Source organism: Streptomyces sp. NRRL WC-3618 (genome assembly GCF_001280005.1).
Classification (GTDB): Bacteria; Actinomycetota; Actinomycetes; order Streptomycetales; family Streptomycetaceae; genus Streptomyces.
On the sequence record NZ_LGDW01000489.1, the window covers coordinates 1 to 115,343 of the forward strand.

Annotated in this window: 79 protein-coding genes, 1 tRNA gene and 7 pseudogenes (1 of these 87 running past the window's edge); 64 read left to right on the forward strand and 23 right to left on the reverse strand. The window is 69.7% G+C overall.

The window, feature by feature from the left end; genetic code table 11:
• The 5 genes from ADL01_RS38925 to ADL01_RS43180 all read left to right on the forward strand — a co-directional run.
• Positions 1 to 760, forward strand: a 760-nt coding sequence (locus ADL01_RS38925) for a type II secretion system F family protein (RefSeq protein WP_053746814.1), incomplete at its 5' end; no start/stop codon positions are given.
• A gap of 70 nt (positions 761 to 830) precedes the next feature.
• Positions 831 to 1,631, forward strand: a complete 801-nt coding sequence (locus ADL01_RS38930) for a type II secretion system F family protein (protein WP_053746815.1) — start codon at positions 831 to 833, stop codon at positions 1,629 to 1,631.
• Positions 1,632 to 1,774: 143 nt separating this feature from the next.
• On the forward strand, positions 1,775 to 1,993 hold the full coding sequence (locus ADL01_RS38935) for a DUF4244 domain-containing protein (protein WP_053746816.1): 219 nt from the start codon (positions 1,775 to 1,777) through the stop codon (positions 1,991 to 1,993).
• Positions 1,980 to 2,348, forward strand: a complete 369-nt coding sequence (locus ADL01_RS38940) for a TadE family type IV pilus minor pilin (protein ID WP_053746817.1) — start codon at positions 1,980 to 1,982, stop codon at positions 2,346 to 2,348. The genes ADL01_RS38935 and ADL01_RS38940 overlap by 14 nt, the downstream gene beginning before the upstream one ends.
• A gap of 59 nt (positions 2,349 to 2,407) precedes the next feature.
• Positions 2,408 to 2,809 (forward strand): Rv3654c family TadE-like protein, encoded by a 402-nt coding sequence (locus tag ADL01_RS43180; protein WP_234354961.1) that lies wholly within the window; start codon positions 2,408 to 2,410, stop codon positions 2,807 to 2,809.
• A 14-nt stretch (positions 2,810 to 2,823) separates the two neighbouring features.
• Here ADL01_RS43180 and ADL01_RS38945 read toward each other — a convergent pair whose 3' ends face one another.
• A complete protein-coding gene (locus ADL01_RS38945) occupies positions 2,824 to 5,298 on the reverse strand; it encodes a DEAD/DEAH box helicase (RefSeq protein WP_078961031.1) in 2,475 nt (824 codons plus the stop codon).
• An 80-nt stretch (positions 5,299 to 5,378) separates the two neighbouring features.
• On the opposite strand from ADL01_RS38945, the gene bldG reads away from it, so the two are divergent.
• The 17 genes and pseudogenes from bldG to ADL01_RS39025 all read left to right on the forward strand — a co-directional run bounded on the left by bldG (position 5,379) and on the right by ADL01_RS39025 (position 35,026).
• Complete coding sequence (gene bldG, locus ADL01_RS38950) at positions 5,379 to 5,720, forward strand: anti-sigma factor antagonist BldG (protein WP_005475923.1); 342 nt, start codon at positions 5,379 to 5,381, stop codon at positions 5,718 to 5,720.
• Positions 5,721 to 5,845: 125 nt separating this feature from the next.
• Positions 5,846 to 6,277 (forward strand): ATP-binding protein, encoded by a 432-nt coding sequence (locus ADL01_RS38955; protein ID WP_053746819.1) that lies wholly within the window; start codon positions 5,846 to 5,848, stop codon positions 6,275 to 6,277.
• A 287-nt stretch (positions 6,278 to 6,564) separates the two neighbouring features.
• A complete protein-coding gene (locus ADL01_RS38960) occupies positions 6,565 to 8,970 on the forward strand; it encodes a sodium-translocating pyrophosphatase (RefSeq protein ID WP_053746820.1) in 2,406 nt (801 codons plus the stop codon).
• Positions 8,971 to 9,210: 240 nt separating this feature from the next.
• Positions 9,211 to 9,807 (forward strand): small secreted protein, encoded by a 597-nt coding sequence (locus ADL01_RS38965; protein ID WP_053746821.1) that lies wholly within the window; start codon positions 9,211 to 9,213, stop codon positions 9,805 to 9,807.
• Between the two features lie 116 nt (positions 9,808 to 9,923).
• A complete protein-coding gene (locus ADL01_RS38970; protein ID WP_053746822.1) occupies positions 9,924 to 11,447 on the forward strand; it encodes a DUF7059 domain-containing protein in 1,524 nt (507 codons plus the stop codon).
• 536 nt (positions 11,448 to 11,983) lie between these two features.
• A pseudogene (locus tag ADL01_RS38975) lies at positions 11,984 to 12,178 on the forward strand (hypothetical protein); the annotation flags it as partial.
• A 269-nt stretch (positions 12,179 to 12,447) separates the two neighbouring features.
• A complete protein-coding gene (gene topA, locus ADL01_RS38980; RefSeq protein WP_053746824.1) occupies positions 12,448 to 15,294 on the forward strand; it encodes a type I DNA topoisomerase in 2,847 nt (948 codons plus the stop codon).
• 202 nt (positions 15,295 to 15,496) lie between these two features.
• Positions 15,497 to 18,718: a dTMP kinase gene (gene tmk / locus ADL01_RS38985; protein WP_053746825.1), complete on the forward strand. Its 3,222-nt coding sequence runs from the start codon at positions 15,497 to 15,499 to the stop codon at positions 18,716 to 18,718.
• Positions 18,719 to 18,839: 121 nt separating this feature from the next.
• Entirely contained in the window at positions 18,840 to 20,045 is a 1,206-nt protein-coding gene (locus tag ADL01_RS38990) for a DNA polymerase III subunit delta' (RefSeq protein ID WP_053746826.1), read from the forward strand.
• 120 nt (positions 20,046 to 20,165) lie between these two features.
• The gene (locus tag ADL01_RS38995; RefSeq protein WP_053746827.1) at positions 20,166 to 21,701 is read left to right on the forward strand and encodes an alpha/beta hydrolase; all 1,536 of its coding nucleotides are present in this window, start codon (positions 20,166 to 20,168) and stop codon (positions 21,699 to 21,701) included.
• Between the two features lie 129 nt (positions 21,702 to 21,830).
• A tRNA-Thr gene (locus tag ADL01_RS39000) sits at positions 21,831 to 21,904 on the forward strand.
• A gap of 722 nt (positions 21,905 to 22,626) precedes the next feature.
• Positions 22,627 to 25,497 (forward strand): LamG-like jellyroll fold domain-containing protein, encoded by a 2,871-nt coding sequence (locus tag ADL01_RS39005; RefSeq protein WP_053746828.1) that lies wholly within the window; start codon positions 22,627 to 22,629, stop codon positions 25,495 to 25,497.
• A 98-nt stretch (positions 25,498 to 25,595) separates the two neighbouring features.
• The gene (locus tag ADL01_RS39010; protein WP_053746829.1) at positions 25,596 to 31,955 is read left to right on the forward strand and encodes an RHS repeat-associated core domain-containing protein; all 6,360 of its coding nucleotides are present in this window, start codon (positions 25,596 to 25,598) and stop codon (positions 31,953 to 31,955) included.
• Positions 31,956 to 31,969: 14 nt separating this feature from the next.
• Positions 31,970 to 32,251, forward strand: a complete 282-nt coding sequence (locus ADL01_RS39015; RefSeq protein ID WP_159049749.1) for a S1 RNA-binding domain-containing protein — start codon at positions 31,970 to 31,972, stop codon at positions 32,249 to 32,251.
• Positions 32,252 to 32,802: 551 nt separating this feature from the next.
• Positions 32,803 to 32,955, forward strand: coding sequence for a hypothetical protein (locus ADL01_RS47980; RefSeq protein ID WP_420719788.1), 153 nt, complete (start codon positions 32,803 to 32,805; stop codon positions 32,953 to 32,955).
• A gap of 13 nt (positions 32,956 to 32,968) precedes the next feature.
• Positions 32,969 to 33,520 (forward strand): hypothetical protein, encoded by a 552-nt coding sequence (locus tag ADL01_RS47985; protein ID WP_078961034.1) that lies wholly within the window; start codon positions 32,969 to 32,971, stop codon positions 33,518 to 33,520.
• A 1,080-nt stretch (positions 33,521 to 34,600) separates the two neighbouring features.
• Positions 34,601 to 35,026: a hypothetical protein gene (locus ADL01_RS39025; protein ID WP_053746832.1), complete on the forward strand. Its 426-nt coding sequence runs from the start codon at positions 34,601 to 34,603 to the stop codon at positions 35,024 to 35,026.
• A gap of 622 nt (positions 35,027 to 35,648) precedes the next feature.
• On the opposite strand, the pseudogene ADL01_RS43195 reads toward ADL01_RS39025, so the two are convergent.
• Positions 35,649 to 36,217: pseudogene (locus ADL01_RS43195) on the reverse strand (NAD(P)/FAD-dependent oxidoreductase); the annotation flags it as partial.
• A gap of 773 nt (positions 36,218 to 36,990) precedes the next feature.
• Between ADL01_RS43195 and ADL01_RS39040 the strand changes: the two are divergent.
• From ADL01_RS39040 to ADL01_RS39060, 5 genes are all read left to right on the forward strand, one after another.
• Positions 36,991 to 38,283, forward strand: coding sequence for a glycosyltransferase family 2 protein (locus ADL01_RS39040; RefSeq protein WP_053746835.1), 1,293 nt, complete (start codon positions 36,991 to 36,993; stop codon positions 38,281 to 38,283).
• A complete protein-coding gene (locus tag ADL01_RS39045; protein WP_234354951.1) occupies positions 38,280 to 40,223 on the forward strand; it encodes a right-handed parallel beta-helix repeat-containing protein in 1,944 nt (647 codons plus the stop codon). Before ADL01_RS39040 ends, ADL01_RS39045 begins: the two co-directional genes overlap by 4 nt.
• A gap of 68 nt (positions 40,224 to 40,291) precedes the next feature.
• The gene (locus ADL01_RS47040) at positions 40,292 to 40,600 is read left to right on the forward strand and encodes a hypothetical protein (RefSeq protein WP_053746836.1); all 309 of its coding nucleotides are present in this window, start codon (positions 40,292 to 40,294) and stop codon (positions 40,598 to 40,600) included.
• Positions 40,551 to 41,456, forward strand: a complete 906-nt coding sequence (locus ADL01_RS39055) for a right-handed parallel beta-helix repeat-containing protein (RefSeq protein ID WP_053746837.1) — start codon at positions 40,551 to 40,553, stop codon at positions 41,454 to 41,456. The genes ADL01_RS47040 and ADL01_RS39055 overlap by 50 nt, the downstream gene beginning before the upstream one ends.
• A gap of 84 nt (positions 41,457 to 41,540) precedes the next feature.
• Complete coding sequence (locus ADL01_RS39060; RefSeq protein ID WP_053746838.1) at positions 41,541 to 42,887, forward strand: UDP-glucose dehydrogenase family protein; 1,347 nt, start codon at positions 41,541 to 41,543, stop codon at positions 42,885 to 42,887.
• A 301-nt stretch (positions 42,888 to 43,188) separates the two neighbouring features.
• Here ADL01_RS39060 and ADL01_RS43200 read toward each other — a convergent pair whose 3' ends face one another.
• On the reverse strand, positions 43,189 to 44,109 hold the full coding sequence (locus ADL01_RS43200) for an MFS transporter (RefSeq protein ID WP_234354952.1): 921 nt from the start codon (positions 44,107 to 44,109) through the stop codon (positions 43,189 to 43,191).
• On the opposite strand from ADL01_RS43200, the gene ADL01_RS47360 reads away from it, so the two are divergent.
• Complete coding sequence (locus ADL01_RS47360) at positions 44,086 to 44,301, forward strand: DUF2087 domain-containing protein (protein ID WP_267889966.1); 216 nt, start codon at positions 44,086 to 44,088, stop codon at positions 44,299 to 44,301. The two genes, ADL01_RS43200 and ADL01_RS47360, sit on opposite strands and share 24 nt — an antisense overlap.
• Before the next feature lie 13 nt (positions 44,302 to 44,314).
• Entirely contained in the window at positions 44,315 to 45,052 is a 738-nt protein-coding gene (locus ADL01_RS39070) for a hypothetical protein (protein WP_053746839.1), read from the forward strand.
• Between the two features lie 34 nt (positions 45,053 to 45,086).
• Here the strand turns inward: ADL01_RS39070 and ADL01_RS39075 are convergent, their stop codons facing one another.
• A complete protein-coding gene (locus ADL01_RS39075) occupies positions 45,087 to 45,818 on the reverse strand; it encodes a hypothetical protein (protein WP_053746840.1) in 732 nt (243 codons plus the stop codon).
• Positions 45,819 to 46,208: 390 nt separating this feature from the next.
• Here ADL01_RS39075 and ADL01_RS39085 point away from each other — a divergent pair, with 390 nt between their 5' ends.
• Positions 46,209 to 47,348: a pentapeptide repeat-containing protein gene (locus ADL01_RS39085; protein ID WP_078961037.1), complete on the forward strand. Its 1,140-nt coding sequence runs from the start codon at positions 46,209 to 46,211 to the stop codon at positions 47,346 to 47,348.
• Between the two features lie 341 nt (positions 47,349 to 47,689).
• On the opposite strand, the gene ADL01_RS39090 is transcribed toward ADL01_RS39085, so the two are convergent.
• On the reverse strand, positions 47,690 to 48,331 hold the full coding sequence (locus ADL01_RS39090; protein WP_053746843.1) for a TetR/AcrR family transcriptional regulator: 642 nt from the start codon (positions 48,329 to 48,331) through the stop codon (positions 47,690 to 47,692).
• A gap of 84 nt (positions 48,332 to 48,415) precedes the next feature.
• Here ADL01_RS39090 and ADL01_RS39095 point away from each other — a divergent pair, with 84 nt between their 5' ends.
• Together ADL01_RS39095 and ADL01_RS39100 are read left to right on the forward strand one after the other, a co-directional pair.
• Positions 48,416 to 49,153: an SDR family NAD(P)-dependent oxidoreductase gene (locus tag ADL01_RS39095; RefSeq protein WP_053746844.1), complete on the forward strand. Its 738-nt coding sequence runs from the start codon at positions 48,416 to 48,418 to the stop codon at positions 49,151 to 49,153.
• A gap of 41 nt (positions 49,154 to 49,194) precedes the next feature.
• Positions 49,195 to 49,422: pseudogene (locus ADL01_RS39100) on the forward strand (DUF664 domain-containing protein); the annotation flags it as partial.
• A gap of 14 nt (positions 49,423 to 49,436) precedes the next feature.
• Here the strand turns inward: ADL01_RS39100 and ADL01_RS43210 are convergent.
• Positions 49,437 to 50,321: pseudogene (locus tag ADL01_RS43210) on the reverse strand (IS5 family transposase).
• A gap of 60 nt (positions 50,322 to 50,381) precedes the next feature.
• On the opposite strand from ADL01_RS43210, the gene ADL01_RS39110 reads away from it, so the two are divergent.
• The 4 genes from ADL01_RS39110 (at position 50,382) to ADL01_RS47610 (ending at position 55,025) form a co-directional block, all read left to right on the forward strand.
• On the forward strand, positions 50,382 to 51,506 hold the full coding sequence (locus tag ADL01_RS39110) for a CapA family protein (RefSeq protein ID WP_053746845.1): 1,125 nt from the start codon (positions 50,382 to 50,384) through the stop codon (positions 51,504 to 51,506).
• Positions 51,507 to 51,702: 196 nt separating this feature from the next.
• Positions 51,703 to 53,034 (forward strand): phosphoribosyltransferase family protein, encoded by a 1,332-nt coding sequence (locus tag ADL01_RS39115; protein WP_053746846.1) that lies wholly within the window; start codon positions 51,703 to 51,705, stop codon positions 53,032 to 53,034.
• Positions 53,035 to 53,480: 446 nt separating this feature from the next.
• Entirely contained in the window at positions 53,481 to 53,930 is a 450-nt protein-coding gene (locus ADL01_RS45105) for a hypothetical protein (protein ID WP_053746847.1), read from the forward strand.
• A 60-nt stretch (positions 53,931 to 53,990) separates the two neighbouring features.
• On the forward strand, positions 53,991 to 55,025 hold the full coding sequence (locus ADL01_RS47610) for a hypothetical protein (RefSeq protein WP_159049750.1): 1,035 nt from the start codon (positions 53,991 to 53,993) through the stop codon (positions 55,023 to 55,025).
• Positions 55,026 to 55,529: 504 nt separating this feature from the next.
• On the opposite strand, the gene ADL01_RS39130 is transcribed toward ADL01_RS47610, so the two are convergent.
• On the reverse strand, positions 55,530 to 57,590 hold the full coding sequence (locus ADL01_RS39130; protein ID WP_159049751.1) for a SpoIIE family protein phosphatase: 2,061 nt from the start codon (positions 57,588 to 57,590) through the stop codon (positions 55,530 to 55,532).
• 221 nt (positions 57,591 to 57,811) lie between these two features.
• Here ADL01_RS39130 and ADL01_RS39135 point away from each other — a divergent pair, with 221 nt between their 5' ends.
• Together ADL01_RS39135 and ADL01_RS39140 are read left to right on the forward strand one after the other, a co-directional pair.
• A complete protein-coding gene (locus ADL01_RS39135; protein ID WP_053746850.1) occupies positions 57,812 to 58,786 on the forward strand; it encodes an ROK family protein in 975 nt (324 codons plus the stop codon).
• 183 nt (positions 58,787 to 58,969) lie between these two features.
• Positions 58,970 to 61,618: an ATP-binding SpoIIE family protein phosphatase gene (locus ADL01_RS39140; RefSeq protein WP_053746851.1), complete on the forward strand. Its 2,649-nt coding sequence runs from the start codon at positions 58,970 to 58,972 to the stop codon at positions 61,616 to 61,618.
• Positions 61,619 to 61,733: 115 nt separating this feature from the next.
• Here ADL01_RS39140 and ADL01_RS39145 read toward each other — a convergent pair whose 3' ends face one another.
• From ADL01_RS39145 to ADL01_RS39155, 3 genes are read right to left on the reverse strand one after another with little or no spacing between them, the layout of a single operon-like run.
• On the reverse strand, positions 61,734 to 62,606 hold the full coding sequence (locus ADL01_RS39145; protein WP_053746852.1) for a carbohydrate ABC transporter permease: 873 nt from the start codon (positions 62,604 to 62,606) through the stop codon (positions 61,734 to 61,736).
• On the reverse strand, positions 62,603 to 63,577 hold the full coding sequence (locus tag ADL01_RS39150) for a carbohydrate ABC transporter permease (RefSeq protein WP_234354954.1): 975 nt from the start codon (positions 63,575 to 63,577) through the stop codon (positions 62,603 to 62,605). The genes ADL01_RS39145 and ADL01_RS39150 overlap by 4 nt, the downstream gene beginning before the upstream one ends.
• Positions 63,578 to 63,594: 17 nt before the next feature.
• Positions 63,595 to 64,959: a sugar ABC transporter substrate-binding protein gene (locus ADL01_RS39155; RefSeq protein ID WP_234354955.1), complete on the reverse strand. Its 1,365-nt coding sequence runs from the start codon at positions 64,957 to 64,959 to the stop codon at positions 63,595 to 63,597.
• Positions 64,960 to 65,127: 168 nt separating this feature from the next.
• On the opposite strand from ADL01_RS39155, the gene ADL01_RS39160 reads away from it, so the two are divergent.
• Both ADL01_RS39160 and ADL01_RS39165 read left to right on the forward strand, forming a co-directional pair.
• A complete protein-coding gene (locus tag ADL01_RS39160; protein ID WP_053746853.1) occupies positions 65,128 to 66,456 on the forward strand; it encodes a hypothetical protein in 1,329 nt (442 codons plus the stop codon).
• A 175-nt stretch (positions 66,457 to 66,631) separates the two neighbouring features.
• A complete protein-coding gene (locus ADL01_RS39165) occupies positions 66,632 to 67,462 on the forward strand; it encodes an AfsR/SARP family transcriptional regulator (RefSeq protein WP_159049752.1) in 831 nt (276 codons plus the stop codon).
• A 91-nt stretch (positions 67,463 to 67,553) separates the two neighbouring features.
• Here ADL01_RS39165 and ADL01_RS45115 read toward each other — a convergent pair whose 3' ends face one another.
• Positions 67,554 to 68,168 (reverse strand): hypothetical protein, encoded by a 615-nt coding sequence (locus ADL01_RS45115; RefSeq protein WP_159049753.1) that lies wholly within the window; start codon positions 68,166 to 68,168, stop codon positions 67,554 to 67,556.
• 544 nt (positions 68,169 to 68,712) lie between these two features.
• Between ADL01_RS45115 and ADL01_RS39175 the strand changes: the two genes are divergently transcribed.
• The 10 genes and pseudogenes from ADL01_RS39175 to ADL01_RS39210 form a co-directional block, all read left to right on the forward strand.
• Positions 68,713 to 73,092: a LamG-like jellyroll fold domain-containing protein gene (locus ADL01_RS39175; RefSeq protein WP_078961038.1), complete on the forward strand. Its 4,380-nt coding sequence runs from the start codon at positions 68,713 to 68,715 to the stop codon at positions 73,090 to 73,092.
• A 128-nt stretch (positions 73,093 to 73,220) separates the two neighbouring features.
• Positions 73,221 to 80,084, forward strand: coding sequence for a polymorphic toxin-type HINT domain-containing protein (locus ADL01_RS39180; RefSeq protein WP_159049754.1), 6,864 nt, complete (start codon positions 73,221 to 73,223; stop codon positions 80,082 to 80,084).
• Positions 80,085 to 80,231: 147 nt separating this feature from the next.
• Positions 80,232 to 80,714, forward strand: a complete 483-nt coding sequence (locus tag ADL01_RS43220; protein ID WP_234354957.1) for a hypothetical protein — start codon at positions 80,232 to 80,234, stop codon at positions 80,712 to 80,714.
• 13 nt (positions 80,715 to 80,727) lie between these two features.
• Complete coding sequence (locus ADL01_RS39185) at positions 80,728 to 81,096, forward strand: Imm32 family immunity protein (RefSeq protein WP_159049755.1); 369 nt, start codon at positions 80,728 to 80,730, stop codon at positions 81,094 to 81,096.
• A 290-nt stretch (positions 81,097 to 81,386) separates the two neighbouring features.
• The gene (locus ADL01_RS45120) at positions 81,387 to 81,758 is read left to right on the forward strand and encodes a DUF6188 family protein (protein ID WP_159049756.1); all 372 of its coding nucleotides are present in this window, start codon (positions 81,387 to 81,389) and stop codon (positions 81,756 to 81,758) included.
• Between the two features lie 553 nt (positions 81,759 to 82,311).
• Positions 82,312 to 83,487, forward strand: coding sequence for an acyltransferase family protein (locus tag ADL01_RS39190; protein ID WP_078961039.1), 1,176 nt, complete (start codon positions 82,312 to 82,314; stop codon positions 83,485 to 83,487).
• Positions 83,488 to 83,693: 206 nt separating this feature from the next.
• Positions 83,694 to 83,966, forward strand: a complete 273-nt coding sequence (locus ADL01_RS39195) for a hypothetical protein (protein WP_053746857.1) — start codon at positions 83,694 to 83,696, stop codon at positions 83,964 to 83,966.
• A gap of 406 nt (positions 83,967 to 84,372) precedes the next feature.
• Positions 84,373 to 85,008, forward strand: coding sequence for a helix-turn-helix transcriptional regulator (locus ADL01_RS39200; protein WP_053746858.1), 636 nt, complete (start codon positions 84,373 to 84,375; stop codon positions 85,006 to 85,008).
• A gap of 127 nt (positions 85,009 to 85,135) precedes the next feature.
• A pseudogene (locus ADL01_RS39205) lies at positions 85,136 to 85,559 on the forward strand (GPW/gp25 family protein).
• Positions 85,559 to 86,920, forward strand: a pseudogene (locus tag ADL01_RS39210) (putative baseplate assembly protein); the annotation flags it as partial. The pseudogenes ADL01_RS39205 and ADL01_RS39210, both read left to right, overlap by 1 nt.
• 98 nt (positions 86,921 to 87,018) lie before the next feature.
• Here ADL01_RS39210 and ADL01_RS39215 read toward each other — a convergent pair.
• On the reverse strand, positions 87,019 to 90,318 hold the full coding sequence (locus ADL01_RS39215) for a BTAD domain-containing putative transcriptional regulator (protein ID WP_078961040.1): 3,300 nt from the start codon (positions 90,316 to 90,318) through the stop codon (positions 87,019 to 87,021).
• 447 nt (positions 90,319 to 90,765) lie between these two features.
• Between ADL01_RS39215 and ADL01_RS39220 the strand changes: the two genes are divergently transcribed.
• From ADL01_RS39220 to ADL01_RS39250, 7 genes are all read left to right on the forward strand, one after another.
• Positions 90,766 to 92,118: an enolase C-terminal domain-like protein gene (locus ADL01_RS39220; protein ID WP_053746861.1), complete on the forward strand. Its 1,353-nt coding sequence runs from the start codon at positions 90,766 to 90,768 to the stop codon at positions 92,116 to 92,118.
• Positions 92,115 to 92,882, forward strand: a complete 768-nt coding sequence (locus ADL01_RS39225) for an SDR family NAD(P)-dependent oxidoreductase (protein WP_053746862.1) — start codon at positions 92,115 to 92,117, stop codon at positions 92,880 to 92,882. Before ADL01_RS39220 ends, ADL01_RS39225 begins: the two co-directional genes overlap by 4 nt.
• A 137-nt stretch (positions 92,883 to 93,019) precedes the next feature.
• On the forward strand, positions 93,020 to 94,060 hold the full coding sequence (locus ADL01_RS39230) for a sugar ABC transporter substrate-binding protein (protein WP_053746863.1): 1,041 nt from the start codon (positions 93,020 to 93,022) through the stop codon (positions 94,058 to 94,060).
• A gap of 83 nt (positions 94,061 to 94,143) precedes the next feature.
• On the forward strand, positions 94,144 to 95,697 hold the full coding sequence (locus tag ADL01_RS39235; protein WP_053746864.1) for a sugar ABC transporter ATP-binding protein: 1,554 nt from the start codon (positions 94,144 to 94,146) through the stop codon (positions 95,695 to 95,697).
• Positions 95,690 to 96,703 carry an ABC transporter permease gene (locus ADL01_RS39240; RefSeq protein WP_053746865.1) on the forward strand — a complete coding sequence of 338 codons (1,014 nt, stop codon included), beginning with the start codon at positions 95,690 to 95,692 and terminating at the stop codon, positions 96,701 to 96,703. Before ADL01_RS39235 ends, ADL01_RS39240 begins: the two co-directional genes overlap by 8 nt.
• A gap of 120 nt (positions 96,704 to 96,823) precedes the next feature.
• Entirely contained in the window at positions 96,824 to 99,286 is a 2,463-nt protein-coding gene (locus ADL01_RS39245; RefSeq protein ID WP_053746866.1) for a SpoIIE family protein phosphatase, read from the forward strand.
• Positions 99,287 to 99,432: 146 nt separating this feature from the next.
• Positions 99,433 to 99,993, forward strand: a complete 561-nt coding sequence (locus ADL01_RS39250; protein WP_053746867.1) for a GNAT family N-acetyltransferase — start codon at positions 99,433 to 99,435, stop codon at positions 99,991 to 99,993.
• Between the two features lie 109 nt (positions 99,994 to 100,102).
• Here the strand turns inward: ADL01_RS39250 and ADL01_RS39255 are convergent, their stop codons facing one another.
• The 3 genes from ADL01_RS39255 to ADL01_RS39260 all read right to left on the reverse strand — a co-directional run bounded on the left by ADL01_RS39255 (position 100,103) and on the right by ADL01_RS39260 (position 101,430).
• Entirely contained in the window at positions 100,103 to 100,477 is a 375-nt protein-coding gene (locus tag ADL01_RS39255; RefSeq protein ID WP_159049757.1) for a hypothetical protein, read from the reverse strand.
• Positions 100,414 to 100,770: a hypothetical protein gene (locus tag ADL01_RS45125; protein WP_159049758.1), complete on the reverse strand. Its 357-nt coding sequence runs from the start codon at positions 100,768 to 100,770 to the stop codon at positions 100,414 to 100,416. The genes ADL01_RS39255 and ADL01_RS45125 overlap by 64 nt, the downstream gene beginning before the upstream one ends.
• A gap of 66 nt (positions 100,771 to 100,836) precedes the next feature.
• Complete coding sequence (locus tag ADL01_RS39260; protein ID WP_234354963.1) at positions 100,837 to 101,430, reverse strand: TetR/AcrR family transcriptional regulator; 594 nt, start codon at positions 101,428 to 101,430, stop codon at positions 100,837 to 100,839.
• 123 nt (positions 101,431 to 101,553) lie between these two features.
• Here ADL01_RS39260 and ADL01_RS39265 point away from each other — a divergent pair, with 123 nt between their 5' ends.
• The gene (locus ADL01_RS39265; RefSeq protein WP_053746870.1) at positions 101,554 to 102,483 is read left to right on the forward strand and encodes an alpha/beta hydrolase family protein; all 930 of its coding nucleotides are present in this window, start codon (positions 101,554 to 101,556) and stop codon (positions 102,481 to 102,483) included.
• An 18-nt stretch (positions 102,484 to 102,501) separates the two neighbouring features.
• Here ADL01_RS39265 and ADL01_RS39270 read toward each other — a convergent pair whose 3' ends face one another.
• Positions 102,502 to 103,026 (reverse strand): SRPBCC family protein, encoded by a 525-nt coding sequence (locus tag ADL01_RS39270; protein ID WP_053746871.1) that lies wholly within the window; start codon positions 103,024 to 103,026, stop codon positions 102,502 to 102,504.
• Between the two features lie 58 nt (positions 103,027 to 103,084).
• Entirely contained in the window at positions 103,085 to 104,833 is a 1,749-nt protein-coding gene (locus tag ADL01_RS39275; protein ID WP_199835110.1) for a SpoIIE family protein phosphatase, read from the reverse strand.
• Between the two features lie 462 nt (positions 104,834 to 105,295).
• Between ADL01_RS39275 and ADL01_RS39280 the strand changes: the two genes are divergently transcribed.
• Positions 105,296 to 106,552, forward strand: coding sequence for an acyltransferase family protein (locus ADL01_RS39280; protein WP_234354958.1), 1,257 nt, complete (start codon positions 105,296 to 105,298; stop codon positions 106,550 to 106,552).
• 276 nt (positions 106,553 to 106,828) lie between these two features.
• On the forward strand, positions 106,829 to 108,193 hold the full coding sequence (locus ADL01_RS39285; protein WP_107091122.1) for a Tat pathway signal sequence domain protein: 1,365 nt from the start codon (positions 106,829 to 106,831) through the stop codon (positions 108,191 to 108,193).
• Positions 108,194 to 108,206: 13 nt separating this feature from the next.
• Here ADL01_RS39285 and ADL01_RS39290 read toward each other — a convergent pair whose 3' ends face one another.
• A complete protein-coding gene (locus tag ADL01_RS39290; protein ID WP_053746873.1) occupies positions 108,207 to 108,701 on the reverse strand; it encodes an MFS transporter in 495 nt (164 codons plus the stop codon).
• Between the two features lie 39 nt (positions 108,702 to 108,740).
• On the opposite strand from ADL01_RS39290, the pseudogene ADL01_RS44340 reads away from it, so the two are divergent.
• A pseudogene (locus ADL01_RS44340) lies at positions 108,741 to 108,908 on the forward strand (ArsR/SmtB family transcription factor); the annotation flags it as partial.
• Positions 108,909 to 109,074: 166 nt separating this feature from the next.
• Entirely contained in the window at positions 109,075 to 110,007 is a 933-nt protein-coding gene (locus ADL01_RS39300; protein ID WP_199835118.1) for a glycosyltransferase family 2 protein, read from the forward strand.
• Between the two features lie 42 nt (positions 110,008 to 110,049).
• Here ADL01_RS39300 and ADL01_RS39305 read toward each other — a convergent pair whose 3' ends face one another.
• Both ADL01_RS39305 and ADL01_RS39310 read right to left on the reverse strand, forming a co-directional pair.
• The gene (locus ADL01_RS39305) at positions 110,050 to 111,792 is read right to left on the reverse strand and encodes a bifunctional 3'-5' exonuclease/DNA polymerase (protein ID WP_053746874.1); all 1,743 of its coding nucleotides are present in this window, start codon (positions 111,790 to 111,792) and stop codon (positions 110,050 to 110,052) included.
• 88 nt (positions 111,793 to 111,880) lie between these two features.
• Positions 111,881 to 112,615: a Clp protease N-terminal domain-containing protein gene (locus ADL01_RS39310; protein ID WP_053746875.1), complete on the reverse strand. Its 735-nt coding sequence runs from the start codon at positions 112,613 to 112,615 to the stop codon at positions 111,881 to 111,883.
• A gap of 81 nt (positions 112,616 to 112,696) precedes the next feature.
• Here ADL01_RS39310 and ADL01_RS39315 point away from each other — a divergent pair, with 81 nt between their 5' ends.
• Positions 112,697 to 113,860 carry a DUF2786 domain-containing protein gene (locus ADL01_RS39315; RefSeq protein WP_053746876.1) on the forward strand — a complete coding sequence of 388 codons (1,164 nt, stop codon included), beginning with the start codon at positions 112,697 to 112,699 and terminating at the stop codon, positions 113,858 to 113,860.
• A gap of 24 nt (positions 113,861 to 113,884) precedes the next feature.
• On the opposite strand, the gene ADL01_RS39320 is transcribed toward ADL01_RS39315, so the two are convergent.
• The 3 genes from ADL01_RS39320 to rpmB form a co-directional block, all read right to left on the reverse strand.
• Positions 113,885 to 114,406 (reverse strand): hypothetical protein, encoded by a 522-nt coding sequence (locus ADL01_RS39320; RefSeq protein WP_053746877.1) that lies wholly within the window; start codon positions 114,404 to 114,406, stop codon positions 113,885 to 113,887.
• A 174-nt stretch (positions 114,407 to 114,580) separates the two neighbouring features.
• Complete coding sequence (rpsN, locus tag ADL01_RS39325) at positions 114,581 to 114,886, reverse strand: 30S ribosomal protein S14 (RefSeq protein ID WP_053746878.1); 306 nt, start codon at positions 114,884 to 114,886, stop codon at positions 114,581 to 114,583.
• A 14-nt stretch (positions 114,887 to 114,900) separates the two neighbouring features.
• On the reverse strand, positions 114,901 to 115,137 hold the full coding sequence (gene rpmB, locus ADL01_RS39330) for a 50S ribosomal protein L28 (protein ID WP_053746879.1): 237 nt from the start codon (positions 115,135 to 115,137) through the stop codon (positions 114,901 to 114,903).
• A gap of 61 nt (positions 115,138 to 115,198) precedes the next feature.
• Between rpmB and rpmG the strand changes: the two genes are divergently transcribed.
• On the forward strand, positions 115,199 to 115,343 hold the 5' portion of the coding sequence (gene rpmG, locus ADL01_RS39335; RefSeq protein ID WP_053746880.1) for a 50S ribosomal protein L33. Its footprint extends 20 nt past the window's final position; the window shows 145 of its 165 coding nt (coding positions 1-145); it begins with the start codon at positions 115,199 to 115,201; its stop codon lies off the right edge, out of view.

The window sequence follows — 115,343 nt, forward strand, 5'->3', positions numbered from 1 at the left end:
CGCCGGGGGCGGGGCCGTGGCGACCGGGCTTCCTTTGTGGGACCGGGTCGGCGGTGAACTGCGGCGGCTGCGTGGGCGGTTGCGGGCCGAGTGGTGGGCGGTGGCAGTCGGGCTGGTGGTGGCGCTGCTGGGCGCTTCCGTCGTACCGGCGGTGGTGGGCGCGGCCGGGGTGCCGCTGCTGCGCCGGGTGCGGCGGGCCGGTGAGGTACGGCGGGCGCGGGAGCGGCGGGGCGACGAGGTGATCGCGCTGTGCGCGGCGCTCGCCGGTGAGGTGCGCGCCGGACGGCAGCCGGGGGAGGCGCTGCTGCGGGCGGCACGCGACTCCGGCGGCCTCGGAGAGGCACAGGCCTCGGTGCTGGCGGCTGCGCGGTTCGGCGGCGACGTACCCGGGGCGCTCGCCGGGGCGGCCCGGCAACCGGGCGCGGAGGGGCTGTTGGGCCTCGCGGCGTGCTGGCGGGTGGCCGTCGACCAGGGCGCCGGTCTGGCGGCCGGACTGGACCGCCTCGAAGGGGCCCTGCGCGCCGACCGGGACCAGCGTGCCGACCTACGCGCCCAGTTGGCGGGCGCCCGGTCGACGGCGGTGATGCTCGCCGGCCTGCCGGTGCTGGGCCTGGTCCTGGGCACGGCACTGGGCGCCGACCCGCTGCACGTGCTGCTGCACACCGGCGCCGGACTGGGCTGCCTGCTGGTCGGCGGGGTGCTGGAGGGCGTGGGGCTGTGGTGGGCGCTGGGCATCGTGCGGGGAGCGGAGGTGGCATGAAGGCCGGCGAAGTGACTGGCGGGGGCCGTATCGGTGCGGCTGTCCGGCGTGGTCGGAGAGGGGAGTCGCTGTGAGCGCGGAGGTTTTCCACAGGCTGGGGGTGGCGCTGGGGGTCGCGCTGGCCCTGGGGTGGCTGCTGCGGTGGATCGAGACGGTACGGCGGGAGCGGAGGGTGCGCCGGAGGCTGGCCCGGCTGCTCGCGCTGGAGCTGGAGCGGGAACACGGCGCGGTAGGGCGTTGGTCCGGGGCACGGGAGGTCGTACGGCGGTGGCCCCCTGTGGTGGGAGCCGTGTGCGCCGGGTGGGTGCTGGTCGGGGGCGCGGCCGGAGTCGCGGTGGGGTTGGTCGCCGGGTTCGGGTGGTGGCGGTGGCGCCTGCGGCAGGCGGCCCGTCCTCCGGCGGCGGAGGACGTCGACGCGGCCGAGGCGGCACGGCAACTTCCGCTCGCCGCCGATCTGCTGGCCGCCTGCATCGCGGCCGGTGCCGGTCCGGTGATCGCGGCGCAGGCGGTGGGTGAGGCGCTGGCGGGACCGGTCGGGGAACGGCTGGCGCGGGGTGCGGCGGAGGTACGGCTCGGCGGCGAACCGGCCGAAGCCTGGCGGAGGTTGGCGTCGACACCGGGGGCCGGCCCCCTGGCGGGCCTGCTGGAGCGGGCCGACGAGTCGGGCGTACCCGCGGCCGGACCCGTCGCACGCCTCGCGGCCGACACCCGCGCCGACTGGGGCCGCACCGCGACGGAACGCGCTCGCCGGGCGGCCGTGATGGTCACCGCGCCGGTGGGGCTGTGCTTCCTGCCCGCGTTCATCGCGATCGGCGTACTGCCTGTGGTGATCGGGCTGGCGGACGGGTTGTTGGGCGGGGGTGGTGGATGACACCAGCGGTGCCTGATCAGGAGCGGGTCATCAACAGCGATACGGCAAAGGCCAGTTACCGGCAGTAAGTCATCAGCAGTAAGTCGTCAGCAGTAGGTCGTCAGGGTTAGTCATCAACAGAGCTCAAAACAACGGGAGTTGAGATGTTCACAGTAGTGCGGGAACGAATGTGTGCCCTGGTGCGCAGGACGCGTGCGGTGCTGGTGGCGCGGAGGGATGCCGGGATGGTGACCTCGGAGTACGCCGTCGGCATCATCGCCGCGGTGGCCTTCGCCGCGGTGCTCTACAAAGTCGTGACGAGCGGGCAGGTCAGCTCGGAATTGCAGGCCATCGTGAAGAAGGCCCTCGATGCCAAAATGTGAACGCCGGGGCGGGGACCAGGGGTTCGTGACCGCCGAGGCCGCTGTGGTGCTTCCCGCGCTGGTGCTGTTCTCGATGGCGCTGGTCTGGGCCCTGCTCGTCGCCGCCGCGCAGATCCAATGCGTGGACGCGGCCCGGGCCGGTGCCCGGGCCGCCGCCCGTCAGGACCCGCCCGGTGCGGTCGCCGAGGTGGCTCGCGGGGCGGCCCCGCGCGGGGCGGAGGTCACCGTCACCAGAGAGGGCGACCTCGTGCGCGTGGAGGTCGTGGCGCAGCCGCCGGGGCTCGGTGGCCTGACCGTCGATGTGGCGCACGAAGCGGTGGCGTTGGCGGAGGAGACGGTGGGGGTGGGCGCGTGAAACGCCTGGGAAGGGGGCGCCTCGTCAGTTTCGCCAGAGCCGCTGTCTCCGCTCGCCCGATCCACTCCGACCGTGGCTCCGCGACCGTCTGGAGCGTGGGTGCCATCGCCGTCCTGTGCGTGGTGTTCGGCGTTGTGCTCGCCGTGGGGCAGGCCGCTGTGGCCCGGCATCGGGCAGCCGCCGGTGCGGATCTGGCGGCGCTCGCGGCGGCGGACCACTGGACGGAGGGCGTCCCGGCGGCCTGTGCGCGGGCGGACCGGGTGGCCGCTGCCCAGGGCACCCGGCTTGCTCGGTGCGCACTGGTGGGTGAGGTGTCGGACCTGACGGTGACAGCGGGACGGGGCCTGTTCGAGGCGGAGGTCCGAGCGAGGGCGGGCCCACCTGGGCCACCAGGCCCACCAAGCCCACCCGGGCTACCAGGCCCACCTGGGCCTCTGCGGCCGCCTGAGCCGCCCCCGTAGGGCATGCCCCAGGTTCAGCCCCTGTCGTCCGGAGCCTTCTCCTCAGGCGCCCCCTGGAGCAGAACGGTCAGCAAGCGCACCGCTCCCCGCTTGTGCAAGGGCTCGTTGCCGTTGCCGCACTTGGGGGACTGGATGCAGGACGGGCAGCCGGCGTCGCACTCGCAGGCGGCGATGGCCTGGCGGGTGGCCGTCAGCCAGGAGCGGGCCGTGTGGAAGGCCCGCTCCGCGAAGCCCGCGCCGCCTGGGTGGCCGTCGTACACGAAGACCGTGGGAAGGAGGGTGTCCGGGTGGAGCGGGACGGAGACGCCGCCGATGTCCCAGCGGTCGCAGGTCGCGAACAGGGGCAGCATGCCGATCGACGCGTGCTCGGCGGCGTGCAGGGCCCCGCCGAGGATCTCCGGGTTGATCCGGGCGGCGTCGAGCTGGTCCTCGGTGACCGTCCACCACACGGCACGGGTGCGCAGCGTACGAGGAGGGAGGTCGAGCTTCGTCTCGCCCAGGACCTCACCGGTGATGACGCGTCGGCGCAGGAAGGAGACGACCTGGTTGGTGACCTCCACGGAGCCGTAGCAGAGGCGGCCGTCGCCCCACGGGATCTCGACGTCGGTCTCCAGGACGGCGATGGACGTGGTGTCGCGGGCGACCGTCGAATACGGCGGGTTCGCCTCCTCGACCAGGGCCACCGAGTCCGCCAGATCGAGGGAGCGGACGAGATACGTGCGGCCCTGGTGGAGATGGACCGCGCCCTCGTGCACGGCCGTGTGCGCGGCGCCCGCGTCGACCGTGCCCAGCAGCCGTCCCGTGCCCTCCTCGACGATCTGGACCGGACTGCCGCCACCGCCCCGGATGTCGGCCAGGTCGGCGGCCCGTTCGCGGCGGGTCCAGTGCCAGGCCCTGGTCCGGCGGCGGAGCAGCTTCGCGGCCTCCAACTGCGGCAGCAGGGCGGCGGTTTCGGGGCCGAAGAGGGCCAGGTCCTCCTCGACCAGGGGGGATTCGGCCGCGGCGGCGCACAGATGGGGGGCGAGGACATACGGGTTGTCCGGGTCGAGGACCGTCGACTCGACGGGTTGGTCGAACAGGGCCTCCGGGTGGTGGACGAGAAACGTGTCCAGCGGGTCGTCGCGGGCGACCAGGATCGCCAGCGCGCCCTGTCCGGCCCGCCCGGCGCGGCCCGCCTGCTGCCACAGGGAGGCGCGGGTGCCCGGGTAGCCGGCGATGACGACGGCGTCCAACCCCGAGACGTCGATACCGAGTTCGAGGGCGGTGGTGGCGGCGAGACCGAGCAGTTCGCCGGAGTGGAGGGCCTGTTCGAGGGCTCTGCGCTCCTCGGGGAGGTAGCCGCCTCGGTAGGCGGCCACGCGCCGGGCCAGCGAGCGGTCGACCTCGGACAGTCGTTCCTGGGCGATCACCGAGATCAGCTCGGCACCGCGCCGGGAGCGTACGAAGGCCACCGAGCGCACGCCCTGGAGGGTGAGGTCGGTCAGCAGGTCGGCGGTCTCCGCGGTGGCCGTACGGCGGACGGGGGCGCCCTTCTCGCCGTGCAGTTCGGTGAGCGGCGGTTCCCAGAGGGCGAACACCAGTTCACCGCGCGGTGAGGCGTCGTCGGCGACCTCGACCACCGGCAGGCCCGTCAGGCGGCCCGCCGCGACTGCCGGCTCGGCGGCCGTGGCGGAGGCGAGCAGGAAGACGGGGGAGGCGCCGTAGCGGGCGCACAGGCGGCGCAGCCGGCGCAGGACCTGGGCGACGTGGGAGCCGAAGACACCGCGGTAGGTGTGGCATTCGTCGATGACGACGTACTTCAGCGACTTCAGGAAGGAGGACCAGCGGGGGTGGGACGGGAGTATTCCCCGGTGCAGCATGTCCGGGTTGGTGAGGACGTAGTTCGCGTACTGCCGGACCCACTCGCGTTCCTCGACGGGGGTGTCGCCGTCGTACACGGCCGGTCGCACGGCGTTTCCCAATGGTTGTGAAAGTTCCTTCACGGAACGTCGCTGGTCGGCTGCGAGGGCCTTGGTGGGGGCGAGGTACAGGGCGGTCGCCCCGCGGCCGTTGGGTGCCTCGGAGCCGTCCAGGAGGCGGGAGAGGACCGGCACGAGATACGCGAGCGACTTGCCCGAGGCGGTGCCTGTGGCGACGATCACGTTGTCGCCGTCCAGAGCGTGCTCGGCGGCCAGTGCCTGGTGGGCCCAGGGGTGTTCGATCCCGGCGGCCTGGACGGCTGCGATGACCTCGGGACGAATCCGGTCGGGCCAGACGGCATGGCGGCCCGCACGTGGGGGCAAGTGCTCCGTATGAGTGATGCGCGAAGCCCGGCTCGGCCCCGAGGCGAGCCGGTCCAGGATCGTGCCCGGATCGGGTCGCCCGGCGGCGAAAGTCGAGGGTCGTTCGGATCGGTGATTCTTGGCCATCGGGATCGAGTGTGTCACTGGCGTGACGGACAATGGGCCCAAGGCGTCGTGCACGCCCTGCGGTAAGTGATTGAATGCCATCGCGGCTGGCGAACCGTCCTGGGGACTCTGCCGAGGTGTCCCTTGGGATGACCGCTCGATAGCAAGGTGCTGGAGGATCCGTGGACCTGTCCCTGTCGACCCGTACCGTCGGCGATCGTACGGTCGTCGAGGTCGGTGGCGAAATCGACGTTTATACCGCGCCCAAGCTGCGTGAGCAGCTGGTCGAGCTGGTCAACGACGGGAGTTTTCACCTCGTCGTCGACATGGAGGGAGTCGACTTCCTCGACTCCACCGGGCTCGGCGTGCTGGTCGGTGGCCTGAAGCGTGTGCGTGCCCATGAGGGCTCGCTGCGCCTGGTCTGCAACCAGGAGCGCATTCTGAAGATCTTCCGCATCACCGGTCTCACCAAGGTGTTCCCGATTCACACCTCGGTCGACGAAGCGGTGGCGGCCACCGACTGACGGCCGTTTACCGGACGCGCATGCGGTCACTCGTACGCGCGTTCGTGACGGAAGAGTTAACGACGGGGGTCCGGGTCTCGGCGACCCGGCCCCCTGACCGCACGCCCGTATTCCGAGGGGGATGCATGGCCACCGTTGAACTCCGCTTCAGCGCGCTGCCCGAGCACGTCAGGACCGCCCGACTGGTGGCGGCAGCGGTGGCGCGCAGGGCCGGAGTGGACGAGGCCGTACTCGACGAGGTGCGACTCGCCGTCGGCGAGGCGTGTTCCCGTGCCGTCGGACTGCATCAGAGCGGTGGTATCTCGGAGCCCGTTTGGGTGACGCTGACCGAGGAGGAGAAGCTGTTCTCCATCGAGGTCGGCGACGAGGCACCCCGCTCGTCTCCCGGTGAGGGCGCTTCGGGTGGCGGCGACGTGGACGTGGATGCCGAGGAGGACGAGATGGGCCTCGCGGTCATCAGCGGCCTCGTCGACGACGTCGAGGTCACCGCAGGGGAGAACGGCGGATCGATCCGCATGAGCTGGCCGACCGCGCCGCCGGTCACGCTCGTCCCCTGACCCGCCCCTCTGCTACTACCTCAAGGGCCCTGCTGAGCAGGGCCCTTGGTGTTTTTATCGGCGACCTCCAGAATTAGTGAAGGAATTCACGATCTGGTCGCGCGATCATTTGATCAAGCGTGAATGCGTCTGTGCCATTACGCCATATGGCCCAATAGATCTCCTCTCGATCATTCGCTGAATAGCATGGGGCAATCTATTCCGTTTCCGCGTACTGTTTTGATCAGGTTCCGGTACCTACAATCCCGTCCACATCTTGAGCTCAGCCCAAGCGTCAAGGAGGACGAATGGCGGGGCTTTCTTCCCCTCATCGGTTCGACCAACCCACTACCTTCGCAGCCGCGGTACTGACCGACGACAACCGACTGATCGTGATGGTCATCGGCGTCGTCGCCCTGGCGGCGCTCGTGGTCGCCGGGGTGCTGGTGCGCCAGGTGCTCGCGGCAGGCGAGGGCACCGACAGCATGAAGGAGATCGCGACGGCCATCCAGGAAGGCGCGAACGCCTATCTGGCACGGCAGTTGCGCACGGTCGGCGTATTCGCCGTGATCGTTTTCTTCCTGCTGATGCTGCTGCCCGCGGACGACTGGAATCAGCGCGCCGGACGGTCGCTGTTCTTCTTGATCGGGGCCGCGTTCTCGGCGGCCACCGGTTATATCGGCATGTGGCTCGCCGTGCGCAGCAATGTGCGCGTCGCGGCCGCCGCACGGGAAGCGACACCGGCGGAAGGCGAGCCGGAAAAGGATCTCACCGACGTCTCCCACAAAGCGATGAAGATCGCTTTCCGTACGGGCGGCGTCGTCGGCATGTTCACGGTGGGCCTCGGCCTGCTGGGCGCGTCCTGCGTGGTCCTGGTGTACGCGGCCGACGCGCCGAAGGTGCTCGAGGGTTTCGGCCTCGGCGCCGCCCTCATCGCCATGTTCATGCGGGTCGGCGGCGGCATCTTCACCAAGGCCGCCGACGTCGGCGCCGACCTGGTCGGCAAGGTCGAGCAGGGCATCCCGGAGGACGATCCGCGCAACGCCGCGACCATCGCCGACAACGTGGGCGACAACGTGGGCGACTGCGCCGGCATGGCGGCCGACCTCTTCGAGTCGTACGCCGTCACGCTGGTCGCCGCGCTGATCCTCGGCAAGGCCGCCTTCGGCGACGCCGGGCTCGCCTTCCCGCTCCTGGTGCCCGCGATCGGCGTGCTCACGGCGATGATCGGCATCTTCGCGGTGGCGCCGAAGCGCTCCGACCGCAGCGGCATGAGCGCGATCAACCGCGGCTTCTTCATCTCCGCTGTGATCTCGCTCGCACTCGTCGCGATCGCCGTCTTCGTCTACCTGCCGTCGTCGTACGCCGATCTGGACGGGGTCACCGACGCGGCGATCGCGGCCAAGGGCGGCGATCCGCGCATCCTCGCGCTCCTCGCCGTGGCCATCGGCATCGTGCTGGCGGCCCTGATCCAGCAACTGACCGGCTACTTCACCGAGACCACCCGCCGGCCCGTACGCGACATCGGCAAGAGCTCACTCACCGGCGCCGCCACCGTCGTCCTCGCCGGCATCTCCATCGGGCTCGAATCGGCCGTCTACACCGCCCTGTTGATCGGCCTCGGCGTGTACGGGGCGTTCCTCCTTGGCGGTACGTCCATCATGCTGGCGCTGTTCGCGGTGGCACTGGCGGGCACCGGTCTGCTCACCACGGTCGGTGTGATCGTCGCGATGGACACCTTCGGGCCGGTCTCCGACAACGCGCAGGGCATCGCCGAGATGTCCGGCGACGTCGAGGGCGCGGGCGCGCAGGTGCTCACCGACCTGGACGCCGTCGGCAACACCACCAAGGCCATCACCAAGGGCATCGCCATCGCGACCGCCGTCCTGGCCGCGTCGGCGCTCTTCGGGTCGTACCGCGACGCGATCACGACCGCCGCGCGCGACGTGGGCGAGAAGGTCGGCGAGGGCGGGCCGATGAACCTCGTGATGGACATCTCGCAGCCCAACAACCTGGTCGGTCTGATCGTCGGCGCGGCGGTCGTCTTCCTGTTCTCCGGGCTGGCGATCAACGCGGTTTCCCGGTCGGCGGGTTCGGTGGTCTACGAGGTGCGGCGGCAGTTCCGCGAGCACCCCGGGATCATGAACTACACCGAGAAACCGGAGTACGGGCGCGTCGTCGACATCTGTACGAAGGACGCGCTACGGGAGCTCGCCACGCCCGGGCTGTTGGCCGTCCTGGCGCCCATCGCCATCGGGTTCACCCTCGGTGTCGGCGCGCTCGGCGCGTTTCTCGCGGGCGCGATCGGGGCCGGCACGCTGATGGCGGTGTTCCTCGCCAACTCCGGTGGCGCGTGGGACAACGCGAAGAAGCTGGTGGAGGACGGTCATTACGGCGGCAAGGGCAGCGAGGCTCACGAAGCGACCATCATCGGCGACACCGTGGGCGACCCGTTCAAGGACACCGCGGGCCCGGCCATCAACCCGCTGCTGAAGGTGATGAACCTGGTCGCGCTGCTCATCGCGCCCGCGATCGTCAAGTTCAGCTACGGCGATGACAAGAACCTCGCCCTGCGCATCCTCATCGCCGTCCTGGCCATCGCGGTGATCGTGGCCGCGGTGTACGTGTCCAAACGGCGGGGGGTCGCCGGGGACGACGAGGCTGAGGAGGCGGATGGGGTCGCCCAGACGGTTGATCCTGCGGTGGTTTCGTAGCCGGACGGGGGCTGGGCACCACGGTGTTCGTCTCCGGCGATGTCCTACGGCTGGTCAGGAACCGGCCAAAGAGCGGGCGGGCGGCGCGTTGTGACGCGTCGTCCGCCCGCTTGACGTGGGTTGCCGCCCGTTTTCGTGAGCCTTCTCTCTCTTGGTGCAAATGGTCGCAATAACATATGAATGGGATGCCCGTCACGCTGGTGTCGCCCGGGTGGCGTGTATGTTCCGGGGCCGGGAGCCATGGAAGGGACCAATCCGGTGAACAAGAAGCTCGCGGTCGCACTGTCCGGCGGTGCGGTACTGGTACTGGCGCTGTCGGGATGCGGCGGCGACGACGGCAACGAGAAGCTGGATGCCTGGGCCAAGCAGGTGTGCGACGCGGTGAAACCGCAGGCCAAGAAGATCGAGGCCGCCAACGCCGCGATCCAGAAGGAGACCTCCGACAACAGCACACCGGCGGACGTCCAGAAGACCGACGCGCAGGCCTTCCAGGACATGGCCGACTCCTACCAGGCGATCGGCGCGGCGGTGAACACCGCGGGCGCGCCGAACGTCGACGGCGGCGAGACGAAGAAGACCAACGCCGTCAAGGAACTCAACGACATCTCGGCCTCCTACGCGAGCCTGAAGAAGCAGGTGGACGGCCTCGACACCAAGAACCAGGCGAAGTTCGCCGACGGCCTCAAGGGTGTCGCCACCCAGCTGGACAAGCTCAGCCAGAGCGGCAACGACGCCCTGAAGGCCCTGGAGGAGGGTGACGTCGGCAAGGCGATGGCCAAGCAGGAGAGCTGCAAGTCGACACCCGCGTCCCCTGCGGTCTCTTCGAAGGCCGGCTGACCTTACGGCCGACACTCCGTCGCCTCGGCGAAGGTTTTCCACAGGCGTACGGGGTCTCCGCGCCCGTCTGTCCACAGGCGGGCGCGGCGGAGCGGCAGGGCGGACACAATGGAGGCGTGAGTAACGCCAGCCTGCACACCCTGCCCTCCGCCGACCGCCCCGACGTCGCCGCGCGCCTCCGGGACGCCCTTCTGGCCGCCGACTTCACCGCCGACGGACTGCTCGACCTGCTCGGCGCGCCCGCGTACGCCGCGCTGGCGCGCAGCGAGACCGTGCCCGCACTCCGGGCGACCCGTGGCGGCACGCCCCTGGAACTGCTCGTACGGCTGTTCCTTCTGCAGCAGCCCGTGCCCCACGCGCGCGTGGGGGGCGTGCTGCCCGTCGACGACTGTGTGGCGAGCGGCTGGCTGGTGTCCGGGGGCGGTGGCGAGGTGGCTGCCACGGTCGACGTACGGCCGTACGGCGGGCCGGACGGTGAGGACTGGTTCATCGTGTCCGACCTGGGGTGCGCGGTCGGCGGGGCAGGTGGCATCGGCAGCCACGACGAAGGCGTCGTCCTCGGGGTGGGCGGTGCTTCCATGACCCTCGCCGGCATCACCGTCCGTACGCCGGTCGCCTCCGCGCTCGACCTCGGCACCGGCTCCGGGATCCAGGCGCTGCACGCCGCCCAGCACGCCACGCGCGTGACGGCGACCGACCTCAACCCCCGCGCCCTGCACATCACCGCGCTGACGCTCGCCCTGTCCGGCGCCCCCGCCGCCGACCTGCGCGAGGGCTCCCTGTTCGAGCCGGTCCGGGCGGACGAGATGTACGACCTGATCGTCTCCAACCCGCCGTTCGTGATCTCGCCGGGTGCGCGGCTCACGTACCGGGACGGCGGGATGGGCGGGGACGATCTGTGCCGCACGCTCGTTCAGGAGGCGGGGGAGCGGCTGCGCGAGGGCGGGTTCGCACAGTTCCTCGCCAACTGGCAGCACGTGGAGGGGGAGGACTGGCAGGACAGGCTGCGGTCCTGGGTGCCGCGCGGGTGCGATGCCTGGATCGTGCAGCGCGAGGTGCAGGACGTCACGCAGTACGCCGAGTTGTGGCTGCGCGACGCCGGCGACCACCGCTCCGACCCGGCGGAGTACCGGGCGCGCTACGACGCGTGGCTGGACGAGTTCGAGGCGCGCAAGGTGAAGTCTGTCGGGTTCGGCTGGATCACCCTGCGCAGAACGGGGGCGAGTGAGCCCTCGATCACCGTGGAGGAGTGGCCGCATCCCGTCGAACAGCCGCTCGGGGACACGGTTCGGACGCACTTCGAACGCGTGGACTTCCTGCGCACGCACGACGACGCCGCCCTGCTCGCCGGGCGCTTCAGACTGGCGGGCGAGGTCGTGCAGGAGCAGGTCGGGCTGCCCGGCGCCGAGGACCCGGAGCACGTGGTGCTGCGTCAGCACCGAGGGATGCGCCGGGCCACCAAGGTGGACACGGTCGGCGCGGGCTTCGCAGGTGTGTGCGACGGCACCCTGAGCGCGGGGCGGATTCTGGACGCCATCGCCCAACTGGTGGGCGAGGACCCGGTGTCGCTGCGGGACCGGACGCCCGCGCAGATCCGGTTGCTGGTGGAACAGGGGTTTCTGGAGCCGGCGGTCGAGTGAGCGTGCCGGGGCGGTGTCGCAGGGCGCTGGACTGCCGGTTCAGCCCCCGTGAGGCTGTCGGCTACGCCGGGACGACCACGGAGGAGGAGGGCTGCGCGGCCGGTACGGGTACGGCAGGTCGCGTACCCCGCCGCCGTACGGCAGGGGGAGGCGCGGGGGCGGCGCGTGAGGCGTCGGGAAGCGTGCGGGTGGCGCTGGCGGTGTGGGCGGTGCGGGCAGGCCGCTCGCGGCGTCTGTTCTGTCGCACAGGTGTGCGTGTGGCGCGGTTCGGGGGCATATTCACGCCGAGTTGCGGAGGTCGGTCCGGGGTGGTCCCGGGGCGGCGGCTGTGAGATTCACGGGCGCCGGCCGCGACGGAACGTGGTCGGGCGACCCGTGCGCAGGGGGACTCCAGGGGGCTGTCGAGGGGTGCGCACCAGGACGCGTGGACGTTCGTCAGCCCAGCGTTCACCTCGGGTTCGTACGGAGGCTTCCCGGGCGTGGCGGCTTCCCGGGTCCGGGGAGTCGCGGGCAGGAGGAAAGGGGCGCGCAGGGAGATGGAGAGCGGGCCGGCGATCTTCGTGGGAGTGGTGTTCGCCCTGTTCGGGGGCGGGCTGCTGGTGTGGACCGCGACCCGGGTGCGGCACCGCGCGCCCGTCGCCCACGGTGTGAACCCCGTCGCATCGGCGGTCCTCGCGAGCGTCGCCGCACTGGTCGCTCTCGAGGTCGGCGGATGGTGCCTCACCCTTGTGCGAGGTGCGCGAGAGGCCCCTGGGCGGGGTGCGCGGCTGGGTCGCGCCGGAAACCGGTAGGTCACCCTCCGAACAGGTCCGAAGGGGCAGGTCGACACTCCGGGCGGCAGGAATGGCGGTAGTCGGGTTACCGTTCGAGTGGCCGTTGCGGGCTTTTCCCGTTTGACACGGGGGCGGGATGTACCGTCACACTCCGCAGCGTCAGCATGACCCGACCCCGGGAGCAAGACCGGGGGAGACCCCAGTGTCGACCGGAGAGAAGAGCGAAGTTGTCCCCGACCAGCGAGACCGCACCAGGCGGCCGCCGACTCGTCATTGTCGAGTCGCCTGCCAAGGCGAAGACGATCAAGGGCTATCTCGGCCCCGGATACGTCGTCGAGGCGAGCGTCGGGCACATCCGCGACCTCCCCAACGGCGCCGCCGAGGTGCCCGAGCAGTACACCGGTGAGGTGCGCCGCCTCGGGGTGGACGTCGAACACGACTTCCAGCCGATCTATGTGGTCAACGCGGACAAGAAGGCGCAGGTCAAGAAGCTCAAGGACCTGCTGAAGGACTCCGACGAACTCTTCCTCGCCACCGATGAGGACCGCGAGGGCGAGGCCATCGCGTGGCACCTCCAGGAAGTTCTGAAGCCCAAGGTCCCGGTCAAGCGGATGGTCTTCCACGAGATCACCAAGGCCGCGATCCAGGCCGCCGTCGCCAACCCGCGCGAGCTCAACCAGAAGCTGGTCGACGCCCAGGAGACCCGCCGCATCCTCGACCGCCTCTACGGCTACGAGGTCTCGCCGGTCCTGTGGAAGAAGGTCATGCCGCGCCTGTCGGCCGGCCGTGTCCAGTCGGTCGCGACCCGACTCGTGGTCGAGCGGGAACGCGAGCGCATCGCTTTCCGTTCTGCTGAGTACTGGGACCTGACGGGAACCTTCGCGACCGGCCGCGCGGGGGACTCGTCGGACCCGTCGTCGCTGGTCGCCCGCCTCACGGCCGTCGACGGCAGGCGAGTCGCGCAGGGCCGTGACTTCGACTCCCTGGGACAACTGAAGAGCGCGAACACCCTCCACCTGGACGAGACGAACGCCCGCGCCCTGGCCGCCGCCCTGGCGGACACCAGCTTCGCCGTCCGCTCGGTCGAGTCGAAGCCGTACCGCCGCTCGCCGTACGCCCCGTTCCGTACGACGACGCTCCAGCAGGAGGCCAGCCGTAAGCTCGGCTTCGGTGCGAAGGCGACCATGCAGGTGGCGCAGAAGCTGTACGAGAACGGCTTCATCACCTATATGCGTACGGACTCCACGACCCTCTCGGACACGGCGATCACCGCCGCCCGTGCCCAGGTCACCCAGCTGTACGGCGCCGACTACCTGCCCTCGTCTCCGCGGACGTACGCCGGGAAGGTCAAGAACGCGCAGGAGGCGCACGAGGCGATCCGCCCGTCGGGTGATCGTTTCCGCACGCCGGCCGAGACGGGTCTGACCGGCGACCAGTTCCGGCTCTACGAGCTGATCTGGAAGCGCACGGTCGCCTCCCAGATGAAGGACGCGGTCGGCAACTCGGTCACCGTCAAGATCGCGGGCGCCTCCGCCGACGGCCGTGACGCCGAGTTCAGCGCCTCCGGCAAGACGATCACCTTCCACGGCTTCCTGAAGGCGTACGTCGAGGGCGCCGACGACCCGAACGCCGAGCTGGACGACCGCGAGAAGCGTCTGCCCCAGGTGAACGAGGGCGACGCCCTGTCCGCCGAGGAGATCACGGTCGACGGGCACGCCACCAAGCCCCCGGCCCGCTACACCGAGGCCTCGCTGGTCAAGGAGCTCGAAGAGCGCGAGATCGGCCGCCCGTCGACATACGCGTCGATCATCGGGACCATCCTCGACCGCGGTTACGTCTTCAAGAAGGGCACGGCCCTTGTGCCGTCCTTCCTGTCGTTCGCCGTGGTCAACCTCCTTGAGAAGCACTTCGGGCGGCTCGTCGACTACGACTTCACCGCCCGCATGGAGGACGACCTCGACCGTATCGCCCGCGGCGAGGCGCAGTCCGTGCCGTGGCTGAAGCGCTTCTACTTCGGCGAGGGCGCGAACGGCGCTCCCGCCGTCGGCGGCGCGGCCGAGGCGGGCAACGGCGATGGGGACCACCTCGGCGGCCTCAAGGAGCTGGTGACCGACCTGGGCGCGATCGACGCACGCGAGGTGTCGTCGTTCCCGGTGGGCAACGACATCGTGCTGCGCGTGGGGCGCTACGGCCCGTACATCGAGCGCGGCGAGAAGGACTCCGAGAACCACCAGCGCGCCGACGTGCAGGAGGACCTCGCTCCCGACGAGCTGTCCGTCGAACTGGCGGAGGAACTGCTCGCCAAGCCGAGCGGCGACTTCGAGCTGGGCGCCGACCCCGAGTCCGGCAACCAGATCATCGCCAGGGACGGCCGCTACGGCCCGTATGTCACCGAGGTGCTCCCCGAGGGCACCCCGAAGACCGGCAAGAACGCCGTGAAGCCGCGTACGGCCTCGCTGTTCAAGTCGATGTCCCTGGACACGGTGACCCTGGCGGACGCGCTCAAGCTGATGTCCCTGCCCAGGGTCGTCGGCAAGGACGCGGAGGGCGTGGAGATCACCGCGCAGAACGGGCGGTACGGGCCCTACCTCAAGAAGGGCACGGACTCGCGGTCCCTGCAGACCGAGGACCAGCTCTTCACGATCACCCTCGATGAGGCGCTGGAGATCTACTCCCAGCCCAAGCAGCGGGGCCGGGCCGCGGCCAAGCCGCCGCTGAAGGAGCTGGGCACGGACCCGGTCAGCGGAAAGCCGGTGGTCGTCAAGGACGGTCGCTTCGGGCCGTACGTCACCGACGGCGAGAGCAACGCGACCCTGCGCTCCGGCGACAGCGTCGAGGAGATCACCCCGGAGCGCGGCTACGAGCTGCTCGCCGAGAAGCGCGCCAAGGCGCCTGTGAAGAAGACCGCGAAGAAGGCTCCGGCGAAGAAGGCCCCCGCCAAGAAGGCCGCTACGGCGAAGACCGCCGCGGCCAAGAAGACGACGGCCGCCAAGACGGCCACCGCGAAGAAGACGGCCGCGAAAAAGGCTCCGGCCAAGAAGGCGACCGCCGCGAGGGCCACGGGCGAGGAGTGAGTCCGTCGGTCGCGACGACACCGGCGAGTGGTCGCGACCGAGTGTGGTGACTGAGGGCGGTGACCGCGTGCGGTGACCGATCTTCACTCCGCCGTCACGAAAGCTTCGTGAAATGACCGCTCCGGCACCATGAGGTGTCGGGGCGGTCGTGCCTGCGGACCGGCCACTTCGGGCTGTCGGTGGCTGCGGATAGGCTGAAAGCATGACGCCAGCCGAGCAGCCAACGGCCATCCACCAGGCCCCCGACGACGCCTTGGTCGCGGACTCCCGCGAACGCGCCGTCCGTGCCCTGCTGCGCCAGCCCCAGCTGAAGAGGCTGTGGAGCGCGCAGCTGGTGGGCGGTGTCGGCGACGCGCTCGCACTGCTGGTCGTGCTGGTGCTCGTCCTCCAGGCGGCCCTCGCCGAGGGTTCGTTCGGCGGCGGCTACCGGGGCGTGGCGCTCGCCGTGACCGCCGTGTTCGGGGCGCGGGTTCTGGCCACGCTGCTTTTCGGCGCCGTCCTGCTCGGCCCGCTCACGTCGCTCACCGCGCAGGAGGGTCCGCTCGACCGCCGCTGGACCATGGTCGGCGCCGACGGGCTGCGCGCCGTACTCATGATCATCGCGCCCCTGTGGATCGTGTGGACGCCGGCGAACGCCCTCACCGTGCTCCTGGTCACCGCCTTCGTGACGGGCGTGGCCGAGCGTTTCTGGACAGTCTGCGCTCAGAGCGCGGCGCCCGCACTGCTCCCCACGCCTCCCCCGGAGGGGGCGACGGTCCGTCCGCTGCCGGACCACATGGACGCCCTGCGGCGCCTGTCCCTGCGTACGACCTTCGTCGCGCTGCCGCTCGCGGGCGCCGCGCTTCTCGTCGCCGGGCTGGTCAACAACCTGCTGGGTACGGGGATCGAGTGGTTCGCCCGGCATCAGGCGGCCTTCGGGTCGTACGTCGCGGCCGGCCTGTTCGCCGCCTCGCTGTCCGTGCTCACCGCCCTGGAACTGCCCGACGTACGCACCCCGCGCGCGCGGTCACCGCTCGAAGGCCTGCGCCGCCCCAGGTACGGCACGGCCAACGACTCCGGCCGCACGGGCGCGATCCCGCTGCTCGTGCTGGTCTGCGCGGCCGTCTCCGGCGCGGTCGCGGCGACCGGCGCCGTGGCCGTCCTGCACGCCACGGACCTGGGCGGCGGCCCGGTGCTGTTCGGACTGCTGATCCTCGCCCTGACCGGCGGCACGGTCGTCGGCATCCGTACGGCACCGAAAATGCTGGTACCACTGTCGCGGCGCCGGCTGCTCGCGCTGTCCGTCGCCTTCACCGGGATCGCGCTGCTCGCCGCCGGGCTGGTCCCCGACGTGACGTCGGTGCTGCTGATCGTCGCTCTCGCGGGCATCGGCGCGGGCGTCGCCGCCAACACCGGGCACACACTGCTCGACCAGGAGACCGAGGACCAGCGGCGGCCACGGCTGACCGAGCATCTGCACGCGGTCGTACGGGTGTCCGTGGCGCTGGCCGCGCTGATCGCCCCCCTGGTGGCCGCCCTCATCGGGCCGCGCAGCCTGGAGAGCGGGAAGTTCATGTTCGCCCACGGCGGCGCGGCGTTCACGCTGATGCTGGTGGGCGCGCTGCTGCTGCCGGTGGCCGCACTGGTCCTCTCCAAGGCCGACGACCGTTCCGGCGTACCGCTGCGACACGACCTGCGGGACGCGGTGCGCGGCGGCGACGACCCGGTGCAGGCACCGGCCGCGACCGGCTTCTTCATCGCCCTGGAGGGCGGCGACGGCGCCGGCAAGTCCACTCAGGCGACGGCGCTCGCCGAGTGGATAAGGGCCAAGGGCCACGAGGTCGTGGTCACGCGCGAGCCGGGAGCGACCCCGGTCGGCAAGCGGCTGCGGTCGATCCTGCTGGACGTGTCGAGCGCCGGCCTGTCGCACCGCGCGGAGGCGCTGCTGTACGCGGCGGACCGCGCGGAGCACGTCGACACGGTCGTACGGCCGGCCCTGGAGCGGGGCGCGGTCGTCGTCTCCGACCGGTACATCGACTCGTCGGTGGCCTATCAGGGCGCGGGCCGTGACCTCTCCCCGACGGAGATCGCCCGTATCTCGCGCTGGGCGACCGACGGCCTGGTCCCGCATCTGACCGTCCTGCTGGACGTCTCCCCGGAAGCGGCCCGCGAGCGGTTCACCGAGGCGCCGGACCGGCTGGAGTCGGAGCCGGCCGAGTTCCACGACCGCGTGCGGTCCGGTTTCCTCACGCTTGCCGCCGCCGACCCGGGCCGCTATCTGGTCGTGGATGCGGGCCAGGCACCCGAGGCCGTCACGGCGGTCGTCCGCCACCGGCTCGACCTGCTGCTGCCCCTGTCCGAGGCCGAGGTGAAGGCCCAGGAGGAGGCCCGCAAGGCGGCCGAGGAGGAGGCCAGGCGCAAGGCGGAGGAAGAGGCCGCGCGCAAGGCGGAGGAGGAGCGGCTCGAGCGCGAGCGTCAGGAGACGCTGGCCCGGCTGCGCGCCGAGGAGGAGGAGCGCAAGCGCCGCGAGCTGGAGGAGGCGCAGCGCCGCGAGGCCGAACGCCAGGCGGAGGAGGCCCGGCAGCGGGCCGAGGACGCGCGCCGCCGCGCCGAGGAGGAGCGAGTACGGCTGCTCGCCGAGGAGAAGGCCCGCGCCGAGGCCGAGGCCCGCCGCAAGGCCGAGGAGGACCGCCGCCGCAAGCAGGCCGAGGAGGAGGCGCGGCTCCAGGCGGAGGCGGAGGAACGGCGCCTGGAGAAGCAGCGCAAGGCCGAGGAGGCGCTGGTTCGCGCGGAGGCGGAGCGGCGGCGGGTCGCGGAGGCGACCGCGGCGGCTGCCGCGGCTGCCGCGGCTGCCGCAGCGGCTGCGGAGAGTGCGGCTTCGGGCACGGGTGCGGCTGGGGCTGGGGGTTCCGGTGCGGCGGGTGGTGGACGGTTCGGTGGATTCGACGCGGAGGTGACGGCCAAGCTGCAGAAGCCGCCGATGCCTCCGGGGGCTGCCGAGGAGACCGCGGTGCTGCCGCCGGTGCCTCCGGTTCCGCCGGGTGCGGCGGACGAGACGGCTGTGCTGCCGCCTGTCGTGCCGGGTGCCGCCGACGAGACCGCGGTGCTGCCGGCGGTTCCTCCGGGGGCCGCCGATGAGACGGCTGTGCTGCCGCCCGTACGCGGAGACGACAGGGCGGGTCGGCGGGAGGGCGCGCCCGCGGATCGCGTGCCGCCGGGGTTCTTCCGGGACGAGCGGACGGACGACCCGTCCGGAGCGGGCGAGGACCGTACGCGGGAGCTGCCCCAGCTCGACGCCGACGGCACCCCGCGTCGCCGCCCGCGCTCCGACTGGGCGGAGGAGACTCCGCTGGACCACCTGCCGACGCTGGCCGACGAACTCCTCGGTCCGCACGCGGACGACGACCGCGACGAAGGGTCCGGCCGGGGCGGGCGGCGCCGCTGAGGCGGAGGCTCGTCGGTGTTGTCAGTGGGGACCCGCACAATGGACTCCGCGAGGCAAAGCCGTGACGAAACGGTGTGCCGGTCGATATGGCGCGATGGCGTGACGGAAGGGCGGTGCTCCCATGCCGGTGTGGGACGACCTGGTGGGCCAGGAGAAGGTGAGCGGGCAGCTGGAGGCCGCCGCGCGGGATGCCGACGCCCTGGTCACCGCCGTCGCCGCGAGCGAGCCCCTGCCCGAGGCGTCGAAGATGACGCACGCCTGGCTCTTCACCGGCCCGCCCGGTTCCGGCCGGTCCACGGCGGCCCGCGCGTTCGCCGCCGCGCTCCAGTGCGTGAGCCCCGACCGTGCCCTCGGCGGAGTCCCCGGCTGCGGATTCTGCGACGGCTGCCATACGAGCCTGGTGGGCACGCACGCCGACGTGGAGATCGTCCGTACGGACCTTCTCTCCATCGGCGTCAAGGAGACCCGCTCCCTGGTCCGGCGGGCCCAGCTGTCACCGGCCGTCGGGCGCTGGCAGGTCATCGTCCTGGAGGACGCGGACCGCCTGACAGAGGGCGCGGGAAACGTCCTGCTCAAGGCGATCGAGGAGCCCGCGCCGCGCACGGTGTGGATGCTGTGCGCCCCGTCCATCGAGGACGTGCTGCCCACGATCCGCTCCCGCTGCCGTCTCCTCACCCTGCGTACCCCGCCGGTGGAGGCGGTGGCGGACATCCTCATCCGCCGGGACGGCATCCCGCCGGACGTCGCGCGCAACGCGGCCCGGGCGACCCAGGGTCACATCGGCCGGGCTCGCCGGCTGGCCACGGACGCGCGTGCCCGGGAGCGCCGGGCCGCGGTACTCAGGATGCCACTGCGCGTCGAGGACGTCGGCGGCTGCCTCAAGGCGGCCCAGGAGCTGATCGACTCGGCGTCGGAGGACGCCAAACAGCTCGCCGAGGAAGTCGACGTCAAGGAGACGGAGGAGCTGAAGGCGGCGCTCGGGGCGGCCCAGGGCGGCAGGATGCCGCGTGGCACGGCGGGCGTGATGAAGGAGCTGGAGGACCGCCAGAAGCGCCGGAGAACGCGTACGCAGCGCGACACCCTCGATCTGGCCCTGATCGACCTCACCGGCTTCTACCGAGACGTTCTCGCGCTCCAGCTGGGCTCCCGCCTCGCGATCGCCAACGCGGAGGCCGAGGACACCCTGGAGCGCCTTGCCCGCGCCGGCTCACCGGAGTCCACGCTCCGCCGCATCGACGCGATCGCCGCGTGCCGCGAGGCGCTGGACCGCAACGTGGCGCCACTGCTGGCGGTGGAGGCGATGGCGCTGGCGCTGAGAGCGGGCTGACGTAGCTGACGTAGCCGTGGAGGGCCTGTTGACAGCGCGCCGGCTCGGAGCGGGTAACTCGTACGAGTCATATCGTGGACGGAGGGTATCCCTGTGGATCCTCAGGGTTACGCTCGGTGAATGCACATGAGGCGCATTCCTCATCAGACCTGGACACTGTTCGCGGTCGCCGCACTGCTTGTCTCCGCCTGTTCCACAGGGAGTTCGACAAGTGCGGCGAGTTCGTCGGCGGACACCGGGTCGGCCGGACTCGCGCCGTACTACGCGCAGAAGCTGAGCTGGCGGTCGTGCGGTGTCGGCGGATTCGAGTGCGCCACGATGAGGGCGCCCCGCGACTACGCGTCGCCCTCCGACGGCGACGTCAGACTCGCCGTCTCCCGCAAGAAGGCCACGGGCGCGGGCAAGGCGCTGGGCTCACTGCTGGTCAACCCGGGCGGACCGGGCGGTTCGGCCGTCGGGTACGTGCAGTCGTACGCGGGCATCGGCTACCCGGCCGAGGTCCGGGAGCGCTACGACATGGTCGCGGTCGACCCGCGCGGAGTGGCGCGCAGCGAGCCGGTCGAGTGTCTGGACGGCCGCGAGATGGACGCGTACACACAGACGGACACGACTCCCGACAGCGCCCGGGAGACGAGCGAATTGGTCGGCGCGTACAAGAAGTTCGCCGAGGGGTGCGGCAGCAGCTCACCGGAGCTGCTGCGGCACGTGTCCACGGTCGAGGCGGCCCGCGACATGGACATCCTGCGGGCGGTACTGGGCGACCGGCGCCTCACGTACGTCGGGGCGTCGTACGGAACGTTCCTCGGGGCGACGTACGCGGGACTCTTTCCGGACCGGGTGGGCCGGCTGGTCCTGGACGGCGCGATGGACCCCTCGCTGTCCGCGCGCCGGCTGAGCCTCGACCAGACGGCGGGCTTCGAAACGGCGTTCGACGCGTTCGCGAAGGACTGCGTGCGGCAGTCGGACTGCCCGCTGGGTACGGAGGAGAGCGCGGTCGGCCGCAACCTGAAGGCGTTCTTCGACCGCCTCGACACGTCGCCGATCCCGACCGGCGACGCGGACGGCCGCAAGCTGGGCGAGGCCCTGGCCACGACGGGTGTGATCGCGGCGATGTACGACGAGAGCACCTGGCAGCAACTGCGCGAGTCGCTGACCTCGGCGATGCGGGACAAGGACGGGGCGGGCCTGCTGCTCCTCGCCGACAGCTACTACGAGCGCGACGCCCACGGCCGCTACTCGAACCTGATGTACGCCAACGCGGCCGTGAACTGCCTCGATCTCCCGGCGGCGTACGCCACCCCCGACCAGGTGCGCGAGGCGCTGCCGTCCTTCGAGAAGGCGTCCCCCGTCTTCGGCGAGGTCATGGCCTGGTCCTCTCTGAGCTGCGCGTACTGGCCGGTGCGGCCGACGGGCGAGGCGCACCGCATTGAGGCGAAGGGCGCGGCGCCGATCGTGGTCGTCGGCACGACCCGCGACCCGGCAACCCCGTACCGCTGGGCCCGCTCCCTCTCCGACCAGCTCTCCTCGGCCCGCCTCCTGACATACGAGGGCGACGGCCACACGGCGTACGGTCGGGGCAGCGAGTGCATCGACGACACGATCAACGCGTATCTGCTGCGGGGGACGCCTCCGGTGGCGGGGAAACGGTGCTCGTAGCAGGGCGGACGGCGCGGGCGCGGAGGGCGTTGGGGGGCCTGCGGGGAGCTGCCGGGGGGTGTGCGGAGCACCTTCCGAAACTGTGTAGACTTACCGACGTTGCTGATCGCACCATGGTGTGAACAGCGCGCCGCCTTAGCTCAGATGGCCAGAGCAACGCACTCGTAATGCGTAGGTCTCGGGTTCGAATCCCGAAGGCGGCTCCCAGGGAAACCTCAGGTCGGGCCTCTGACCTGGGGTTTCTTGTTTTGGCTGACCTTGGAATTCGGGTTAATCGGGCACGTGTGGTCTGTGCATCGCAATGCGTAGGTCTGAGATTTGCAGTCGGTGGCGGTTCTGCTCTGCAGGGCTTTGAGCTGGTCTTTTGTATCTTGTGGTCACTCTTCTTCGGGCTGTGCGGATTGGCGTGGTGGCCGTGTGGTGGCCGAGCGTGCAAACCGGCTCTCGGCTAACCGTGAAATTGGTGGTTCGCAGGGAGAGTGATGGTTGTGGCATCTCGACAATCGCGCTCCATCTGGGTCCCCGTTCGGGCGGCCGCTGGCCCTGACCTGTTGTGGCGGGGTTGGGTGACTGGCGGCTGTGTGCGGAAGGCGCCGTCAATGCGGACCAGGGCCTCCTCGTCGTCCCTGGTCTCCGAAATGCATCGAGGAACCCCCTAGGTCTTCGCCGGCGAGCCGCTCACCGCCGCCTTCGGGGTCCGTGGTGCCCCCCGGGATGGCGCCGGCGGTGCTGTCTCTGGTCATGGTTCTGCAGTTCTCCGAGAGCCTGACCGACCGGCAGGAAGTGGCCTGTGGGGTGGCTCACTCTTGAAATGCCCTTGATTCGGTCAAGGGCGTCCCATACGTTTCTTTCGCCACTGCAATACGGCATGGCCACATCAAAATTCATAGCGGGCTCTGGGGAGAGCCCGGGGGGAGACAAGGGTATGACCAACCCTTGGTTCCGGCGGCTTCGTGCTGCCCGGACGCTCGGCGTGCTGCTCGGCACCGCCGTCGTCCTGGGCGCGCTGCCCGCCGTCACCAGTCCGGCCGACGCCGTCGGCAGCACACCGCCGGCCTTGGGCGAGGCGGCTGCGTTCGCGCTGGCCGCTGAGACCGGCGAACCGGTGGAAATCATTCAGCAGCGCACCGAGGACGAGCTCGTCTTCGCCAACCCGGACGGCTCGCTGACCAGCGAGACCAGTGTCCAGCCGCAGCGGGTGGAGCGTCCCGACGGCACGTGGGAGAAGGCCGACGCGACCCTCGAACGCCGCCCGGACGGAACGGTCGGCCCGAAGGCCGCCGTCGTCGACCTCACCTTCGCTGCGGCGGGCTCGTCCGACTTCGTCACCCTCGGCGAGGAGGGCAAGTCCTTCACGCTGCGCTGGCCCTCGCCACTGCCCGAGCCCGTTCTCTCCGGGGACACCGCCGAGTACCGCGAGGTGCTGCCCGGCGTGGACCTGCTGGCCAGCGCCTCGGTCACCGGCTACTCGTACGTGCTGGAGGTGAAGACCCCGGAGGCGGCCCGCGACCCGAGGCTGGCCGAACTGCGGTTGCCCGTACGGTCGCAGGGCCTCGATCTCGGCACCGGTCCGACCGGTGGCCTCCAGGCGGTGGACGCCTCCGGCGAGCGGGTCTTCGGCGGGCAGGCACCTAAGATGTGGGACTCCTCCGCCACCGGGGTCCCCGCCGACGCCGTCCCGGCCTCGGGCACCGGCACGCCCGCCCAGGAGGCGCCCGACGCGGGCGCGAAGGTCGCCGACATGGACCTCGACGTCACAACGTCCGAAGTCACCGTCGAGCCCGACCAGGCCCTGCTCACCGCGCCGGACACCGACTTCCCGGTCTACATCGACCCCGAGGCCGGTATGTCCAAGAGTGAGTGGCTGTATGTGTCCAGCTCGCATCCGAGTACGGAGTACCACAAGTTCAAGAAGGACGAGGGCGTCGGCCGCTGTTCGGCCGACACCATCGGTGGGATCTACTACGTGTGCAGCGGCTCGCGGTACACGAACCGGATGTACTTCCAGTTCGCCACGAACGGCTGGAAGAACCGCACCATCTCCAAGGCGGTCTTCGAGGTCTACGAGACCTTTTCGTTCTCCTGCGCCAAGAGCACGGTCAACCTGCACATGGTCGCCGAGGGCGGTGTCGACTCCGCCACCAACTGGAACAACAAGCCCAAGGACGGCGACCTGATGGTCGACCGGTCCGTCGCCTACGGGCGGGGCGACAGCTGTAGCCCTGACGCGCCGCCCAGTTGGGTCGACTTCGCCGACAACGCCGACGAGAGCAACGAGAACCTCACCTCGTCCGTCAGCAAGAAGGCCGCTGGGGAGGACCCGATCGCGTTCTCGCTGCGGGCCGCCGACGAGGACGACCCCAACTCCTGGAAGCGGTTCCGGGGTGACAACGCCAAACTCGTCGTCACCTATAACACCCGCCCTGACAAGCCCACCGGTGAGCGGCTGACCAACCCGGACGAGAAGACCTGCACCACCGACAACACCAAGCGGCCCTGGATCCGGGACGCGACACCAGCGATGTCCGTTACCGGCACGGACGCCGACTCCCACACCGACGGCACCGGCCAGAACCTCACCGCGGCCTTCCAGGTATGGGACCAGGACACGAGCCGTCCCCTTGTCTACGAAGGCAAGGACGGACCGCAGAACGAGGGCAAGTTCGAACGGGAGATCCCCGTCAGGGAACTCAAGCACGGTGGTGCCTACCGCTGGCGTGCGCAGACCTACGACGGCTCCGTCGGCAAACTCAAGGCCTCCGGGTACTCCCCGTGGTCCGATTGGTGCGAGTTCGTCGTTGACGTGGAGCGGCCCGACACCGAGCCGCGGGTCGAGCCGGTCGCGGCCGAGGCCGACCTGCCGGCGGGCACCAAGCGGCACTTCACCATCTCCGCGAACGGCAACTCCGACTCGGTCTTCAGGAACGACGTCGAGTTCTACGAGTGGGACCTCGGCAACGACACCCCCACGCGCAAGGCCGACCCGTCCGCCCTCGGCGGCAACGCCACCATCGAGGTCGCGCCGAGCACCTTCGGCCCGAACGTGCTCTACGTCCGCAGCGTCGACCGCGCCGGCAATCGCGGCCCCCTGGAGAAGTACTTCTTCACCGCCGACCGCGCCTGCGCCGACGCCCTCGCCGACACCTGCGCCGCCGCCGTCTACGGCCTTGACCAGACCTCCGGCAGCACCGTCCCCGACGGATCCGGCCACGACCGGGACCTGGCGGTCAAGGGCGCCGACTGGGTCGCCGGCAACAACGCCGCGAGCGATCCGGCCGACAAGGCCCTGCGCTTCAACGGCACCACCGACCACGCCACCGCCGTGTCACCGGTCCACACCGGGCAGGCGTTCACCGTCTCGGCGTGGGTACGGCCTACGTCGCTGGCCAAGAACATCTCGGTGATCAGCCAGGCGGGTAGCCAGGGCAACGGATTCAACCTCTACTACTCCACCGCCTACAAGCGCTGGATCTTCGGCCGGCACATCAGCGACACGGCGGACTCCGGCCTCGTACGCGCCATGGCGGCGAGCGAGCGTCCCGCGACCGTGAACAAGTGGGTCCACCTCGCGGGTACGTACGACCCGGTGGCCCGGAAGTTCACGCTCTACGTCGACGGCGAGGAGCAGGGCAGCGCCACCGTCACCGACGTCTGGAACGCCACCAAGGGGCTCAACATCGGCCGCGCCCAGTACGGCGCCGACTGGTCCGACCCCTTCGCCGGTGACATCGACGACGTACGCCTCGTTCCCGGCCTGCTGTCGGGCACCGAGATCTTCCGGCTCGCCAACAGCTGAGAACCACCGGCGGCTTCTGACCAGAGCGGCCCTCCCGGGTGCCCGAACTCCTCGGGCACCCGGGCATTTTCCACATCGACACGGGAGGGGGAGCGCGCGTGCGCGCATCACGCAGACGTACTGCACATACCTGGGCGAGAGCTCTCGCCGTAACCATCACATCCACCCTGACCATCACCCTGCTCCAGGGCACCCCGGCCCTCGGCGACGACCCCGACGACGCCCGCGAGAAGCGGCGCCCCAAGACCCAGGACGTCGCCTCGACCCCGGTGGTGGAGCAGGACGGCCAGGCCACTCCGCTCAAGCACACCAAGGGGTACGGCAAAGCGCTGAACCCCAAGGCCGCATGGCCGAAGGAGGGCAGCGCGACCGTCGACCTGGCGGGCTCCAGGAAGCGGGGCGCGCTGTCGAGCACGAAGGCCGGCTCGCTCCCGGTCCGTGTCGGCCCGCCCAAGGGCCTGACCCGCTCAGCGATTGCGGCCGCCGCACCCACTCGCGCCAACGTCGACGTCCTCAGCCACACCGCCGCGCAGAAGGCCGGCATCGACGGCCTTCTCCTCAAGGTCACCCGCGCCGACAACCGGACGTCGGCCACGAATGGCAAGGTCTCCGTGGAGGTCGACTACGCGGCCTTCGCCCAGGCCTACGGCGGCGACTGGGCCCAGCGGCTGCGTCTGGTCGAACTCCCCGCCTGCGCGCTGACCACGCCCACGGCGGCCAAGTGCCAGACCGTCACCCCGCTGAAGACCGACAACGACGTCCGCGAGCAGAAGCTCACCGCCGACGTGGCCGCGCTGTCGGCCGCCAAGGCCCCGCTGCTCGCGGCGGCGGCGGGCCCGGCGGGCGGTTCGGGCTCGTACGCCGCGACCTCGCTGGCACCCTCCGCCTCCTGGCAGGTCGCGGGGCAGACCGGCGGCTTCACCTGGCAGTACCCGCTGCGGGTGCCTCCGGCCATCGCGGGGCCCTCCCCGCAGCTCGGTCTCGGCTACAACTCCGCGTCCACGGACGGCCGTACGGCCTCCAGCAACAACCAGACCTCCTGGATCGGCGAGGGCTTCGACCTCAGTGCCGGCTACATCGAGCGCTCGTACCAGGCCTGCACGGAGGACGGCCACGACGAGGCCGGGTCGCAGAAATACGACCTGTGCTGGCACTCCGACAACGCCACCATGAACTTCGGCGGCCGGGCCGGTGAGCTGGTCAAGAAGGGCAAGGACGAGTGGCGTCTGAAGCAGGACGACGGCACTCGCATCGAGCGTAAGTACGACGGCTTCAACTCGGACAACAACGACGAGTACTGGGTCGTCACCACCACCGACGGCACCCGCTACCACTTCGGCAAGGGCAAGCGTGAGTCGGAGGCCGCCGACGCCGAGAACACGGGCTCCACCTTCGAGGTCCCGGTCTTCGGTGACGACAAGGACGAGCCCTGCCACGCCGACACCTTCAAGGACTCCCGCTGCCAGCAGGCCTGGCGCTGGAACCTCGACTACGTCGTCGACGTGCACGGCAACTCGATGACGTACTACTACGGCACCGAGACCAACAAGTACGACAGCGTGCGCGGCGACAAGGTCGTCTCCTATGACCGCGGCGGCTGGCTCAAGCGGATCGAGTACGGCGAGCAGCAGGGCAAGGAGAACACCACCACCGCGCCCTCTCAGGTCGTCTTCGACGTCGCCGAGCGCTGCACGGGCGCCGCCGCGGACTGTGAGCCGGGCGACCTGAAGGAATCCACCGCCAAGCGCTGGCCGGACGTGCCGTTCGAGCAGATCTGCACCTCCGACACCGAGTGCAAGGACCAGTGGTCCCCGACCTTCTTCTCCCGCAAGCGGCTGTCGAAGGTCACCACGCAGGTTCTGGGCTCCGACGGCAAGACGTACGGGGACGTCGACGAGTGGGAACTGGCGCACAAGTACCAGAGCGCCGACACCACGCACGCCCCGGCCATGTGGCTGGAGTCGGTCACCCACTCCGGCAAGGACGGAGCCAACAAGCTCCCGAAGGTCACCTTCTACGAGCGGCAGGACGCCAACCGCGTCGACACCGGCTCCGATGACCGTCTGCCCATGTACAAGTGGCGCATCCGGGCCATCCAGTCGGAGACGGGCGGCACCATCTCGGTCAACTACAAGCCGACCGAGTGCACGCCCTCGAACCTTCCCACCCCCGAGACCAATACCAAGCGCTGCATGCCGTCCTTCTGGTCGAAGGAGGGCACGGTCGGGGAGAAGGAGGACTGGTTCCACAAGTTCGTCGTCGACACGGTGATCGAGGACGAGGTCACCGTCACCGGCCCCAACAAGGTCACCTCCTACGACTACTCCGGCGCCGCCTGGGCCTTCGACGACAGCGAACTCGTTAAGACCAAGAAGAAGACCTGGAACCAGTGGCGCGGCTACCGCACCGTCACCATGAGGACCGGTGAGGCGGGCAGCAAGCAGCTCCGCACGGAGACCACCTACCTCCAGGGCATGGACGGCGACCGGGAGAAGGAGTCCGGCGGCACCAAGTCCGTCACGGTCACCGCCTCCGACGGCACGAAGATCCGTGACGACGCCCGCCACCAGGGCTTCCTGCTGGAGCAGCGCAGCTTCAACGGCAGCGCGGAGGTCACCGGTTCGGTCAGCACCCCCTGGAAGTCCGAGCCCACGGCGACGGAGGGCAAGGACGAAGCCTCCTTCGCGGCCGTCAAGTCGACTAAAACCCGCACGGCGTTGGACGACGGCAAGGTCCGCCGCGCCTCCATCGAGCACTTCTACGACGCGTACGGCATGCTCGTCCGCTCCTCCGACTCCGGCGACCTGGCAGACCCGGACGACGACACCTGCACGACGAACGAGTACAACCGCAACACGGACGCGAACCTGCTGACCCTGCTGAAGCGGGTCACGGTCGTCCCGGTCAACTGCGACGACGGCGCGCCCACGTCCTTCAAGGGCGAGGCGATCTCCGACGTCCGCACCTGGTACGACAACCGTGACACCTACGGCACCACGCCCACCAAGGGCGACGTGGTGCGCAGCGAGAAGGTCAAGGGGTACGCCGCTGACGGCACCCCGCAGTACGTGACGACGTCGGCGGCCTGGTACGACGTGCACGGCCGTGTCGTGGAGTCCGCCGACCAGGCGAACAACGCGACGAAGACGACGTACACGCCGACCACTGGTGGCCCGGTCACCGGCATGAAGGTCGAGGACCCCCTCGGTAACACCACCACCTCCACCGTCGACCGCCGCTGGGGCCTGGTCACCGCCACGGTCGACGCCAACAAGCAGCGCACCGACCTGGAGTACGACGCCCTCGGCCGCCTGCTGAAGGTCTGGCTCCCGGGCCGCGCCAAGGCGACGGACACGGCGAGTCTCGAATACGGCTACCTGGTCCGCAACAACGCACCCGTCGTCACCACGACGAAGTCGCTGCTCCCGAACGGCTCGGTGGCCACCAGCTACCAGATCAGCGACGGTCTGCTGCGTCCGCGTCAGACGCAGACACCGGCGGCGAACTCGGGACGGGTCGTCACGACCACCGAGTACGACACCCGTGGCCTGGCGGTGAAGGAGATCGGCCCGTTCTACAACACGGCGGCCGTCGGCACGACGTTCGTGAACGTGGCGGACGCCTCCGAGGGCACGCCTCGGGAGACGGAGACGGTCTACGACGCGGCGGGCCGCGCCACGGACTCGATCTTCCGTGTGGCCGCCACCGAGAAGTGGCGCACGAAGACCACGTACCACGGTGACCACACGACGGTCGACCCGCCGGCCGGCGGCACGCCCACCGCGACGTACACCGACGCGCAGGGGCAGAAGACCAAGGTCCTGGAGTTCAAGGCCTCGTCGCCGACGGGCGCGGCGGACACGACGTCCTACGACTATGACGCCGCGGGCCATGTCACCGAGGTCAAGGACGAGTCGGGCAACCTCTGGTCCTACGAGTACGACGTGCGCGGCCGTCAGACCCGGGCCGTCGACCCGGACGCCGGCACGACCTGGATGACGTACAACGACCTCGATCAGCTGAAGACTATCCGCAACCAGCGCGACACCACCCTCACCTTCAGCTACGACAAGCTGGGCCGTCAGCGCTCGCTCTACAGCGGCGACAAGAAGCTGACGACCTGGGAGTACGACAGCGCCACCGTCCCCAACGGCAAGGGGCGTCTGGCGTCGGCCACCAAGTGGGTGGGCGACGACGCCTACACGAGTTCGGTCGCCGCCTATGACGCGGGGGGCCGCGCGGCGAAGACCTCGGTGACGATCCCCGCCTCCGAGGGCAAGCTGGCCGGCACCTACACCTCGACGGCGTCGTACAAGCCGGACGGCTCGATCGACGAGGTGGGTATCCCGGCGGCCGGCGGTCTCCCCGCGGAGACGGTCACCACCGGCTACACGGCGACCGGCCTGCCGTCCTTCACCCTGGGCGGCACCACCGACTACGCCCGTGAGTCCCGCTACTCCAACTACGGCGAACTTCTCCAGCTCACGCTGGGCACCGCCAGCTCCGACAAGTACACCTGGCTCACCAACACCTACGAGGAGGGCACCCGGCGCCTGGAGCGCGCCCGCATCGACCGGGAGATCGTCAAGACCCCCGACTCCGACATCACCTACGGCTACGACGCCACCGGCAACATCCTCAAGGTCGCGGACACGCCCGAGGGCAAGACCGCGGACGTCCAGTGCTTCACGTACGACTACCTGCGCCGCCTGACCGAGGCATGGACCCAGACGGCCACCGCCTGCGCGCCGAGCGCCGGTGAGGCGACCGTCGGCGGCCCGGCACAGTACTGGCACTCCTACGGCTACGACGCGGCGGGCAACCGTACAGGCGAGGTCCGCCACGCCACCGGCACGACCGGCGGTGCGGCGAACACGCAGTCGACGATGTACGTGCCGAAGGCCCAGGACGCCAAGGGCGGTACACACGCCCACGCCCTGAAGTCGGCGGAGGTCCGCACCGCGGCCTCGGGCTCGTCGGCGAAGGAGGTGACGGCGGCCCAGTCCTTCACGTATGACGAGGCGGGGAACACCATCCGCCGTACGAAGGCGGCGACGGACCTCTCCCCGGCGGTCGACCAGAAGCTGGACTGGGACGAGGAAGGCCGCCTGAGCGCTGTCACCCCGTACCTGTCCGGCGACGCCCTGGACGAGGCGAACAAGACCTCGTTCGTGTATGGCCCGGACGGAAGCCGCCTGCTCCGCAAGGAGAAGGGCGCCGTCACGCTGTACCTGGGCAGCCAGGAGATCCGCCTCGACACGGCGAAGAACTCCGTGTCGGGTACGCGCTACTACTCGCACGGCGGCAAGAAGATCGCCGTGCGGACGCCGGCCGGCGTGACCTGGCTGGTCGGCGGCCAGAACGGCACCGCGGAAATCGCCGTCAAGGCGGCGGACTCGGCGATCACACAGCGCCGCACCCTCCCCTTCGGCGAGGTACGGGGAATCAAGCCGACGGCGGGTGCGTGGCCCGGTGACAAGTCGTTCGTGGGCGGCACGGCCGATGCGACCACCGGCCTGATCCAGCTCGGCGCACGCGCGTACGACCCGGCCGCAGGCCGCTTCGTGTCCGTGGACCCGATGCTCAACCTTGCGGACCCGCAGCACCTCAACGGCTACGCATACGGCCGCAACAACCCGTTGGCCTTCCCGGACCCGACAGGTCTCTACTGGGGCGAATCCTGGCTCAGCCCGTTCGGCCACGGCGCTCTCGACGTCGCGGGCCTGGTCCCGGGCTTCGGTGAGCCCGCCGACCTGATCAACGGCCTCTGGTACACCGCAGAGGGCAACTACATCGACGCGGGTCTGTCCTATGCCTCGGCGATCCCGATCGCGGGGTACGGCGCGAGCGCGGCGAAGGGCGCGCGGTACGTCGACAAGGCCGTGGACGCGGTCGACGCCGCGACGGACACCGTCAAAGCGGCCGAGAAGACGAAGGACGCGGTCAAGAACGCCGAGAACGTGACGCCGCCGTCCACCCCCAAGCCCAAGCCTCCGCCGAAGCCGGCTCCGCCGGCCAAGCCCAAGCCGGCTCCGCCGGCCAAGAAGGCCGACGGCCCGAAGAAGAGCGAGAAGGCGGACGCAGACAAGCCCGCGAGGCCGAAGAAGGACGACGATCCGGACAACGTCCACATCTACAAGGCTCCGTCCAAGGGAACGACCAAGAAGCTCCAGAACGAGGGCTTCAAGCCGGAGGACTTCCCGGGCCGGGAGTTCGAGTTCCCGGACGGCCACGCCTACTTCGGCCTGGGGGACGAAGGGCTGAACATCGCCCAGGACTACGCGAGGCGTGGTGGTTACGATGGCACCGTTGTGGAGATCAAGATCCCGAAGGCCGACTTCGAACAGCACTTCAGGGAACACGTCTCTTCGCACAACGGTGTTCCGAATGCTGAAGTCGCGATTCCCAAGGAATTGTTCGGCATACTCAACTCATTCCCAATGAGAGTGATGGAATAGTGACCGGTGGTGAGGTGAGCGAGGCCGAGATGGGCCTCATGGGGACCATCGTCGAGGGCGACGTCATCGCCGTCTTCCGCTGGGGCGTCATCGTGGACCTGGGGCTGTCATACGTGGGCCTGATCGACGTCCTCTACATCGAGGATGACGACAACTACCAGGTGGGAGACCGGGTGTCCTGCTACCTGGACTGCTTCGACAAGCAGAAGCGCAAGTTCATCCTGAGGCCGCCTGGACAGGTGCCTCTCGCGGAACGCCTGCGCAGGCTCAAGGAGCAGCGAGGTCTGTCCTCCTGACCTTCCGGACAACTGCGATCGCCGGGGAGCACGTACGACGAGCTCCCCGGCGATCGCCGTGTCAGTGGTGCCTCGAATCCGATGCGGAGGGTTGAACTCCATTTGGCTGAACAGAAGTTCACGCGGTTCCTGCTGTCGCTGGACCGTTTCCAACAGCGGCTCGCCGAGTTCATGCTCGGCCGCTATCTGGAGTTCGACTTCAGCGGCGACTCCGAGGACGACGAGACGCAGCTCAGCCCGCAGGTCCTGCTCGACGTCGTGGACGGGGTGCCGCAGGTGACCCTCCACCACGGCATTACGTGGATGGACCTGACCCGGGACCAGGAGCCCAACGAGTACCGCCTCGCCGTGACCCTCGCCTTCACCGGGGCGGGGATCGCGGTGGAGGCGTTCGTCCGGCTCGACCTGGAGCGGGACATGGGCGAGTGGCCGGCCGGGGTCCACACCCCGTACCGGCGCCACGCCGAAGGCCTGGACCTCGAAGAGGCCCGGGCCTTCGTCGTCTGCGCTTCCAGGGGCAGTACCTCGACACGGTCACCGGTCTGTACGACATGCGCGCCCGCGACTACGACAGCGGCACCGGCCGCTTCACCGCCGTGGACCCGCTGCCGTCCACGGCGAGCACACATCTCGCAGTCGGAGATCGCGCATCTGCACACCACCGGCCGCACGGGACTTCGAGGTCCGAGGCACATCCAAGATGAGGAAGAAGCCCTGATGGCGGACATGACGCGCCCGGAGCGCAAACAACGGGGATTGCCCGTCGCACTTCTTGTGGCGGCCTGCTGCTCATTCCTTCTGGTCGCCGCGGCAATCCTCCTGACACCGATCTGGCCCTTCGAGTTCAAGGACAACGCGTTGCCTACCCGGCAGGAGAAGCAGGGCGTCCCCAGCGCCGCGCTCCAGAAGACCTTCCGGCTCGAGGTGCCGACCGGAGCCCGGGACACCTCCTACCTGGTGGTCCCGGGCGACGGCAGCGCGGAGAGCGACCAGGACCTCTACCTGCGCTTCCGCACCACCCCTGCAGGTCTCAAGCAGTTCCTGACCTCCCTGGACAGGACCACCGGGGACTTGACGGCCGGTAATGTCGTCCTGGACCAGGACGACATCGACTCCGTCGATCTTCCCTGGAAGATTGGAACCAAGGGGCGCCTGGCCGGCCTTTACGCGGACATTCCCGAGCAGGGCGACAGGGCTGGCGCGGCCCGGGTGACCGTCGACGAGACCGACGCCTCCGCGCCCTTGGTCTACGCCCATGTGACCGTGTAGAGGGCATCCGGGCGTCGCTGCCCCCTCAAGGAGCGCCGTCGCGATCGACGCCGCTGCCTGCGGACGGTGCCCTGGAACAGAGCGAATGAGTTCTTGCGGGGGCGAGCCTTGACACGGTGCCGGTGTCAGCGGTCACGTAATGGAACAGGCAACCGACGAGGTCTGCACCAGCCACGCTGGAAGGGGGCCGTCTCTGGAGCGACCTACAGGGGACCCGGCACGCGTACGAAGAGTCTGTGGGAGGCCTACAATCTCGATGACCCTGCTTCTTGCCACCAGTCGGGCCTTCCCGGTGGCCAGCCGGTGGCCGGACGCCTTTGGACGGTGCAGCATCGGGTGGCACGGGTCAACTTGTTGCATGTGTTCTGATCAGGCACAACGTCACTACGCGGCACGGCGAAGCACCACGCAACACGATCACTCGCGGTCTCGTAATGCGTAGGTCTCGGGTTCGAATCCCGAAGGCGGCTCTGCGAAGCCCCAGGATTCTCACTCGCCGTGACCTGGGGCTTTTGCTTTTGGTGGAGTCGCCGTCGCTGTCAAGGGCAGGTCGCGCGGACGCCCATGGTCTCAGTTTTGGTCTCAGCCGCAGTTTCCGAGCGGGGCATAAAGACGCCTGCTGATGTGTGTGGGCATCCGTCGGGCGTCGCTGCGGGGCCCCCGTCAGCCAGGGCCCCGGCAGACGCTACGCGGTCCCCAGATGTTCCAGGAGCGCACGGACGTCGGCGACGCTCATTCCTGCGGCCATCGGCAGTTCCTCTTCCGGGCAGGTTCTCCAGGTCCTTGGAACCGTTGGGCGTGGGGGGTCCCGCTGAGAATCATCCGGACGCGGCTGAGCGGGTCCAGGGCCATGCAGGAGGCGCCGAGGAGTACGGCGTAGGCCGAGGTTCTTGGGAGATGTTCAAGGACATCGTGGACCCGTTCGGAGTCCACGAGGCGGTGGAACCTCCCGCTGCGGGCGGATCTGTCTGCCCACCGATGAACTGCGCTTGACATCACTCGGTACGGGGCCAGCCGCGCATTGCGCGCGACGGGCCCCGTACCGGCATCAGCCGCCACCGCACAGGAAACCGGAAAGACATGAGTGACGTTCCCTTTGAGGAGATTCCCTCCCTTCTGCTGCGCACCATCCCCGAATCCGCGGAGTTCATCGCCGAGAAGTACGAGATGCCGGCGGAAGCAGCCGTTTTGACCGAAGACGCGCCATATCATATTCAGTCGGTGCTGGCCCAGTGCCTCATGACGCCCATCCTGATGCCGCAGCTCGAGAGCGACACCCCGGACACAGAACTGCTGCAACGATGCTGGGGCTTCGTGGAGCGACTCACGGAGCATTCCCTGGAGAGCGTCCGAGGCGCCGCCTACTTCGAGGTGCTCGAACAGCTCCTGAACGCCGACGGCCTCGTGGAGGCGGCCTGGCCGTACATGAAGGAGCGGACGCGGGCACGGACCCTCACGATGCTGGATTTCTATGGCGTGCACCTGCCCGGCATCAATCGGCAGTAGGACTCACAACCGCACGATGACCAGGGCCGTGTCGTCGGTAGTTCCGCGGGTGACGCCCCTTCACGGGACGCCCCTGCGGCACGGCACGCAGCCTCCCCGTGAGCTTGTTCATCCTGCCTTGGCCGCAACTCTCCGGCGTAGCCGCGACTTACCCGCTCGAGGTCGCCCTCGGCTTCACGCACTTCGGCGCCTCCGCGTCTTACGTCCGTCAGCCGCCCGTGAGTAGGCGTTCGCGCTCGGCCGCCACGATCTCGCGTGCCAGCTCAGCATCCGTGATGTCGAACGCTTCCGGGGCGCTGTCTGTGAGAGGCCGACAATCTCGGTGACCCCGCTTCATGTCACCAGTGGTGGCCAGCTGGTGGCCGGACGCCTTAGGACAGTGCAGCATCGGGTGGCACGGGTCAACGTGTTGCACGCGCTCTGATCAGGCAGAACGTCACTCATCAGTGCTGCTGGCCTCCATGCGTAGCAAGGAGTACGACCGTTACAGCGCACGGCAACGCGATGTCACAGACCGGCGACCTGGCGTGCAGGCCGGGAGGTACTGCTCAGCGCCCCTGATCCAGTAGAGCTGGATCGACTCTGGACGTCAGGTGAGGTAGAGCGGGCCCGAGCCTCTAGCGCCGATGGCGATGAACAGGCCCGTCACGTCGAGATCCGGGATGGCACCGGTGATGACGTCGCGCAGCGTCACTCCGGCGAGCTTGCCGTCTGCTTCCGTGATTTCCGCGATCTCGCTCTTGAAGGCGAAGGAGATCTTGCCTTCGGCGAAGGCCCTGTTCTTCACGACTTGCGAGGTCCGCAGCGTCGAGCGCCGGTGTACTACGGTCACGGACCTGGCGAAGCGGGTGAGGAAGGTGGCCTCGGTCCATCGCCGTTTCACCGCCGCCGACAACCACGATGTCGCGGTCGTGGAAGAAGAAGCTGTCGCAGGTCGCGCTTCGGACACCCCGCGGACGGAATCTTTCGCTCGGAGCCCGCATGGTTCGTCATCCGATCCGGGCCGTCGATGCCCTCGGGGAAACCGGGGAAGTTCTCGATCCCGGCGGTCGTGGTGAGCGCGCCGCCGACAAAGATCGCGTCGCCGAAGACGAGCGGCTCGAGCTCGGCGCGGGCGGGGTAGAGAGTGGCGGTGCATCCGACGGGGCCGGAGCCGATGACGATGACCTCGCGTATGCCGGTATCAGCCACGAAGGTCACGTCTCCTGCTTCGCGGTTGTCGTCGGTGTGCGGGCAGAGCTCGCTGAGCTGGGCGTCGTGCACGCGGCGATCCGATCTGACAGGGCTCTTCGCTCGGCTCAGGAAGCCCGTTGGCAGTCGCGGCCCGTGGTGGCGCGGATGCGGGCGGAAGGCCGGGGCAGCGCGCGGCATTCTCCCGTGGGGATCGACCACGGCGACCGCGCGGCCACCCTCGGCTTCCGAACGCCCGCTGCCCTGGGGCGAATTGCATGCCCTACCGAATCGGCGCCGTGGCCGCTCTTCCCGCTCGGCGCGGCCGCCGGTTCCGGTCTTCGGTTCCGGTCTTCGGTTTCTGGCCTTTCCAGGATCCATGCGCGGGATGGCGGTTTGGTGAGCTGTATGTGACATGCGTTCACCAGCCCGGGTTCAGAGAATGTGATGCGCATCACATCGAATTTGCTTCCGTGAAGGCCGCAGGGGGCTTGGCTGCGAGAAGTGGCGGAGGGGGGCGACGTCCACCCGGGGTGAGTGTAAGTGCCGTTGGAGAGAGCATATTTGACGATGAGTCAGGTCGCTGGGCGGTGGCTTGACGCGCGCGATGCGGCGGCGGGCTGTTCACTGAAGGGTGCTCATCTCGTGAACGCTTCGTGGGTGTGGCAGGTGAACTTTGTGTTTCCTGTGTGCCGAGAGGGATCGTTTCGGCCCTAGATTTCACCGTGTTAGACCGCGAACATCGCGCATTTCGCCCACGTGTTGGGCAACGCTCCGGCTGGGGGTCTGGGTTCGTGTCGAGCTTCTTCGACGATTTCTGGTCATGGATAGTCACGGTGACCGCCGAGACGTCATGGCGCGAGGTGATGTCGCTGGGCATCGCCGGCGTATTCGTATGGGCGCTGTGGCTCTATCGGGCCGTGCTCTCCCGGTTCGCCAAGCCCGTGGTGAACAACTACCGGACCACGGTGTCGGTGGTGGTTCCGGCGTACCGCGAGGACGCGGACATCCTGGTGGACTGCCTGGACACCTGGCTGGCGCAGAATCCCACCGAGGTCATCATCGTGCCGGACGTGGAGGACAAGGAGGTCCTGCACAGGCTGGCGCAGGTGCAGGATCCCCGGGTTCGGGTGCTTGCGTTCGAGCACCGCGGCAAGCGGTCGGCGCTGGGTGTGGGCATCCGCGCCGCGACGAGCGAACTCGTGGTGCTGGTGGACTCGGACACCCGCTGGGAGCCGGGCCTGCTGGCCGCAGTCCAGATGCCGTTCGTCGACCCCACGGTCGGCGGCGTCGGCACCCAGCAGAACGTGTACCAGCGCCGGACCAGCGTCTGGCGGCGCATCGCCGACTGGCTGGTCAACCTTCGCTACTACGACTACGTCCCGGCCATGGGTCGCGCCGGCGCCGTGGCCTGCCTGTCCGGTCGTACGGCCGGCTATCGGCGGGCCGCGATCGAGCCCGTGCTGGAGAACCTGGAGAACGAGTTCTTCCTGGGCCGGCGCTGTGTCGCCGGCGACGACGGACGGCTGACCTGGCTGGTGCTGGCATCCGGTTACAAGACCGTGCACCAGTCCTCCGCGCGGGCGATGTCGATGTTCCCTTCCTCGTTCCGCGCCTTCGTCAAGCAGCGGGTGCGCTGGAGCCGGAACTCCTACCGCTGCTATCTGACCGCTCTGTACAAGGGCTGGCTCTGGCGGGTCCCCCTGGTCACCAAGATCACCGTGCTGCAGATCCTGCTGACGCCGGTGACGATGGGCATGGCGCTCGGGTATCTGGTCTTCAGCCGCCTGGAACTGACCGGCCGGGGCGTGGTCCTCGTGTTGATCTGGCTACTCGTGGGACGCGGCATCCGTGGATACTCCCATCTGCGCAGACATCCGCAGGAGGTGTTGTTGCTGCCGTTGCTGGCCCTCGTCGTCATCATGATCTCGTTGCCGATCAAGCTGTTCGCCTTCGTCACCATGAACAAGCAGGGCTGGCTGACCCGCACCAGCAACAGCATCGGCGGAGAGGGACAGAACTCGGCGTCCCTCGGCGGCGTGACGCGGACCGCCACGGCCTCGTGGCCGGAGGTGCAGCAGTCATGACGCGTCATCACCTTTCGTCCGGCGGTTCCATGCTGCGGATGCTTCGGGGCGGCGCAGTGCTGTCCCTCGCCGCCGGTCTGCTCTTCGCCTCGGCGGCCGGCGCCCCGGCTGCCGACGGAGACGACAAGCCACAGGTCAACGTCGCGGACGCGGAGAACGAGGCCGCGCTCGTGGCCGCGGAGGACCACCGCCTGGACCAGGTCCGCGCGGTGGCCGCCGTCGCCCCCCTGAAGGGCGGCCAGTGGAAGGCGCCGTACCGGCTGGACACCGGCAGCGGCTACACCCTGGTCCTGACCCAGCGCCGCAACGCCTACACCGTCTCGGACCTGCTGCAACTGGCCCCGCAGACGTTCGTCCGGGAGCGGGACGGTTCCTATCTGCTGACCGAGAACATCTATCTCAACGCCGGGGCCAAGCTGAAGCTTTCCAACCCCGGTGGGCTGACCCTGCGGATGGCCAGCAGCAACAAGGGTTTCGTGAGCATTGTGTCCTTCGGCGGCCGGCTCACCCTGGAGGGCACCCCGCAGGCGCCCATGCGGATCGTCAGCTGGGACGGCAGGAAGAACAAGCCGGATACGGACGTGAGGGACGGCCGGGCCTACATCCGTGCCATCGGCGGCCAGTTCTCCATGACGTACGCCAAGGTCAGTGACCTCGGGTTCTGGAGCGGTCGCACCGGCGGCCTGAGCCTCACCGGAACCGACCGCCCCGACACCGGCAACATCAAGGATTCGGCGGTGTCCTCGGACTCGGACGCGGGCAGCGGTGGCGTGGTGGCCCAGCCCTCCGGATCGCTGGCCACGCCGGACACCCGGTTCTCGGTGCCGAGCCTCTCGTACGTCTCGGCGGAGATCGGGCACGCCACCCTCACGGGCAACGCATACGGCCTGTTCATCTCCGGTGCCAACGGGGTCAGCCTCAACGACAGCACGGTGCAGGGGAGTCTGGAACACGGCGTGGTTCTGCACCGGTTCGTCACCAACGCGGTGGTCGAGCGGACCGTCTCCAAGGACAACGGCGGCGACGGGTTCGTGCTGGCCCGTGCCACCGAGCAGGTCCGGATCAGTGGCTCCACGGCCACGGGCAACGGCGGCAACGGCTTCACGCTCAGTGGTCGGCCGCTTGCCAGCGGCCCCTCGGCTTCGGGTGAGTCCATCAGCAGTTACGGCTCCAACTCCGTGTCCGACAGCACGGCCAAGGACAATGGCCGCTACGGCATCGAGATCTTCGGTGGCATGGACGTCGGCGTGCAGAACAACCGTGTCGAGGGCGGCGACATGGGCATCGTGGCCCGGAAGGACGCCACCAAGGTAGCCATCACCGGAAACCACCTCAGCGGCCAGTCGAGACAGGGCATCTCGGTGCGTGACGGTGTGACCGCCGCGACGATCACCGGCAACATCGTCGAAAGCACCGACACCGGCATCTACGTACGGGACTCGGTCGGCGAGATACGTGGCAACACCGTCCAGGACGGCACCAATCACGGGATCAGTCTCGTCGGGGCGGTCGACGAGTCCCTCGTCTCGTACAACGTCATCTCGGGTGTGGGCCCGAGCGCCGTGGACACCACCCGCGCCCACGGCAGCATCACCGTCAAGCAGAACCAGACGTTCGCCTGGCACGACACCAGTTCCTTCTGGGTCAAGTTCCGGCACTACGCCAGTCCCATGACGATGCTCTGGGCGGGCATGCTGCTGCTCATCCTGTTCTCGGCGGTGCTGGGCCGACGCCAGACCCGCAGTGAGCGCAGTCGTGCCGGACGAGGAATCCTGGGCACCCACCCCTACGACGACAAGAGGCCGCTGGCCGGCGCCGTCAGAGAGGTCCCCGTCCGTCAGGCACCTCAGCTCGGCTGGTCCACGAAGGACGACGAGGAGGCCACCACCCTGCGCGCCCTGACTCCCCAGTCCGCCCAGGCAGGCAGCCCGCCCGGCTGACTTCTGGCCCTCACACCCCCTTGCCGACTGCCCGACCGGACTGACCGGACCGACCGGAGTAACCGCCCATGTCTTCCACCCAGATCATGCCGCCGACCCCGCCGCCCAGCCCTGGGGGCAGTAGCTTCCGGCAGCCGGCCGTCTGGTTGGCCGCGGGCGCGTTCCTGCTCGCCCTGACCGCGCTCATCGTGGCGGTGGCGGGCGAAGGCGACGGCCGGGGCCACCACCGCCGAGCCCAGGGCCTCTGCGACCGAAGCCGCCCCCTCGGCCCTGCCGACCCGGTCAGCCACCGGCAAGGCTCAGGCCTCGCAGGCCACCAGCGGCTCGGTGCCCGACTCCCCGGTCACCTGCCCGGCCGCCTCCGTCAAGGTGAGTGACGCCACCACGCTTGAACAGGCCCTCGCCCAGGCACAACCCGGCGACAGCATCTCCCTGGCCAACGGCACCTACGTGGGCAACTTCACCGCCGAGATCTCCGGTACCGCAGCGAAGCCAGTCTTCTTGTGCGGTGGTTCCGGAGCGGTCATCGACGGCGGCGGCACCGACGACGGCTACGCCTTTCACCTGAACCACGTCAGCTACTGGCGGTTGGTCGGCTTCACCGTCCGCGACGCACAGAAGGGCGTGATGGCGGACGGCGTGGTGGGCACCGTCATCCAGGGCCTCACCGTCGAACAGATCGGTGACGAGGCCATACACCTGCGCAACTTCAGCTCGGACAACATGATCCGGGACAACACTGTCCACACCACCGGGCTGCGCCGCGAAAAGTACGGCGAAGGCATCTATATCGGCACCGCCGAGTCCAACTGGTGCACCGTGACCCACTGCAAGACCGACACCAGCGACCGCAATGTGGTGCTCCGCAACCACATCAGCGACACCACCGCCGAGTCCATCGACATCAAGGAGGGCACCAGTGACGGCAAAGTCATCGACAACACCTTCGACGGATCGAAACTGAGCGGTTCCCACAACGACTCCTGGGTCGATGTGAAGGGCAACGGCTGGCTGCTCCAGGGCAACACAGGGAGCCACTCCCCTGAGGACGGCTTCCAGACCCATCAGATCGTCAAGGGCTGGGGCACCGGCAACACCTTCAAGGGCAACACCGCGAACGTGGACGGACCCGGCTACGGCTTCCACCTCACGTCCGACGGCAACACAGTCACCTGCGACAACAAGGCGGACGGCGTGGCCGAGGGTCTCGCCAACGTCGACTGCACCTCCTGACAACACGCTTTTCCCTCGCTTCCGCAGGCCACCACCGGCTTGTGCGGTGGGCCGACATGCCCGGACACACCACAGGAGACCACCGTGACCACTTCGGACGACACACACAGAAACGCGCCCCGCCTCACCGTCATAGGCACCGGCTACCTCGGCGCGACCCATGCCATCTGCATGGCCGTCCTGGGCTTCGACGTCCTGGGCGTGGACGTCGACCCGGTCAAGATCGAGCGGCTGAACTCGGGCGAGGTGCCGTTCTTCGAGCCCGGCCTCCCCGAACTGCTCGCGAAGGCCCTCGACACCGGCCGGCTGCGGTTCTCCACGAGCTTTGCCGAGGCCGGGGAATTCGGTGACATCCACTTCATCTGCGTGGGCACGCCCCAGCAGCGGGACTCGTACGCGGCGGACCTGCGCCATGTCGACAGCGCGGTGGGAGAACTCGCCCAGCACCTGCGCAGACGCACGCTGGTCGTCGGCAAGTCCACCGTCCCGGTGGGTACCGCCGCCCGGCTGACGGAGATCGTCCAGCGGACGGCACCCGCCGGAGCGGACGTCGAACTCGCCTGGAACCCGGAGTTCCTGCGCGAGGGCTACGCCGTCGACGACACCCTGCGGCCCGACCGGCTGGTCTTCGGCACCGCATCGGAGTGGGCCGAGGAGCAGTTGCGCGCCGCCTTCGCCCCGGTGATCGCCCAGGGCACCCCGGTGGTTGTCACCGACCTGCCCACCGCCGAACTGGTCAAGGTCGCCGCCAACTCCTTCCTCGCCACCAAGATCTCCTACATCAACGCCATGGCGGAGGTTTGCGAGGCGACCGGAGCCGACGTCACCGGTCTCGCACAGGCGCTGGCCTACGACGACAGGATCGGCGGCCGGTTCCTCAAGCCCGGCCTCGGCTTCGGCGGTGGCTGCCTGCCCAAGGACATCAGGGCCTTCAGTCACCGCGCCGAGGAACTGGGCGTCGGCCAGGCCGTTTCCTTCCTGCGCGAGGTCGACGCCATCAACCAGCGGCGCCGGGCACGCACGGTGGACCTGGTCCGCGAACTGGCAGGCGGAGAACTGGCCGGCGTCCGGGTGATCGCGTTGGGTGCGGCGTTCAAGCCCAACTCCGACGACATACGTGACGCTCCGGCCCTGGATGTGGCCAGAACCCTGCACCAAGCCGGTGCACAGGTGACCGTCATCGATCCGGCGGCCATCGAGAACGCCCGGCGTGCGTACCCGGACCTGCACTACGGCACGGACGTTCTTTCCGCAGCCGCCGGGGCCGATGTGGTGGTGCTGCTCACCGAGTGGGCCGAGTTCCGGGAGATCGACCCGCATGCCATGGGCGCGGTCGTGGCCCAGCGCCGGATCGTCGACGGTCGGCACGCCCTCGACCCCGCACAGTGGCGCGCCGCAGGGTGGGAGTACCGCGCGCTGGGCCGGCCCTGATCGCACACCCGGGACGCGTTGTGCGCCCGCCAAGCCCAGCGCGGCCAACGCCTGCCTGGCATGTGTGGTCTGCGCATCGCAATGCGTAGGTCTGGGATTAACTGGCAGTGGGCGCTTCGGTTCACAGGGCTGTGACCTGGCTTTTTGTTCTGTGCTGCCGGTCAGCTCGGGTCTGTCGGTTTCGGTGTGGTGGCCATGTGGTGGCCAATCGTGCAGCGATTGTATAAATGGGCTCCGGCCTGCGGTGCGGTCACAGGCGTGCTTGGGGCCGCAGGGTTGTGCCATCCGGACAATTCCCCGATCAACGTGCTCCACCTGGGGCACGATCGACACCCCGCTCGTAGGACGACTCCTGCGCCTGCAACAGTGGGCGCTCAACAGCCTCAGCAGGTTCGGTTTGTCGATGAGGAGCCGCCGGAACCTGGTAGATCAGCAGCCGTAACTGCCTGTCAGTCGGTGCGGTGCGCGGCCTGCTCCGGATCCGGGGGTGACGCGGGGTGTGGGACGCCGGATGGCTGGGCGAGGCGAGGCGGGGCGAGGAGTGGGGTGTCGCGGCCGTAGCGGTGTCCAGATGGCGCAGGGCCGGCAGGGCGAGGAGGAGCAGGGAGACTCCGCACCAGGCGACGGCAAGTGCTACGCCCGTCTCGCGGAGCCCGACCCATTCCACCACCAGGCCGGCGAACAGAGTGCTCAGCGGGACAGCTGTCATGGAGACGGCGTTCTGTAGACCGAGGACGCGGCCCCGGACGTCCTCCCGAATGCGTTCGGTGACCAGGACGAGGAAGAGCGCGGGCAGCGGGCCTGCTCCGATGCCGGCAAGGACCGCACAGGGTACGACCATCGGTACCGGCGGGAGCAGGGCGAGCCCGGCCACTCCGACCATCGCCACCAGCTGGGAGACGACGAAGACGGTGCGGCGAGGGAGTTTCGCACCGAGCGCCGCGTACACACCGGCGCCCACGATGCCGCCCACGGCGAGGCAGGACACGACCAGGCCGAAGCCGCCCGGCGAGTCCTTGCCGACCAGATACACGGGGAGCACGAGGTTCTGGAGAGGTGCGAGGACCGCGATGCTCGCGGCCGACACCAGGGTGATCGTGCCGAGGGTGCGGTCGCCACGCAGCACGCCGACGCCGCGGCGGACATCGGCCCACGGGCCGGATGCGGCCTCGGCGCTCGGAACCGGGCGGCGACCGACGTGACGCCTATTGGATGCCTTCACCCTCCTTCTGCAGCATGCCGCAGCGGGCACTCGGTCGTCGCGGACTCCTTCGAGAAAGACGTCACCTACCCGGAGCCCAAGGTGAACGCCATCTGCGGCGGCTGGCTCGACGACTGGGTCAGCCCGCGGCGCGCGCTGATCGACGAGGGGCTGCTGCGCCGGGACGCCGCCGCCCAGTACGAGCGGGTCTGACGAGGCCGCCGCCATGACCGTCGTCCGCGCCGGTGAACCGCACGAACCGGCCGATGTGGTGGCCCGCCCCTGGCACTCCGCCGCCGAAGCGAGCCCCTTCGCGCGGCGGCGAGGGTTCCTGGCCAAGGAGGGCCAGGTGGTGGCCGAGCCGGCCGCGGACGGGCGGAGGGGCCCGGCGCGGACCGTACGCCTCGATCTCGCCCTGACGGAGGGCACAGGGATGCCGGCCGCCGAACGGGTCCGGGCCGTGACGGAGGGAGCCAGGCTCGCGCTGTACCGGTACGACACCTTCCGCTCGGCCCGGCCGCTGCCACCGCCCGTCGAGGTGCGTGTGACGGGCGGCGCACCCGAAGCTCTCGCGGAGGCGCTGGCCGGGGCCGAGGGCACCTGTCTGGCCAGGGACCTGGTCAACTCCCCGCCAGGAGTGCTCACTCCGGCCTCCTTCGCCCACCGGATCGAGGCCGCGGCAGCGGAGGCCGGCCTGTCCTGCGAAGTGTACGAAGGGCCGGCCCTCGCACGGCTGCGGCTGGCGGGTCTTGCGGCCGTGAGCCGGGGCTCGGCGGAACCCGCGCGGTACGTGGAGCTGGTACACGAACCCGCACAACCACCCGCGCACACGGTGGCCCTGGTCGGCAAGGGGGTCACCTGCGACTCCGGCGGACTCTCGCTCAAGCCTTCGGACGAACTCCACACCATGTCGGACGGAGAGCTCGACCAGGGTCGAGCCAACGCTGGTCCGTCCAGGGCTTGAGGTCGACAGAGGAGCGGCGTTACGTAACCCTTTGTCAGGGAACCCGGAACCTCGCGCACGTCGGCCCGCGCTGTGCGTGCGATTCACACTCGTCGTCCTGTGTTCCGTCGCCCGCGTTGAGGGCCTCGATGCTGATACCCGCAGCCTGTGGTGGAAGGGACATCGGCATCCTGACCCGCTGCTCGACCACGCCCTTGTCGTTGGGTCTGAGCTCACTTGAGTAGGCGTCGACCGAGTCGTAGACAGGATCGGACAAGTTGGCTTTTACAGCATTTACAAACACCTGGATGCTGGCTCCTGTCTCGACGCCGTCAGCATGAACATCGAAACTCAGTTTCAGATTGGACCGGGGGCCGTCGACTTTGATGTTGGTGATGGTCGGCCGGCCGTTTCCCCCAGCAGCCTTGGCCGCGCCGATAACCGCCACGCCCAGAGCCACCATGTAGAAGATCACCCCGAGAATGAGCACCACGGTCTCCCACAGGTTGCCGAGCCGTGTGGGATGGACGAGCAGAGCCACAATGCTGCACACGATGGCGAGGATGGCGCAGAGCGAGGCCACATAGATGGGCCACGACTCGTTGTTGAGGGCAACGAACACGACGTCGCTGCTGAGGCCAAGCAGGGTCATGACGCCGGCAACGGCGACGAGGGCGCCGGCCAGGATCTTGGCAACGTCGTCCAGGCGCTTTCCGATCCTGGCCTGGATCTCTTCGTGCGTCGGGGCATTTTCTTGTTCGCTGCCCCTCTTCGGGACCCCGCTCATTGCGCTCCTCCTGACCGAAGGTCCTGGGCGGTCAGCCGGTCAGCCGGTCAGCCGGTCTGCCGGTCTGCCGGTCTGCCGGTCGTCCGGCTGACGTCCGGCCCTCGTGGAAGACGCTAGTTCGCGCGCGCCTCTCAGCGACCCGGGGCTGGGCCGGACAGCGGAACGATCAGGTGCTTGAGGGGAGTGGCTGGGGGATCGCTGAGCGCGGAATGGCCCGGACCAGTGCCGCCGATGGTGTCCGCAGTCCAATCGACCGGCAGGACGTCGGGGCCGCGCACCGTGCCCATAAACACCGATCCTTCCTTCACGACGACCTCCGGAAGGCCCTGATCGAGGGCTACGACAGCGTGGCGGAGAATTGGGCCCTGCCTCCTGGTATGTCATGAGTGGATGATCGAGCCGTCTGCCGCCGCGCAACTCCGCCGGATCGCCCGTCGTCGGGCCGCCAGGGATCGCCGACGGCAACGGAGCCGCCCCCTCGGGCCGGGCCGGGACACCGGTATCAGCCGACTGACGTGGGTGGCACTCGCGGCGTCCATGCTGCCGGGGCTGGCTGCACTGGTCGCCCTGCTGTTCACATGGATGTCGGTTGGACAGACCAACAAAGATCTGCAGATCTCCGAGCAGGGGCAGATCACCACCCGGTTCAACGCCGCGATCACCAACCTGGGATCAGCATCGTTGGATGTGCGCCTCGGGGGAATCTACGCCCTGCAACGCATCATGCAGGACTCCTCCAGGGATCAGAGCACTGTCGTCTCGGTGCTGTCCGCGTTCGTACGCCGGCACGCTCCCGTTCCGGACAATGGCTTCAAGCCGGCAGAGGACCACAGACCCCCTGCCGACGTGGCGGCTGTGGTTTCCGTGCTGGGCAACCGGTCCGCCGACCGGGAGGTGACCCAGGACGGGAAGCCGCTGTACCGAGTTGATCTGAGCAGCGTCGATCTGCGCGGCCTTGAGCGCGAAGTGGGCCTCACAGAAGGCGGCACGCGCAGACGCAGCACCTTCCGCTTCGCGTTCCTCACCTGGGCGGACCTCCGACACGCAGGCCTCGAGAATTTCGACCTCTTCGACGCGTCCCTCGACAACGCGAACATGTCCGACGTGAACCTGCAGGACACGGACCTCCGGAAAGCACATCTCGGAGGCGCCAATTTGACCAACGCGCGCTTGGGCGCGGCCGACATGACCGGCGCGGAACTCGTCCGGGCGAACCTTCACCACGCGCACCTGAGCAGGGCCGAAGAAACCAACGAAACCAGCGAGGCCGACTCGAGCGCCGACCTGACCCGCGCGGACCTGACCGGCGCGGACCTGAGCGCCGCAGACCTGCGCGGCGTGGTCCTGATCCAGGCGGACCTGACCGGCGCCGACCTGCGCGGCGCGGACCTGACCCGTGCAGACCTGAGCAACGCAGACCTGAGCAACGCAGACCTGACCGGGGCGAAGATGTCGGGCGCGCAGACGGCGGGCGCGATCTTCGAGGGCGCACGCGGAGTGCCTCCTCACAGCCGTGGCAGCTCGCCGTGATCCTCCGGCAGCCGCACGCGGACGGCCCGGTACACGACGATCCGCGGCTGTCGGCGGTGCGGGACGAATCTACGACGACGGACGTGGCCGCTCATGGAGACAACCACATCGGACCGCTCTCGCACGACATCACGAATTCAAGCTCAGTAGCCGAAACAGGTAATCCGGAAGAGGGTATCCGCCAACTCAACGATGTGATCCGCAGAGCAACCGCGGCTTCACGATCCTCAGCATCCGCGTACCCTCGCCACTCGCTACGACCATGCCCGCTGGGCAAGCCCCTGAACGCCGGACCGGCCCAGGCACTGTCCGGCGGATCATGTGGCCGTGTTGGCACCAAGTTAGTTTTTGCGGGCCGGACTGCGCCCGGTTGCGAGGCGTTTCTGCCCCTCGGGCATGGGCAGGACTGCCAGTGCGGTGTCTGCAATGTTCCGCAGCGTCTCCGGGTCCAGGCCGGCCTTGCCTACCGCCTCGATACCGCGGACCACCGTCAGCAGCAGTGCCGCCAACCGCTCCGGATCCGCAGCGCTATCGATGTCGCCGTGGCGCTGGGCGGCGCTGATCTCCGTCCGCAGCAGGGTCAGCAGTGCCGTCATGGTCTCGGCCGACCGTCCGGCGACCGTCGGATCGTGCTGGGCCAGTTCCGCCGCGCCCTTGGCCAACAGGCACCCGCGGCGCTCGGTGTCGGAGGCGGTGTTCTCCGCCATTAGGTGCACGTATCCCGACAGCCGGGCCAAGGCCTCTGCGTCCGGGCCACCTGCCAGCCGCCCTTCGGCCACCTCAACGACTGCGGTGCACCAGTCGTCAAACACACGGTGGAACAGCTTGCCCTTGTCGCCGAATGCGCCGTACAGGCTGCCCTTGCCCAGGCCGGTCGCCTGGGCGATGTCGTCCATCCGGGTTCCTGCATAGCCGGTCGCCCAGAACTGTTCCCGGGCCCGCTCCAGGACTTGGCGTTCGTCGAATGCGCGTGGTCTCGGCATGGTCTCAGCCTATCCATTCTTGACTCGATCGTCCATTACTGGCTACGTTATGGACGATCCATTCCACAACTGAAGGGGTTCGACATGCCAGGCGTGCTGCACGAGAAGGTGGCCGTGATCACCGGAGGGACCAGCGGGATCGGGCTGGCCATCGCCCACCGCTTCGTCCGGGAGGGCGCACGGGTCTTCGTGACCGGCCGGGACATCGACCGCCTCGAAGCGGCAGTCAAGGAGATGGGTCCTGCGGCCACCGGCGTACGATCCGACGTCTCGGTCCTGGCCGACCTGGACGCGCTCTACGCGCGAGTCCGCGAGGAGGCCGGACGCATCGACGTGCTGGTGGCCAACGCGGGAATCGTCGCGGACGCCGCGCTCGGCGCCCACACCGAGGCGAACGTCGACCTGACACTCGCCGTCAACGTCAAGGGCCCACTATTCACCGTCCAGAAGGCGCTTCCGCTGCTGGCGGAGAACGCCTCCATCCTGGTCATCGGCTCAAGCAACAGCGTGCGCCCCAATGAGCACCTCGAGGTCTACAGCGCCTCGAAGGCAGCGTTGAGCAACCTCGTGCACAACTGGGCCCGGCAGTCACGGGAGCGTCGATTCCGGGTCAACGTCCTCAGCCCGGGACCCACGCGGACCCCTGCCCTGCTGCGCGCCGCGGGGCCGGACGTCGACCGGTTCGCCGAGGCCGTCGTGCCACTGGGGCGACTGGCCGACGCCGAGGAAATCGCCGAGGCCGCCCTCTTCCTGGCTTCGGACGCCTCGTCGTTCGTCACCGGCGCCGAACTCTTCGCCGACGGCGGCTACACCCGGGCCTGAACGACGGCCGGTGGTGCGCATCCGGTTCCCTCGAAGCGATGGGGCGCACTCCCGGCCGCGCGTGTGCGTCGTACGAGGCCCAGTGCGCTCGAAGCAACGAGATCGTGGCCGCGGCCGCTTTGGATGACGTCGGCCGCCACCCCGACTGCCGGTCCGGCAACGCCGGCCTCCGCTGGGTGCTCATCTATCTCGTCGAGGAGACCGGACGGCACGCGGGGCACGCGGACATCGTGAGGGAGCTGCCTGACGGGGCGAAGGGGTACTACTAGGTCTCTCCGGTGGGTCACGACCGGAGCCAAAGTCGGATCGAGGCAACGGTGACGGTGCCGTAGAAGACGTAGGCGTGTTTGTCGAACCTCGTCGCCACAGCCCGGAAGCCCTTAAGGGCATTGATCGTCCGCTCCACCTCGTTCCTGCGTTTGTAGATCGTCCTGTCGAAGCCGGCGGGCCGACCGCCCTTGCTGCCTTTGTGCTGTCGGTTGGCCCGCTGGTTCTTCGGTTCGGGGATCGTGTGCTTGATCTGGCGTCGCCGCAGGTAGCGGCGGTTGCGGCGGGATGAGTAAGCCTTGTCTCCGCCGAGGCGGCCAGGCCGAGTCCGCGGTCGCCCGCCATCCCGGCGGGCGACACGGACACGCTCCATGACCGGGATGAGCTGCGGAGCGTCGCGCCACTGCCCCGGGGTGATCAGCAAGGCGAGTGGGCGGCGTCCGCCCTCACCGGCAAGGTGGATCTTGCAGGTCAGGCCGCCCCGTGAGCGTCCCAGGCCCTCATCGGGGCGGTGCTGCAGGGGCGTGTGTCTTTTCCCGGAAGCCGCGGGGGTTTCTTACGTGCTCCCGCAGCGTGTTGGTGGGCCCGGCAGGAGGTGGTCCACGCTCACCATGGACCAGTCGATGCGGCCTTCCGCGTCAGCATCGGCGAGTACAGCCGCGAAGAGCTTGTCCCATGTGCCATCCGCTGACCAACGCCGATGCCGCTCGTACACGGTCTTCCACCGACCGAAACGCGCAGGCAGATCCCGCCACGGTACCCCGGTGCGCTGCCGGAACAGAATCCCGTTGATCACCCTGCGATGGCTCTCCCAACGGCCCCCGCGCTGACCGGACTTCGGCAGATGCGGCTTCAGCCGGGCCCATTCTTCATTTGTGAGATCTCCGCGCCCCATGAGCATGCCAACGAACCAAGGCTGCGGCAGTCACAAGATCCGCCGGACACGGCCTAGCATGGAGGAATGGGCGGTGACCTCGTCACGCTGTTCCTGGCCGGCGATGTGATGCTCGGCCGCGGAGTCGACCAGATCCTTCCGCACCCCGGCGATCCGAAGCTCCCGGAGTCGTACATCAAGGACGCCCGCGCCTATGTGGAGCTGGCCGAGGCGGCGAACGGCGTGATTCCCCTTCCTGTCGACTTCCCCTGGCCCTGGGGCGACGCGCTGGACGTGCTCGCCGCGGCGGCGCCCGACGTCCGGATCCTCAACCTGGAGACCGCCGTCACGCAGAACGACGAGATCGCGCCTGGCAAAGAGGTCTGTTACCGGATGCACCCGGCCAACCTGCCCGGTCTGGCCGCCGCCCGTCCGCACGTCTGCGCCCTGGCCAACAACCATGTGCTGGACTACGGCCGCCGCGGGCTGGAGGAGACCCTCGACGCCCTGGCGGACGCGGGTCTTCGCTCGGCCGGGGCGGGTCGGGACGCCGACGAGGCCCGGCGTCCCGCGATCGTCCCTGTCACAGGCGGTCGGCGCGTCCTGGTCTTCTCCATGGGAATGGCCTCCAGCGGCATACCCGGCAGCTGGGCCGCCACGGCACAGCGCAGTGGGGTCGACTTCGTCGCCGAGCCGTCGGACGCCGCCGCCCGGATCGCCGCCCGGCTGCGTCCAGCCAAGCGGCCGGGCGACATCGTGGTCGTCTCGGTCCACTGGGGCTCCAACTGGGGCTACCTCGTCCCGCGTGACCAGGTGCGCTTCGGCCATGCGCTCATCGACGGTGGCGCGGACGTCGTGCACGGGCACTCCTCGCACCATCCGCGGCCGTTGGAGTCGTACCGGGGAAAGCTCATCACCCATGGCTGCGGCGACCTGATCAACGACTACGAGGGCATAGGCGGCCGCGAGGAGTACAGAGACGACCTCCGGCTGCTGTACTTCGTCACCGTGGACCCGGACGACGGCAGGTTCCACGACGTGCGCATCGCCCCGATGCGGTCCCGGCGGATGCGGCTGGAGCGCGCGACGGTCGAGGACTCCCAGTGGGTGCGGGACGTTCTGGGCCGGATCAGCCGGGCCTACGGCTCGCGCGTCGACCGGAACCCGGACAACACCCTCACCGTCCGGCCGTCCCAGGGGCCGCAGGCGTGAGCGGGACCATGCACTCGACGGCGAGCGCGGACTGCTCGGCGACGCATATGCCCGGCGCGCCGTTGGCGCGTGTCCAGGACTCACCGGGCTCCGGGCCTCTGGACCGTCTCCGCAAACGGCCGCCCGGCGCGCACAACGGGCACGCGCACAACGGACAGTCGGGACTCGAGTACCTCACCTCACCCGGGAGGCGACCATGCACTTCACAGACCGAACTGACGCGGGCCGGCGACTTGCCGCCCGGCTGAACCACCTCAAAGGTCAAGACCTGGTGGTCGTGGGACTTCCCCGCGGCGGCGTCCCGGTCGCTGCGCAGATCGCAGAGGCCCTGGGCGCTCCGCTCGACGTCTGCCTCGTACGCAAGCTGGGGGTGCCCTTCCAGCCGGAACTGGCCATGGGCGCCATCGGCGAGGAAGGCGTGCGCGTCGTCAATGAACCGGTGGTACGGGGCATGGGTGTGACGGACCGTGATCTGGCGGCAGTGGAGGAACACGAGCGCGGCGTCCTGGAGCACCGCGCCCGCCGCTATCGGGGCGAGCGGCAGCCGGTCCGGTACGAGGGACGGACGGTTCTGGTGGTGGACGACGGTCTGGCGACCGGCTCCACGGCACTGGCGGCCTGCCGGATTGCGCGCGCCCGCGGCGCGTCGCGGATCGTGCTGGCGGTTCCCGTGGCGCCGCACGACTGGTCGGCCCGCCTCGGAGGCGAGGCGGATGAAGGCGTCTGTCTGCACACCCCCCGGCAGTTCCACGCGATCGGTGAGTTCTACGCGGACTTCGGGCAGACGAGCGACGAGGAGGTCGTCGCCTGCCTGAAGCACAATCGCGCGGCGCACGCCACGTCCGCCGCGCCGGCCGCGGGCAGCGCCTCGGAGCGCGATTCCCTGCCCTTTGACAGGTCGGTCCGGATACGGGACGGAGGCGCCGCGCTCGACGGGCGGCTCGCGATGCCCCGCGGTGCCCCCGGGGTCGTCCTCTTCGCCCACGGCAGCGGCAGCGGCAGGAAGAGCCCACGCAACCGCTTCGTCGCCACCGAGCTGAACCGCGCCGGTCTGGGCACCCTTCTGTTCGATCTGCTCACCGAAGCCGAGGCGGTGAACCGGGACAACGTGTTCGACACGGCGCTGCTCGCCCGCCGCCTGACCCAGGCGACCGAATGGCTGCGTGAGCAGCCCGACACCCAGGGCATGGAGTTCGGTTACTTCGGCGCCAGCACAGGCGCCGCCGCCGCGCTGTGGGCTGCGGCGGAGCCCGCGGCGGACGTCACGGCAGTCGTCTCCCGCGGAGGCAGGCCAGACCTGGCCGGCCCCAGGCTGCCGGAGGTAAAGGCTCCCACGCTGCTCATCGTCGGGGGCCGCGACCACCTGGTGCTGGACCTCAACCGGCAGGCCGCAGCGCGCCTGAGCTGCGAGCATCAGCTGGCCATCGTCCCCGGTGCCACTCATCTCTTCGAGGAACCCGGCACCCTGGAATCGGTCACCGAGCTGGCCACGGACTGGTTCCGCAGGCACCTGGCCGGCCCGCGGTAGAAGGCCACCGCGGGTGGGTGCCAGGGTGGATCCACAGTGCTTAGCCAGTTGCAGAGTAAGCGGATGGTCTTTTAGCTGCCGCTATTACGCCCCAGGCGGCGGGCCGTTCGCAGGCCCGCTCGCGTGCCTCGGAGACGACGAGGCCCGACGAACTCACGCGCGCGAAGAGGGCCTTCGTCGTGGTGGCGCAGGAATGCACCCGGCCCCGGTGACGCCCTTAGCTGAGACGGACACCCGCAATCCGTGCGACCGACTTCGACTCCGATTCCGACTCCGGCGTCCACTCACCTTTTGTTTCCTGCTCAACTCGCCCCGCGGGACACGGCCTTGATCAAGGCGAAGCGCACGTCACGCACGTTCCCCGCCGTTACGGTTGGTTTCGGTTGGTTTCCAGGCCGGGGCTGTGGTCGCCCGGCGGGCGGCGCGTAGGAACGGGGAAGCGCCGGATGCTGGAGCTCATATCGCTGGCGACGGTCACGGCGATGCTGACAACCGTGGGTGCGGGGCTGGGCAACGAGGCGGGCAGGAACGCGGCCCTGATGATCGGCGGGTTGGCCCGTCGGATCGCGGGGCGAGAGGTTCCGGCTCCGCAGCGGCCCGCCGAATGGGAGGCACTGGCCCAGCTGTTGTACGAAGGAGCGTCGCGCAGTCCGGAGCACGCCCGGGGGCTGGCCGAGGTGGAGGCGGTGGTCAGCAGGGCGTTGGTCCAGGTGCGTATCCGCACTTCTCCTCAACTGCCCGGCGGCCTGAGGGGATTCGTCGATCGCGACAAGCAGATGCGGCTGCTTACGCGCGAGGCGTCCCGCAAGTTCGACGGACGTGCTCGAAGGGCGCATCTGTACGGGCCTGAGGGGATGGGCGGCACATCCCTGGCTCTGCGCTGGGGCTGGCGCTAGCTGCAGCGGTATCCGGACGGGCAACTGTACGTGGACCTGGCCCGGGTGCCGGATCCCGCCATGGCTCTCCGGCAAGCCCTTCGCAGCCTCGGGGTGGAATCGGAGGGCATCCCGCCGGGTCTGGAGGAGCGGATGGATCTCTTCCGCCGGCTTGTCGCGGACCGGCGGCTGCTCATCGTTCTCGACCACGTGCAGACAGCCGCGCAGGCGGCACCTCTGCTCACCTCGGCGCCAGAAGTCTTCACCATCATCGTCGCCCACCGCCGTCTTCCCCATGCGGACGCCGAACCGATCGAGATGGTGCCGCTGCCCGAGAGCTACGCCGTCGAGCTGCTCACCGAAGTCGCGGGCAAGCGGACCGTGAAGGAAGCCCGCGCCCGCTCCATACTGCCGCAGGTGCTCGCCCAATGCGGCGGATCTGCTTACGCGTTGAGGACGTTCGCGTCGCTGCTGGAAGCGCGTCTGGGAGAAGAAGGGACCTCCGCCATGCCCGGGAACGAGCCTGCCTACGCCGCCGCCCAGGAGCAGTACCGCACGCTCGGTCCGACCGCCGCCCGGCTGTACCGGCTCTCGGCACTGTGGCCGTGGCCGGCGCTCAGCCCGGCCATGGCAGGGACCATGGCCGAGGTCGGGGAGGCCGAGGCGGCCCCTCTGCTCGCCGAACTCGTGGAAAACCTGATGTGCGGTCTGTCCGGTCCACACCGTCAGACCGCCTGCCAGACCCGCGGGGTCCTTGCCCAGGGCCAGCCAGGCGTGCAACGCCGAGACGTACACGGCCGGGTCGGCTGCCTGCGGGTCCGCGTCGAGACGCAGGAGCGCTCCGTCCCTGGTCCGCACCACACAACTGCCGGCGGCGGTGACGTACGCGGCGAGTGCGCAGCCCGGGTGGCGTTCCAGCACCTCCGCAGTCCAGTACTCGGGCGGGCCGAGCCTCGGGTCGTCGGGACCTGTTCGGGGTGCGACAGCACCAGTACGTCCGCGACCGGGGTGCCATCCGCCAACAACCACTCGGGCGAAAGCCCAAAGACGGGCCCGGTCTCCGGTCTTCGGATCTCCGGAGCGTCTTATTATATCCCACACCATGTGAAACTATGATCAATTCACCCTGAATGGCGTCGAGTTCGCCCCCGAAACTCGCCGCCAGAGCCAGATCCACCGGGGTATGCAGCGCCTGATCCCAGGGCAGCACCGGCACACCCACGCGCGTGAGCAACTCGCCCACCCCTGCCTGGAACGGTGAGGAGCCAGCGCAGGTCGCGAGAAGTTGCACCCGCAGGTCATCACGGAACAACGGCAGCACATCCAGCAAGCGGGTGGCCGAGGTGACGTTGTGGACGATCAGCAGCACCTTCCGGCAATGCCCGCGAGTTGCCCAGCCGGTCGATCCACGTCCGACCGGCACGCGGAGCCATCCTGTCGGTCCCTCGGTCACCCAGCCCCCTTGTACTCCGCATGGCGGCGGCCCCCACGCATGAGCAGCCACGATAACCAAGCCGGTGAAACCGTATGCAGGGCACCGTCTCCAGTCGACGAGCGCCTCCACGATGGCCCGTTACCTCGTACCCGTGGCGTCCTGGGTACCCGTCCCGCCTGCGGCGCTCAGGGAGAAGGTCTCCTGTTTTCCGGGAGGCCGACGAACTGGGCCAGTAGCAGGGCCACGTCGTCCTGCTCGATGCCTGGGTCGAGGATGCCCAGGACGCTGTCGCAGGCCGCCTCCAGGGAGGTGTGGGGTTGGGACAGTTGGGAGCAGAGGCGTTTGAGGCCGTCGCTGATGTCCTGGCCGCGGGTTTCGATGAGGCCGTCGGTGTAGAGGGCGAGCACCGAGCCGTCGCGTACGTCGAACTCCACTTCCTCGAACTTCACACCGCCGACGCCCAGCGGCGCCCCGGACGGCATGTCCAGGACTTGGACGCTGCGGCCGCCCTCGGCAGTGGGCTCCGGCTGGATCATCAGGGGCGGTACATGTCCGGCTCTCGCCATGACGCAGCGCCTGAGGGAGGGGTCGTACACGGCGTAGACGCATGTCGCCATGAGTGCCTCGTCCGGGTCGTGGGCCAGGTCGGTGGCGATGTCGTCGATGTGCTGGAGGAGTTGGGCGGGCGGGAGGTCGAGTACGGAGAGGGTGCGTACGGCGGTGCGCAGCAGGCCCATGGTGGCGGCGGCGCGCAGACCGTGGCCGGTGACGTCGCCGATGACCAGGGCCACCCGGCCTCCGGCGAGCCGGGTGACGTCGAACCAGTCGCCGCCGGCCTCGTTGCCGGCGCTGCCGGGGACGTACCGGAAGGCGATGTGTACGCCGGGGGGTTCGGGGATGTGCTGGGGCATGAGCGCGCGCTGGAGCATGAGCGCGCCCGCGCGCTCGCGTGTGTAGAGGCGGGCGTTGTCCAGTGACGTGCTGGCGCGGTCGGCCAGCTTCATGGCGAAGCCCAGGTCGGCATGGTCGAACGGGGGGCTGTCGTTCGCCCGGTGCACCACCAGCAGGCCGAGCACCACGCCTCCCGCGCGCAGCGGCAGCATCATCGTCGAGTGGACGCCCAGCTCCCGCGCGGCCCGGCTCCTGGGGTCGCCCGGGTAGGTGGCGGACCGCAACCGCTCGGGGGAGTCGAGGAGTTGGGGGACGCCGCTGCTCAGCGCCTCGCCGGCGGCCGAGTCCTCCGCGACGTTGATCGGCTGGCCCAGGCGCAGCATTCGCTCGACCGTGGGATTGTGCTGCGTCCAGGCGACGCCCAACTGGATGAGGGGGGTGCGGTGGGTGGGTGCATGCTGGGGAAGTTCACCGTCGGTGACCACTGACTCGAGCAGGACGACCCCCGCGTAGTCGCTGAACCCGGGGGCGAGTGTGCCGGCCAGGCGCTCGGCGATCATGGGGATGTCGAGCAGGTCGGCGACGCGTGATCCGACCTCGTTGAGCAGCGAGAGACGCTGGCGGACGAGTTCGTTCTCGCCGGCGGTCCGGTGGCGTTCCGTGACGTCCGTGAGGGTGCAGGCGACGCCGATCACCCGGTGTTCCGTATCCTCCAGGCGGTTGCAGGACACGGAGCAGAACCCCTCCCCGCCCGGTCCCGGCAAGGTCACGTCGGTCAGGGAGCGGCCGGTTCTGAGCACCTGGCGTTGCAGGTCGAGGAGCAGATGGCCGGCGGGCTCGTCGATCACCTCGTCCACGCTGTGGCCCAGGTGGTCCGCGAGTGGGCGGTGGTCGAGCCGGGCCAGTGCCTTGTTGGCCCTGACGCACCTCAGCTCGTTGTCGAAGATCGCGACGCCCAGCGGGGACGATTCCAGGAACGACTCCAGCGCGGCCGAGTCGGCCGCCTTCCGGCCCGGCCGACTCGTCTCGGTGAGTGACGCGTGGACGAACGCTCTGCCGTCCTCGTCGAGGAGGCGGGACGAGCGCACCTGGACCCGGACGGGCCGGCCGTCCCGGTGCCGCAGGGGCAGGAGGCCGTTCCAGCACTCGCGGCTCAGCAGCCCGGTGAGGATGGCGGAGCGGGCTTTCGGGTGAACGCTCCTGGGGTCCATGAGGTGGCCGAAGCCGCGGCCCAGGACATGTTTGCCCGTCCAGCCCAGCATGTCCTGGGCCGACCGGCTCCACAGTCTGATGCGGCCGGTGGCGTCCAGGACGACGACCACGGTGTCCGGTGCGAAGGCCGTGGGATCCGGCACGCCGCGAGAGTGGCCCGGGTCGCCCTCCGCTACGTCGGAGGCATGCGATGGGAAGGTCACCCGTCACCTCCCTCCCCGGAATTTCGGGCGCGTGTCTGATTATTAACCCATATGGTGGGTAATGATAAAAAGATCCGGGGCTGGTGGCCGCCACAGCCTTGCCGTCCGAGGCCGGTCCGCCGACGGTGAGGCGCCGGTGGGGGCAGAGAGGGGAGCCCGTCGTGAAGCGCTTGCTCGGCGTCGAGATGGGTGTCGACGAGTTGAGGTGGGCGCTGATCGTGGGGGACTCGGTCGAAGCGAAGGGCAGCGCCGGAACCCCTCGGGCGGGGCTGCTGCACGCCATCGACGCCGTGGCCCGGACGGCCCGGGAACACCGTGCGGACCGGCTCGGAGTGGCGGTCCCCGGGGATCTGAACCGCGAGAGCGGGCTCGTCGGAGCGGGCAGTATGAACCTTGTCGGTCCCTGGGCCGGATACCCGCTGCGGGACGAGCTGGCGTACCGGGTCGGATGCCCGACGGAGATTCTCAACGACGCGCGCGCGTTCGGGCACGGCGAGCTCGTGCTGGGCGCGGCGAAGGGTCTGGAGAACGTCATTTTCATCATGCTGCACAGGGGCGGCGTGGGCGGTGCCTACGCGTTCCAGGGGCGGATCCTGGCGAGTGCGGACGACCGCGTCGGCGAGTTCGGCCACATCACCGTGGAGCCCGACGGCGCCCACTGTCCGGGCTGCGGTGGCCGGGGATGCCTGGAGACCTTCGCCAGCGGCCAGGCCATCGTCCGCCGGTTCCGGGCCCGCTCCAGCTGGAGTCCGTCCGGGGTGGCCGCGGTGACCGAGGCCGCCGAGGACGGCGACCGTACCGCCGTGGACGTGCTCACGGAGAGCGGACGTGCTGTGGGCATCGTGCTGAACAGCCTGGCCGCCGCCTTTCCCACCCAGGCGGCGGTGGTGGGCGGCGACATCGCGTCCGCCGCGCTGCCCTGGATGTCGGACGTGATCAGGGCCAGGCTCGCCGAACGTCCGGCCTCCACTCTGCAGCCGGACCTCCTGCCCGCCTCGCTCGGCGTCTGGGCGCCGGCGCTCGGGGCCGCTCTGACCGTCGCCGTCCCGAACGACTCGGCGCGCGACGCGGTCGAGGAGGCGGTCCAGGGGAACCCGGTCGAGGAGGCGGTCCAGGGGAAAGTGAGCGAAGGGTGAGTCCTGGGCCGCGCCGTCGGCCGCCGCCCGCCGGGAAGCGGGGCGACACGACCGGCGTCATCCGAAGATGTGTGCTTCCCCGCGGCGACCCGGGCCGGAAGGGCGGGCGCCGGGACGAATCGGTTCCGCGTGCGGAACACCGTCGAGCACCGTCGCACATACCCGGCGGCGAGGTGAGTGACCATGCATCCGACCCATGACGCTCCCCAGGGCGGGGGCGAGGGTCTCGCCGACCTGACGGCCGCCGTGGCCGCCGTCGACGCGAACGGCCTCCTCACGGCATGGAGCCCCGGCGCCCGGCAGCTGCTCGGTTACGCGCCCTCCGACGTGATCGGCCGGCCGGCGTCCCGGCTGCTGGCCGGGGACCCGCCGGTGGCCGCCCTGCGGCAGGCGGCCGCGTCCCGCAGCTGGAGCGGCACGGTCGCGCTGCGCCACCAGGACGGCCACCGTCTGGAGGCGGACCTGCGGGCCTGGCCGGCGCTGGACGCCGACGGGCGGTCCCAGTGGTTCCTGGTCCACTCGCCCTCGGCGCGCACAGAGGGCGCGTACGGCGACCCCCGGCTGAGCGCGTACGGCGATCCGCGCCTCGTGGAGTGGGCCTTCGCGCTGTCCCCGCTCACCTTGGCGATCTACGACGTCGACGGACGGATCCTGCGGATGAACGCCGCGACACGCGGCCTGCTCGGCCTCGCGGAGGACAACGGGGAACACGGGGAAGAAGACAGGGAAGGTGAGGAAAACGAGGAAGACGCGGTGGTCGGGCAGGTCATCGAGGACCTGTACCGGGAGGCCCTGGCGCAGGGCGTCCCCTCCGCCCCGATCTTCTCCGAACATGTGACCGAGACGATGCGTCGAGTGGCCCGTACGGGTCAGGGGATCCGTTACGAGGTCTCCGCTCCGACGCCCGACTCCCCGGAACCGACCTGGTGGGCCTTCACCATGTCGCCCGTGGCGGATCGGACCGGCAGGGTGCACGGAGTGTTCACCGCCGGATGCGACATCACCGAGCAGTACGTGGCGCGGCGGCGCCTGGCCGTGCTCAACGACGCGAGCGCCCGGATCGGAACCACCCTGGACGTGACGCGTACGGCGGACGAACTGGCCGACGTGGCCGTTCCCCGGGTCGCCGACTTCGTCAGCGTCGATCTGCTCGACTCCGTGTTGCACGGCGGCGAGCCGCCTTCCGGCCCGGTCGAGGGGACCGTCGCCCTGCGCCGGGTCGCGCACCGGTCCACGACCCCCGGCGCGCCCGAGGCCGCGGTCGCGCTGGGAGCGGTGGACACCTACCCGGGCTACTCGCCGCCCGCTCGCTGCCTGGCCTCGGGCCGCCCCGTCCTGGCTGTGCGGGGCGACGACGACTTCGACCGGTGGGTCCGGGGGCACCCGACCAGGGCGGCCCGGGTACGCGACTACGGCGTCCGCGCGGTGATGGCGATACCGGTGCGGGCCCGGGGCACCACGCTAGGCGTAGCGGTCTTCGTGCGCGGGCGCCCCGAGCCCTTCACACCGGACGACCTGGTGCTGGCCGGTGAGATGGTGGCCAGGGCGGCGGTCTGCGTCGACAACGCCCGCCGCTACACCCGGGAGCGCTCCACCGTCCTCACCCTGCAACACAGCCTGCTCCCGGGGCAGCTGCCGCGACTGGAGGCCGTGGAGGTCGCCACCCGCTATCTGCCCGGCCGGTCCCAGGCGGGCCTGGGCGGCGACTGGTTCGACGTGATCCCGCTGTCCGGCGCCCGGGTCGCGCTGGTGGTCGGCGATGTCGTCGGCCACGGTATCCACGCGTCGGCGGCCATGGGACGGCTGCGTATCGCGGTGCGGACCCTCGCCGACGTCGATCTGGCCCCCGACGAGCTCCTCACCCACCTGGACGACCTGGTCGTCCGCCTGGCCGCCGAGCGCGTCAGCACCAAGGGCGACGCCCGCGAGGAGACGGCCACGCCCGCTGGGGCGGCCGACGACGGTGACGAGTGGGCCGGCCTCGACGAGTGGGGCCCCGAGGAGCGGGCCGCTCTCCACGAGATCGTCGGGGCCGTCGAGTCCACGGACCTCGCGGAAGCCGTCGGGGAGATGGCCGCCACGTGCCTGTACGCGGTGTACGACCCGGTCTCCCGCCACTGCACCGTGGCCCGCGCCGGCGGTCCGGTGCCCGTGCTCGTCCGGAGCGACGGCACCGTCGAACTGCTCGACTTCCCGGCGGGCCCCACGCTCGGTGTCGGTGGCCTGCCCTTCGAGGCGACCGAGCTGGAGGTGCCCGAAGGCAGCCTGCTCGCCTTCTACACCGACGGCCTGATCGACGCCCGGGCCGGCAACCTCGACGAGCTGTGCCGTGTCCTGTCCGATCACCACACGCAGTCGTTGGAGCGTCACTGCGACACGGTTCTCGAGCGACTGCTCCCCGCCGTCCCCACCGACGATGTCGCCCTGCTCATCGCGCGTACGCACTCTCTCGGTGACGACCGGGTCGCCACCTGGGACCTGGACCAGGACCCCTCCGTCGTCGCCATCGCCCGCAAGCGCGTGTCCGACCAGCTGGCCGTCTGGGGGCTGGAGGACCTCACGTTCGTCACGGAACTGGTGGTCAGCGAGCTGGTGACCAATGCCATCCGGCACGCCGAGGCCCCCATCGGGCTACGGCTGATCCTGAACCGGTCACTGATCTGCGAAGTCGCCGACGGCAGCAGCGGCGCACCGCACCCACGCCGGGCCCGGATCTTCGACGAGGGGGGCCGCGGCCTGCTCCTCGTCGCCCAGCTCACCGATCGCTGGGGGACCCGCCAGACACCGACCGGCAAGATCATCTGGGCCGAGCATTCCCTCCCCGGGACCTGATCGCCGGGGCCCCGCTGACCCCAGTACGCCTACTGAACCCCGTACGCCCGCTGAACCCCGTACACCCCCGTACACCCGCTCACCCCCGTACGCCCGCTCACCCCCGTACGCCCGCTCACCCCCGTACGACGGAACTCGCCACGCCCTGCACGAACCAGCGCTGGAAGACCGTGAACATCACCAGCACCGGGGCGACCAGCAGGACTCCGAAGGCCAGGATCTGGCCCCAGTCCGGGGGCTCCTGGCTCTGGAAGACGCTCATCTCCAGCGGCAGCGGCCGGACGGAGGGGTCGGAGATCATGAGCACCGGCCAGAGGAAGGAACCCCACTGGATCAGGAAGGTCAGGACCGCCACGGAGGCGAAGACGGGCCTGGACATGGGGATGACGATCGAGAAGAGGGTGCGCCACGCTCCCGCGCCGTCGATCCGGGCCGCTTCCTCGACGCTGCGGGGGATCCCGCCGAAGAACGTGCGGAACTGGTAGATCGAGAAGGCGTTGGCGATGAACGGCAGGGCAAGGATGTGCAGAGTGTTCCGCTCGCCGTTGAACAGGTAGAACAGCGGCACCGCCACCGACTCGAACGGCACCAGCATCAGCAGCAGTACGAGGAGGAACGCGCCGTCGCGTCCTCGCCAGCGCAGCCGGGACAGCGCGTACCCCGCCATCGAGTTGACCAGCAGCCCGCCCACGACCACCGTGGCCGCCACGGTGAGCGAGACGGCCATGAACTGCCAGAAGTAGCCGGTGCTCGGGGAGGACAGACTCTCGAACACCCCTTCGTAGTTGCGCAGCGTCAAGTGGGTGGGTACGAAGCCCGACAGCCCGTTCAGCACCTCGTCCTCGGGCTTGAAACTGCCGATGACCAGGTACAGCACCGGCAGGACGTGGAGGAGGGCGAGTACGCCCAGGGTGAGATACTCGCCGGTGCGGCGCGGTCTGCCGTACGGGCGCCCGTACCGGCTCCCGTCCCGGCGCCGGGGGCTCACGGGGCCTCGCTGTCGGCGCGTACGAAACGGCGTTGCAGGAGCGTCAGGGCGACGACGATGACGAAGAAGACCACCGTGATCGCGGAGGCCATCCCGATGTTTCCCTCGTCGAAGGCGACCGTGACGGCTTCGTACATGACGGTACGGGTGGCGTTCTCGTCGAGGCCTCCGCCGCCCTTGATCAGGATGTAGATCTGGTCGAAGACACGGAAGGCGAGTACCGACGTCAGCAGCGCGACGAAGACCAGGGTGTCGCGGATCCCCGGCAGCGTCACATGGAGGAACTGCTGCCGGCGGCCGGCCCGGTCGATCCGCGCCGCCTCGTACAGCTCCTCCGGGATCTGTTGCAGCCCCGCCAGCAGGATGACCATCTGGAAACCCACGCCCTGCCACACCGACAGCACCACGACGGACGCCATCGCGGTGGTCGGTGAGCCCAGCCAGTCGTAAGCGGTCCAGTGGCCGAAGGTGACGTACGACAGGACCGTGTTGAGCATGCCCTGGTCGGCGCGGGAGAGGATCAGCCGCCAGATGACGGCGACCAGCGCCATGGGGAAGACGACCGGCAGGAAGAACAAGGACCGGAAGACGCCGATGCCCTTCAGCCGGCGGTTGAGCAGCACGGCCAGTACGAGGGCGATGCCGGTCTGCAACGGGACGGCGGCGGCGGCGAACGCCAGGTTGTTGCGCAACGACCGCAGGAACCGGCCCGACAGGTCGGGGTCGGTGAACAGCCGCCGGTACTGCTCCAGCCCGAAGAACTCCGGGGGCCGTGGGGAGCCGAGCCGCACGTTGTAGAAGGACAGCACCACCGCGTAGCCGAAGGGCACCCCGACGAAGGCGATCAGACCGATCAGCGCGGGCGCCGACATCACGAGGCCGGCCACCCGGTCGGCGCCGCCGCGCGGACGGTTCCGGCCGCCGCCGGGCCGAGTGGTGCCGGGCCGGGTGGTGCCTCGGTGCGCCGTCACAGCCCGCCCCCACCCGCTCAGTTCAGCTTGTAGTCGTCGTTGTCGGCGTAGTCCCGGTCGATGGCGCGGGCCGCCCTGGACAGCGCGGACTTGGGGTCCGCGCCTCCGTAGATGGAGTTCACCGCGGAGCCGAACTCGCTGGTGATCACCGGGTACCCGGCGGTGACCGGCCGGGTGACGGCCACACAGGACTTGGTGATGTCCGAGTCGCCGCAGGACTTGTCGAGCTGTTCGGCGAACAGGTGGAGCGGGCCGCCGGTCTTGTAGAGCGGGCTCGTGGCGAGCACGGACTTGGTTCCGGGCGGCGCGCCGTTCGCGTCGGTCATGGCCTTCACCCGCTGGTCGCGCAGCAGGTAGTCCAGGAACGTGCCGGCCGCCTTGCCGTTCTTGGTCTGCGCGCCCATACCCCAGGCCCACGACCCCTGTCCGGTCTTGGGCCCGAGACCGAAGTCAGGCAGCGGCATGATGACGAGGTCGGAGCCGAGCGCCTTGCTGTACGCGGGGTAGAGCCAGTGGCCGACCCAGCTGAGCGCGACCCGCCTGCTCGTCATCGCGTTGCCGTCGGTGTTCGGGTCGATGTACGGCTTCCAGGACTGGAACTTCTTGAACGCCGCGACGGCGTCGGGGGTGTCCAGCACACCGGTCGCCTTGTTGTCCTGGATGAGTTTGCCGCCGGCCGACCAGAGGATGGGGGAGAAGCCGTACGTCCCCCATTCGGTGCCGAGGCCGTCGGCTTCCTGGATGTCCAGGACCTTGCCGTCGGAGTCCTTGGCGGCGAGTTTCTTCAGGGCGTTGTCGAACTCGTCGGCGGTCCAGGCCTCGGACAGGCTCTTCGGGTAGTCCACACCGGCCGAGTCCAGCAGGTTCTTGTTGCCGTACAGCCCGAGGGCCGAGTCGTACATGCCGAGCCCGTAGAGCTTCCCGTTCGCCGTGCCCTGGTTCTTGATCGCGTCGGTGGCGTTGTCGACGGTCTTGGAGGAGACGTACGAGGAGATGGGGGTGAGTTTCTGGCTGTAGACGAAGTTCGCCATGGTCGGACCGTCGAACTCCAGGACGTCCGGCAGTTCCGACGCCTGGGTGGCCGTGATGGTCTTGGTGTAGTCGTTGGCCGGGATGAGCTTCAGGGTCGCCTTGACGTCGCTCTGCGCCTTGTTGAACGACGCGACGGTGTTCTGGAGGACCTTGTCCTCACTCGCCTGGCCCTGATGCGCCCAGATGGTGATGTCGCCCTTGCCGCTGCCGCCTTCGCCCTGTGACGAGCCGCCTCCGTCCCCGCCGCACGCGGTGAGAGCCGCGACCGGCAGAACCAGTGCCGCACACAGCCTTGTGACCCGATGCCGACGTCGTCCGATCACACCGATCACACCGATCACACCGCTCACGACGAGCCTCCCGCCAACTGCCAGTAGACAGATATTTGTCAGCAAATGTCATGCTATTTGTGAGTGAGTCTCCGGCATCAGCGGGAGACACGCGCGTCGGCAGGACGGTCGATCGGCAGCACGATCGATCGACCGCACTGGTCGGCATGACGAGGACAGGAGCCGTTCATGCGCTACGCCCCGCCCGGCCTCTGTGTGAACGACTTCGCCCTGCTCTCGTACGACGGGGTCTACACGTTGCTCCACTTGCAGGGCCCCTGGACCGACCGCTTCGACCACCTGCACATGGAGACCTCGTACGGCAGAGCCGTCTCCACCGATCTGGTGGCCTGGGAGCCCGAGGGCACCGCGTTCGGCGTCGGACTGCCCGGCCGGTTCGACCAGCAGGCTGTGTGGACGATGCATCCGGTCCCGTACGGGGAGGGGCTGGCGATGTTCTACACGGGGGTCCAGGAGCTGACGGCCGGGGGCTGGCCGGTGCAGGCGGTGGGGTTGGCGGTTTCCGACCGCCGGGACGGGACCGGCTGGCGGCGCCGGGGCATCGGTCCGGTGGTACGCGCCGACCCCCGCTGGTACCGGACCGGCGAGTCCATGGGCTGGCGCGATCCGTTCGTCGTTCCCGACGACGAGGGGACCGGCTGGGTCATGGCCGTGTGCGCCAGTGACGTGTCCCTGCCCGTGGAGGTCAGCGGCTGTGTCGGCTTCGCCACGTCGCCCGACCTGACGCACTGGCAGGTGCGTCCGCCGCTGATCTCGCCCGGCGACATCGACCAGTTGGAGTGCCCGGTCCTGGAGCGGACGGAGGACGGCTGGCTGCTGCTCGGGTGCGTGGGCTACGCCAACCGTTTCGACGCCTGGTCGGCGCCCCGGCTGCGGGGGCCGTGGACGCATCTGGGCCCGGCGGGCCCGCCGGGCGCCTACGCACCACGGGTGATCGCGGCACCCGACGGCGCCCGGGTGGTGCTGCACACCACGCCCCGCCGGGTCGGTCTGCGGGACTCCGGCGAACTCTGCCGGGGCATGCTGGCCCAGCCCAAGGTGCTGACGGTCGCATCCGGCACGGCCCGACTGGAGTGGTGGCACGGTCTGGACGCCTGGCTGGAGGAGCCGACGGACCGCCCGGTCCCGCACGCGGTCGGGGACATCGACATCACCGGCTCGACCGAGGTGGTCCTGCGTACGGACAACGGCAGCCCGGCGCTCGTGGTCCACTGCGACGCCACACACGTACGGGTGACCGGCACCGGCGGAACCCCCCTCCAGGAGGCGGCGCTCACCGAGCCTGTCCGGCGGCTGCGCATCCTGACCGTCGGCGAGTACGTCGAGGTGTACGCGGACGGCGTCTTCATCCTGACCACGCTGTGCTACTCGGGCCGGCCCGTGTCCTGGACGGCGACCGTGGGCGAGCGTGTCCGCCCTGTGCCGGTGCGCCCGGTGCGCCTGCCGGTCCCACCCCGCGACGACGCGTCGGCGATCTGGCCGGGGGCGACCGCGTAACCCCGGGTGCCGTCGAGCGCTCACTGTCGCCACGGTCATGGACCGCTGAGCGGAACGGGACATGACACGTGCGTTCGGCCGCGCCACGCTTACGGACCACCACCTGACCGTTCTGACGGTTCTGGCGAACGGTGCTACGCCCGTACAAGCGTTTGAGAGCAGGGGTGTGAAGACGATGGAGACTCCGCGGCTGGAACTGCGCGTACTGGGACCGTTGGAGGCCGCCGTGCACGGTCGGCCCGTGGCTCTCGGCGGTCCCCAGCCGCAGGGCGTCCTGGCCCAGCTCGCGGCTGTCCCCGGCCGGACGGTGGGCGTGTGGGCGCTGGTGGACGAGTTGTGGGGGGCGCGCCCTCCGAAAGGCGCGCACCGGACAGTGCGTACGTATGTCTCGAGGCTGCGCGCGGCACTGCGCCACACCGGCGGTGCCGACGCGGCGACGGTGCTGGTCACCCGTCCACCGGGCTACCAGCTGCGGATGGATCCGGCGGCGGTCGACGCTGTGCGGTTCGAGCGGCTGGTGGCATCGGGCCGGCAGATGTTGGGCACACAGCCCTGGCAGGCGTTCGAGCTGCTGTCCACCGCGCTCGGGCTGTGGCGTGGCGATGCCTTCGCCGAGTTCCGCCATCTGCCCGCGATCGCCGCGAGGTCGACGCAGTTGGAGCAGCTCCGGCTGTCGGCGACGGAGACGCGGATCGAGGCCGCACTCGTACTGGGACTGGACGCCCAGGCGGCCGTAGAGCTGGAAGGGCTGGTGCGGGCCCATCCCACACGGGAGTTGCTGTGGGGACAGTTGATGATCGCGTTCTACCGCCTGGGGCGGCAGGCTGATGCCCTGGCCGCGTTCCGCGCTGCCCGCGCCCTGCTGATGGACGAACACGGGGTCGAGCCCTCGCCGGCCCTCGCCGGGGTTCATCGTCGGATCCTTCAGCATGACGCCGCCCTGAACCACGACTGGCGCGCGCCGTCACCGCGGTCGGCCCTGGACGGCCTGTCGGTCGACTGCTGACGGCGCCCTCGCGTGCGTGGGCCGTCCCGGGCGGTTGCGCGAGGTGACGGCCATGGGGGGCGCGGGAGCTGGCCCGCGCCCCGACCGACGATCAGGAGACGACGATCCGCACGAAGGCGTTCACGGAGTTCAGGCACTGGTTCCCGGTGCCGTTGTCGTGCGCGGAGTAGCTGTTGTCGGAGTAACCGTCGTCCTCGTAGCCGAGTTTGAGGCTTCCGCCCCGGCCGCCCACCACGTACTGCCGCCCGACCACGTTCAACAGCCGTTCCAGCTCGCCTGTCGCTCCCGGGATGGTGATCAGGCCGTGGTACAGGTCGTTGTCCGAGGCCGGGTCGACGTACCGCTTCCAGGTGCGTCCGTGCCCTCCGGTCTGCACACAGCCTCCCCCGCTCACCGTGACATGGTCGCCCGGGAGGAACGAGAAGTTGTACGTCGTCTCGCGCTGGGTCACCACCGGTTCGGTGATCGTGCAGACGATGGGCAGGGTGGTGCCCGAGCAGCCGGGGCTGTAGATCACGTTCGCCGCCGACCGCGCCGCCGGCACTCGACTGACGTTGCGGTTGACGGACGGGCCGGGGTGCGAGGCCTGAGCGGCGGCCACTGGTGCCGTGCCGGCGGCCGAGGCGGAGGCGTAGGGAGCCGTACTCGCCAGGGCGCCCGCGGCCAGGGCGGCCGCGGCGACGACGGTCATCACACGCTTTCTCATGCTGGATCACTCCTCGCAGATTGGGGATCTCACCGAGGTGGAAGTCCGCTCGACCTCGGCCGGCCTCAGTCTGTCGAGGGCCGTCCACAATCGGTTTGCAGCTCGTCGACACTCTGGGCCGAGCCCCGTGTATCTGCTCGGCGGGGACGTACGCCCTTCCTCGCGACGTAGAAAACCGGTCTCTGTCTCCGAGGCGCCGCACATTGAGTCAGCGGTCAGCCCAACATCCAGGTATGCGCCGCGCACTTCCGGAGATCTCCAACCGTCGCCACTTGGCCGGCCCGGCTTATTTGTCATCAAGTCGGCACTCCTATAGGTGAGTTGGCGGACCAAATTGAGACATCAATGCTGAACTGTGGCGAATTGATGGAGTAAATGTGAAGTATTTCACGACGCGACTTGGTCTGATTCGTGGATCTCGTGGATTTTGTTCACTTGTGAAGCCCTGGTTAACGGTCTGGACATGCTCGTATCTTGCGATCTGACCGTTCGATCGAACGCATCCAGGCGCAGCGCAACGGGGCTTGGCGGGGGAGCAGTTCATATGAATACGCACGGGGGGAGACGTCGGCTGCGCACAGCCGGCGTCGTGCTTTCCGCAGCCATAGTGCTGGCGGCGAGCGCAACCAACAATGCCTTGGCGGTGGCTGGCGAGCGAGCCGATGCCTCGGCCTCCACAACCGCCGAGGCCGATGGGACAGATGGGGCCGGCGCAGCAACCGGGGCCGCCGGTGACGCCGGGACGGGTGAGGACGCCACGGCACTGGCCAAAGCCGCTCAGACGGGCAAGCTCGTGGAGATCACCTCGCTTCGGGGTGAGAGCAGCGAGGTGTACGCCACCCCGGAGGGGCACCTGGAGGCGCGGGAGCATCTGCGTCCGGTGCGGACCCGGGTGGACGGCGCGTGGCGGGACATCGACACCACGTTGATCCGCGGCGCGAACGGAACGGTGGCGCCCAAGGTCACGACCGTAGGCCTGTCGTTCTCGGGCGGCGGGTTCGCCCCGCTGGTGCGGATGACGAAGAACGGCCGTGAGCTGGCTCTGTCCTGGCCGACGGAGCTGCCCGCCCCGGAGATGAACGGGAACACCGTCACCTACCCGGACGTCCTGCCCGGCGTCGATCTTCGGATGACGGCTCAGCAGGACGGCTTCACCCAGCTCTTGGTCGTCAAATCGGCGGAGGCCGCGGCGAGCCCGGAACTGGCCACCCTGCGCCTGAAGCTGGACGCCGACGGCATGCAGGTCAAGGAGACCGCCGACGGAGGCCTGGCCGCGATCGACCAGGGTGCCAAAAGCGCCGTCTTCGAGGCCCCGCGCCCCGTGATGTGGGACTCCAGCACCCAGGCGCCGGGCACCGCGACGCAGTCCGCCACCCCGCTCGCCCCGCCGGCGTCACGAGGCACCGCGAAGCGCTCGGCAGCCGCCGCCACCGAAGCCTCCGCCCCCGCCTCCGCATCCGCCGCGGCTCAGGGCGCGCCCGGCGGATCCGAGGCCGTCGCCGCGGAGTCCGCGAACGTCGCGCCGGTCGGTGTGGACGTGCCCGCCGGGCAGGACGCGCTGGTGCTGACGCCGGACAGCGGCGTGCTGAAGGGCAAGGACACGGTGTACCCCGTGTTCATCGACCCCCAGTGGTACTCCCCGAAAGCAACGGCCTGGACGATGGCCTCCAAGTACTGGGCGTCGTCGCCGCAGTACAAGTTCAACGGCGAATCGGACGCGGGCCTCGGGTACTGCAACTGGTCGTACTGCGCGCCGAACGACACCAAGCGGCTCTTCTACCGCATCCCGACCTCGAAGTTCGCCGGCCGGAGCGTGCTGCAGGCCGAGTTCGTGGTCCGCAACACGTGGTCGGCGTCCTGCTCGGACCGCAGTGTCGAGCTCTGGCGCACCAAGGACATCTCCTCCTCGACGACCTGGAACTCGCAGAACGCGGCCGGCTTCTGGATCGATCACCTCAGGACGGCGTCCTTCGCCTACGGGTTCACCGGCTGCGCGGCGAAGGACGCGGAGTTCGACGTGAAGTCCGCGGTGCAGGAGGCGGCGGCCAAGAAGTGGTCGACGATGACCTTCGGTATGAAGGCCGCGAGCGAGACCGACGGATATGCCTGGAAGCGTTTCTCGGACGATGCCTTTCTGCGCGTGCAGTACAACCGCCCGCCGCCGCAGGTCAAGATGGAGCAGCTGACCATGGAGTACGGCGGCTCGTGCAAGAAGCCCGCCAGTGCCGCGCGGGTGCGCACTCTGGGCAAGATCTACGCCAACAACGTCACCGACCCCGACGGCGACGCCGTCTCCGTCGAGTTCTGGGCGGGTTGGGACACCGGTGACGGCAAGGGCGTGGTCACCCGCTGGAAGTCCGGCCGGACAACGGCCAAGAAGTCCGGCTCGGACTTCGCGATCACCCTGCCGTCGTCCATTCCCGCCAACAAGACGGTGAACTGGATCGTCCGTTCCTACGACGGCGGGCAGTGGTCGCCGTGGTCGTCCACAGGCGACCCAACCGGCTGCTACTTCGTGTACGACACCAGCGTGCCGAAGGCCCCGACCGTCTCCTCCGTCCTCTACCCGGCCTCGAACCCCGAGGACCCCGACGACCCCTGGTACGACGGAGTGGGCCAGTACGGCTACTTCGTGATCACCGGTGCCGTCTCCGACGTGACGAAGTACTGGTACGGCGTCAACGGCGACCCGGTCTCCGCCAATGCGGTCACCACCTCGGCCGGAGCGGCCAAGACCGTGCCCGTGCTGCCGCTCAAGCCGGGTCTCAACACCTTCACGGCGCGGTCTTTCGACGCGGCCGGTAACGGCTCCGAGATCCGCACCTACCAGTTCCGTGTGAAGTCGGGGCAGTTGGAACGCGCTGACTGGTCGATGGACGAGGCGGCCGGAGCGACGCAGGCGGTGGGCAGCGCGCCCGAGGAGCCCGCGGTCACGCACGGCGGTCCGACGCCGAACGTGCCGGGCAAATTCGGTAAGGCGGTGCAGTTCGACGGCGTCGACGACTACGCCGACACCGACCTCGCGACCGTCAACACCGACGTCAGCTTCTCGGTGTCGGCGTGGGTGAAGCTGTCGGCGATGCCGTCGGAGGCGGCGGTCGTGGCTTCGCAGCGAGGCAACAAGCAGCCGGGCTTCGAGCTGTACTACTCCAAGGGCTATGACCGTTGGGTGTTCAACCAGTACAGCTCCGACACCGCTTCCGGGACTCCGGTGCGAGCCATGGCGACCGCCGCGGGCGGGGTCAAGGTCAACGAGTGGACTCATCTGGTCGGCGTCTACTCCTCGGGCGAGAAGCTGCTGAAGCTGTACGTCAACGGGACACTGGTCGGAACTACGGCGTACACCACGCCGTGGAACGGTCGGCGCGGCATGCTCATCGGCGCCAGCACCCCGGGCGGCACGCCCGCGTCGTTCTTCCCCGGGGCCATCGACGAGGTGAAGACCTTCGAGAAGCCCCTGACGGCGGCTGAGGTGTCGAGCCTCTACACCTCGAACACGAGCGGTGGCCGTCCGGCCCGGATGGTCTTCCACCTGGACGACCCCGCCGACGCGACCGAACTGAGCGCGCGGGCCGACGTGAGCCCCGCGGTCCTCAAGGGCGGCGCCGTGACGGGCGCGGCTGGCGTGGACGGCAACGCGCTGACCCTGGACGGGACCGACGACTACGCCACCACCGGCACTCCGCACGTCAACACCTCGTACAGCTTCGCCGTCTCGGCCTGGGTGAAGCTGTCGAAGACGAAGCCGACCCACGCGGCGACCGTCGCCTCGCAGATCGGCAGTGTGGTGACGGGGCCGGAGCTGTACTACTCCAGCTCCCTGGACCGCTGGGTGTTCAACCAGCACAGCGCGGACACCGCCGACTCCACGGTGGTGCGGGCCCTGCAGCCCGAGGGCACCGCCGCCTATGGAGGTGAGTGGACGCATCTGGTCGGTGTGCAGGACACCGTCGCCGACAAGCTGTCGCTGTACGTCAACGGCACCCTGGCCGGCACCACCGCCCTGCCCTCGACCTGGTACGCGGGGGGCGCGGTGCAGATCGGCGCCAGTGCGTTCGAGGGCAAGGCCACCTCGTTCTTCCCCGGCCAGATCGACGACGTACGACTGTTCGACCGGCCGGTGTCCGCCGGTGAGGTGCAGCAACTGTTCAAGCAGCGCGCACTGGTCAAGGGCCGCTGGAAGTTCGAGACGGCCACCGGCACCCCGTTGACCTCGCCCGACGCGTCGTCGGCCGGCAACGCCATGACCCTCTACAACGGTGCGCAGATCGGCTCGGGCTGGGTCGACGGTGCCGTCGCCCTCGACGGCACGAACGATTACGTCGCGGCGTCCGTGGTGCCGGTCGACACCAGCGCCAGCTTCACCGTCAGCGCCTTCGTCCAGACCGCCGCCGTCCCGACGAGCCCGGTCACCATCATGAGCGCGCCCGGGGCCAAGAAGAGCGCGTTCGCGGTGCGCTACGAACCCAGCGCCACCCCGGCCACCGATCCGGGCCGCTGGCGGATCGTCACGCCCGACTCCGACAGCGACTCCGCCCCTGTCTCCGACATCGGCAACGGCATGTTCTACAGCCCCACCGACTGGAACAACGTGGCACTCGTCTACGACGGCTTCTCGAAGGAGATCCGTCTCTACGTCAATGGCGAGCTCCAGGAGACCGCGTGCGCCGACGCCGACGACGACGGGGTGCAGGACGACACGAGCTGCACCGACACCGTCTCGTGGGCCGACGACGTACTGACGTACAAGGCGGCGAAGACCCTGCAGCTCGGCCGGGACACGACCGGTACCACGTCCGGCCAGTACTTCCCCGGTTCTCTGTCCGACGTCTGGGTTTTCCAGGGCGCGCTGACCGAGACCCAGATCGATCACCTCGCCGTCGGCATGCCGGGCGTGGAGACCACCGTCCCCAGCGGCGACTGAATCTGCCCAGCCACCGGGAACGGGCCGGCCGCCACCCGCGGTCGGCCCGTTCCCCGGCCACCTGCTTCGCTCCGCCGTGCGCGGTACCCCACTGCCCGCGGAGCCCCCAACGGGAGGAAGACAAACCCATGACCAGACCACGAGCAAGAACAGGCAGGCCATGGCGCCGGGTGGCGATGGCCACGGCCGCCGTCCTGACCGCGACCCTGCTCCAGGCGTCGGGTGTGCCCGCCGTCGCGCAGGGCTGGCGCAAGCCCGCGCTGCCGCGGGCCGAGTCGCCGGTCGACGGTGGCCCTGCGGGCAAGGCGGTGTCCCGCAAGGTGATGAGGGGACCCCGTACGCCCGCCAAGGCACCGGCCACCAGCTGGCCGAAGGCGACTGCCGCGACGGTGACCTTGCGGCAGGAGGCGACCCGGGTCAAGGGGCTGCCGCTCACCCTGGACACGCAGGTCAAGCGGTCCGCGGACGCGGCCACCGGCACTTACACCGTCAGTACGCTGTCCCGGGAAGCCGCGCGGAAGACCGGGGTCGACGGGCCCGTCTTCACGCTGACGCCCCGTCAGGGCACCGCGCGGCGCGGCGGCGAAGTGCGCGCCGGACTGGACTACTCCTCGTTCGCGGGCCTCTACGGCGGCGGATACGCATCCCGGCTGTCCCTGGTCCGACTGCCGGCATGCGCGCTGACGACACCGCAGAAGAAGCAGTGCCGTACCACCCAGCCCGTGGCGACCGTCAACGACACCGAGAAGCAGACGCTGACCACGAAGTCGGTCGCGCTCAGCGCGAGGACGGCGACCGTGCTCGCGGCGACCGCCTCGGCGAGCAGCGACACGGGCGACTACAAGGCCACTTCGCTGGCAGCCTCGTCAACATGGTCCACGGATCAGAGCAGCGGCTCCTTCGCGTGGTCGTACGACATGGCGGTGCCGAAGGTGCCCGGCGGGCTGACTCCGCAGGTCGGGCTGTCGTACTCCTCCGGCGGTGTCGACGGCCGGACGGGGAACACCAACAACCAGGCGTCATGGGTGGGTGACGGTTTCGACCTGGCGCCAGGCTTCATCGAGCGCAGCTACAAGAGCTGCACGGACGACGGGGCGACCAACGCGGACGGGAACAAGCCCGGTGATCTGTGCTGGACATACGACAACGCCACCTTGTCGCTGAACGGCTCGGGCGGGGAGTTGGTGCCCAACGGCACCAATTCCTTCAAGCTCCAGAACGACGACGGCACGAAGATCGACCGGATCTACGGCTCCACGTCCGACGTGCGGTCCAACGGCGCCCGTAACGACGAGTACTGGCGGGTGACGACCCCCGACGGCACCCAGTACTACTTCGGCTACAACCGGCTGCCGGGCTGGGCGAGCGGCAAGGAGACCACCGACTCGGCCTGGACCGTGCCGGTCTTCGGCAACAACGCCGATGAACAGTGCCACGCCTCCACGTTCGCGGCCTCCTGGTGCCAGCAGGGCTGGCGCTGGAACCTGGACTACGTCGTGGATCCGCACGGCAACGCCGTCGCGTACTACTACGACAAGGAGACCAACTCCTACGGCCGCAACCTCAAGGCCGCCGACGACACCCCGTACGTACGCGGCGGGACGCTGGACCGTATCGAGTACGGCCTGAAGTCCACGGCCGTCTACTCGACGAAGGCGCTCGCCAAGGTCAACTTCACCAACAGCGAGCGGTGCATCCCCGACAGCTCGACCACGTGCTCGTCCATCTCCACAGGCTCCCAGTACTGGTACGACACCCCGTGGGACCTGAACTGCGAGGCGGGCACCGACTGCGACAACGGCCGGTCCTCCCCGGCGTTCTTCACCCGCAAGCGGCTGACCGGCGTCACCACCCAGGTGCTGGTGTCCGGCGCCTACAGCAACGTCGACGGCTGGAAGCTCACCCACCGGTGGGGCATGGCCGACACCGACTACCAGCTGTTGCTCGACTCCATCCAGCGCACCGGCTACGACGGTACGGCCTCGATCACCCTGCCGAAGGTCACCCTCGCCTACACCCAGCTCGCCAACCGTCTCGACAAGATCGGCGACGGCTACGCCCCGTACATCAAGTCCCGGCTGTCCACCGTCGCCGACGAATCGGGCGGCCAGATCGACGTCGGCTACTCCGCCCCGGTCTGTGACGCCGCAGCCCTGCCCACCCCGGAGACCAACACCACCCGCTGCTTCCCCCAGTACATCGGCGGCAGCGCGACCGACGACCCGGACCGCCAGTGGTTCAACAAGTACGTCGTGAACACGGTCACCTCGACCGACCGTACCGGCGGTGCGCCGGACCAGGTCACCATGTACGACTACCTGGACGGCGCGGCCTGGCACTACGACGATGACGACGGGATGACCAAGGAGAAGTCCAAGACCTGGTCGCAGTGGCGCGGTTACGGCCATGTACGGGTGCGCACCGGTGGCCAGGGCGGCGCCTCGGCGATGAAGTCGCAGACGGACTCGTACTTCCTGCGGGGCATGGACGGCGACCGCAAGACGACGGCCGGCGGCTCCAAGAGCGTGTCGGTCACCCTCGACTCGGGTGAGGGCGACCCGATCACCGACCACGAGTCGCAGGCCGGATTCGCGTACAAGACCGTCACCTACTCCGGTCCCGGTGGGAAGGTGCTCGCCAAGTCGGTGAACCGCCCCTGGTACAAGGAGACCGCGAAGAAGGCCCGCACCTGGGGCACCGTCACCGCCAACCTCACGGGCAACGCCTCCGGCAGGGCGTGGACCTCGCTGGACGACGGCGCCGGCGCCAAGTGGCGCACGACCGCGACGTCCGACACCCACGACCCCACCAGCGGTCTGGTCACCCAGACCGAGGACCTGGGCGACATGGCGACCTCGGACGACGACCAGTGCACCCGCACCACCTATGTCTCCGGCAGCATTCCGGTGGAGGCCCCCGCGCGGGTCGAGACGGTCGCCAAGGCGTGCGACGCCGCCACCACCAGCCGCCCGGCCGACGTCATGTCCGACGTCCGCACGGCCTACGACGGCGGGGCCTACGGCGCCGCGGCCACCAAGGGCGACGCCACCAGGACCGCCAAACTCAAAACCTACAGCGGCACCAGCGCGCTCTACCTGGAGTCCACCTCCACCTATGACGGCTACGGCCGGGCGCTCACCACCACCGACCTGACCGCCAATGTCACCGTCACCTCCGCGGGCGCGCTCACCAGGGCTGCCCGCACCGACGGACGGACCACCACCACCGCCTACAACCCCACCAGCGGCTTCCCGACGAGCAGTTCCGTGACCACCCCGCCTGCCACGCCCGGTGACAGTGCGACCGCCCAGACGTCGACCACCGCCTACGAGACGCTGCGCGGGCAGCCGCTCACGGAGACCGACACCAACGGCAAGGTCATCACCTACGCGTACGACGCGCTGGGCCGCAGCACCAAGGTGTGGCTGGCCGACCGGCTCACGGGTCAGACCCCGACCTACGAGTTCACGTACACCATCACCGACGGCAAGCCGGTCGTGGTCGGCACGAAGACGATCGGCAACTCGGGTGCGCAGGACACCTCGTACGCCTTCTACGACGGCTTCCTGCGCCCCCGTCAGACGCAGGCCCCCGGCCCGAACGGCAAAACCCTGCTGGCGGACACCTTCTACGACGAACGCGGCCTGACGGCCAAGGAGTTCGCCACCTACTACACCGACACCACCGCGCCCTCCACGACCCTCTTCAAGCCCGCGGACGCGTTGAGTGTCGAGACCCAGAACCGTTACACCTACGACGGCCTCGGCCGGGTGACCGAGCTGAAGCAGATCGCCGGCAACGGCGACGGCGGAGCGGTCCTCAACGTCACGAAGACGATCTACGGCGGCGACCGCACCACGGTCATCCCGCCGGAGGGCGGCACCGCGCAGACCACCCTCACCGACGCCCGCGGCCTCACCACCGAACTGCGTCTGCTGCACTCCCGTGACGCCGGCGCCGCATATGACACCACGTCCTACGGCTACTCGCCGCGCGGTGAGCCGACCGGGGTCACCGACCCGGCGGGCAACGCCTGGACGTGGACGTACGACCTGATGGGGCGGCTCACCGACACCAAGGACCCCGACAAGGGCGCCAATCACAGTGAGTACGACGACCGTTCCCAGGCGATCAGCACCAAGGACGCCCGCGGCACTGTCCTCGCCGCCGTCTACGACGGTCTGGGCCGCCAGACCGAGCTGCGTGACACCTCGTCGACGGGCACGCTGCGGGCCAAGTGGGTCTACGACACGATCAGCGGCGCCAAGGGGCAGCTCACCTCCAGCTCGCGGTACGTCGGCACTCAGGAGTACAAGTCGAGCGTCGTCGCCTACGACCGGCTCTACCGGCCGCTGCGCACGTCGGTGACCATCCCCTCCTCCGAGGGCGCGCTGCAGGGCACTTACCTGTCAGCGACCACCTACAACGACTCCGGCACCGTGCAGGGCGTCGGCTACCCCAAGGCCGGTGACCTCGCCGCCAACACCGTCGCCTACACCTACGAGGACGGCACGCTGCGACCCCTCGGGGTCAGCGGCCCGCAGAACCTGACCGCGAGCACCAGCTACAGCCTCACCGGCAAGCCGCTGCAGTACTCGCTGGCCGCGAACGGCGGTAAGACGACGTACGAGACCAACACCTACCAGTGGGGCACCCAGCGACTGTCCACCTCGCGGGTGGACCGTCAGGACATCACGGGCGTAGACCAGTCCAACACCTACTCCTACGACGAGGCGGGCAATGTCCTGTCCGTCGCGGACACCTCACGCTCCGGCACCGACAACCAGTGCTTCGGCTACGACTACCTCGGCCGGGTGTCGGAGGCCTGGGCCCAGTCGACCACCAGCTGTGCCACCGCACCGACCACCGGTGTGCTGGGCGGCCCGGCTGCGTACTGGACCTCCTATACCTACGACAAGGTCGGCAACCGTTCCACCGAGACCAAGCACGGCGTCACGAGCGGGGCATCGGACACCCAGCGCGCCTACCACTACCCGAATCCAGGGGCGAGTGCGGTCCGTCCGCACGCGCTGGGCACAGTGGACACCACCGTCGGCACGGTGAAGTCCACCGACAGCTTCACCTATGACGTCGCGGGCAACACCCATACCCGTCTGCTGGGCAACGGCACCTCGCAGACCCTGGACTGGGACGCCGAGGGCCACCTGGCCAAGGTCACCCAGCCGGTGGAGGGCGGCAGCGACAAGGTCACCGACTACCTCTACGACGCCGGCGGCAACCGCCTGATCGGCCGCACCCCGACGGAGACCACGCTCTACCTCGGTGCCACCGAGATCACTCTGGCGAAGGGCGCCACGACGGCCAAGGGCACCCGCTACTTCGACGTCGGCGGCGGCCACCAAGCCGTCCAGGCCAACGACGGGACCATCTCCTTCACCCTGGCCGACCACCACGGCACCGCCCAGCTGTCCGTCAACGCCACCACCCAGGCGCTGACCCAGCGCCGCACCCTGCCGTTCGGTGGGCCACGCGACACGGGGTCGGGCACGTGGACCGGTACGAAGGGCTTCGTCGGCGGCACGATCGACACCGCCACGGGTCTCACGCACCTCGGCGCCCGTGAGTACGATCCGGCGACGGGCCGCTTCCTGTCGGTCGACCCGGTCTTCACCGCCGGCGACCCGCAGCAGATGAACGGCTACTCCTACGCCAACAACAACCCGCTGACCTACTCCGACCCGGCGGGCACGGAGATCGGCTCCAAGCCCAACTCCTGCCAGTACGACGTCAAGTACTGCAGCAAGCACCAGCAGCAGGAAGTCGGCTACGACGCGAAGACCGGCACGTCCGATTACCACCGCGGCAACATCTACAAGCGCTCCCAGGCCGCGACGAAGAACTGGGTAGCGGCGCACACCCCCGTCACGAACGACATCGATGTAATTGCGGACCAGTACTGGCACCCCAGGATGAACGGGGAGTTTACGGACGACTTCTGGTACAACCCGGTTTACGAGTCGTCCCAAAAGGGCCAGGAAGGCGTCGCTTGCTACGGGCGCGAGGGATGCGCTCAGGCCTTCCAATACGTATTGCACGGCGGCAGGGATGTCGAGAAGGCCAAGGAGATCGCGGCGACGTACTGCGTCTACAACGTCGAAGAATGCAATGAGAAGGCCGCGGCCGTGGCGCGTGGCAACGTCATCCGTGACGTCGTCGCGACCGTAGTGCTGGCATATGTGGGCGGCGCGGCCGGAAGCGATGCGAAACCCTGCAACAGCTTCGTCCCGGGCACCGAAGTCCTCATGGCGGATGGCACCACCAAACCCATTGAGGAAGTGAAGACCGGGGACAAGGTCCTCGCGACGGATCCGAAAACCGGCCGCACCAGCGTCAAGACGGTCACTGCCGAGATCACCGGCGAGGGCCTGAAGAACCTGGTCAGGATCACGCTTTCCATCGAAGTCGACGGCAAGAAGCTGACCACTTCGGTCACCGCGACGGACGGACACCCGTTCTGGGTCCCGCAACTCGGCGCGTGGGTAGACGCCACCAACCTGACCGTCGGCGAACAGCTCAGCTCGTCCACGCAGGCAGTGGTCCGGATCACCGAGGTCCGGCGCTGGGCACAGTTGGCGACGGTGCACAATCTCACCATCGCCGACACCCACACGTACTATGTGGTGGCGGGGGCCACGCCGGTCCTGGTACACAATTGCAATTCCGGCGGAGTGAGCCTCGTGGGCGCCCGGCAAGTGAGCGGACGGTTTCCCAAGACTGCCGACCCTGGTGAAATCCTTTACCGCCAGAAGGAAGATGGGACGATTACCGCATATGCAAGGTATGACAAGGATGGGGCGATCGCTCAACGCGCGGACCTGGATCCCAGTTCGGCTGCACATGCCGGCATACCGGCCCCGCACATTCTTGACATGACCAAGCACGTCAATCCAAAGACGGGGCAAGTTTTCCGTAACTGGGAAAAGCTACCGCGACCTCTTCTCCCGGAGGAAGAACTCTGCGGCTGCCGGTAGGTGCAGAGTGCTGCGCGAACGGGACCGCCGAATGGCCTGCAAATAAAATAGCAACAAAGTAGTGGAGGTCTTAGGCGCCCGTCATCATCATGACGGGCGCCTGCGTTTCAAATCTGCACTCGGCAATGGGCATAAAAGGAGCTATCGATGGACAATCCCATGGAGTATCCCAAAATTGCATCTTGGACGGAGGAGTGGGGAGGTGCCGTTGATTACGTAGATTATGTAAAACGTAATGGCGACATGGCATTGCTTGTAGCATTTTCTCGAATCTTTTGGCCTCGTTTTGTCGAAGCGGGGGGCTGCGTGCTGTGGGATCGCGCTTACGAGGAGTCAAATTTCAACGTCTGGCAGGAGAACCTCTCGGGTGATACCCAAAGAATCGAAGCGACGCTGAATCAATTGAGAGTATGGCAGGTTGTCGAATCAGAAGACACGGACGAGGATTGGCAGGCGCTAGAATTTATTGCCGCATGCATCGCAAAATCTTGGAGGGCCGCTTTGCACGCAGAATTCCCTGACCGAGCTTTCGACGTCCGAATCATCAACTCCGAGGATGGGCCCATCGTTACCTTTTCCTCTGGTGCCGGTCCGGTGACTACTGACCGTAGCGAAAATACGGAGGTGTGAGGCGGTGAATGTCTTGCGCGGTGACTCGACCGGGGAACTGGGGCTCTCCGGGACCCGCTCGGAACTGCTGGCCCTCGGGCGGGAGTTGCGGAGCGTGCACTGGGAGATTCCGCTGGAGAAGGTCTCCGATCCGTTCCCGTACAGCAGGTTGTTGTCACTTATCACGTTCCGGCGAGCGAGCGGGAAGGTCATGATCTCGTCGTCCGGAGACAGGGAATCCCTGGATGTCCAAGGCGGACCGGAGTCTCTGTCTCTCCTTGCCGACAATATCGAGGGCTTCGCTTCGGAGGCGGACGTGGACGACCACCTTCACGTGGACTGCTGCGGGGACCACGACTATCTGGCTGAGGGGTCGGGATCGGTGGTCGTCGCCATCGGTTAGTCGCAGGACCGCTCGCCTTGTCGCAAACGCGCTTGCCCGCCCCATGGAGAATGGGGCGGCCAAGGGCGTTTCGCTTCGGATCAGCGGCCGCTTCGGCTGCGGGTGTCAGTCCAACTGGGGCGCCGTGCACTCCTGGGATCGGCCCTCAGCGTCCTGCTGGATTGGTGATGGCTGGGTGGCGCAGGGCGTGGCCAGCCGATCGGACTCGACGGAAAGCCCGGCTCGAAAGCGGCTACGCATATCTCGATGAATCCTGACGGCACTTATCCACTTCCGGTGGGGTGGTAGGAATGAACCTGAACCTTCGGGGTCATGTAGTTACCCGTGTCTGCTTCGACGCGGCTCTCACAGTCCTTACCAGCGGAGATTGTGAACTGCGTATCGAAACTGAGGCGGTTCTCCGAGTCTCGGCAGAGGATTATGTGTCTTTTGATCCAGAATCCCCGGACGCCGCGGCTCCCCATCTCGTCCGACTGGCCCGTGACGTGATTACTGAGGCTGAAGCAGGAAGAGCCGGTGATCTCGTGATCGAATTCGAAAGCGGCGCGAAACTGACTGTCCGGCCGGATGGGGAGTATGAGGCTTGGGGGCTTGTCGGGCCTAAGGGAAAGCGAGTGACCTGCCTGCCCGGAGGAGAGATCGCGGTGTGGAGCGGTGAGTGATATTCGGCCGTAACTGGAACACCTGATCTTCGCCTTGCTCTCGCATGCAAGAGCAAGGCCGTGGCCCCGCCGGGAGCGATCCGGCGGGGCCATAGAGGTGTCTGACGGGAGAAGATGAATCCGAGCGGGGCTTCGTTTCGAGGGACGCGACCCCGGTGGTCCAGAACCTGCGGGCTGACGGTGCGGATGGTGCCCGGTCCCCCGTTCGCGGAAACCCCGAGCACGTGTCTCGACGGCGGCCCAGTTCAGACGACGCCGACGCCAACATCGTTCGTGCCGCCCGTTGTGCAGTGGCGTGTATCCCTTGATGTCGAGATGAGAATCTCGGTTGTCTCTTGAACTGCTCAGCCGGACGCCACGTATCAGTCTCGGTGGGTGGCATCGTTGCGCCCGGTGTACCAGCAGGGAAACGGGTCGGCGGGCGGATGTCTGCCGTGGGTTGCATCGCGCAGCGGCCGTCGGGGTGTCGGCGGTGGGCTGTGAACGCGGTGCCCGGGAAAAGGGCTGAGCGATTTCAGTGGATTCGAGCCGTTCGGTCAGTGGCACTCTCGACGTGGCCGTCCCACCGGGGCGGGCGGAGGGGGCGAGCGGGACAGACGTCCGTCGGCAGGTGCTCGGTCTGGACGGTCTCCGTGGCCTGGCGGCGCTGTATGTGGTGCTGTTCCACTGCTGGTTGTACACGTTCCCGGGGTATCCCGACAGTTCGGCGCCGCCATGGCTGGACGGGCTGATGTTCGGGCGCCTGGCCGTGGTCTTCTTCCTGGTGTTGTCCGGGTTCTCGCTGGCGATCTCGCCGGCGCGTCACGGTTGGGGGTCGGGTGGCGTCGGGCAGTTCCTGCGCCGTCGTGCCTGGCGGATTCTGCCTCCGTACTGGGCAGCGCTGGTCATGAGCCTGATCATTTCCTCGTTCGTGGTGCCCGCCTCGCGTTTCGGACCGCCCACGGGCTCGTCCGTGCTGGTGTACGGCCTTCTCGGTCAGGACATGGTCACCGCACCGACGCCGAACGGCGCGTTCTGGTCGATCGGGGTGGAGGCCGAGCTCTATCTCCTCTTCCCCCTTCTGCTGTTCGTGCGGCGGCGGTGGGGCGCGGCGGTCATGGTCGCGTGCGTGGCTCTTCCGGTGATCGCCCGTGGCCTGATGGCGGCTGACGCGTCTCCGGTGGAAGGCGCCAACTGGCTCGCTCCGCATCTCGCCCCGGTGTTCGTGGCCGGCGTGGCGGGTGCGGGGATCGTCGTGGCGTCGGACAGGGTCCGGCGCCTGCCCTGGGGATGGTTCGCCGTGCTGGCCGCTGTGCCTGTGCTGGCTGTCGGTGTCGTTCGAGGGTCTGTGTGGACGGTGAACCACTACTTCTGGGTGGATCTCGCCGTCGCTCCCGCCATGACGATGCTGATCGCCGCGATCGCCACCGGCAGGCCCGCCGTCCTCGTACGGCTTCTGACCGCGCGGCCCGTTCGGAGTCTGGGCAGTTTCTCCTACAGCCTCTATCTGATCCATCTGCCGATCGTCCTGGCCGTGATCCGCCGAGTGGCCCCGCATTTCGTCTCGCGCGGCCTGCCCACCTTCTGGTTCACGCTGGCCGTGGCACTGCCGGTCTCGGTGCTCGGGGCGTGGCTTTTCGCCCGGATCTTCGAGCTTCCCTTCAAGGGCAACAGGTCCTGGAAATCCATGATCGCCTTGTGTCGGTCCCGTGGGACGGGTGGGGGCGCGCGAGGTCTTCGACGGACCTGATCCTCCCGTTCGGCTGCGTCGACCTGCCTGTCCGGCAGGTTCGGCCGGAGGCCCGGCGGTGGGTTCACCCGTGGGGCAAGGGGCCGACTTTCTCCCCTCTATGGTGAGATGGCTGGCGGCGTCTGCGTTGTCGGTGCGACCGGTGGACGCTCAGGCGGTCGCCGGCGCAGCCGTATCGAAGGTATCGATCGTGGTTCACATCGCGTATGCGTGAGGCGTGGCTGAAGGCTCTGGCGCGCGTCGCCGAGGGCCATGGCGATGCGGCCGACAGTCCGTGTCCGGTGTGCGGCTTGGACTGTCTTGAGGTTCGGTATGTCGTCGACGACAGCAGTCGGGTCGGCTACGTGCTGCTCTGGTGCGGCGCGTGTCTGCATGGCATCAGCGTTTCCCGGGTGCGTGCTCCGGAAGGCGTTGCGACCTGGCCGATCGGCGATCCGGCTTCGGTCGCGGGTGTACCGGACTTCACCCGTGACGACTGAGGGCCGTGGCGGGGCGGGGCTTGGGTGAGTGGCGCGTGGCAGCGGGCCGCAGGGCAGTTTTTCGAACGGCAGTTGCCCGACCGGGGCGTCAGGCGGGCGTGGGGGCCGGAAGCGGACCAGGCCGACGGCGCACCGACCACCTCGAACCGGTACGCCACCGAAAGTGACGGGGGACGCCAACCGTGCAGTTTGCTGTCAAAGCCCCTGACGGTAAGAAGGTCGCCGCCCCACGCCAGGGACCGATCGGGAAGAAACAGAGGCAAGATTTCTTCCCATTAGCTTCACATTAAGTGCGCGCAAAGTCCTCAAGTGCATGCTCGTGCCACTTGGTTCACCTGGTTCAACACCCCCCCACCTGGCCGGCCGACGCTCATCCGGTCGCGGGCCGAAAACGCAGGAGCGCGCAGTGGAACGTGTCGCCGTCTCAGTCCTCGCCGAAGACCAGATCTCCCGGTCGGGCGTCGTCAGCCAGCTCAGACAACGCCCTGAACTGTGGGTACTCCAGGAATCCGAACAGGAGCGGGCGACGGTCGTGTTCGTCGTCACCGACAGCGTCACCGACAGCGTCGACGACCGCACGGTGGTCCTGCTGCGCCGTCTGCGCCGTACGTCCGCCGCCCGCGTCGTACTGATCGCCTCCCGGGTCGACGACGCGGGCCTCGTCACAGCGGCGGAGTGCGGGGTCCTGGGCGTGCTGCGCCGGTCGGAGGCCAGCCCGGACCGGATCGTCCAGGTGGCCCTGCTGGCGGCCCGGGGCGAGAGCAGCATGCCGTCCGACCTGCTGGCCCGGCTGCTGGCCCAGGTCGGCAAGATGCACCAGCAACTGCTCGACCCGCGCGGGCTGTCGTACACCGGGATGAGCTCGCGTGAGATCGGCGTCCTCAAGCTGGTCGCCGACGGGATGGACACCCGCGAGATCGCCGAGAACCTCTCCTATTCGGAGCGCACCGTGAAGAACATCCTGCACGACGTGACCAGCCGGCTGCAGTTGCGCAACCGCACGCACGCGGTGGCCTACGCGTTGCGGCAGGGCCTGATCTGAGGCCCTGAGCCCGGCCGGGAACTGCCCGATGGGGTAACGACTTCTGCGCCCTTCTCTGCGCTGCCGCACGCGGGTGAACCTCCCGGCGGGCGACCAGGATCGACCGCGTGAGTGGAGCACTGAGGCAATGGCCGAACAGTTCGTCGGGGCCGGGCGGGCCTTTCCCCTGCGTACCGACGCCACCGGGGGCATCCGGGGGCATCGCCCTGTCACCCGGGACCGGGAGATCGCCGGGTCGATCAGGATCATCCTCGGCACCTCCCCGGGCGAGCGCCCGATGCGCCCCGAGTTCGGCTGCCGCGTCCACGACCACGTGGCCACGCCCCGCCGACGAGGACACCGCCGGGCGCCTCGCCCACGAGGTGCGCAGCTCCCTCGACCGCTGGGAACCGAGGATCGAACCGACCGACGTGGTCGTCACCCTGCGGGGCGCCGACAACCCGCGCAACCTCGTCTTCCCATTCCCCTTCTATGTCATCCCCTCGCACGACGCGCCCCCGGCCGGTCCCCGCCACGGGGCGGCGCCGAGTATCCAGGAGAGTGCCCGCTGATGGCTCCGCACGCCCCCAACCTCGACGACCGCCGCTTCCAGCACCTGGTCGACGAAGCCACGCGTTTCGTCCAGCAGCGCGGCCCGGAGTGGACCGACCACAACGTCTCCGACCCCGGGGTCACCCTGATCGAGGCGTTCGCGCACATGACCGACCAGTTGCTCTACCGGCTCAACCGGGTGCCCGAGAAGAGCTATCTGGCGTTCCTGGACCTCATCGGCGTCACCCTGTTCCCCCCGGTTCCCGCCCGCGCCGACGTCACCTTCTGGCTCTCCGCACCGCAGCCCGGCACGGTGGTGCTGCCCGAGAACACCGAGATCGCGACGGTGCGCACCGAGACCGAGGACGCCCTGGTCTTCGCCACCACCGCCGATCTGGCGGTCGTGCCCTGCTCGTACGCGCACCTGCTCACCCAGTACGAGGGGGCGCGCGCCACCGACCGGACCGACGACCTCGCCGACGGCCGGGACATCGGCTGCTTCCAGACGCAGCCGGCCCCCGGGGACGCCCTGCTCATCGGTCTGACCGCCGCCGTCCCGCACTGCGCGGTGGTCCTGCGGCTGGACAGCCGGGTGGAGGGCATCGGCGTCGATCCGCGCCGCCCGCCGCTGGTCTGGGAGGCATTCGACGGCGCGGACTGGCACGTGTGCGAGGTGGAGCGGGACGAGACCGGCGGGCTCAACCGGCCCGGTGAGGTGGTCCTGCACGTCCCGGGCGGCCACACGCTCGCACCCTTCGCCGGCCGACGGGCGGGGTGGCTGCGCTGCCGGGTCCTGACCCCCGGTTTCGAGCAGCCGTTCTACTCCTCTTCCCCGGTGCTGCACGGGGTCACGGCGTTCACCATCGGGGGCACCGCCCCGGCGGTCCACGCCGAACTGGTGACCGGCGAGCGGCTCGGTGAGACGGAAGGGGTGCCCGGCCAGCGGTTCGCGGTCGCACGGCCGCCGGTGCTGCCGGACGAGGAGCCCCTGATCGTCGAGGTCGCCGGTGCGGACGGCGGCTGGGAGGAGTGGACCGAGGTCGAGTCGTTCGGCGCCAGCGGGCCGGGCGACCGTCATGTCAGGCTCGACCGGACCCTGGGCGAGGTGGCGTTCGGGCCCGCGCTGCGCGACCCCGACGGCACGCTGCGCCGCTGCGGCGCGGTGCCGCCCAAGGGCGCCCAGGTCCGCGTACGCCGCTACCGCACCGGTGGCGGACGGCACGGCAACGTCGCCGCCCACACCCTGACCGTGCTGCGCGGCCCCATCCCGTACGTGGCCCGCACCGACAACCGGGAGGCAGCCTCGGGCGGCCGGGACGGCGAGTCGGAGGAGAACGCCAAGCTGCGCGGCCCCCTCGAACTGAGCTCGCGGGAACGGGCCCGGCTGTGACGCCGTGGCCCTGCGGGGCGCGCGGCGTGCGGCAGCCGCACGCGCGCGGGCCCCATGGCTGTGCCACGGCGCGCGACGTGAGCCGTTCGTCAGTCGAGGGTGCTGATCACCCGCTCGTACTCGCGCTGCGCGCGCTCCGCCGCCGCCGTGCTGCCCGCCTCGCGGTGGGCGGCGACCAGCAGTTGCCACGAGCGGTCGCGGTACCGGTCCAGTTCGAGGCTGCGGCGGGCAGCTTCGGACGCCTCGACCGGGCGCGCCAGCGCCAGTTCAGCCTCCGCGAGCGCGCCGGTGACGTCGGCGGCCCGGATGCGCAGCCGTCGGCGTTCCGCCACCACCCACTCGGCGGGGCCGACTTCGGGCAGCAGGCTCCCGGCGTAGCAGAGGTGGGCGGCCCGCAGGGTGTCGGCGATCTCCTCCGTACGTCCGGTGTTGCGGATGCGCCGCCAGGCGGCGACGGCCTGCTCGAACTCGAGGACGTCGCACGCATCGGTAGGCGCCAGGGCGATGCGGTAGGACTCGCCGTCCCGCAGCAGCAGCCGGTGGTCACCGCGCCCGGCCTCGGGTTCGAGGAAGCCGCGCAGCTGGGAGATGGCCACCTGCAGATTACGTATGCCCGCCTCCGGCTTCAGATCAGGCCAGAGCGCCTCGAGCAGGCGCTCCCGGTGGACCAGCCGGGGCGTGTGGATGGCCAGCAACTGGAACAGCGCGCGGACTTTGGGGCGCAGCGCCGAGCAGTCCAGTTTCCGGCCCCCGCGTTGTACCTGGAACACCCCGAAGCAGCGGATCTCCAGCTGGGGACCCGACGGCGCGGCGGGCGGCCCGGCGGGGCGCACCGCATTCGGCGCGGGCACCGGTACGTCATCCGTCGCGTCGGCGAGGCGTGCCTCGGCCCTGGCGCGTTCGGCGAGGGGCACCGCGTCGCACGCCGCCGCGAGTTCGGCGGCCCGGCGCAGCAGAGGGACCGCCTCCCGGTCACGTCCGAGGCGGCGCAGCGCCGTACCGTGGTCGGTGAGCACCCGGGCCAGCGGCAGCCGCGCGTGCGGACCGCCCAGCGAGGCCTCCGCCTCCTCGAACAGACGCGGCGCGTCCTCGGCGTCGGCCACCAGCGCGCAGGCGTGCAGGGCGGTGCCGATCGCCTTGGGACGGCCCCAGCGGCGCGCGAGCGCCAACTCCGCCTCGGCGAGCCGCCGTACGCGCTCACCCTCACCCTCGCCCTCGTGCGCGTGATCGCCGAGAGCCGCGAACGCCCGCGTGGCCCACGACCGCCAGGAACCGTAGGACACGCCACGGATGTTGTGGCTCAGCAGCAGGGCGCCGTAGTCGAGGAACTCGGTCATCGCTCCGCGCGCGTCCCCTCGCGCCAGGAGCAACCGGCCCCGCCCGGAGCCGAGTTCGGGATGGGATCTGGAGCCGCCAGTCTGCCCGACCCCGACCCCGACCCCGAGCAGCCGGGCCGCCTCCGCCGTCTCGCCCCGCTCGACGAGGAGATGCGCCAGCAGGCTCTGCTCCTGCAACCAGGGGAACAGTCTTACGTCGACACCGGATCGTTTGAGCAGGATGGTGGAGCTTCGGGCCGCCTCCATCGCCTCGCCGAGCCGTCCCACGTCGTACAGGAGCCGGCACCGCACCGCGTGCGCGATCGCCGAGCCCAGTTGGTCACCCTCGCTGTCGGCCTGGGCGGTCCCCAGGTCGCAGTAGTGGAGCGCCGCGTCGTCGTCCTCGACCCGGCCCAGCGTGAGCACGTTCGCCCAGTACAGGATGCGGTCGAGGAAGTGGCCCGGCGAGGGCCCGGTGAGGACGCCGAGGGCCAGTGTCCGCGCCTCGTCCGCCGAGCCGTCGTGGCGACAGCACTGCACGGCGCGGACCGTGTCCAGGCACTGCTGGGCGATCGTGTCCTGCCACTTCCTGCCGCTCAGACCGGTCGCACGCCGGTTCATCTCGATGGCGGGTGCCATGTCCACCAGGGCCGAGACCATCGCCTGTGCCTCGAGGCGTACGGAGAGCGACTCCACCTTCGCCAGCCGCAGCGAGGTACGGTCCAGCACCGTCCGCGCCTCCTCCGCGCGGCCGAACATCAGCAGGGCGCCGGCCAGATGGCCGGCGATGTCGACGCAGGCCGCGTCTTCGTGCGAGGACTCGGCCGGGCCGGTGGGCACACACGCCCGCGCCCACGGCCGGGGCTCTCGCAGGGCGCGTCGCAGATAGCGCTCGCCGGCCCGCGGTCTGCCCTCGGCCATCGCGGCGACGCCGGCGTCGTGCAGGATCTCGCCGGCCCAGGCGTCGATCCCCGGGCTGGTGTGCACCAGGTGCTCCGCCACCTCGGCCTTCTCGGCTCCCGTCTCGTGCAGCACCCGGGCGGCACGGGAGTGCAGCGTGTCGGCGGTGCTGACGGGCAGGAACCGCTCGATCGCCGCCGCGATGAGGGGACGGCGGAACGCCAGTGGCTGCTGGTTCACCAGCAGATGACGGCGTACGAGCCGGTCGACGGCGGACGCCGCCTCCGTGCCGGTCAGTCCCGCCAGCCGCCCGGCGATCGCCAACTCGGCGTGGTCGCCGAGCACGGCGACGGCCTGGGCCATCGACACCGCGGCCCGGCCGAGGCCGCGCATCCGCGCGTAGGCGTCGTCGGCCGCGGATTCCGGCGCGTACTGGGCCAGATGGCGGCCGGTCTCCTCGTCGGGCGTCGCTCCGTTCGCGACGAGTGCGTCGAGCAGCGCCCGCAGCAGCCGGGGATTGCCTCCGGTCTCGCGTACGACCGCGCGCAGGAATCCCGGGTCGCACTCGTCGGACAGGGCGGACCGGACGAGCCGCTCGACACTCGCGGGGGCCAGGCCGACGAGGGTGGTGCGCCGGCAGAGGTCGGCGAGCTCGCCGAACGGCGCCGGAGCGGCGACGGGCTCCCCCGTCCGCGCGCTCCCCAACAGCGTCACCTGGGGCGTACGGCACTGGCTCACCATGCGGCCCAGCCAGTGCAGCGAGGGCCCGTCGCACCAGTGGAGGTCGTCCAGGACCAGCAGGATCGGAGCACCGTCCGATGCCACGGCGAGAGCCTGCTCGAACTCACGGTAGTGGGGTGCCGAACTGGACAGGAAGTCAACGCCCACTCCGCCTCCCACTCCCAGGGATGTCTGGAGGGAGTGGAGCAACCGCGAAGCCGTGCTGTAGGCCGATTGCTTTTCTGCCGGGTGTAATCGAATATGCGCCACGGAGAAGTCGAGCTTCTCGCCTTGCCTGGCCATTTCGGCGAGCAGGGTGCTGCGCCCTGCACCTGCCTCGCCCTCTACCAGGAGGGCGGTGGGCGTGCCGTTCGCGGCATCGCGGAGGTCCCGGAGAATTCCCTGTTTTTGGGCCTCACGTCCCTCTCGGGGCGATTTCGGCGTTTCCGTCATGCGGCGAGGAAGTGGTCGCGGGGTGTGTGCGGATTTTGCTCGGTTGCGACAGCGGATTCCCTCGCGCCCTGCTTTCGGCCGGTCCGCGCGATAACCGCCTGGCGCCCAGGAGTGCCTGACATGGTCGCAGCATAAGGGAGGCCCACCCGGAGATCACGGCTGTCGGTTACCGATATTGCGCACGCTTTTCCTCATACTGTGTGCCGACTCTTTGTGCTGCGGTATTTCGTTTATTTAACCCCGGAATGCGCAGCCGTGGCGTCTCGATCGACGAAGGCGCAGCGCAAGCGCGGGCGTAGGTGCGGGTGTGCGGACGCGACCGGAGCTTTAGGGCGATATAGACTCATTTGGGCTGTCAAAGTCCGCCGTCAGGCCCGATCCTCTCCCGATCTCGATCCCGATCCCGATCCTCTGGAGTCTCCCGATGACGTCGATGAGCCGCCTGCCATGACGCCCCACCCGACCCGGGGGCGGATCACGGCGCTGGACGCCTACGACATCCGGTTTCCCACGTCCCGTCGGCTCGAGGGATCGGACGCGATGAACCCCGATCCGGACTACTCGGCGGCGTACGTGATCATCCGTACCGATGTCGGGGACGGGCTGGAGGGGCACGGCTTCTGCTTCACCATCGGCCGGGGCAACGAGGTCGAGGTGGCGGCGATCAACGCGCTGCGCCCGCAGGTGGTCGGGCTGCCGCTGGCAGAGGCCCTGTCCGACCTCGGGGGATTCAGCGGATCGCTCGTCGGCGACAGTCAGCTGCGCTGGCTGGGGCCGGAGAAGGGCGTGACCCACATGGCCATCGGGGCCGTGGTCAACGCCGTGTGGGACCTGTACGCGAAGCGGGAGGGCAAGCCGCTGTGGAAGCTGCTGACCGACCTCGCACCCGAACAGGTGGTCGCGTTGATCGACTTCCGCTACATCGAGGACGCGCTGACCCCCGACGAGGCGCTGGGCATCCTGCGCCGGGCGCGAGGCGGGACACGGGAGCGGGAGGCGCGACTCCTCGCCGAGGGGTATCCGGCGTACGCCACCTCTCCCGGCTGGCTCGGTTACCCGGACAGCAAGGTCGCCGGGCTCGCCCGTGAGGCCGTGGACAGCGGGTTCGGGCAGATCAAACTCAAGGTCGGCGCCCGCCTGGACGACGATGTACGGCGGTGCCGTACCGCGCGGGAGACCATCGGCCCCGGGGTGCGGATGGCGCTGGACGCCAATCAGCGCTGGGGAGTCGCCGAGGCGGTCGAATGGATCCGGCGACTGGCGGAGTTCGACCCGTACTGGATCGAGGAGCCGACCAGCCCGGACGACGTTCTCGGTCTCGCGGAGATCCGCCGACAGGTGGCGCCGGTGCGGGTGGCGACGGGCGAACACGTGCACAACCGCGTGATGTTCAAGCAGCTGCTCCAGGCGGACGCGATCGACTTCCTGCAAGTGGACGCCTGCCGGGTCGGGGGAGTCAACGAGAACCTGGCGATCCTCCTGCTCGCCGCCAAGTTCGGCATCCCGGTGTGCCCGCACGCGGGTGGGGTGGGCCTGTGCGAGCTCGTGCGGCACCTGGCGATGTTCGACTTCCTGGCGGTCTCCGGCACCCTCCAGGACCGGGTCATCGAGTACGTCGATCATCTGCACGAGCACTTCCTCGACCCGGCGGTGATCGTCCGGGGGCGGTACGCGGCCCCGACCGCCCCCGGTTTCAGCTCGGAGATGCGGCCCGAGTCCCTCGCCGCGTACGCGTTCCCCGGCGGCGCCGCCTGGCAGACCCCGTACGACGCTCCACTGGCCGAGGGCTCCCCGGCATGAGCGCCGGGAAGGAGTTCCAGGGGATGTCCGCGCTGGTCACCGGCGGGGCGTCCGGGATCGGTCTGACCACCGCCCTGACGCTGGCCGCGAAGGGGTGCGAGGTCGCGGTGCTCGACCGGGTTCCCGGGCCGGCGCCCGCAGGGCTGCACCAGGTGTGGGCCGACGTCGGGGACGCCGCGGCGGTGGACGACGCCGTGAGCCGGGTCGTCGACCTGTTCGGAGGCCTGGACGTGCTGGTCAACAACGCGGGCATCGGCGCGCTGGGCACCGTGGAGGACAACCCGGACGACGAATGGCACCGCGTGCTGGACACCAACGTGCTCGGCATCGTCCGCACCAGCCGGGCGGCGCTGCCGTATCTGCGCCGGTCCCCCAGCGCGGCCATCGTCAACACCTGCTCGGTCGCGGCGCTGGCCGGGCTACAGCAGCGGGCGCTGTACTCGGCCAGCAAGGGCGCGGTGTTGGCGCTGACCCTGGCGATGGCCGCCGACCACATCGGCGAGGGCATCCGGGTCAACTGCGTCACCCCGGGGACCGTGGACACCCCCTGGGTGGCTCGGCTGCTCGCGGACTCCGACGACCCGGAGGCCGAACGCGCCGCCCTCATCGCCCGCCAGCCCACCGGCCGCCTGGTCACCGCCCAGGAGGTCGCCGACGCCATCGCGTATCTCGCCGGGCCACTGGCCGGCGCCACCACCGGGACGGCACTCGCCGTCGACGGGGGGATACAGGGCATCCGCAGACGCCCGGACTCCTTCCACTGACCAGCACCTCACCACGTACCGAAACCCACGTACCGAAACCCACGTACCGAAACCCACCGACCGAAACCCACTCACCGAGACCCCACCCACAGAAACGCACCCAGCACCCACCGCCCACCCACCCGGAGCCGAGCACCATGAAGCGTCGTATCGCCGCTGTCGGAGCAGCCCTCGCACTCGGCTGCGCGCCGGCCGTCACCGCCTGCGGTGGGGGCACGAGCAGCACCACCGACTCCGCTTCGGGCAAGGTCGGGGTCGTGCTGCCGTTCCTCACCTCACCGTTCTGGGAGTCGTACGCCTCCTACGTCCCCCAGCAGGCCGCCGACCAGGACGTCGACGTGCTGCGGTTGGTGAACTCGGACGCCGATCCGAGCAAACAGATCACCGACATCCAGAATCTGCTCGCCCGGAACGTGAAGGGCCTGGTCGTCTCTCCCCTGGACTCCGCAGCGATCGTCGCGGGGCTGAACGCCGCGCAGCGCAAGGGCGTCCCGGTGGTCGCCGTGGACGTGGCGCCCGACAAGGGCAAGGTCGCGATGGTGGTCAGGGCCGACAACCGTGCCTTCGGGGAGAAGGCCTGCCGGCAGATCGGCGACGCGGTGAAGACGGGCAAGGTCGTACAGATCCAGGGCGATCTGGCGTCGATCAACGGACGGGACCGGTCGGAGTCGTTCAGCGCGTGCGTCAAAAAGAACTATCCCGGCATCAAGGTGCTGAACATCCCCGCCGTCTGGAAGTCGGAGAGGGCGGCGGCCGGTCTGGAGGCGCTGTACACCGCCAACCCCGACATCAAGGGCATCTACCTGCAGTCCGGCGGCGTGTATCTGGCCCCCACACTGAGCGTGCTGCGGCGGCATAACGCGCTGGTGGAGGCCGGTTCTCCCCGGCACCTCGTGATCGCCTCCAACGACGGCATCCCGCAGGAGCTGGACGCGATCCGCAAGGGCCTGATCGACGCGACGGTCTCCCAGCCGGCCGACCAGTACGCCAAGTACGGCATCTACTACATCAAGCGGGCGATGGCGGGCGACACCTTCCATCCGGGCCCGACCGACCACGACAGCACCATCGTCAAGCTGCCCGGCGGAATCCTGGAGGACCAGCTCTCCGCGCCGCTGGTGACCAAGGCCAACGCCGGCGACCCGTCGCTGTGGGGCAACAGCATCGGCAAGAGCTGACCGGATCGGCAAGCCAACCGCATCGGCAAGAGCTCCTGACTCTCGGGAGAACCGTCTTTCCCCGGCACCCAGGAAGCGAGAGGGTGAGGAACCTGACGCCACCGACCGAACCCCGCGCCGACGGAGGCGACCCCCACCCGGTCGTCGAGGCCCACGGGATCCACAAGCGTTACGGGCCCACCGTGGCCCTGGACGACGTGCGGATCGCCGTCCGGCCAGGTGAGTCGCATGCCCTGGTCGGCCGTAACGGGGCCGGGAAGTCGACCCTGGTGGCCATTCTGACCGGACTGCAAAAGCCGGACAGCGGCGTCGTCCTGTTCGACGGCCGACCGGCGCCCGCCCCGGCGGACCGTGAGGCATGGCAGCGGCGGGTCGCCTGCGTCTACCAGCAGCCGACGATCATCCCCGACCTCACCGTCGCCGAGAACCTGTACGTCAACCGGCAGCCCACCCTGCGCGGCCAGGTGATCAGCTGGCGGCGGATGCGCGCGGCGGCCCGCGAACTGCTGGACGAATGGGGTGTGGAGGTCGACGAGAACGTACCGGCCGGCGGGCTCACCGTCGAGGACGCCAAAATGGTGGAGATCGCACGGTCGATCTCGCGCGGAACCCGGTTCATCATCCTGGACGAGCCGACCGCCCAGCTGGACAGCAGGGCGATCGACCGCCTGTTCACCCACGTCCGGCGGTTGCAGCGGGCCGGGATCACCTTCCTCTACATCTCCCACCATCTGGAGGAGGTGTACGCCGTCTGCCAGGCCGTCACCGTGCTCCGGGACGCCCGCTGGATCACCACGGCCCCCGTGGGCGAGCTGGGCAGCACCGAACTCGTCCATGCGATGACCGGAGAGCGGGACACGGGCGCCGCGCCCGGCACCGCAGGGATCCGGTCGTCGTCGGCGGACGCGCCCGTGGCCGTACGGGTGAGCCGGCTGAGCGGGCCGCGTTTCACGGACGTCAGCTTCGCCGTCCGGTCCGGTGAGACGGTGGGGCTGACGGGCCTCGCGGGCTCCGGCAGCCAGCAGGTCGCCGAGGCGCTGGCCGGGCTGCGGCGGCCCGACAGCGGGCGGATCGAGGTGCTCGGCCGTCCGACGCGACCGGCCGGCGTCGCCGCGGCGCTCGCGGCGGGCGTGGGCTGCGTACCGCGCGACCGGCACCACGAAGGGCTGGTTCCGGAGCTGTCGGTGGCCGAGAACGCCTCCATGACCATCACGGACCGGCTGGGGCGGCTGGGCGTGATCTCGCGCCGGGCCCGGGACGCCTTCGCCCGGCGGACGATCACCGATCTCGACATCACGACGGACGGCCCGTACCAGCCGGTCCGGAACCTGTCGGGCGGCAACCAGCAGAAGGTCGTCATGGGCCGGGCCCTGGCCACCGATCCGGCGGTACTGGTGCTCATCCACCCGACGGCGGGTGTCGACGTGAAGTCCAGACGGACGCTGCTGTCGGTCGTGGACCGGGCCAGGGCCGCCGGACGCGCGGCGCTCGTCGTCTCGGACGAGCTGGCGGACCTGCGGACCTGCGACCGCGTCCTGGTGATGGTCAACGGCTCGCTCGCCGCCGAGTACGCCGTCGGCTGGACCGACGAGGAACTGGTGGCCGCGATCGAAGGGGTCGGCACCGGCCATGCCTGACGCCACCCCGAACACGCCGACACCCGGCCGTCGGTCTCTCCGGGTGATCGCCCTGGGCCGGATCCGCGACCTGGCGCTGTTGCCCGCCGTGCTCCTGCTGCTGGTCATCGGCGCGGTCACCAACGACAGCTTCCTCGAGCGGGAGAACCTGCTGAACGTACTCAGCGCGTCCTCGGCGCTCGGACTGCTGGTGCTCGCCGAGGCGATGATCCTGATCAGCGGCAAGATGGATCTGTCGCTGGAGTCGATCGCGGGGCTCGCCCCGGCCCTCGGGTTCATGGTCGTGATCCCGGCCGCCTCGGCGGGTTTCGGCAGCGAGCTGCCCACCTGGTTCGGCCTGCTGGTCATCCCGCTCACCGGGGCGCTGATCGGGGCCGTGAACGGGCTGCTGATCGTCAAGCTCCAGCTCAACGGCTTCATCGTGACCCTGGCGATGAACATCGTGCTGCGCGGACTCCTGGTCGGCATGGTCTCCGGCCAGACCCTGTTCGACGCCCCCGCCGCGTTCTTCACCCTCGGCTCCGCCAACTGGCTCGGCGTCCCCCTCGCCGTGTGGGTGACCGGCGCCTGTTTCGCCGTCGCCGGGTGGGCGCTGCGCTACCACCGGCTGGGGCGCGCGGTGTACGCGGTGGGCGGCAACACCCCCGCCGCGCGGGCCGCGGGCATCCGGACCGACCGGGTGGCCTGGGGGGTTCTGGTCATCGGCGGGACGCTGGCCGCGCTGGCCGGTCTGGTGATCGCCGGACGGGTCGGGGCGATCAACGCCAACCAGGGGCAGGGCCTGATCTTCACCGTGTTCGCCGCCGCCGTCATCGGCGGCATCAGCCTCAACGGCGGCAGGGGATCGCTGGCGGGGGCGCTGCTCGGGGTCCTGCTGCTGGGCATGCTGGAGAACCTGCTCACCCTGGCGCAGGTGTCGTCCTTCTGGATCCAGGCCATCTACGGCGCGATCATCCTGCTGGCCCTGATGATCGCCCGGCTCACCACCGGCGAGGGCCAGGAGTAAGCCCAGGAGAGACGGGAGTAAGCCCAGGAGAGAGCGGTAGGAGGAGAAGCACCGCCGGGTGATACGTCATAGAATTGCCCGTATGCCATCCGCTGCCATCCGCCAGATGGGACGGCTTTCATGATGTTCCCCAGGGAGGCAGAGCCGGACGGAACGCATGGACCGTTCGAGGCGGCGAACGTGGCCGCCGCAGTGATCGACGCGAAGGGCACGGTCATCGGCTGGACGGGGGCCGCCGAGCGGCTCCTCGGATACGGCGCGGCGGAGATCCTCGACCGGTCCGCCACCGCTCTGCTGGCGTCGCCGGAAGACGCCTCACGGGCGGCCGGGGTCGCCAAGGCGTGCGGGACCCGGGAGAGCTGGGGCGGCCTGGTGGGCGCCCGGCACCGCGACGGCCACCGGGTCGAGGTCGGGCTGCGGGTGACCGCGATGTCCGACACCGACGACCGCAGGGCGTGGCTCGTCTCGGCGATCGACCTGTCGAAGGCACCGACCTGGGCGGTCAGCGGGGAGGTGCTGGAAGGATTCCTCACCCGCTCACCACTCGGTATGGCCGTGCTCAGCCCGGACCTGCGGTACGTGTGGATGAACGACACCCTGGAGCGCTACGGCGGTGTCCCGCGCGACCAGCGGCTCGGGCGCCGGATGTCGGAGTCGCTGCCGGGCCTGAACACCGACGCCCTCGAGGCACAGATGCGGCGGGTGCTGGAGACGGGCAAGCCGGTCGTCGACTACGAGTACCGGGGCTGGACCTGGGCGGATCCGCACCAGGAACACGCCTACTCCACCTCCTTCTTTCGGCTCGACGACCCCGAGGGCAACCCGCTGGGCGTCTGCTACATGGGCATGGACGTCACCGACCGCTGGCGGGCCCGGGAGCGACTGGCCCTGCTCAGTGAGGCCAGCGCCCGTATCGGGGGCACTCTGAACGTGCTGGCGACCGCCCAGGAGCTGGCCGACTTCGCGGTGCCGAGGCTCGCCGACTTCGTGACCGTCGATCTGCTGGAAGCGGTGCTGCACGGCGACGAACCCGGTTCGGGGCCGGTCGGCAGCGAGTATCTGGTGCGGCGCGCCGGGCAGCAGTCGATCCACGTGGGCTGCCCGGAGTCGGTGATCGCCACCGGCGGCTCGATCGACGCGCCCAGGTCGTCGCCGTACTTCGAGACCATGGCGAACGGCACCGCCGTGCTGGAACCGTTCCTGGACCCGGTCACCGCCCCGTGGATCTCGGAGGATCCGGCGCGGGCCAGGAGCATCGCGAAATTCGGGATGCACTCGGCGATGTGGGTGCCACTGTCGGTGCGCGGCACCGTGCTGGGGGTGGCCTCCTTCGTCCGTATGGAGCATCCCCAGCCGTTCGAGGAGGACGATCTGGTGCTCGCCGAGGAGCTGGTCAGCCGGGCCGCGGTGTGGGTGGAGAACGCCCGCCGCTACACCCGTGAGCACGCCTCCGCCCTGGCCCTCCAACGCAGTCTGCTCCCGCAGGGACTGAACGGGGGCACAGCCATGGAGGTCGCCTCGCGCTATCTGCCGACCGACGTGCGGGAAGGGGTGGGCGGCGACTGGTTCGACGTGATCCAGCTGTCCGGCGCCCGGGTCGCCCTGGTCGTCGGTGACGTCGTCGGACACGGCCTCAACGCGGCGGCGACCATGGGCAGGCTGCGTACGGCCGTCCAGACGCTCGCCGACATGGACCTGCCGCCCGACGAACTGCTGGCCCACCTGGACGACCTGGTGATCCGCCTGACGGAGGAGAAGGGCGGCGACGACGAACCCATCGCCACCGCCGTACTGGGCGCCACCTGCCTCTACGCCGTCTACGACCCGGTCACCCAGCTGTGCACCATGGCCCGCGCCGGACATCCGCCGCCCGCCGTGGTCAGCCCCGGCGGCAAGGTCACCTTCCCCGACCTGCCGTCGGGCCCTCCGCTGGGCCTCGGTTCGCTGCCCTTCGAGTCCGCCGAGATCTCCCTCCCCGAGGGAAGCCTGATCGCCCTCTACACCGACGGCCTGATCGAGAGCAGCGACCAGGACATCGACGTCGGGCTGTCTCGCCTCAGCGATGTGCTCGCGCAGTCCGGCCTGCCGCTGGAGGAGCTGTGCTCGGCGGTCGTGAACAACCTGCTGACCGGCCCGCAGACCGACGACGTCGCGCTGCTCCTGGCCCGCCCGCACGCGCTGGGCGCCGACCGGATCGCCTCGTGGGACCTGCCGACGGATCCGGCGATCGTCGCGAGCGCCCGGGAACTGGCCGTCCGCCAGCTCATCGGATGGGGGCTGGACGACCTGGCGATGACCACGGAACTGGTGGTCAGCGAACTGGTCACCAACGCCATCCGGCACGGCACGGGACCCGTCAGGCTCCGCATGATCCGCCACGACAAGCTGATCTGCGAGGTGTCCGACGCCAGCAACACCTCCCCCCGGATGGGCCATGCGCGGACCACCGACGAGGGCGGCCGGGGCCTGTTCCTGGTGGCCCAGCTGACCCGCCGCTGGGGGACGCGCTACACCCAGGCGGGCAAGATCATCTGGGCCGAACAGGACCTGCCGGGGCGGAAGGGCCAGGGGGGCGGAAGCTGACGGTCCGGGCGCACACCCGTACGACCCGTACGCCGCTCGGCAGGCCCGAGGCGTGCCTCGGCGGGGTGCCCTGGCGGGCGGCCCGCATAAGCTCGGCGGCGGCGGGGCAGGCTGGCTGCCGGGCGTCGTGGGCGAGGGGGCTGGATATGGGCGAGGTGTTCTTCCGCAGGCTGAGCCGGTGGCAGGCCGACAGCGACCGGGAAGAGCTGGCGGACCTGTACGTCGCTGCCTACCAGGAACCCCCGGGCGAGGAATACCGCAACCGGGAACGCTTCCTGGCCAGGCTCGCGGAGGATGTCCAGCGGCCAGGCTTCGACATGGTCGTGGCCGACGACCAGGACGGCGAGGACGACGAACCCGCGGGGGTGGCGTACGGATATCCGCTGCACCGTGACGGCTCGTGGTGGCGGGGATTCGTCGGTGTGGTTCCCGACGAGGTCGAGGAACTCACGGCTTCCGGCAAGGTGTTCGTCATCGCCGAGTCGATGGTGCTGCCGGAGCACCGCCGGCGCGGGATCGGCGGACGCCTCCACCAGAGGCTGCTCACCGGTGCCTCCGCCGCGGAACTGGCGGTCGTCCTGCTCGGTCCCACCGGCACGGAGGCACAGGCCGCGTTCCGGGCATGGGGCTGGGAGGAGCTCGGTGAACTGCGTCCCGATGCCGGGGGTTCCGTCTTCCGGGTGCTCACCAGGGCACTGCCGAACTGAGCTCCGGCGGCGTACCCGGCCCGTACGGCCGCTCGCTCCGGGACAGACCCCAGGTCAGACATCTGACCTGGGGTCTCCTGTTTCGTGCGTAGTCAGCTTTCGTCGGTGGTCAGCGAGTGACCATGACCGCGTCCAGGTGCACGGTGGAGCGTCCCGCGGTGCTGGCGGACAGTACTTTCAGCTGCGCTGTGTGGGTGGTGATCCTGGTACCGAGTGTGTGCGTGAACACCACCTGGCGGTAGCCCGTTGTCGGGGCGTACAGGTTCACGGTGCCCACCGTGGCGCCGTCGACGATCACCGCGAAGCGGCCGCCGTCGGACCTGCGGGTCGCCACGATCCGCAGCTGGGTGCCGTCGGCCGTGAAGGACACCGTGGCGCCCTTCGTGGCGGACACCCGCTCGGTCTTCGCCCAGGCCGACGTCACCGACGCCGACGACCAGGTTCCCTTGTGGGACAGCACCGAGGACCGGTCGTCGACGGGCACACCGGTCGCGCCGCCGCGCTCCACGCGCCGGTCTGACCCGCGTCGTCGTGGGCGCGCGCGGAGAAGCGGTACGTCAGACCGGGCGTCGGCCCGACCGGGCTGCCGGACGCGCCGAACACCGCCGACTTCGCCGTGGTGCGGTTGCGCCAGGTCTGGAGCGGACCGAGCTTCCATTCGCCGGTGCCGCTGCGGGTGACGACCCGGCGGCCGATGTCGTACGACGTCACGCCCGCCGTCTTCGCCGCCCAGCTGACCGGGTTGTGTGGATCATGGCGATACGGAGCGGCCGTCACCGACTGTCCCGCTCCGGTCGGGCCGCGCCGGGCGCGTGGGACGGGCGGCGCGGGCGGGAGGTGCGCTCAGTCCTTCGCGAGCCCCTGGAGGAGCAGTGCCACCAGGCGGCGCGGGTCGTACCGAGTGTCGCTGTCATGGCCGATGCAGAGGTTGCCGATGCCGCGCATCAGCTCGTAGGGCCGCGTACCGGGCCTGATCTCCCTGGCGTTGACGGCCGCGTCGAGCAACTGCCCGCAGACCGGTACCAGGCGGTCGAGGAAGTAGGCGTGCAGGGCGTCGAAGCCGCTGGTGTCCGACTGCATCGCGTTGGCGAGGCCGTGCTTGGTGACCAGGAAGTCGACGAACAGGTCGACCCACTGGACCAGTGCGGCGAGCGGTGAGCCGGTCGCGGCGAGCAGGGTCGGGCCGGCCTCGGCGCAGGCCTCGACCTGGTGGCGGTAGACGGCGACGACGAGATCCGCCCGCGTCGGGAAGTGCCGGTAGATCGTCCCCATCCCGACGCCCGCCCTGGCCGCGATCTCGCGGATCGGCGCGTCGACGCCGGAGGTGACGAACACCGCGGCGGCGGCGGTGAGCAGCGTCTGCTGGTTGCGCTGCGCGTCGGCCCGCCTGCTCCGGGCGGGCACGGGCACCTCTCCGGACTTGTCCGCAGGATTCACCACGCTGTCCCTCCTCCACCCCATCCGCTCTCTCCGTCGGCTTTGACAAAGCGGAACAGTGCTCCGTATCGTAAGCGGAGCAACGTTCCGCTTGTGCGTTCCAGTCTAAAGGAAGTACGCGTCATGAGTGAAACCCCTGTCCTCTCGATCGCCCCGGTGGTGCTGCCCACCCCCGACCGTGCTGTGGACCTGCGGCTCCGGATATCCGCTCCCGCGACAGGCGACGGCGAACTGCCCGTCATCCTCCTCTCGCACGGCCAGGGCCACTCGAACAACCTCTCCTCGCTCAACGGCTACGCCCCCCTCGTCACCTACTGGGCGGCACACGGCTTCGCCGTCATCCAGCCCACCCATCTCAGCTCGACGACGCTGACCCTGCCCGCGTCCACCCCGGGGGCGCCGCTGTACTGGCGCTCACGCGCCGAGGACATGACGCGCGTCCTCGACCGGCTCGACGAGATCGAGGCCGCCGTCCCGCAGCTCGCCGGGCGCCTGGACCGGGGGAAAGTCGCCGTGGCCGGGCACTCCATGGGCGGGCACACCGCGAGCCTGCTGCTGGGCGCCCGCCTCACCGACCCGGACGACGGAACGGAGGTGAACCTGACGGAACCCCGGATCAGCGCGGGCGTACTGCTCGCCGCGCCCGGCCGAGGAGGCGACGCCCTCACCGGACACGTCGCGGAGAACTGGCCGTTCTTCGCGACCACGGACTTCTCCCGCATGACGACACCGACGCTCGTCGTCGCCGGCGACAAGGACGCCTCCGCACATCTGACGGTCATGGGCCCGGCCTGGCACACCGACCCCTACGTCCTCGCCCCGGGCCCGAAGTCCCTGCTCACCCTGTTCGACGCGGAGCACGGCCTCGGCGGCATCTCCGGATACGACGTCGCCGAGACCACGGACGAGAACCCGGCCCGGGTGGCCGCGGTCCAACGCCTCACCTCGGCCTACCTCCGTACGGAGCTCTACCCCGGGGACACCGCCTGGCAGACGGCGCGCGACGAACTGGCGGCCGGCGCCGACCCGCTCGGCCGGGTCGAGTCCAAGTGACCCGGTGACCTACCTGGCTCAGGCGCCCCGCTCGAGGGTCCGCGCGAGGATTCCGAGCGTCGCCCGCAGCGCGCCCTCCTGGAGGAGCGGGAAGATCCCGGCGGACCGGTAGCGCTCGTGGATCTGGCTCCAGTCGCAGTACGAGGTCACCTCGGTGCCGGTGCCGTCCTCGGTGGGGCGCAGGCGGTAGCCGAAGTGGTGGTTGACGGAGGGCTGGAGTTTGGCGGACGTCGGGGTCCACTCGATGAGCGTGTCCTGCTCGAACCGGGTGATCTCCACGGTGACGTCGTACCGGCCCAGCGGCCGGTCGTTCAGCGCCTCGCGGTCCATGTGGACGACGAACGAGTCCCCGACCGCGCGTACGGCGTCCCCGTCGGCGGCCTGGAGCATGCCCGAACTGTCGATCGTGACATGCCCGTCGGGGTCGCAGAGGAGGGCGAATATCCGGGCCGGGGACGCCGCGACGATACGTGTCACCTCGAGCCGCTCCTCCTGGCCCGCTTTCTCGGTCTGCTCCACCTGATCCGCCTGGTCCGTAGTCATGACTTCCCCGCACTCTCTCGCTCGTCTGCTCGCGTCTGCTGTCGCGGCCGCGCGAATTCTAGTTGTATCTGGCAGCGACCAGGGCGATGTCGTCCTCGGGGTCGTCGGGGGCGACCAGGTCGAGGACTTGGTCGAGGAGGTCCTCGGGGGCCGGGCAGCCGCGGACGCGGGTGAGGCGGCGCAGGGAGGCGTCGATGTCCTCGTGGCGGCGTTCGATCAGACCGTCGGTGTAGAGGAGAAGGGTGTGGCCCGGCTCGCAGGGGGCCGTGAGGGAGACGTACTGGCTGTGCCCGGTACCCAGGGGCGGTCCGGGTGGGACGGGCAGGAGTGTGGCCCGGCCGTCGGGGCGGAAGACGACGGGAGGCAGGTGTCCGGCGCTGGCGTAGGTGCAGATGCCCCGGCGCGGGTCGGCGATGGCGATCACGCAGGTCGCGGGACGGTCGGCGGCGGTGGTGTGCAGCAGGTGGTCGAGTTCGAGCAGGATGCGGTCGGCGCCGGGTTCGCGGGCGGCGACCACGCGCAGCATCGCCTGGTAGCGGCTCATCGCGACGGCGGCCTCCAGACCGTGGCCCATCACGTCGCCGAGGGCCAGCAGCGTACGTCCGTCGTCGAGGGCGACGGTCTCGAACCAGTCCCCGCCGACGAGCACCCCCCGCCCGGCGGGCCGGTAGCGGTAGGCGACGTCGATGTCCGGGTGTGGGCTGCCCGGCTCGGCCAGCAGGGCACGCTGGAGCTGGACGACGGAGTTGTGCTCGGTGGTGTAGCGGCGGGCGTTGTCGAGGCTGATCGCGGCCCGGCCGGCCAGGTCCTGGGCGATCACGGCGTCGGTCTCGTCGAACAGGGGCGAGTCGCCCGCCCGGACCATGGTGACGGTGCCCACGTGGTGGCCGCGCGCGGTCAGCGGCACGATCAGGGCGGAGTGAATACCGGCGGCCAGATAGGCGCCGACGTTCCCGGTGTGGGCCCCGGCGCGGCCCATGTCCTGCTCGTCCATCAGGTTGTCGATCACCGGACGCCCGGCCGCCAAACAGCGGACGACGGAGGAGCTGGGCTGGTGGTCGACGTACTCGCCGGGCCGGCCCAGTGGCCGCATCACCGTCTCCAGCTCGGGCACCGCCGCCAGCGCCACCCGGCGCAGCCGCAGTGATCCGTCGCGGGGCGCCCGGCCGGCGCCCGGCTCGGGGAGGACCTTCACGGTGGCGGCGTCGGCGAGCTTCGCCACCAGGAACTCGGCCAGCTCCTGGCAGGTGGTGTCCATGTCCAGGGTGGTGCCGACGCGGGTGGCGGCCTCGTCGAGCAGGGCGAGGCGCTCGCGGGCCCGCTCCAGCTCCCGCTGCTCCTGCCGGGCGGCCGAGATCTCCAGCACGATGCCGACGAGCCCCAGGGTCCGGCCGTCCTGCCTCAACCGGTGGTAGGCACCGTGCCAGTAGCGGCGTTCCAGGGGGGAGTCGGCCTGGGTGTGGCCGCTGGAGATCGTCTCGCGCGGGATGCCGTCGGCGATGACGGCACGCAGTACGTCCTCGCCGGCCTCGACCCCCGGGACGACCTCGGCGACGGTACGGCCGATGTGGTCGGCCGCCGGTACGCCGTTCATCCGGGCCAGGGTGTCGTTGACGTACCGGTAGCGCAGTTCGGTGTCGAGGACGGCGATAGCGGCGGGGGTCCCGTCGAGGACCTGCCCCAGCAGCACCTGCACCCGCGCCGACCAGACGCTCCAGAACGCGGGATCGCCTTCCGGCGGAGCCACGCCGGTGGCCTCGCTCTCGCCCTTGCCCGCGCTCTCGCCGCCGGCCCGCTGCCGGTCCACTCCAGCATCGGATCACGAGTCGTGGGGGAGCGCATGTGGAGGTGGGGGAGACGCGTTGTCAGTGGTGGCGTGCGTGGAGGAAGGGGAGCGCGGCGTCGAGGTGACATCCGACACTCCTGGCTGAGCCAGCCGAGTCGGCCAAGTGCCGAGGTGCAAATCGGTTCCTATGCGATCAAAATTTCCGCATTTGTGAATCGTTGGGCAAGCCCGGACCTAGATCAAACGCCAATGAGACCTAAATCTCCTATTTTCTCGCGGAATTTGGCCGTTACCCTCTACAACTCTGGATCTGAGTCGGCAGTCCTTGTGTGTGGGCGTGTGTGGGCCATGAGGTTCTACGGTGCTCGCGGGTTTGCCGTGACTGCTGCTGGGCAAGCGTCCGCCGCTCCACCGTCGGCTGCTCTCAACGTTTCCGGGGTGTGGGTGGGGGTACGGAGGGGGGCTTTCCGATGGAGGAATCAGGTGTCGATGCACGGCGCGGACAGTGGGCCGCCGACCGGCGGGAGCGTCGTGGACGGGATGCACAAGGTGATCCCCTCGCCGCGACAGCCCCTCCCGCTCGCGACGACCGACCAGGCGTCCGGGTCCGCCGTGCCGACGCGGAAGCCCACTCGGGTCGCCGGGAAGCACGCCGCCATCCCGAGACGCGGTGACCGTCGGCTCTACGCCATCGACGGCCTCCGCCTGCTCGCCGCCCTCTTCGTGGCCGTCCACCACTACGCGGGAACCCGGCGCCTCGACCAGCCGGGCAACGCGATCTGGGGCCGGTCGGTGTCCGAGATCATGCCGACCTGGTTCCGGTTCTCCGCGTACGGCTGGATCGGCGTCGAGATCTTCTTCGTGATCAGCGGCTTCGTGATCTGCATGTCGTGCTGGGGCCGCACCCCGCGTCAGTTCTTCACCTCCCGCGTGATCCGGCTCTACCCCGCGTACTGGTTCTCCATAATCTTCACCTCGGCCGCCCTGGTCGCCCTGCCCGGCGTGTGGGAGCGGGGCCGGGCGCGCGAGGTGCTGATCAACTTCACGATGCTCCAGTCCGGCTCCCGCGTCGGGAACGTCGACGGCGTGTACTGGACCCTCTGGTCCGAGCTGCGCTTCTACCTCCTCTTCATGGCCGTCGTCGTGACCGGACTCACGTACCGCAAAGTCGTGGTGTTCTGCTGCCTCTGGGGCGCCGCCTCGATGATCGCCCCCGCCGCCGGCTTCCAGCCCGCGACGCTGATCATCAACCCGGAAGGCTCCTGGTACTTCATCGCGGGCCTCGCCCTCTACCTCATGCACCGCTTCGGCCCCGACCTGCTGCTGTGGGGCATCCTCGGCCTGTCGTGGATGATGGGCCAACTCGAAATCGGGCATCGCATCGACACGATCGAACGGGTCTCCAGCTGGCGCGGAAGCGTGCTGATCTTCACCGTCTTCCTGCTGTTCATGGTCGCCGTCGCCCTCGGCTATACCGACCGCGTCCGCTGGAAGTGGCTGGTCACGGCGGGTGCGATGACCTACCCGTTCTATCTGATGCACTACGTCGTCGGTACGACGATCATCAGCCGGCTCCGCGACACCATGGACCCCCGGCTCCTCATCGTGTCGCTGATCGCAGGCTTCCTGGTGCTGAGCTGGCTGGTGCACAAGCTCGTGGAAGCGCCTCTGGCACGGCTGATGAAGCGAGGGCTGGACACGTCGTTCGCGCGGCTGCGCAACGCCTCGGCCACGCCCTGACCGGCCGACCGCCTCTTCGTCGAAACCCTGGGTCACCCTCCCGGCCCGGGGTTTCCTCGTTCCCCGGACAGGCCGACGGACAGTCCAACCCGCGTACACCTCAGGGACGTTGACCCGCACCGGGCGCACCAGCAGAATGAGCCCCGCGCGTTCATGAGAGCGCTCTCGGCCTCGCAGAGGAGACCCATGAACGGCAGGCCCGACAGCTCAGATCCGTCCGACAGCTTCGATCCGTCCGACAGGTCAGCTGTCCGGAGCCCCGCCCTCAGCCGCCGTATGCTCATCGGCGCCGCCGGCCTCGGTGCCGTGGCGCTCACGGCGGCGGCCTCGGGCCCAGCGGGCGCCACCGGCACCCTCACCGGCTCCGGGAGTTCCGCGCGGCGCCACGCCCACGCCTTCCTCACCGCCGCCATGGACGCCTACCCCGACCACGGCGACCTCAGCCTCACCCAGAGTTACACCGACCAGGCGGGCCTGTTCAGCACGGCGTTCACCTACGACAACGCCCTCGCGATCCTCGCCCACCTCGCCACCCGCACCGACACGGGCCGGCGCCGGGCCGTCGCCCTCGGGGACGCCCTGCTGTACGCGCAGGCCCACGACCCGGCGTACGACGACGGCAGGCTCCGGCAGGCCTACAACGTCGGGCCGTACGTCTTCTTCGACGGCGTCGCGCAGCCCGACGGGTTCGTGCGGGCCGACGGCACCGCCAACGTCGGCACCCAGTTCGGGTTCACCGGCACCGCCGTGGGCGACATGGCCTGGGCCGGGATCGCGCTCGCCGCGCTGGCCCGGCGGACCGGAAAGCGCCGCTTCCTCGACGGTGCCGTACGGATCGGCACCTGGATCGAGGTGAACGGCCATGCGGACCAGCCCCTGGGCGGCTACCGGTTCGGAGTCGACGGGGCGAACGCGAAACTGCCGTTCAGCTCGACCGAGCACAACACCGACCTGGTCGCCCTCTTCGGACAGCTCGCGCTGCTCACCGGGGACCCGGTGTGGCGGCGACGGCGGGCGACGGCGCGGGCGTTCGTCGAGAAGATGTGGGAGCCGGCCGGCACCTCGGGCGCCGGGTTCTTCTACACGGGCACCAACGACGGTGTGAGCGTCAACAGGTCCCCGATCCCCGAGGACGCCCAGACCTGGACCCACCTCGCCCTCGGCTCCCGCCGGTACTCCCGTTCACTGGACTGGGCCGCCGCCGAACTGGCGGTCCTGGACCGGTCCGACCGCCCGAACAGCACGGTGCCCGCGGGACAGTCGTACGAGGGAGTCACCTTCAGCTCCGCGAGCCCGCTGGCGAACGAGGACGCCCCGATCGCCGAGTTCCAGCCCAGGCCGGACCGCAACGGCGTCTGGTTCGAGGGCACCGCGCACCTCGCCCTCGCCCTCCGCGACCGCGCCGGACACGGCGACGAGGCACGCGCCCACCGGCTGGTCGCCTCCATCGAGCGGGCCCAGGAACTCCTCGGCACCGGCCAGACCGTCGGCACCCGCACCCTGCCCGAACGCGCCGGAGTCGTCTCGGCGAGCAGCCCCCTCGACACGGGCTTCGGCTTCGGCTACTACCCGTACCGGCACACGGGCGCGACCGCCTGGTACCTGCTGGCGGCGACCCGAACGAACCCGCTCCGAGCCTGACGCCCCCGGACAGCTACCTGAACGCGTCGGCTCCCACGTTCTCCGCCCGACCGGCGACACCGGGAGCGGCTGCCCGCGGCCCCGACGGCGAACCGCCCCGTGCCCCCGCCACCGCGACCCCGAGCCCGGCGACGGCGAGCGCCGCGCCGACCCACAGCGGGGAGACGAAGCCGTACCCGGCGCCGAGGGTGAGGCCGCCGATCCCGGCGCCGAGCGCGTTGCCGACGTTGAAGGCGGCGATGTCGGCGCCGGAAGCCATGGTGGGCGCGTCCGAGGCGTACTTCATGGCGGCAACGACCCGGCCGACCATGAGCAGCGAGTACGTCGGGGCGAGGGCGGAGATCAGGTTGCCGACGATGAACAGCGTCATCAGCCCGACGAGAACCTTCTTGCGGTCGAAGCGGGCGATCGCGGCGGTGAACCCGAGGGCGCCGATCGCGACGCTCAGCGCGTGGCCGGAGATCAGGTATCCGGCCACGGACTCGGAGACGTCGAAGTCGTCCGCCACCTCGGGCAGCAGTCCTACGATCCCGAACTCCGTGAGGTGGCCAAGACCGGGCTCGCCCAGTCCACCGTTTCCGCCTCCATGGCCACGCTCGAACGCGCGGGGCTCGTCCGGTCCACGCGCGTCGGCGAGTGGACCCACTACCGGCGCGACGAGGAACGCATCGCCTGGCTCGTCGAGGAACTGCGCGGCGGCGTAGGAAACGTGTGATCGTCCCTACAAGGTCGTCCGGGCATGGCTTCCGGTCCGCTGGGTAGCGTGCACTGAGCTGGGGCCTGGCTCCGATGCACCCCGTAGGGTGCGGTGCTACGCAGAAGAGACGTACTCAATGCGTACTTAATACATCCTTACTGTAAACGGATAGCATCCGACCGCGATGATGCACGTCGGTGGCCGGAACGAGGTGGGTCTGGTGGGTGGCATGGCGGTGGAGCCGCGTATCGCGGTGGCCGTGGTGACCATGGGAAACCGGCCCGTCGCGCTCAACGCGCTGCTGGAGTCGATCGCCAAGCAGGACCTCGCCCCCGACCGGATCGTGCTGGTCGGCAACGGCTGTCCGCTGCCCCAACTCCCCGGCCTCTCCGGCGAGGTCACCACCATCGAGGTCGACGAGAACCTCGGCTGCCCGGGCGGCCGCAACGTGGCCCTGGCCCGCCTGCGGGAGTTCGGCGACATCGACGTCGTGGTCGACCTCGACGACGACGGCCTGCTCATCGACCCCGATGTGCTCAGCCGCGTACGGGACCTGTACGCCGCCGACCCCCGGCTCGGTATCGTCGGCTTCCGCATCGCCGACGAGAACGGGGTGACCCAGCGCCGGCACGTACCCCGGCCCGGCGCCGGCGACCCGATGCTCGGCGGATACGTCACCCAGTTCCTCGGCGGCGGCCACGCCCTGCGCATGACGATGCTCGACGAGACCGGCGACTGGCCCGCCGCCTTCTTCTTCGCCCACGAGGAGACCGACCTCGCCTGGCGGGCCGTCGACGCCGGCTGGAAGATCCTCTACGAACCGCGTCTTCTGCTGCGCCACCCCAGCACCTCGCCCGCCCGGCACGCCATCTACCACCGGGTCACCGCCCGCAACCGGGTCTGGCTGGCCCGCCGCAGGCTGCCGCTGCCGCTGATCCCGGTGCACCTGGGCGTGTGGCTCGCGATCACCGTCCTGCGCGCCCGCTCCACCGGGGCGCTGCGGGCCTGGTTCGGCGGCTTCACGGAGGGCCTGCGCGAACCGGCCGGCGAACGCCGCCCGATGCGGTGGAGAACCGTCTGGAAACTGACCCGACTGGGCCGCCCGCCCATCCTGTGAACCCCGCGAGCAGTCCCGCGACACAGCACCCACCGCCCCCCCTCACTTCGCGTCCGCATAACACTCCACCACCGCCGTACTGAACGGAAACCGCACCGGCGTCTCGCCGAACGTCAGCCGCCCCGCCAGTTCCGCCGCCTCCCGGATCGCCGCCACGACCGTCTGCGCCTCCTCCTCGGGACAGTGCACGATCACCTCGTCGTGCTGGAAGAAGACCAGCTCGGCCGCCATCCCCGCACAGCTCCGGCGCAACGCGGCGAGCAGCAGCAGCGTCCAGTCGGCGGCGCTGCCCTGGACGACGAAGTTGCGCGCGAACCGGCCCCGGGCACGGGAGTTGGACGAGGCGTACCCCGGCACCCACTCCTGCGCCCCCGTCCCGCCCGCGCCCCCGGCGGGGTCGGCGCCGCCCTCGTCCTCCGCGGACGGGATGCCGGCCTCCTCCGCCGAGTCGTCGTCGGTGTCGGCCCGCACCGCCGGCGGACACGTACGCCCCAGCCAGGTCCGCACGAGCCGCCCCTCCTCTCCCGCGCGCGCCGCCTCGTCCACGTACGCCACCGCCTTCGGGAACCGGCGTCTGAGCGCGGCGAGGTTCTTGAGGCCGTCGCCGGAGGTCTGCCCGTACACCGCGCCCAGCACGGCGAGCTTGGCCTGTGCCCGGTCGCCGGAGAACGCGCGGTCGGAGACGGACTGGTAGAGGTCGCTCTCCCGCCCCGCGACCTCCATCAGCCCGGGGTCGCGCGAGATCGCGGCGAGGACCCGCGGCTCCATCTGGTCGGCGTCGGCGACGACGAGCCGCCATCCCGGGTCGGCGACCACGGCCCGCCGGATCACCTTGGGGATCTGCAACCCGCCCCCGCCGTTGGTGACCCAGCGCCCGGTGACCGTCCCGCCCGCGAGGAACTCGGGCCTGAACCGTCCGTCTCGCACCCAGTCCTGGAGCCAGGACCAGCCGTGCGCGACCCAGATCCGATACAGCTTCTTGTACTCGATCAGCGGCCGCACCGCCGGATGGTCGATGCTCTCGATCTCCCATCTCCGCGTCGACCGCACCTTGATCCCGGCCCGCGCGAAGGCCTTGACGACTTCGGCGGGCAGATCCGGCCGCACCCGGTGTCCGAACGCCGCCGACACCTCGTCCGCCAGCTCGGCGAGCCGCCGGGGCTCACCACCGCCCGCGTACCGCTCGCCCAGCAGTTCGTGGAGCAGGTCGCGATGGACGTCCGCGCGCCAGGGCAGCCCCGCCGCGTTCATCTCGGCGGCCACCAGCATCCCCGCCGACTCGGCCGCCGTCAGCAGCCGCATCCGGTCCGGATGCGCGGCCCGGTCGTGCCGACGCTGCTGGTCGGCGTACACCTCCAGCAGGTCCGCCAGCGGCACGTGCACCGGCCCCGGCTCGAAGAGCGGCGACTGCGCGCCGGGTTCGGCGGACCGCTGCGGCGGATCCGGCGGTACGGGGCCACCGCGCAGCCGGGCGAGCGCCGCCGCCGCGGACCGGGGCTCGCCGAGCCGCCCCTCGTGCCCGAGCAGCAGCGTCTCGGCGTCCTCGATGTCGTAGCACCGCTCGACTCGCACCCCCGTGGCGAGCAGTCGCGGATAGACCTCGGCGGTGGACCGCCACACCCACCGCGTGACCTCCGGCCGGCCCCGGACCGCCGCGCCGAGATCCCCCTCCCGGCGCACCGGCCCGGCGGGCAGCCCGTCCGGACCGAGGGGGGCGATCTCCACGCCACCGTCCTCGGCCGGAGCGAGCGCCCACCGCTCGGCCGTCTCCGCCACGCCTGCCATGTCCGAGAGTGTGGCAGGGGGGTCTGACAATGCCCCCGAACAGCCCCCCTGACCAGCGCTTTTCGACCCTGCCCCGGCAGAGTCGCTGTCAGCCCTTCTCCTCGAACCCCGCCGTGATCTTGGCGAGGGCCGTGGTGACGTAGTCCTCCGTCGCCGGCTTGGTGAGGCCGAGGCCGGAGAGGAGTCCTTCGCCGTTCTCGAACTCCAGCAGGGCGAGCAGGATGTGCTCGGTACCGACGTAGTTGTGGCCCAGCCGCAGGGCCTCGCGGAAGGTGAGTTCGAGGGATTTCTTCGTGTCGGCGTCGAAGGGGATCAGGGCGGGGACGCTCTCGCTGCTCGGCGGGAGGCCGGCGGTCGCGGCCTCGCGCACGCTGTCCAGGGAGACGCCCTGCGCGGTGATCGCCTTCGTCCCGAGGCTCTCCGGCTCGGCGAGGAGGCCGAGAATCAGGTGCTCGGTGCGGATCTGGTCGTTGCCGGCGGCCCTGGCCCCTTCCTGGGAGACCACCACCACGTTCCTGGCCCGTGGCGTGAAGCGGCTGAAGCCCTGGCTCGGGTCGAGGTCCGACTCGGCCTTCGGCACGAACCGCTTCTGCGCGGCCTGCCGGGTGACGCCCATGCTCCTGCCGATGTCGGTCCAGGAGGCACCGGAACGCCGTGCCTGGTCCACGAAGTGGCCGATCAGATGGTCCGCCACCTCGCCGAGGTGATCAGCCGCGATCACCGCGTCCTGGAGCTGCTCGAGAGCGTCGGTGTGCACTTTCTTGATGGCCTCGATGAGGTCGTCGAGGCGTACGGAGGCCCTGACGGGCTGATTGGTCGTCATGTGTCAACCCTAGGTTGTCAGCAAGAAGGGTGTCAACCCAAAGTTGACAGTTGGGGTCGGTGAACATGGCACGATCGACGGGTGACCAGCAGCCCGCCCAGCACAGCCGTCGAACGAGCGTTCCAGGCCGCCCTGTACGCCGACACGGACACCACCCTCGACACCGGCGCGTCCCTGCTCGCCGCAGACCGGGCCTCGGACGCCGAACTCGCCCGGCGCGGCGAGGAGTTCGTGGCGTCGGCCTGGCGGCGAGGCTGGCAGCCGGCCGATGTCGTACGCCTCGTACGACGCGAGCTGGACGACGTACATGTACGCCTCGTCTCGACGCTGATCACATCCCAAGCGCCGAACGACCGACCCCGGGGCCCGCGCTGGACGGACCAGTTGGCGGACCTCACCGCGACCCCCGCGCCGCCGCGCACGGACCGCTTCACGCACGCGACGACGGTTCTGGAGCTGTACCGCCTGCTACTGACCCTGCCCACGCTGGAGTCCCTGGACGAGCCGCAGGCCAGGCCGGGGGAGGGCACCCGTCAGGCGCGCCCGGAGTCCCGCATGCTGCCCCGCATCCGCGCGCTGCTGGCGAAGGCGGAGGCGACCGGATTCCCCGAGGAGGCGGAGGCACTGAGCGCGAAGGCCCAGGAACTGATGGCCCGGCACAGCATCGACGAGGCGCTGCTCGCGGCCGGCGCCCCGGCACCCGACGCCCCGCGCGCGCGGCGCCTCGGTGTGGACGCCCCGTACGAGGAGGCGAAGGCGGTCCTCCTGCACGCGGTGGCCGACGCGAACCGCTGCAAAGCGGTGTGGAACGAGGCCCTGGGCTTCTCCACGGTGGTGGGTTTCGAACCCGACCTGGAGACGGTGGAACTCCTCTACACGTCCCTGCTCGTCCAGGCCACGACGGCGATGACCAAGGCGGAGGCCGCCCAACGGGCGAACGGCCGCAAGCGGACCAAGACCTTCCGTCAGTCCTTCCTGGCCGCCTATGCCCACAAGACAGGCGCCCGCCTGGCGGCCGCTGCGGCAGCGGAGACGGCGGACGCGGCAGCGACGCGGACCTCGGCTGCCCTGCTCCCGGTCCTGGCCACCCGGGACCTCGCGGTGACCGCCCACCTGGACGAGATGTTCCCCACGACCACGACGACGCGCCTGCGGGGCGTCACGGACGAGGCGGGCTGGACGGAGGGCACAGCGGCAGCCGACCGGGCGGCCCTGCACGCCCGGCCCCGCCTCCCGGACGCCTGACGCGTACGGCTGGCTCCTCGACCGTCAGGACCCCAGCCCCGCCGTCGGCAGCCCCGACGGAAGCTGCCCGCCCTCCGCCCTCGTGTACGTCTCCGTGCCGAGGGCGCTCTCCCAGGTGACCTTCATCGACGTCTTGCCGACGGAGTCGACCATCCCCTCGGCGCGGTCCTTGTTCCCGTCCGAGCAGGTGAGGCGGATCATCTGCATCCCCGCCTCGTTGCCCGCCGTACCGCTGCACATGGTCCCTCCGGTGGCGAACACCCCGGCCTTGGTCCCGGTGATCACCAGCGCCACGGCACTGCCCTTGCTGGTGGTCAGCCAGCTGCCCGTCAACCCGCTGCCCGAGGTGGGCGTACCGCTGGTGCCCCCGGTGCCGGCGGTCGGGTCGGCGGAGGGTGACGAGGCGTCCGAGTCCGGAACCCTCGCCCCCTCGTCGGAGCCCCCGCCGTCACCGCACCCGGCGAGCAGCAGCACGGCGGCCACTCCGGCCACCGAGGCCGTACCGGCCCTGCGCGCCAGCACGCGCGCGTACGTCACCGAAGTCACCGAAGCTCCCCACCAGTAGCCGTTGAATACCCTGCCCGCAGCGGTCCGAGGGCCGCAGGGGCATGCCTAGTATCGCGTTGTCGGACAACCGGGTTGTCAGGTCTACCGGCGGCCGGGCGGGATGTCGGGCCTGCGGAGGCCGTACAAGACCGACCTTCGGCCGACCTTCGGGCCTCACCAGGAGGACTTGCGCACCCCTGGCAGGAACCCCGCGTGCGCCTGCTCCCGCAGGCCGACCCGGGACAGGCCGAACGCCCGGAAGTATCCGCGGGGCCGCCCGTCCACCTGGTCCCGGTTACGCACGCGCGTGGCGCTCGCGTCCCGTGGCTGCCGTTCCAGCTCCCGGCGCGCTGCCGTCCGTTCCGCGTCCGTCGACGCCGGCCGCCGGATGATCTCCTTCAGCTCGGCCCGCCGCCGCGCGTACCGCGCGACGATCTCCTGCCGCTTCTCGTTCTGCGCGATCTTGCTCTTCTTGGCCATGGTGTTCGCCCCCCTCAGACCTTGACCCCACGGGCCCGGATCCGGGCCACCGCCGCCTCGACACCGATCGTGTCGACGGTCTTGATCCCCTTCGTGCTCAGCCGCAGCCGGACATGCCTGCCCTCGGTCGGCAGCCAGTAGCGCTTCGACTGGATGTTCGGGTTGAAGCGACGTGACGTACGCCGATGGGAGTGGCTGATGGTGTTGCCGAAGCCCGGCTGGGCGCCGGTCAGCATGCAGTGGGCGGACAAGGTGACGCACCTCTCTCGGTCGCGTTATGCAAATGGAAGTCGTTTTCAGTAAGATAGCAGCATGGCTCGCAACGAAATCCGGCCGGTCATCAAGCTCCGGTCCACGGCCGGGACCGGCTTCACCTACGTCACCCGCAAGAACCGCCGCAACGACCCGGACCGTATGACCCTGCGCAAGTACGACCCGGTCGCGGGACGTCACGTCG

What these genes read in the sequence shown, in the direction of transcription:
- ADL01_RS38965 (WP_053746821.1), top strand. Translation starts at nt 9,211, where the DNA reads ATGGAAGGGACCAATCCGGTGAACAAGAAGCTCGCGGTCGCACTGTCC.
- ADL01_RS39225 (WP_053746862.1), top strand. Translation starts at nt 92,115, where the DNA reads ATGAGCGCCGGGAAGGAGTTCCAGGGGATGTCCGCGCTGGTCACCGGC.
- ADL01_RS45120 (WP_159049756.1), top strand. Translation starts at nt 81,387, where the DNA reads ATGAACCTGAACCTTCGGGGTCATGTAGTTACCCGTGTCTGCTTCGAC.
- ADL01_RS47980 (WP_420719788.1), top strand. Translation starts at nt 32,803, where the DNA reads ATGCGCGCCCGCGACTACGACAGCGGCACCGGCCGCTTCACCGCCGTG.
- ADL01_RS39300 (WP_199835118.1), top strand. Translation starts at nt 109,075, where the DNA reads ATGATGCACGTCGGTGGCCGGAACGAGGTGGGTCTGGTGGGTGGCATG.
- ADL01_RS39165 (WP_159049752.1), top strand. Translation starts at nt 66,632, where the DNA reads ATGGAGACTCCGCGGCTGGAACTGCGCGTACTGGGACCGTTGGAGGCC.
- tmk (WP_053746825.1), top strand. Translation starts at nt 15,497, where the DNA reads ATGACGCCAGCCGAGCAGCCAACGGCCATCCACCAGGCCCCCGACGAC.
- ADL01_RS39245 (WP_053746866.1), top strand. Translation starts at nt 96,824, where the DNA reads ATGATGTTCCCCAGGGAGGCAGAGCCGGACGGAACGCATGGACCGTTC.
- ADL01_RS38940 (WP_053746817.1), top strand. Translation starts at nt 1,980, where the DNA reads ATGCCAAAATGTGAACGCCGGGGCGGGGACCAGGGGTTCGTGACCGCC.
- ADL01_RS39270 (WP_053746871.1), bottom strand. Translation starts at nt 103,026, where the DNA reads ATGACTACGGACCAGGCGGATCAGGTGGAGCAGACCGAGAAAGCGGGC.
- ADL01_RS39305 (WP_053746874.1), bottom strand. Translation starts at nt 111,792, where the DNA reads ATGGCAGGCGTGGCGGAGACGGCCGAGCGGTGGGCGCTCGCTCCGGCC.
- ADL01_RS39075 (WP_053746840.1), bottom strand. Translation starts at nt 45,818, where the DNA reads ATGAGCGGGGTCCCGAAGAGGGGCAGCGAACAAGAAAATGCCCCGACG.
- ADL01_RS39090 (WP_053746843.1), bottom strand. Translation starts at nt 48,331, where the DNA reads ATGCCGAGACCACGCGCATTCGACGAACGCCAAGTCCTGGAGCGGGCC.
- ADL01_RS39180 (WP_159049754.1), top strand. Translation starts at nt 73,221, where the DNA reads ATGACCAGACCACGAGCAAGAACAGGCAGGCCATGGCGCCGGGTGGCG.
- ADL01_RS39160 (WP_053746853.1), top strand. Translation starts at nt 65,128, where the DNA reads ATGCGCTACGCCCCGCCCGGCCTCTGTGTGAACGACTTCGCCCTGCTC.
- ADL01_RS43220 (WP_234354957.1), top strand. Translation starts at nt 80,232, where the DNA reads ATGGACAATCCCATGGAGTATCCCAAAATTGCATCTTGGACGGAGGAG.
- ADL01_RS39220 (WP_053746861.1), top strand. Translation starts at nt 90,766, where the DNA reads ATGACGCCCCACCCGACCCGGGGGCGGATCACGGCGCTGGACGCCTAC.
- ADL01_RS38955 (WP_053746819.1), top strand. Translation starts at nt 5,846, where the DNA reads ATGGCCACCGTTGAACTCCGCTTCAGCGCGCTGCCCGAGCACGTCAGG.
- ADL01_RS39265 (WP_053746870.1), top strand. Translation starts at nt 101,554, where the DNA reads ATGAGTGAAACCCCTGTCCTCTCGATCGCCCCGGTGGTGCTGCCCACC.
- ADL01_RS39310 (WP_053746875.1), bottom strand. Translation starts at nt 112,615, where the DNA reads ATGACGACCAATCAGCCCGTCAGGGCCTCCGTACGCCTCGACGACCTC.
- ADL01_RS47985 (WP_078961034.1), top strand. Translation starts at nt 32,969, where the DNA reads ATGGCGGACATGACGCGCCCGGAGCGCAAACAACGGGGATTGCCCGTC.
- ADL01_RS39230 (WP_053746863.1), top strand. Translation starts at nt 93,020, where the DNA reads ATGAAGCGTCGTATCGCCGCTGTCGGAGCAGCCCTCGCACTCGGCTGC.
- ADL01_RS39215 (WP_078961040.1), bottom strand. Translation starts at nt 90,318, where the DNA reads ATGACGGAAACGCCGAAATCGCCCCGAGAGGGACGTGAGGCCCAAAAA.
- ADL01_RS39095 (WP_053746844.1), top strand. Translation starts at nt 48,416, where the DNA reads ATGCCAGGCGTGCTGCACGAGAAGGTGGCCGTGATCACCGGAGGGACC.
- ADL01_RS39045 (WP_234354951.1), top strand. Translation starts at nt 38,280, where the DNA reads ATGACGCGTCATCACCTTTCGTCCGGCGGTTCCATGCTGCGGATGCTT.
- ADL01_RS45115 (WP_159049753.1), bottom strand. Translation starts at nt 68,168, where the DNA reads ATGAGAAAGCGTGTGATGACCGTCGTCGCCGCGGCCGCCCTGGCCGCG.
- ADL01_RS39025 (WP_053746832.1), top strand. Translation starts at nt 34,601, where the DNA reads ATGAGTGACGTTCCCTTTGAGGAGATTCCCTCCCTTCTGCTGCGCACC.
- ADL01_RS45105 (WP_053746847.1), top strand. Translation starts at nt 53,481, where the DNA reads ATGCTGGAGCTCATATCGCTGGCGACGGTCACGGCGATGCTGACAACC.
- ADL01_RS39140 (WP_053746851.1), top strand. Translation starts at nt 58,970, where the DNA reads ATGCATCCGACCCATGACGCTCCCCAGGGCGGGGGCGAGGGTCTCGCC.
- ADL01_RS38960 (WP_053746820.1), top strand. Translation starts at nt 6,565, where the DNA reads ATGGCGGGGCTTTCTTCCCCTCATCGGTTCGACCAACCCACTACCTTC.
- ADL01_RS39005 (WP_053746828.1), top strand. Translation starts at nt 22,627, where the DNA reads ATGACCAACCCTTGGTTCCGGCGGCTTCGTGCTGCCCGGACGCTCGGC.
- ADL01_RS39085 (WP_078961037.1), top strand. Translation starts at nt 46,209, where the DNA reads ATGATCGAGCCGTCTGCCGCCGCGCAACTCCGCCGGATCGCCCGTCGT.
- ADL01_RS47040 (WP_053746836.1), top strand. Translation starts at nt 40,292, where the DNA reads ATGTCTTCCACCCAGATCATGCCGCCGACCCCGCCGCCCAGCCCTGGG.
- ADL01_RS39070 (WP_053746839.1), top strand. Translation starts at nt 44,315, where the DNA reads ATGACCGTCGTCCGCGCCGGTGAACCGCACGAACCGGCCGATGTGGTG.
- ADL01_RS39175 (WP_078961038.1), top strand. Translation starts at nt 68,713, where the DNA reads ATGAATACGCACGGGGGGAGACGTCGGCTGCGCACAGCCGGCGTCGTG.
- ADL01_RS39115 (WP_053746846.1), top strand. Translation starts at nt 51,703, where the DNA reads ATGCACTTCACAGACCGAACTGACGCGGGCCGGCGACTTGCCGCCCGG.
- ADL01_RS39110 (WP_053746845.1), top strand. Translation starts at nt 50,382, where the DNA reads ATGGGCGGTGACCTCGTCACGCTGTTCCTGGCCGGCGATGTGATGCTC.
- ADL01_RS39250 (WP_053746867.1), top strand. Translation starts at nt 99,433, where the DNA reads ATGGGCGAGGTGTTCTTCCGCAGGCTGAGCCGGTGGCAGGCCGACAGC.
- ADL01_RS39285 (WP_107091122.1), top strand. Translation starts at nt 106,829, where the DNA reads ATGCTCATCGGCGCCGCCGGCCTCGGTGCCGTGGCGCTCACGGCGGCG.
- ADL01_RS39240 (WP_053746865.1), top strand. Translation starts at nt 95,690, where the DNA reads ATGCCTGACGCCACCCCGAACACGCCGACACCCGGCCGTCGGTCTCTC.
- rpsN (WP_053746878.1), bottom strand. Translation starts at nt 114,886, where the DNA reads ATGGCCAAGAAGAGCAAGATCGCGCAGAACGAGAAGCGGCAGGAGATC.
- ADL01_RS38995 (WP_053746827.1), top strand. Translation starts at nt 20,166, where the DNA reads ATGCACATGAGGCGCATTCCTCATCAGACCTGGACACTGTTCGCGGTC.
- ADL01_RS38990 (WP_053746826.1), top strand. Translation starts at nt 18,840, where the DNA reads ATGCCGGTGTGGGACGACCTGGTGGGCCAGGAGAAGGTGAGCGGGCAG.
- ADL01_RS47610 (WP_159049750.1), top strand. Translation starts at nt 53,991, where the DNA reads ATGGCTCTCCGGCAAGCCCTTCGCAGCCTCGGGGTGGAATCGGAGGGC.
- ADL01_RS38945 (WP_078961031.1), bottom strand. Translation starts at nt 5,298, where the DNA reads ATGGCATTCAATCACTTACCGCAGGGCGTGCACGACGCCTTGGGCCCA.
- ADL01_RS38935 (WP_053746816.1), top strand. Translation starts at nt 1,775, where the DNA reads ATGTTCACAGTAGTGCGGGAACGAATGTGTGCCCTGGTGCGCAGGACG.
- ADL01_RS39195 (WP_053746857.1), top strand. Translation starts at nt 83,694, where the DNA reads ATGCGTGAGGCGTGGCTGAAGGCTCTGGCGCGCGTCGCCGAGGGCCAT.